The 88,796-nt window shown below is 72.8% G+C and carries 67 protein-coding genes, 3 pseudogenes and 1 riboswitch; of the genes and pseudogenes, 51 read left to right on the top strand and 19 right to left on the bottom strand.

Annotation, left to right across the window (positions count from 1 at the left end; translation table 11 throughout):
• Positions 1-181: 181 nt before the first annotated feature.
• Positions 182-1,099: a bifunctional DNA-formamidopyrimidine glycosylase/DNA-(apurinic or apyrimidinic site) lyase gene (mutM, locus tag ABZX96_RS22045; protein WP_355546946.1), complete on the top strand. Its 918-nt coding sequence runs from the start codon at positions 182-184 to the stop codon at positions 1,097-1,099.
• 92 nt (positions 1,100-1,191) lie between these two features.
• Here the strand turns inward: mutM and ABZX96_RS22040 are convergent, their stop codons facing one another.
• Together ABZX96_RS22040 and ABZX96_RS22035 are read right to left on the bottom strand one after the other, a co-directional pair.
• Positions 1,192-1,773, bottom strand: a complete 582-nt coding sequence (locus ABZX96_RS22040) for a GNAT family N-acetyltransferase (protein WP_355546936.1) — start codon at positions 1,771-1,773, stop codon at positions 1,192-1,194.
• Between the two features lie 206 nt (positions 1,774-1,979).
• Positions 1,980-3,065, bottom strand: coding sequence for a CAP domain-containing protein (locus ABZX96_RS22035; protein ID WP_355546934.1), 1,086 nt, complete (start codon positions 3,063-3,065; stop codon positions 1,980-1,982).
• A gap of 486 nt (positions 3,066-3,551) precedes the next feature.
• On the opposite strand from ABZX96_RS22035, the gene ABZX96_RS22030 reads away from it, so the two are divergent.
• The 4 genes from ABZX96_RS22030 (at position 3,552) to ABZX96_RS22015 (ending at position 10,654) form a co-directional block, all read left to right on the top strand.
• The gene (locus ABZX96_RS22030; RefSeq protein WP_355546932.1) at positions 3,552-3,833 is read left to right on the top strand and encodes an acylphosphatase; all 282 of its coding nucleotides are present in this window, start codon (positions 3,552-3,554) and stop codon (positions 3,831-3,833) included.
• A gap of 382 nt (positions 3,834-4,215) precedes the next feature.
• The gene (locus ABZX96_RS22025) at positions 4,216-4,422 is read left to right on the top strand and encodes a hypothetical protein (RefSeq protein ID WP_355546930.1); all 207 of its coding nucleotides are present in this window, start codon (positions 4,216-4,218) and stop codon (positions 4,420-4,422) included.
• Between the two features lie 356 nt (positions 4,423-4,778).
• A complete protein-coding gene (locus ABZX96_RS22020) occupies positions 4,779-8,927 on the top strand; it encodes an AAA family ATPase (protein ID WP_355546928.1) in 4,149 nt (1,382 codons plus the stop codon).
• A gap of 308 nt (positions 8,928-9,235) precedes the next feature.
• Positions 9,236-10,654: a sugar porter family MFS transporter gene (locus ABZX96_RS22015; protein WP_355546926.1), complete on the top strand. Its 1,419-nt coding sequence runs from the start codon at positions 9,236-9,238 to the stop codon at positions 10,652-10,654.
• A gap of 28 nt (positions 10,655-10,682) precedes the next feature.
• Here the strand turns inward: ABZX96_RS22015 and ABZX96_RS22010 are convergent, their stop codons facing one another.
• The 3 genes from ABZX96_RS22010 to ABZX96_RS22000 form a co-directional block, all read right to left on the bottom strand.
• Positions 10,683-11,684, bottom strand: a complete 1,002-nt coding sequence (locus tag ABZX96_RS22010) for an LLM class flavin-dependent oxidoreductase (RefSeq protein WP_355546924.1) — start codon at positions 11,682-11,684, stop codon at positions 10,683-10,685.
• Between the two features lie 239 nt (positions 11,685-11,923).
• Entirely contained in the window at positions 11,924-13,390 is a 1,467-nt protein-coding gene (locus tag ABZX96_RS22005; RefSeq protein ID WP_355546922.1) for a cytosine permease, read from the bottom strand.
• Between the two features lie 322 nt (positions 13,391-13,712).
• A complete protein-coding gene (locus tag ABZX96_RS22000; protein WP_355546920.1) occupies positions 13,713-14,951 on the bottom strand; it encodes an FAD-dependent oxidoreductase in 1,239 nt (412 codons plus the stop codon).
• 118 nt (positions 14,952-15,069) lie between these two features.
• Here ABZX96_RS22000 and ftsY point away from each other — a divergent pair, with 118 nt between their 5' ends.
• Positions 15,070-16,311: a signal recognition particle-docking protein FtsY gene (gene ftsY / locus ABZX96_RS21995; RefSeq protein WP_355546918.1), complete on the top strand. Its 1,242-nt coding sequence runs from the start codon at positions 15,070-15,072 to the stop codon at positions 16,309-16,311.
• 285 nt (positions 16,312-16,596) lie between these two features.
• Here the strand turns inward: ftsY and ABZX96_RS21990 are convergent, their stop codons facing one another.
• Positions 16,597-17,271 carry a bifunctional DNA primase/polymerase gene (locus tag ABZX96_RS21990; protein WP_355546916.1) on the bottom strand — a complete coding sequence of 225 codons (675 nt, stop codon included), beginning with the start codon at positions 17,269-17,271 and terminating at the stop codon, positions 16,597-16,599.
• Positions 17,272-17,817: 546 nt separating this feature from the next.
• Here ABZX96_RS21990 and ABZX96_RS21985 point away from each other — a divergent pair.
• From ABZX96_RS21985 to ffh, 5 genes and pseudogenes are all read left to right on the top strand, one after another.
• Entirely contained in the window at positions 17,818-19,296 is a 1,479-nt protein-coding gene (locus ABZX96_RS21985; RefSeq protein WP_355546914.1) for a hypothetical protein, read from the top strand.
• A gap of 417 nt (positions 19,297-19,713) precedes the next feature.
• Positions 19,714-21,000, top strand: a pseudogene (locus ABZX96_RS21980) (ammonium transporter); the annotation flags it as partial.
• A 257-nt stretch (positions 21,001-21,257) separates the two neighbouring features.
• On the top strand, positions 21,258-21,596 hold the full coding sequence (locus tag ABZX96_RS21975) for a P-II family nitrogen regulator (protein WP_355546912.1): 339 nt from the start codon (positions 21,258-21,260) through the stop codon (positions 21,594-21,596).
• 794 nt (positions 21,597-22,390) lie between these two features.
• Complete coding sequence (locus ABZX96_RS21970; protein WP_355546910.1) at positions 22,391-24,829, top strand: [protein-PII] uridylyltransferase; 2,439 nt, start codon at positions 22,391-22,393, stop codon at positions 24,827-24,829.
• A 126-nt stretch (positions 24,830-24,955) separates the two neighbouring features.
• Positions 24,956-26,509 (top strand): signal recognition particle protein, encoded by a 1,554-nt coding sequence (ffh, locus tag ABZX96_RS21965; RefSeq protein WP_355546908.1) that lies wholly within the window; start codon positions 24,956-24,958, stop codon positions 26,507-26,509.
• Between the two features lie 243 nt (positions 26,510-26,752).
• On the opposite strand, the gene ABZX96_RS21960 is transcribed toward ffh, so the two are convergent.
• Entirely contained in the window at positions 26,753-27,622 is an 870-nt protein-coding gene (locus ABZX96_RS21960; RefSeq protein ID WP_355546906.1) for an SAM-dependent methyltransferase, read from the bottom strand.
• 640 nt (positions 27,623-28,262) lie between these two features.
• On the opposite strand from ABZX96_RS21960, the gene ABZX96_RS21955 reads away from it, so the two are divergent.
• The 17 genes from ABZX96_RS21955 (at position 28,263) to ABZX96_RS21875 (ending at position 43,427) form a co-directional block, all read left to right on the top strand.
• Positions 28,263-28,853, top strand: coding sequence for a hypothetical protein (locus tag ABZX96_RS21955; RefSeq protein WP_355546904.1), 591 nt, complete (start codon positions 28,263-28,265; stop codon positions 28,851-28,853).
• 155 nt (positions 28,854-29,008) lie between these two features.
• Positions 29,009-29,449, top strand: coding sequence for a 30S ribosomal protein S16 (rpsP, locus tag ABZX96_RS21950; protein ID WP_355546902.1), 441 nt, complete (start codon positions 29,009-29,011; stop codon positions 29,447-29,449).
• Positions 29,450-29,451: 2 nt separating this feature from the next.
• Entirely contained in the window at positions 29,452-29,691 is a 240-nt protein-coding gene (locus ABZX96_RS21945; protein ID WP_003980229.1) for an RNA-binding protein, read from the top strand.
• Between the two features lie 476 nt (positions 29,692-30,167).
• Positions 30,168-30,713, top strand: coding sequence for a ribosome maturation factor RimM (gene rimM / locus ABZX96_RS21940; protein ID WP_355546900.1), 546 nt, complete (start codon positions 30,168-30,170; stop codon positions 30,711-30,713).
• Positions 30,713-31,522, top strand: coding sequence for a tRNA (guanosine(37)-N1)-methyltransferase TrmD (trmD, locus tag ABZX96_RS21935; protein WP_355546898.1), 810 nt, complete (start codon positions 30,713-30,715; stop codon positions 31,520-31,522). Before rimM ends, trmD begins: the two co-directional genes overlap by 1 nt.
• A gap of 133 nt (positions 31,523-31,655) precedes the next feature.
• Positions 31,656-32,003: a 50S ribosomal protein L19 gene (gene rplS / locus ABZX96_RS21930; protein WP_355546896.1), complete on the top strand. Its 348-nt coding sequence runs from the start codon at positions 31,656-31,658 to the stop codon at positions 32,001-32,003.
• A 43-nt stretch (positions 32,004-32,046) separates the two neighbouring features.
• A complete protein-coding gene (gene lepB / locus ABZX96_RS21925; protein WP_355546894.1) occupies positions 32,047-32,805 on the top strand; it encodes a signal peptidase I in 759 nt (252 codons plus the stop codon).
• A gap of 373 nt (positions 32,806-33,178) precedes the next feature.
• The gene (lepB, locus tag ABZX96_RS21920) at positions 33,179-34,183 is read left to right on the top strand and encodes a signal peptidase I (protein ID WP_355546892.1); all 1,005 of its coding nucleotides are present in this window, start codon (positions 33,179-33,181) and stop codon (positions 34,181-34,183) included.
• Positions 34,116-35,150 carry a signal peptidase I gene (lepB, locus tag ABZX96_RS21915; protein WP_355546890.1) on the top strand — a complete coding sequence of 345 codons (1,035 nt, stop codon included), beginning with the start codon at positions 34,116-34,118 and terminating at the stop codon, positions 35,148-35,150. Before lepB (ABZX96_RS21920) ends, lepB (ABZX96_RS21915) begins: the two co-directional genes overlap by 68 nt.
• A 271-nt stretch (positions 35,151-35,421) precedes the next feature.
• Entirely contained in the window at positions 35,422-36,159 is a 738-nt protein-coding gene (gene lepB / locus ABZX96_RS21910; RefSeq protein WP_355546888.1) for a signal peptidase I, read from the top strand.
• Between the two features lie 250 nt (positions 36,160-36,409).
• Positions 36,410-36,934, top strand: a complete 525-nt coding sequence (locus tag ABZX96_RS21905; RefSeq protein ID WP_355546944.1) for an NUDIX hydrolase — start codon at positions 36,410-36,412, stop codon at positions 36,932-36,934.
• A 38-nt stretch (positions 36,935-36,972) separates the two neighbouring features.
• Complete coding sequence (locus ABZX96_RS21900) at positions 36,973-37,281, top strand: DUF2469 domain-containing protein (protein WP_355546886.1); 309 nt, start codon at positions 36,973-36,975, stop codon at positions 37,279-37,281.
• 834 nt (positions 37,282-38,115) lie between these two features.
• Positions 38,116-38,499 carry a YraN family protein gene (locus ABZX96_RS21895; protein ID WP_355546884.1) on the top strand — a complete coding sequence of 128 codons (384 nt, stop codon included), beginning with the start codon at positions 38,116-38,118 and terminating at the stop codon, positions 38,497-38,499.
• Entirely contained in the window at positions 38,499-40,103 is a 1,605-nt protein-coding gene (locus ABZX96_RS21890) for a YifB family Mg chelatase-like AAA ATPase (protein WP_355546882.1), read from the top strand. The genes ABZX96_RS21895 and ABZX96_RS21890 overlap by 1 nt, the downstream gene beginning before the upstream one ends.
• Before the next feature lie 104 nt (positions 40,104-40,207).
• Positions 40,208-41,362, top strand: coding sequence for a DNA-processing protein DprA (gene dprA, locus ABZX96_RS21885; protein ID WP_355546880.1), 1,155 nt, complete (start codon positions 40,208-40,210; stop codon positions 41,360-41,362).
• 383 nt (positions 41,363-41,745) lie between these two features.
• On the top strand, positions 41,746-42,582 hold the full coding sequence (gene whiG, locus ABZX96_RS21880; protein WP_355546878.1) for an RNA polymerase sigma factor WhiG: 837 nt from the start codon (positions 41,746-41,748) through the stop codon (positions 42,580-42,582).
• A gap of 305 nt (positions 42,583-42,887) precedes the next feature.
• A complete protein-coding gene (locus ABZX96_RS21875; protein WP_355546942.1) occupies positions 42,888-43,427 on the top strand; it encodes a TetR/AcrR family transcriptional regulator in 540 nt (179 codons plus the stop codon).
• A 337-nt stretch (positions 43,428-43,764) separates the two neighbouring features.
• On the opposite strand, the pseudogene ABZX96_RS21870 reads toward ABZX96_RS21875, so the two are convergent.
• Positions 43,765-44,361, bottom strand: a pseudogene (locus ABZX96_RS21870) (M23 family metallopeptidase); the annotation flags it as partial.
• A gap of 946 nt (positions 44,362-45,307) precedes the next feature.
• On the opposite strand from ABZX96_RS21870, the gene rpsB reads away from it, so the two are divergent.
• The 5 genes from rpsB (at position 45,308) to ABZX96_RS21845 (ending at position 49,927) form a co-directional block, all read left to right on the top strand.
• A complete protein-coding gene (rpsB, locus tag ABZX96_RS21865) occupies positions 45,308-46,177 on the top strand; it encodes a 30S ribosomal protein S2 (protein ID WP_355546876.1) in 870 nt (289 codons plus the stop codon).
• Between the two features lie 109 nt (positions 46,178-46,286).
• A complete protein-coding gene (gene tsf, locus ABZX96_RS21860; protein WP_355546874.1) occupies positions 46,287-47,123 on the top strand; it encodes a translation elongation factor Ts in 837 nt (278 codons plus the stop codon).
• A gap of 162 nt (positions 47,124-47,285) precedes the next feature.
• Positions 47,286-48,059: a UMP kinase gene (gene pyrH / locus ABZX96_RS21855; protein ID WP_355546872.1), complete on the top strand. Its 774-nt coding sequence runs from the start codon at positions 47,286-47,288 to the stop codon at positions 48,057-48,059.
• Between the two features lie 174 nt (positions 48,060-48,233).
• Positions 48,234-48,791 carry a ribosome recycling factor gene (gene frr, locus ABZX96_RS21850; protein ID WP_355546870.1) on the top strand — a complete coding sequence of 186 codons (558 nt, stop codon included), beginning with the start codon at positions 48,234-48,236 and terminating at the stop codon, positions 48,789-48,791.
• The gene (locus ABZX96_RS21845) at positions 48,791-49,927 is read left to right on the top strand and encodes a phosphatidate cytidylyltransferase (protein ID WP_355546868.1); all 1,137 of its coding nucleotides are present in this window, start codon (positions 48,791-48,793) and stop codon (positions 49,925-49,927) included. The genes frr and ABZX96_RS21845 overlap by 1 nt, the downstream gene beginning before the upstream one ends.
• Before the next feature lie 790 nt (positions 49,928-50,717).
• Here the strand turns inward: ABZX96_RS21845 and ABZX96_RS21840 are convergent.
• On the bottom strand, positions 50,718-52,064 hold the full coding sequence (locus tag ABZX96_RS21840) for an AAA family ATPase (RefSeq protein ID WP_355546866.1): 1,347 nt from the start codon (positions 52,062-52,064) through the stop codon (positions 50,718-50,720).
• Between the two features lie 341 nt (positions 52,065-52,405).
• Between ABZX96_RS21840 and rlmN the strand changes: the two genes are divergently transcribed.
• The 4 genes from rlmN to ABZX96_RS21820 all read left to right on the top strand — a co-directional run bounded on the left by rlmN (position 52,406) and on the right by ABZX96_RS21820 (position 57,651).
• A complete protein-coding gene (rlmN, locus tag ABZX96_RS21835) occupies positions 52,406-53,512 on the top strand; it encodes a 23S rRNA (adenine(2503)-C(2))-methyltransferase RlmN (RefSeq protein ID WP_355546864.1) in 1,107 nt (368 codons plus the stop codon).
• Between the two features lie 33 nt (positions 53,513-53,545).
• Positions 53,546-53,655: riboswitch (TPP riboswitch) on the top strand.
• Between the two features lie 94 nt (positions 53,656-53,749).
• Entirely contained in the window at positions 53,750-54,835 is a 1,086-nt protein-coding gene (locus tag ABZX96_RS21830) for a thiamine ABC transporter substrate-binding protein (protein WP_355546862.1), read from the top strand.
• 53 nt (positions 54,836-54,888) lie between these two features.
• Entirely contained in the window at positions 54,889-56,520 is a 1,632-nt protein-coding gene (locus tag ABZX96_RS21825) for an iron ABC transporter permease (protein WP_355546859.1), read from the top strand.
• A complete protein-coding gene (locus ABZX96_RS21820) occupies positions 56,521-57,651 on the top strand; it encodes an ABC transporter ATP-binding protein (protein ID WP_355546857.1) in 1,131 nt (376 codons plus the stop codon).
• A 96-nt stretch (positions 57,652-57,747) separates the two neighbouring features.
• Here ABZX96_RS21820 and ABZX96_RS21815 read toward each other — a convergent pair whose 3' ends face one another.
• The 5 genes and pseudogenes from ABZX96_RS21815 to ABZX96_RS21795 form a co-directional block, all read right to left on the bottom strand.
• Complete coding sequence (locus ABZX96_RS21815) at positions 57,748-58,740, bottom strand: hypothetical protein (RefSeq protein ID WP_355546940.1); 993 nt, start codon at positions 58,738-58,740, stop codon at positions 57,748-57,750.
• Positions 58,741-60,175: 1,435 nt separating this feature from the next.
• Positions 60,176-60,688 (bottom strand): annotated as a pseudogene (locus ABZX96_RS21810) (hypothetical protein); the annotation flags it as partial.
• Entirely contained in the window at positions 60,670-61,410 is a 741-nt protein-coding gene (locus tag ABZX96_RS21805; protein WP_355546855.1) for an ATP-binding cassette domain-containing protein, read from the bottom strand. The gene ABZX96_RS21805 and the pseudogene ABZX96_RS21810, both read right to left, overlap by 19 nt.
• 307 nt (positions 61,411-61,717) lie before the next feature.
• Entirely contained in the window at positions 61,718-63,079 is a 1,362-nt protein-coding gene (locus tag ABZX96_RS21800) for an aspartate aminotransferase family protein (RefSeq protein ID WP_355546853.1), read from the bottom strand.
• A gap of 2 nt (positions 63,080-63,081) precedes the next feature.
• Positions 63,082-63,555, bottom strand: a complete 474-nt coding sequence (locus ABZX96_RS21795) for an Lrp/AsnC family transcriptional regulator (protein WP_355546851.1) — start codon at positions 63,553-63,555, stop codon at positions 63,082-63,084.
• Between the two features lie 179 nt (positions 63,556-63,734).
• Between ABZX96_RS21795 and ABZX96_RS21790 the strand changes: the two genes are divergently transcribed.
• The 4 genes from ABZX96_RS21790 to ABZX96_RS21775 all read left to right on the top strand — a co-directional run bounded on the left by ABZX96_RS21790 (position 63,735) and on the right by ABZX96_RS21775 (position 67,564).
• Positions 63,735-65,195: a gamma-aminobutyraldehyde dehydrogenase gene (locus ABZX96_RS21790; protein ID WP_355546849.1), complete on the top strand. Its 1,461-nt coding sequence runs from the start codon at positions 63,735-63,737 to the stop codon at positions 65,193-65,195.
• A gap of 357 nt (positions 65,196-65,552) precedes the next feature.
• On the top strand, positions 65,553-66,734 hold the full coding sequence (locus ABZX96_RS21785; protein ID WP_355546847.1) for a spermidine/putrescine ABC transporter substrate-binding protein: 1,182 nt from the start codon (positions 65,553-65,555) through the stop codon (positions 66,732-66,734).
• 64 nt (positions 66,735-66,798) lie between these two features.
• Positions 66,799-67,398, top strand: coding sequence for an HXXEE domain-containing protein (locus tag ABZX96_RS21780; protein WP_355546845.1), 600 nt, complete (start codon positions 66,799-66,801; stop codon positions 67,396-67,398).
• A gap of 13 nt (positions 67,399-67,411) precedes the next feature.
• Entirely contained in the window at positions 67,412-67,564 is a 153-nt protein-coding gene (locus ABZX96_RS21775; protein WP_355546843.1) for a hypothetical protein, read from the top strand.
• A gap of 238 nt (positions 67,565-67,802) precedes the next feature.
• Here ABZX96_RS21775 and ABZX96_RS21770 read toward each other — a convergent pair whose 3' ends face one another.
• On the bottom strand, positions 67,803-68,825 hold the full coding sequence (locus tag ABZX96_RS21770) for an adenosine deaminase (RefSeq protein WP_355546841.1): 1,023 nt from the start codon (positions 68,823-68,825) through the stop codon (positions 67,803-67,805).
• Positions 68,826-68,950: 125 nt separating this feature from the next.
• Here ABZX96_RS21770 and ABZX96_RS21765 point away from each other — a divergent pair, with 125 nt between their 5' ends.
• Positions 68,951-70,546: a hypothetical protein gene (locus ABZX96_RS21765; protein WP_355546839.1), complete on the top strand. Its 1,596-nt coding sequence runs from the start codon at positions 68,951-68,953 to the stop codon at positions 70,544-70,546.
• A gap of 132 nt (positions 70,547-70,678) precedes the next feature.
• Here the strand turns inward: ABZX96_RS21765 and ABZX96_RS21760 are convergent, their stop codons facing one another.
• The gene (locus ABZX96_RS21760; RefSeq protein ID WP_355546837.1) at positions 70,679-71,281 is read right to left on the bottom strand and encodes an NADAR family protein; all 603 of its coding nucleotides are present in this window, start codon (positions 71,279-71,281) and stop codon (positions 70,679-70,681) included.
• A 210-nt stretch (positions 71,282-71,491) separates the two neighbouring features.
• Here ABZX96_RS21760 and ABZX96_RS21755 point away from each other — a divergent pair, with 210 nt between their 5' ends.
• The 6 genes from ABZX96_RS21755 to ABZX96_RS21730 all read left to right on the top strand — a co-directional run bounded on the left by ABZX96_RS21755 (position 71,492) and on the right by ABZX96_RS21730 (position 78,345).
• Positions 71,492-73,018 (top strand): gamma-aminobutyraldehyde dehydrogenase, encoded by a 1,527-nt coding sequence (locus tag ABZX96_RS21755; protein ID WP_355546835.1) that lies wholly within the window; start codon positions 71,492-71,494, stop codon positions 73,016-73,018.
• Positions 73,019-73,318: 300 nt separating this feature from the next.
• Entirely contained in the window at positions 73,319-74,467 is a 1,149-nt protein-coding gene (locus ABZX96_RS21750) for an ABC transporter ATP-binding protein (RefSeq protein ID WP_355546833.1), read from the top strand.
• Positions 74,464-75,390, top strand: a complete 927-nt coding sequence (locus ABZX96_RS21745; RefSeq protein ID WP_355546831.1) for an ABC transporter permease — start codon at positions 74,464-74,466, stop codon at positions 75,388-75,390. The genes ABZX96_RS21750 and ABZX96_RS21745 overlap by 4 nt, the downstream gene beginning before the upstream one ends.
• Positions 75,390-76,184 (top strand): ABC transporter permease, encoded by a 795-nt coding sequence (locus ABZX96_RS21740; protein ID WP_355546829.1) that lies wholly within the window; start codon positions 75,390-75,392, stop codon positions 76,182-76,184. Before ABZX96_RS21745 ends, ABZX96_RS21740 begins: the two co-directional genes overlap by 1 nt.
• Before the next feature lie 5 nt (positions 76,185-76,189).
• Positions 76,190-77,605: an FAD-dependent oxidoreductase gene (locus ABZX96_RS21735; protein ID WP_355546827.1), complete on the top strand. Its 1,416-nt coding sequence runs from the start codon at positions 76,190-76,192 to the stop codon at positions 77,603-77,605.
• A gap of 272 nt (positions 77,606-77,877) precedes the next feature.
• On the top strand, positions 77,878-78,345 hold the full coding sequence (locus ABZX96_RS21730) for a hypothetical protein (protein WP_355546825.1): 468 nt from the start codon (positions 77,878-77,880) through the stop codon (positions 78,343-78,345).
• A gap of 135 nt (positions 78,346-78,480) precedes the next feature.
• On the opposite strand, the gene ABZX96_RS21725 is transcribed toward ABZX96_RS21730, so the two are convergent.
• On the bottom strand, positions 78,481-79,248 hold the full coding sequence (locus ABZX96_RS21725; protein WP_355546823.1) for a phosphatase PAP2 family protein: 768 nt from the start codon (positions 79,246-79,248) through the stop codon (positions 78,481-78,483).
• 609 nt (positions 79,249-79,857) lie between these two features.
• A complete protein-coding gene (gene gabT / locus ABZX96_RS21720; protein ID WP_355546821.1) occupies positions 79,858-81,207 on the bottom strand; it encodes a 4-aminobutyrate--2-oxoglutarate transaminase in 1,350 nt (449 codons plus the stop codon).
• A gap of 278 nt (positions 81,208-81,485) precedes the next feature.
• Here gabT and ABZX96_RS21715 point away from each other — a divergent pair, with 278 nt between their 5' ends.
• Positions 81,486-83,705 carry an ATP-binding protein gene (locus ABZX96_RS21715; protein WP_355546819.1) on the top strand — a complete coding sequence of 740 codons (2,220 nt, stop codon included), beginning with the start codon at positions 81,486-81,488 and terminating at the stop codon, positions 83,703-83,705.
• A gap of 348 nt (positions 83,706-84,053) precedes the next feature.
• Here ABZX96_RS21715 and ABZX96_RS21710 read toward each other — a convergent pair whose 3' ends face one another.
• Positions 84,054-84,488 (bottom strand): RidA family protein, encoded by a 435-nt coding sequence (locus tag ABZX96_RS21710; protein ID WP_355546817.1) that lies wholly within the window; start codon positions 84,486-84,488, stop codon positions 84,054-84,056.
• A 698-nt stretch (positions 84,489-85,186) separates the two neighbouring features.
• On the opposite strand from ABZX96_RS21710, the gene ABZX96_RS21705 reads away from it, so the two are divergent.
• Together ABZX96_RS21705 and ABZX96_RS21700 are read left to right on the top strand one after the other, a co-directional pair.
• Positions 85,187-86,815 (top strand): PucR family transcriptional regulator ligand-binding domain-containing protein, encoded by a 1,629-nt coding sequence (locus tag ABZX96_RS21705; RefSeq protein ID WP_355546815.1) that lies wholly within the window; start codon positions 85,187-85,189, stop codon positions 86,813-86,815.
• Positions 86,816-87,090: 275 nt separating this feature from the next.
• Positions 87,091-88,593, top strand: a complete 1,503-nt coding sequence (locus ABZX96_RS21700; RefSeq protein ID WP_355546938.1) for an aldehyde dehydrogenase family protein — start codon at positions 87,091-87,093, stop codon at positions 88,591-88,593.
• Positions 88,594-88,796: the final 203 nt, after the last annotated feature.

The following is an 88,796-nucleotide window of genomic DNA, read 5'->3' as shown; positions in this document are numbered from 1 at the left end:
CCGCCCCTCTTTTGAGGGCCGGGCGGCCGGGGAGCGGCTTTTCGGGGCGCCCGCTCGTACCCCGGCGTACGGGCGGGCGCGCTTACTCGCCGCGCGCCCGCGTGCACGCGGGCTTTTCGTACGCCGAGGCCGCCGCTTCCGCGCCGGAGGCCGCCGCCTCACCGCCCCTCCGGAGGAGAACGTGCCCGAGCTGCCCGAGGTCGAGGTCGTACGCCGCGGACTGGAACGCTGGGTCGTCGGCCGGACGATCGACTCCGTCGAGGTGCTGCACCCGCGGGCGATCCGCCGCCACACCGCCGGCGCCGCCGACTTCGCCGACCGCCTGCGCGGCCGGCGCGTGGCCGCGGCCCGCCGCCGCGGCAAGTACCTGTGGCTGCCGGTCACCGACGGCCACTCCGTCCTCGCCCACCTGGGAATGAGCGGACAGCTCCTCGTCCAGCCGCGCAAGGCCCCCGACGAGAAGCACCTGCGCGTCCGCGTCCGCTTCACCGACACCGAGGCCGGGCCCGCGGCGGGCGACCCGCTGACCGGCACCGCCGCCGAGGCCGCCGGGACCGAACTGCGCTTCGTCGACCAGCGCACCTTCGGCGGGCTCTCCCTGCACCCCACCGTCCCCGGCGACCCGGACGGCCTCCCCGACGTCATCGCGCACATCGCCCGCGACCCGCTCGACCCGGCGTTCGAGGACGCGGCCTTCCACACGGCGCTGCGCCGCCGCCGGACGACGATCAAGCGCGCGCTGCTCGACCAGTCGCTGATCAGCGGCGTCGGCAACATCTACGCCGACGAGGCGCTGTGGCGCTCCCGCCTGCACTACGACCGCCCGACGGCCACCCTGACCCGCCCGCGCACCACCGAACTCCTCGGCCACGTCCGCGACGTCATGCGCGCGGCGCTCGCCGTGGGCGGCACGAGCTTCGACAGCCTGTACGTGAACGTCAACGGCGAGTCGGGCTACTTCGAGCGCTCCCTGGACGCGTACGGCCGCGAGGACGAACCCTGCCGCCGCTGCGGCACGCCCGTCCGGCGCCGTCCCTGGATGAACCGGTCCAGCTACTTCTGCCCGCGCTGCCAGCGTCCGCCCCGGGTGGCGGCGTAGGGGCATCCCTGCGGGCTGGGGGCCGGTGCTACGGCTTATGAGGGCGCGGGCTCACGCGTTGGCCGTGGGCCGGGACTCATGGCGGTGCGGGTTCACGCGTTGGCCGTGGCCAGTGGTTCGTTCGGCAGGGACAGGGCGTGGACGGGCCGCTGGGCGAGCCAGCCGGAGCGGCGGTGCGCGGGCGCCTCGGTGCGGACGTGCCGGAAGCCGAGGCGCGTGTAGTACGCCTGCAGTCCCGCGTTCGTACGCCAGACGTCCACGCGCAGCCAGTCCCGGCCCTCCAGGGCGGCGACCCGCGACGCCCAGTCGATGACGCGGACCCCGAGGCGGCGGCCCGCCGCCGCCCTGGCGACGATGAGTTTGCCCAGGTGGAAGGCGGTTTCTGGGTGATCTTCGGGGCGCCAGAAGTCGCTGTCGGCGGGGCAGCGGGTGACGGTGGCCAGCACGGTCCCGGCGGTGTCCACCACGGCCCAGGTGCGGCCCTGCGCGATGCACGCCCGCCAGTGGGCCAGTGCCCTGCGCCGGGGACCGGAAGCCGTCCACTGGTCGGTCCCGAGCCCGGCCAGCCAGCCCTCGGCCTCGGCCCGCAACGCCATCAGGGCCCCGACGTCGGCCGCGCCGGCGGGGCGGATGCGTTCGGTGGGGCGGATGCGTTCGGTGGGGGTGGGGCGCATGGCGGCGTTCCTGTCTGTGCTGCCGCGGAGAGTCGTCGTGGGGAGATGTACCCGGGAGTGGACGGCCCTGGAAGGCGTGGGTAGCAGGCGTGGGAAACCGGGCGTGCGCCGGCTCGCACGCCGTCGTCCGGCAGCGGCCCAGTAGCCGAAGTCCTGGCTCCGCCACGGACCCGCCCGGCCCGAAGGGGCGCTGCGCCCAGGGGACGCTAGTCGCAGCCGAGGATGTCGGCGCGGTGGCCGGGGCCGCGTGTCCAGGTGTCCAGGACCGCGCGGGCCTCGGTCTGGCCGTGGGCGGTTTTCTCGCCTCCGAGCGCCGCGATCCCCGCGTCGAGGGCGCGGCCCCACAGGGTGCGGCCTTCGGGTTCGTAGGGGCCGAAGAAACCGCGCCGGGCCATGTCGGCGCCGAAGTCCCGGGCCAGGCCGGTCGGCCGCCCGTCGGCGGTGAGCGGCGCACAGCCGGTTCGGCCGCGTTCCCGGTCGACCGGCGAGAGGATCGCGGATTCGGCGGTGGACGCGGTGCCCGGCGCCGGGCCGGTGCCAGAGGAGACAGCGGTGGCGGAACCGGCACGGGCGGTGGTCCCGGCTGGAGTCGGCGCGCCACCGGGCGCTCGCGGGGGCGAGGCAGGCAGCGTGGGCGGGACGGACCGCGGGGGAGTGGGCGCGGTGCCGGGGGCGGCGGGGGAGGGGCGGGAGCCTCCCGGACCTTCGTGGCCCGATGGATGCCCCGGCCGGGGGGTGGCGGTCGCCGAGGGCGTGCGGAGCGGGAACTCGTGCGGGCGGGTGTCGGCGGGCCTGCGTTCCTCGCCGCCGTTGTGCACCTGGTACCGACCGCCACCGGGCAACAGCCCCGAGGTCACCGCCACGACCCCCACGGCCACGGCGGCCGAGGCACCGAGCAGCCCGGTGCGTACGGGCGCGGTCCGGCGCGCGTCGGCGGAGTCCCGGTGACCGGGCGCGGCCTCGGCGTCCTCGCCGCGGCGGGCGGCGGCCCGCCGGCCACGGCGGCGCCAGGACGGCTTACCGCCGCCCGCCCGCTCCGGCCCGTCCCCCTCCCGCGCGGCCCAGCGCGGCAGCGCCCGCGCGCCGGCGGCCCCGGCTCGCTCCGGCGCGACCCGCTGCTCCCGGACCGGCTCACCGTGCTCCAACGCGCCCCTCTGCGCCCCGGCGTGCGTCCCCGCTCGCGCCCCGACCCCGGCCGTGACCTGCGCGTTGTCCTGTGCCTTGGTCTGTGTCCCGGCCTGCGTGCCGTCCTGCGTCCCGGTGACGGCCCGTTCCGTCGCGGCCCGCCTCATCCGGGCCCGCACCCCGCGGGCGGCCCGCTTCCGGGGAGGCTGCTCGGTCCGGGCCCAGCGGGGCGTCACCGGCCGCACACCGCCAGGCTCGGGATCGACGGGGACAGCGGAAGCGGGGGCAGGTGCGGCGGGGGCGGGTGCGGCGGGGGCAGGTGTGGCGGGATCGGGGGCGACGGCGCCCGTCCCGGTGCCGTCCGGGGCCGGCGCCCGTGGGGTCGAGCGTCGATGGCGGCCCATCCGCTGCCGTCCTTCCGTCCTCGTCACCGGGGAATCCCGTCTTCGTCACCGGGGAAACCCGCCGTGCGGCCGGTGACGGGGCCCGGTCCCGGGCCCCGTCAGACGACAGCACGCCGGAAACCCCGGTCGCTCCGTACTCACTCGCCCGGATGAGCACCCGAATGGGTGAGTTTCGTTGACGGGGGACTGTACGCGATGCCGCGAGTGGCGGAAGTGCAACGTGAGCAATTGGCCGGTTAACGTGCGGGCATGAACGAAGATGCCCGTCTGACCGCCTGGGTGCGGGGCCACGTCCAAGGCGTCGGCTTCCGCTGGTTCACCCGGGCCAACGCCCTGCGCATCGGGGGGCTCACCGGCTTCGCCCTCAACCTGGAGGACGGCCGGGTCCAGGTCGTGGCCGAAGGACCGCGGGAGCGCTGCGAGCAGCTCCTGGAGTGGCTGCGGGAGGGGGACACGCCCGGCAGGGTCGACGGCGTCACTGAGATCTGGAGCACACCGCGCGGCGGCTACGAGGGCTTCACGGAGCGCTGACGGGCCCCGTCACCCTGCTGCCGCAGCGCTTCCGGCACCCCCCGTCCCTGGTCGCTCCGGGAGTTCCCGACAGTGGACATGACCTGGTGGTTGCCAACCGGCCCGTCCCATGGAAGGCTGCGGCAGTAAGGATGATCTCCACGCCCCCGCGGGACCTTTCTGGGGAGTTTCGGCGCGAGCCTTCGCAGCCGCGCACTCCCGGGCACCCGGCGATACGGGGCGTGATCGTGTTGACCCTCAAACTTTTTGGTGAGACTCTGGAAGCCCCGCGCACCTTAGCTGTTTGGCATTGAGCTCACAAGTAATGGCAAGCACCGCGGGTGCGAATCCCTCACGACCCACACCGCTTCGGTCGGTCACTCAGTGTGGAGGACCATCCATCATGGCAAAGGCGCTTCTCGGTTACGTCGGCGGCTCCGACCCCCGAGTCCTCTCCGAGATGCGACGGCTTCAGCAGCGTGTTCAGGATCTGGAGTCCGAGCTCATCCGCATCCAGGCCGAGAACGACATGCTGTCGGCTGCCGCACGTCGCGACGATTCGGTGCTGCAGGGCATCGACGTACCCCAGGCGGAGCCCGCGCTCACCTGACCCCGCCCCAGGGCCAGGGAAGAGCACGAACGCCAACCGCTTGAGGCACCATTTCTCAGCGAGATCTGCAAGGGACGCTTCGGCGTCCCTTCGTTGTTTCCCGGCTTTTCCGTCGTCCGTCGTTTCCCCTGCGTTCGAGCGAATGCTCTACCGCGTCTCCCTCGTCCTCTGATGTGCCCTCCCCCCTCCCCCGCGAAACCGAAAACGCGTTGCGGTGGCGAGCGCCGCCCGACCGGCCCAGAGGCCCCGTCCGGGCTTTCCGGAGAGGAAGCCGGAATACCGCGGGGTGCCCGTGACGAAGGGTGCCTCGCGCCGGGAAGGGGCCGCGGCGGGGGCGGCCGGTAGAGTCCGACGGCGTGCACCTCAAGAGCCTGACCCTGCGAGGATTCAAGTCCTTCGCCTCCGCCACGACCCTGCGTTTCGAACCCGGCATCACCTGCGTCGTGGGTCCCAACGGGTCCGGCAAGTCCAACGTCGTGGACGCGCTCTCGTGGGTCATGGGCGAGCAGGGCGCCAAGTCGCTGCGCGGCGGCAAGATGGAGGACGTCATCTTCGCCGGGACGACCGGGCGCCCGCCGCTGGGCCGCGCCGAGGTCTCCCTGACCATCGACAACTCGGACGGGGCGCTGCCCATCGAGTACGCCGAGGTCACCCTCACCCGCACGATGTTCCGCAACGGCGGCAGCGAGTACCAGATCAACGGGGACACCTGCCGCCTGCTGGACATCCAGGAACTGCTCTCGGACTCCGGCATCGGCCGCGAGATGCACGTCATCGTCGGGCAGGGGCAGCTCGACTCCGTCCTGCACGCCGATCCCATGGGGCGCCGGGCGTTCATCGAGGAGGCGGCGGGCGTCCTCAAGCACCGCAAGCGCAAGGAGAAGGCGCTGCGGAAGCTGGACGCCATGCGGGCCAACCTGGCGCGGGTGCAGGACCTCACCGACGAACTCCGGCGCCAGCTCAAGCCCCTCGGGCGGCAGGCCGCGGTCGCCCGGCGGGCCGCCGTCATCCAGGCCGACCTGCGCGACGCCCGGCTGCGGCTGCTCGCCGACGATCTCGTCACGCTGCGTAGGGCGCTGGAGGCGGAGATCGCGGACGAGGCCGCCCTCAGACGGCGCAAAGAGGCCGCCGAGGCGCGCCTGAAAGAGGCCACCCGGCGTGAGGCCGCACTGGAGGAAGAGGTGCGGACCCTGACGCCGCGGCTGCGGCGGGCCCAGGAGACCTGGCAGGAACTCGCGCGGCTCGCCGAGCGGGTCCGGGGCACCGTCTCGCTCGCCGAGGCCCGCGTGACCAGCGCTTCCGCGGCGCCGCCGGAGGAGCGGCGGGGCCGCGACCCGGAGGACATGGAGCGCGAGGCGGCCCGTATCCGGGAGCAGGAGGCGGAGCTGACGGCCGCGCTGGAGGCGGCGGGCCGGGCGCTGGAGGACACCGTCGCGCACCGGGCCGAGCTGGAACGGCGGCTGGCGGACGAGGAACGGCGGCTGCGCGACGTGGCGCGCGCCATCGCGGACCGGCGCGAGGGACTGGCCCGGCTGAGCGGCAAGGTCACCGCCGCGCGCGGCCGGGTCGCTTCGGCGCGGGCGGAGATCGGCCGGCTGGCCGAGGCCCGGGACGAGGCCCGGCAGCGGGCCGAGACCGCGCGGGAGGAGTACGAGGGGCTGCGGGCCGAGGTGGGCGCGCTGGACGCGGGCGACGAGGAACTGGCCGCGCGGTACGCGAACGCCAGGCGGGACCTGGAGGCGGCGGAGGCGGCGCTGACCGCGGCGCGGGACGCGCTCACCGCCGCCGAGCGCCGGCGCGCGGCCCTCACCGCCCGCCGGGAAGCGCTGGCCCTGGGGCTGCGGCGCAAGGACGGCACGGGCGTGCTGCTCGCGGCGGACGACCGTCCCTCGGGGGTGCTCGGGCCGGCCGCCGAGTTGCTGGACGTGGCCCCCGGGTACGAGGTGCCGGTCGCGGCGGCGCTGGGCGCGGCGGCGGACGCGGTGGCGGTGACCGACCCGGCGACCGCCGCCGCGGCGTTCCGCCTGCTGCGGGAGCGGGACGCCGGGCGCGCGGCGCTGGTGGTGGGCGCGGGCGCGGAAGAGGGCGCGCGGGGCGCGGGCGCGCGGGAGTGCGTGCGGGGCGCGGGGAATGTGGCTGTCGGGGCCTCGGTGGGGGCCGCGGGCGGTGCTTCGGTCGGTTCGGGGGCTTCCGGGGCGGCGTCCGGCGGTGCTCCGGTCGGTGGTCTGGCCGGTCCGAAGGTTTCCGGCTCGGCTGTTCCCGGTGGTGGGGGCGGTTCCGTAGGCTCCGGCACGTCCGGCGGGGAAGCCGGTTCGGCTGCCTCCGACGCCCGTGACGGCTCGGGCGCTCCCGGCGTCTCGGGGGGTTCCGGCGACTTGGCGGCTCCCGGCGATCCGGAGGCCGCCGGTGCCCCGGCCGGGCCGGGTGTCCCCGGGCGTTCGGACGGGCCGGACGCCCACCGGCCGTCGGGCGGCCCGCACGTCCCCGGGCCGTCGTCCGGACCGGATGCCCCCAACTCGTCCGCCTCCGCCGCTCAGGCGTCCCCCGGCCCCGCCGCCGTCCGCATCCCCGCCCCGTTCGCACCGTCCGAAGGCGCGCCCGCCGGGGACGGGCCTGTCGGGAACGCGCCCGCCCGGGACGCGTCTGTCGGGGACGCGCCCGCCGGAGATGTGCCCCCCGGTAACACGGTCGCCGGACGCGCAGGACCCCCGCACGCCGCCGACCTGGTCGGCGGACCCGAGGGGCTGGTGACCGCCGTGCGGTGGCTGCTGCGGGACACGGTCGTCGTGGGGTCGCTGGAGGAGGCGGCCGGACTGGTGGCCGCGCGGCCGGAGCTGACGGCGGTGACCGCTGACGGGGACGTGCTCGGGGCGCACTTCGCGCGGGGCGGGTCCGCCGGGTCGCCCAGCCTCCTGGAGGTGCGGGCCGCCGTGGACGAGGCGGCGGCGGAGCTGGAGGAGCTGGACGCGCGGTGCCGGGAGCTGGTGGCGGAGCAGGAGGCGGCGCGGGGGCGGCGGGCGGAGTGTGCCGCCCTCGTCGAGGAGCTGGGCGAGCGAAGGCGCGCCGCCGACCGGGAGAAGTCCGAGGTCGCCGGGGCGCTCGGACGGCTCGGCGGGCAGGCGCGGGCGGCCGAGGGCGAGGCGGAACGGGCGGAGCGGGCCGCCGCGCGCGCCGAGGAGGCGCTGGCGGAGGCGACCGCGGAGGCCGAGGAACTGGCCGAGCGCCTGGCCGTGGCGGAGGAGGACCCGGGCGAGGAGGAGCCGGACACCGCGCTGCGGGACCGGCTGGCCGCGGACGGCGCCAACGCGCGGCAGACGGAGATGGAGGCCCGGCTCCAGGTGCGTACGCACGAGGAGCGCGTGAAGGGGCTCGCGGGGCGGGCGGACGCGCTGGATCGGGGGGCGCGGGCCGAACGCGAGGCGCGGGCGCGCGCCGAGCGCCGGCGCGCACGGCTGCGGCACGAGGCGGCGGTCGCGCGTGCGGTCGCCGAGGGCGCCCGGCAGCTCCTGGCGCACGTCGAGGCGTCGCTCGTCCGCGCGGAGGCGGAGCGCGTCACCGCGGAGCGGGACCGGACCGAGCGCGAGCAAGCGCTGGGGGTCGAGCGCGAGCAGGCCCGCGTGCTCAAGCAGGAGCTGGACAAGCTGACCGACTCGGTGCACCGGGGCGAGGTCCTGGGTGCCGAGAAGCGGTTGCGGATCGAGCAGCTGGAGGCCAGGGCGCTGGAGGAGCTGGGCGTGGAGCCGGCCGCGCTGGTTGCGGAGTACGGGCCCGACCAGCCGGTACCGCCCTCGCCCCCGGCGCCCGGCGAGGAACCGCCCGAGGATCCGGAGCACCCCGCGAACCGCCCCGCGCCGTACGTGCGGGCCGAGCAGGAGAAGCGGCTCAAGGCCGCCGAGCGGGCGTATCAGCAGCTCGGGAAGGTGAACCCGCTGGCACTGGAGGAGTTCGCGGCGCTGGAGGAGCGGCACAGGTTCCTCAGCGAGCAGCTTGAAGACTTGAAGAAGACCCGTACCGACCTGCTGCGGGTGGTCAAGGAGGTCGACGAGCGCGTCGAGCAGGTGTTCACGGAGGCGTTCCGGGACACGGCGCGCGAGTTCGAGGGGGTCTTCGCCCGGCTGTTCCCGGGCGGCGAGGGGCGGCTGGTCCTGACCGACCCGGACGACATGCTGGCGACCGGCGTGGACGTGGAGGCGCGTCCGCCGGGGAAGAAGGTCAAGCGGCTGTCGCTGCTGTCGGGCGGTGAGCGGTCGCTGACGGCGGTGGCGCTGCTGGTGTCGATCTTCAAGGCGCGGCCGAGCCCGTTCTATGTGATGGACGAGGTGGAGGCGGCGCTGGACGACACCAATCTCCAGCGGCTCATCTCGATCATGGAGGAGCTGCAGGAGAGTTCGCAGCTGATCGTGATCACGCACCAGAAGCGGACCATGGAGGTCGCGGACGCGCTGTACGGCGTCTCGATGCAGGGCGACGGTGTGTCGAAAGTCATCAGCCAGCGGCTGCGCTGAGCGGTGGGAGGCCGGTCGGGGACGCCCCGGCCGGCTTTTCAAGATCGTTTATTCCGTGGGTCGCGGGAAACTCGTAGTTCATGCACCCGAGCGTGGAAATCACGGAAAAGTAACGTTCAAGGCTTGAAGTTGTGAGTCGGGAAATCTCTCGGAAATCCCACGTCTCTCGACTATTGACTTTGAAACTTGAAGGCATAGTCTCTGCAACGTTGCTTTTACCTTCAAGTGGTGAGTACCCCCAACCTGTGCGCCACTAGAAGGGCCAGCCCCCTACGCCCGGCAGCGCAGCCGGGCCACTGGAGTACACGTTGACCAGCACCGCGCAGCCGTCGTCCGTGGAGGGCCGCAAGGCCCAGCCGGACCATCTCGGCCACGTCATCTTCATCACCGCGGCTGCCGCGATGGGCGGCTTCCTCTTCGGCTACGACAGTTCCGTCATCAACGGCGCCGTCGAGGCGATCCGCAGCCGTTACGACGTCGGGTCCGCCGCCCTCGCCCAGGTGATCGCGATTGCGCTGATCGGCTGCGCCATCGGCGCGGCGACCGCCGGCCGGATCGCGGACCGCATCGGCCGCATCCGGGTGATGCAGATCGCCGCGGTGCTGTTCACCATCAGCGCGGTCGGTTCGGCGCTGCCCTTCGCGCTGTGGGACCTGGCCATGTGGCGCGTCCTGGGCGGCATCGCCATCGGCATGGCCTCCGTCATCGGCCCCGCCTACATCGCCGAGGTCGCGCCGCCCGCCTACCGCGGCCGGCTCGGCTCCTTCCAGCAGGCGGCGATCGTCGTCGGCATCGCCATCTCCCAGCTCGTCAACTGGGGCATCCTCAACCTGGCGGACGGCGACCAGCGCGGCAAGATCGGCGGGCTGGAGGCCTGGCAGTGGATGCTGGGCGTCATGGTCGTCCCGGCGATCCTGTACGGCCTGCTCTCCTTCGCGATCCCCGAGTCCCCCCGCTTCCTGATCTCCGTCGGCAAGACCGACAAGGCCAAGGAGGTCCTCGCCGAGGTCGAGGGCCAGGGCGTCGACTTCGACAAGCGGGTCGCCGAGATCAAGGAGGCGATGCGCCGCGAGCACAAGTCCACGTTCAAGGACCTGCTCGGCGGCAAGGGCGGCTTCCTGCCGATCGTCTGGATCGGCATCGGGCTCTCGATCTTCCAGCAGCTCGTCGGCATCAACGTCGCGTTCTACTACTCCTCGACGCTGTGGCAGTCGGTCGGCATCGACCCGAGCGGCTCGTTCTTCTACAGCTTCACCACGTCGATCATCAACATCATCGGCACCGTCATCGCGATGATCTTCGTGGACCGGATCGGCCGCCGCCCGCTGGCGCTCATCGGCTCCGCCGGCATGGCCGTCGCCCTGGCGCTGGAGGCATGGGCCTTCTCCGCCAAGAGCGCGGCCGGCACCCTGCCGACCACCGAGGGCACCGTCGCCCTGATCGCGGCGCACTGCTTCGTGCTCTTCTTCGCCCTGTCCTGGGGCGTCGTGGTGTGGGTCTTCCTCGGCGAGATGTTCCCCAACCGCATCCGCGCCGCCGCGCTCGGCGTCGCCGCCAGCGCCCAGTGGATCGCCAACTGGGCGATCACGGCCAGCTTCCCGAGCCTGGCCGACTGGAACCTCTCCGGCACCTACCTGATCTACATGATCTTCGCCCTGCTCTCGATCCCCTTCGTGCTCAAGTTCGTGAAGGAGACCAAGGGCAAGGCGTTGGAGGAGATGGGCTAACCCCCCCCGCCGCCTTTCTCCTCAGCCTTCAGTGGTGCCCCGGCTTCGAGTCCTCTTGGAGCCGGGGCACCACGCGTTCGGCGAACAGGTGCAGCGACCGCCGTCCCTCCTCCACCGGCATCCCGCCGCACAACGGGTGCAGGACCAGGGCCTCCGCGTCCGCCGCCAGCCGCACGCACTCCTCGGGCGTGACCACGCGGTAGCGGCCCTCCCGGCGCAGCTCCGCCACGTCCTCCGCGTGTGAATGCACGGCCGACCGGATGCCGGGGACCTGCCAGGACGCGTAGGTGCGCGCCTCGTGCAGGAAGTGCTGCCCGTACCGCGCCCAGGTCCGGTCCGGATCCTCGGAGACGTGCAGCAGCCACGCGTCGGCGGGCGGCTGGAGCACCATTCCCTCGGTCCCGTACGCGGCCCGCTGCGCGTGGTAGTACGCCTCCAGCTCGGGGGAGTACGCACCGGGCAGGAACGGCAGCCCCAGCCGGGCGGCGCGGCGGGCCGCGGGCCTGGACCCGCCACCGACGAACAGCGGCGGATGCGGACGGGAATACGGGCGCGGGGTGACCCGCACGGTGCGGCCCCGGTAGGGGAACGGTTCGCCGGTCCAGGCGCGCAGCAGCGTCTCCAGCGCCTCGTCCTGCAGTTTCCCGCGCCACCGCCAGTCCCGGCCGTGCGCCTCGTACTCCTCGGGCCGGTAGCCCAGGGCCGCCACCGTCACCAGCCGCCCGCCGCCGATCAGGTCCAGGACGGCGATGTCCTCCGCCAGCCGCAGCGGGTCGTACAGCGGCGTGATCAGGGCCGAGAGCATGACGGTGATGCGGCGGGTGGCGCCCAGCACGGCGCCGGCGAAGGTGAGCGGGGAGGGCATCCAGCCGTTGTCGGTGGCGTGGTGCTCCTCGGTCTGGACGGTGTCCAGTCCCATCTCGTCGGCGTACGCGGCCATCTCGACGGCGGCCCGGTACCGCGCGGAGAGCGCGTCCGGACCGGCCGGCGCGGGATCGACGAGATTGAGCCGCAGGACCGTGACGGGCATGACGACGACGTCCCCTTCGCCGAGGTGGGTGGGAGGGGGACGTTATCCGGCGGGCCGCCCGGGCACCAGAGGGCCGATCGGACACGGGAGGCGCGGGGGCGGTTCGCGGGGGCGGGATCCGGCGCGCGTACCCGCGCCCGTACGCGAAAAGCCGACCGGCCGGCCCCGGGGGAGGGGACCGGCCGGTCGGCTTTTCGCGCGAGGCGCCGGGCGCGAGGCGCGAGGCGCCGGGCGCGGGATCAGACGCGGGCGGGCTTGCGGTCGTCCGCCGCCTTGCCGTCCGCCGGGGCGTTCTCCTTCGGCGCGGGCAGCACCGCGAAGACCAGCGCGGCGATCACGATCGTCACCGCCCAGCCCAGGCCGTGCTCACCCAGCCAGGTGGTGGCCAGCGGACCGGTGAACCACTCGACCTTCGTCAGGCACAGACCGGCGATCAGCGCGACGGCCCAGGCGGTGAGCGCCTGCCAGCAGAAGCCGCCGACGTACCAGTAGCGGCTGCTGCGGTCGATGGTCATCAGGCCGTGCGGGTCGTAGCGGACCGTGCGGCGGAAGCGGCGCGCCATGTCGATGCCGTAGACGCCGATCCAGGCCGAGAACGACACCGCCAGCAGCGTCAGGAAGGTGATGAACTGGCCGATGAAGTCCTTGGCGACCAGCATCATGAACAGGCCGCCGACCAGGCTGATGACGGCGTTGATGCTCACGGCCATGGCACGCGGCAGCTTGACGCCCATGGTCTGGGCGGTGAAACCGGCCGAGTACATCGAGAGGCTGTTGATCAGCATCATGCCGACCAGGGCGGTGATCAGGTACGGGATCGCCAGCCAGTCCGGCAGCGCGCTGCCCAGGAAGGACATCGGGTCGGTGTTCTGGTTGGCCAGGTCCGGCTTGGAGACGGCCATCACGCCGCCCATCAGGACCATCGGGACGAGCACCAGCGCGGCGCCGGAGATCGTGGTGCCGACGATCTTCTTGCCGGAGGCGGCGTGCGGCAGGTACCGCGCGAAGTCCGGGCCGGTCGGGACCCAGCTGATGCCGCCCGCGGCGATGGTGCCGATACCGGCGATCATCAGGGCGGTGCTGCCGGGCGACTGGGAGAAGATCTTGTGCCAGTCCATCTCGGCGATCAGGTAGATCAGCACCATGATGCTGAACACGCTGAACAGGTACGTGGACCACTTGTTGCAGAGGTTCAGCGCCTTGCGGCCCAGACCGCTCACCACGAAAGTGCAGGCCACGAAGGCCAGCAGGGTGACGACGATCAGGACGTTGTTCGTCTCGATGCCGAAGAGGAGCTTCAGCACGGTCAGGACGGCGTACGCGCCGCTCACCGCGTTGATGGTCTCCCAGCCGAAACGCGCCACCCAGAGGATCGCGCCGGGGAAGTAGTTGCCTCGGACGCCGAACGCGGCGCGGGACAGCAGCGCGCCGGGCGCCCCGCCCCACTTGCCGGAGACGGACAGCACGCCGACCATCCCGAAGGAGATGACGGACGCGATGGCCGCGACGATCAGCACCTGCCAGAAGTTCAGGCCGTTGTTGATCACGAGGGACGCGCCCATGGTGAGCAACAACACACTGATGTTGGCGGCGACCCAGGTGGGGAAGAGCTCGCGGACGCGGCCCTGGCGTTCATGGTCGGGAACGGGCTCGATGCCTCGTGTCTCGACAGCGCCTTCGGTTTCAGGAGAGGACGTGGTGTCCATGTGCAGGTGTCTCCGTGCGGGTTCAGGCAGCGGCTGTGATGCCTGGCGTGGGGAGGGATTTCGCCAGGACTCTACGCGCGTTGCGCAGCCTCCACCATCGTACTTTGGTCCAACTTCACTCCGTACGTCCCATTGGATCCCCTGACGACTGTGACGCGCAGGGGTCTTGTCAAAGTGTCCGAGGGTGTTGTAGAGGTCACGCGCCCGGTTGCCCGAAGGGGGCTCCGCGCAACTGACGTCCCGTCAGGTCGAGTTGCGGCGAAGGCCGGGCCCTCCCGCGCGGGACGGCCCGGCCCACCGCCGGCTCGGGCGTTCGCGGGTGTCAGGCCCCCGTGAACGTCAGCGGCTGCCGCGTGGAGCTCCGGGGGTCGGCCGCGCGCCGGATCGCCTCGGCGTCGTCGACCGGCGGGTAGATCCACTTCTCGTTGATGTCCCGCTTGAGCGACTTGGCCCACCCCTCGGGGACGTCGCGCGGAATCCGGTCCCACCCCGTGGTGCTCAGCGCGCCGGCCTCGCCCAGGTCCAGGCAGGTGGTGTACGGGTCGGGGGCGAACGGGACCGGGGGGAGCCCGAGCAGGTCGGCGACGACGTTGTGGCCCGCGGTCTTGCCGAGCGGGATGGCGTGCTGGCAGCTCTGCGTGACCGGGTGGCCCTCCTGGTCCTCGGCCGCCGCGGTGTCCCCGGCCGCGTACACCCCGGGCACGCCGGTGACCCGCAGGAAGCGGTCCACGGCCAGCCGTCCGAGGCGGTCGCGCTCGGCCGGCACGGCCTCGGTCAGCGCGTCGGCCCGCACCCCCGCGGTCCACACCACCGTCCGGGCCGGGATCAAGGTCCCGTCCGACAGCGCCGCCCGCTCGCCGTCCAGGCGCTCCACGGTGACGCCGAGCCGCGTGTGGACCGCCAGTTCCTCCAGCGCGCGCGTGAGGAGGGGCCGGGGCGCGGCCCCCAGGTCCGGCCCGACCGCGTCGGCGCGTTCCACGAGGACGACGCGCACCTCGTCCTCGGCGCCGAGCGGCGCGGCGAGCTTGCGCAGCCGGCCCACCAGCTCGGTCGCGATCTCCAGCCCGGTGAACCCGGCGCCGACCACCACGGCCGTGAACCGGCCGGGGTGCGCGGGCAGTTCCGGCAGGGTGTGCAGATGGCGCTCCAGGGCGTCGGCGGCGGCGCGGGTGTCGATGTCGTGGAGGTGTTCCGCGCCCGGGAGCGCGGGGCGTACGAGGCGGCTGCCGGTGGCGAGCACCAGGCGGCCGTACGCGTAGGTGTCCTCGGTGGTGCGGCCGTCGGGGTGGGTGGTGGTGGCCGTCACCCGGCGGCGCCCGGTGTCGATCGCGGTGGCGCGGGCGGTGATCCGCCGTACGCCGATCGGGCCCAGGACCCGGTCCAGCGGGACGCGCATGGTGTCCGGGTCGGCCTGGTACAGGCGGGGGCGGATCGTCAGGTCGGCGTCGGGGGAGAGCAGCGCGACGGTGTGGTCCGCGCCGTGCGCGTGCAGCAGCCGGGCGGCCCCCGCGGCGCTCCACATGCCGGCGAAACCGCCCCCCAGAACCAGGACGTCAAACATCCAGAATCCCCTTCCATCGCCCCGCGGACGGACCCGCGGCGTTGAATCTGGATATTACACATCCAGGTTCCGCGCGTGCAGCCCCCTGGCGCGTGGTGTGACCGATACTGGGTGAGTTATGGAAATCGTCATCCTTGCTGTCGTCATCGCTGTGGTCGCGCTCGGCGCGATCAGCGGGCTCGTGGTGAGCAGCCGCCGCAAGAAGCAGCTGCCGCCGCCCCCGCCGACCACCCCGTCCGTCACCGCGCCGCCTGCCGAACCGCAGGTTGGCGAGGAGGCCGAGACCCCGCGCGACGAAACCCGTCGCACCATCGAAGAAGTCGACCTCCCGGTCGCCCCCGCCCCGGAGGCCGAGGCCCCCGCCGAACCGGAGGCCCCCGCGGAGCCCGAGGCCCCGGCCGAGCCCGAGATCGAGGTCCCCGAACCCGCCGCCGGCCGCCTCGTGCGGCTGCGCGCCCGGCTCGCCCGCTCCCAGAACTCGCTCGGCAAGGGCCTGCTGACGCTGCTCTCCCGCGAGCACCTGGACGAGGACACCTGGGAGGAGATCGAGGAGACGCTGCTGACCGCCGACGTCGGCGTGGCGCCCACCCAGGAGCTCGTCGACCGGCTGCGCGAGCGCGTGAGGGTGCTCGGCACCCGCACTCCGGACGAACTGCGCACCCTGCTGCGCGAGGAACTGCTCAAGATCATCGGCACCGACGCGGACCGCGCGGTCGCCACCGGGAACGGCATCGGCAAGGACGGCCAGGAGATCCCCGGCGTCGTCATGGTCGTCGGCGTCAACGGCACCGGCAAGACCACCACCACCGGCAAGCTCGCCCGCGTCCTGGTCGCCGACGGCAAGTCCGTCGTGCTCGGCGCCGCCGACACCTTCCGCGCCGCCGCCGCCGACCAGCTCCAGACCTGGGGCGAGCGCGTCGGCGCCCGCACCGTGCGCGGCCCCGAGGGCGGCGACCCGGCCTCGATCGCCTTCGACGCGGTGAAGGAAGGTATCGCCGAGAGCGCGGACGTCGTCCTCATCGACACCGCCGGCCGGCTGCACACCAAGACCGGCCTGATGGACGAGCTGGGAAAGGTCAAGCGGGTCGTGGAGAAGCACGGCCCGGTCGGCGAGGTGCTCCTCGTCCTGGACGCCACCACCGGCCAGAACGGCCTGGTGCAGGCGCGGGTGTTCGCCGAGGTCGTGGACATCACCGGCGTGGTGCTGACCAAGCTGGACGGGACGGCCAAGGGCGGCATCATCGTCGCCGTCCAGCGCGAACTGGGCGTGCCGGTCAAGCTCGTCGGCCTGGGCGAGGGCGCGGACGACCTCGCGCCGTTCGAGCCCGAGGCGTTCGTGGACGCGCTGATCGGGGACTGAGCCGGTGAGCGTCGCGGCGATCGGTGACCGATCCGGCACTGGTTGTGCCGATCGGCGACCGAGCCGGTGAGCATCGTGCCGATCGGCGACTGATCCGGTACGAGTCATCCCGATCGGCGACCAGGCCGGACGCGCGCCGCGTGCCCGGGAGGATCCGGGCGACCCGGAAGAAGGGGCCCCGCCGTGTGGCGGGGCCCCTTCGGTGTGTTTCCGGCGGCGAGTGTGGGCTTCCGGCTTCGGGGGCGGGCGTTCGACGGCGTTCCCGGAGCCCGGTCCGTGCCCGGCTCAGCCCGTCGGCACCGCCCGGTGGCACACGTACGCCAGCGTGCCCAGCAGCAGCCGGGCCTGCGGGGGGCGGCCGGCGGTGTCCAGCGTCGGCGGGCGCAGCCAGCGCATCGGGCCCAGGCCCGCGAAGTCGGAGGGCGGGGCGGTGAGGTGATCGCCGGGGCCCCGCGACGCCAGGTCCAGCGCGGCGTCGTCCCAGCCCATGCGGTACAGCAGCCCGGGGAGGTCGGCGGCGGCCCCGGGGGCGACGAAGAACAGCGCGCGGCCGGTGGGCGTGGCGGCCACCGGCCCCAGGGGCAGGCCCATCCGCTCCAGGCGGGGCAGCGCGCTGCGGCCGGCCGGCTCGGGAACGTCCAGGAGATCGAACGAACGGCCCACGGGCAGCAGCACGGCGGCGCCCGGCGTGCGCGCCCACGCGGCGGTGACCTCCTCCAGCGTGGCGCCCGCCGGCAACTCGCGGGCGAAGTCCAGCGGGTGGGCGCCGGGGGAGGGGCAGTCCGCGGTGCCGCACGAACAGGTGCGCCCGCCGTCGCCGCCGCGGGTGGCGCGCGCCCCCGGCACCACGTCCCAGCCCCACAGGCAGGTGTACTCCGCCACCGCCGTGCTCTCCATCGAGCGGACGCGGCGCCGCGTCCCGGACCGCATGTCCCGGATGCCGCCGATCGTGAAGCCCATGCCCCCTCCAACGGGTGATGCGTAGCGGTGGTTACGAGCGGGAACGCCGTGGTGACGCTCCGTGGACTGACCGGTGTGTCGCTGGTGCGCCGCGGTGCGGCGGGTGGTGCGGAGCGATGCGTGCGCCCTGGTCGCGCTCCTTTCCGCTCAACCCTCCGCGACCTGTGTCAAGTCAATCGCGAGGAGGGGGCGGTGGGTTCGGTCGAAGGGGTGGCGAATGGTGGCGATTCCCTGGCCGACCTCGCGGCGGGCGTGATCGTAGGATTACGTTCAGTGCACGGACCTCGCCGGGGCATCGTCGCCACGGGTATGCCAACGGCAACGCAACGACACCTTCATGGTGGGCGCCGGTTGACGCGTTGACCGGTTTCCGTGGTCGAGTAGGTGCCCTCGGACAGGAGCCGCCCCCGTGGCGCCCTGTCCCCGTGAGGTCCGCGCAGGAAGCGGCGCCCGAGGGTCGTACGCACGGTTCGGCACTCGCGACGGCGCGCACGACGCGGCACTTCGGGACCGTGCGACGCAGGACATCGGGATGGGGGCCTTCCAGTGGGTGGCAACGGCGGCACCGGTGCTGACAAGCGCCCGAACGCGCAACTGGGCTCGTGGTTCGAACGCAGCGGCTGGTCGAAGGGGGAACTGGCGCGGCAGGTCAACCGACGGGCGCGCCAGATGGGCGCGCACCACGTCAGCACGGACACCTCACGCGTGAGGCGCTGGCTGGACGGTGAACAGCCGCGCGAACCGATCCCGCGCATCCTCTCCGAGCTGTTCTCGGAACGGTTCGGCTGCGTGGTCGGCGTCGAGGAACTGGGACTGCGCGCCGCGCACCGCTCGCCCTCCGTCTCCGGGGTGGACCTGCCGTGGGCGGGCCCGCAGACGGTCTCCCTGATCAGCGAGTTCTCCCGCAGCGACCTGATGCTGGCGCGGCGCGGGTTCCTGGGCACCTCCCTGGCGCTGTCCGCCGGGCCCGCCCTCATCGAGCCGATGCAGCGCTGGCTGGTGCCGGCCCCCGCCGGGCCGGCCGGCGACGCGCGCCCGGCCGCCGCGCCCGACCGCAGCAAGCGCGCCACCCAGCTCTCCCAGCCCGAGCTGGACCTGCTGGAGGCCACGACCGTGATGTTCCGCCAGTGGGACGCCCAGTGCGGCGGCGGACTGCGCCGCAAGGCGGTGGTCGGCCAGCTCCACGAGGTCACCGACCTCCTCCAGGAGTCGCACCCGGAGCGGGTCTCCAAGCGCCTGTTCAAGATCGCGGCCGAACTCGCCGAGCTGGCCGGGTGGATGAGCTACGACGTCGGCCTCCAGCCCACCGCCCAGAAGTACTTCGTGCTGGCCCTGCACGCCTCCAAAGAAGCCGGTGACCGTCCGCTCGGCTCGTACGTCCTGTCGAGCATGAGCCGCCAGATGATCCACCTGGACCGGCCGGACGACGCGCTGGAACTCATCCACCTCGCCCAGTACGGCAGCCGCGAGACGGCGACCCCCCGCACCCAGGCCATGCTCTACGCGATGGAGGCGCGGGCCTACGCGAGCATGGGCCAGCCCAGCAAGGTCAAACGGGCGGTGCGGATGGCCGAGGACACCTTCGCCGACGTGTCCCCCGGCGAGCCCGAGCCGGACTGGATCCGCTTCTTCTCCGAGGCCGAGCTCAACGCGGAGAACGCCCACTCCTACCGCGACCTCGCCTATGTCGCCGGGCGCAGTCCCACATACGCCTCGCTCGCCCACCCCGTGATGGAGCGCGCGGTGGAACTCTTCGGCAAGGACGACGTCCACCAGCGCTCCTACGCGCTCAACCTCATCGGGATGGCGACCGTCCACCTCCTCCAGAAGGAGCCGGAGCAGTGCGCCGCCCTGGCGCGGCAGGCCATCCCGCTGGCCAAGCGGGTCCGCTCGGAGCGGGTGAACACGCGGCTGCGCAAGACCGTCGCCACCGCGTCGCGCACCTACGAGGACGTCGCCGAGGTGGCGCAACTGGGCGAGGAACTCTCCCAGGCGCTCCCCGAGACCGCCCCGGAGGCCGTCTGAGATCCCCCGCCTTCCTTCCGTTCGGCGCGGTCCCCGGAACACCGGCCGCGGCGGCCACCCAGACAGCCCGACTCGGCTCCCCCACGCCAGTCACCGGGTGGCGGTCGCGGCCGGGTGGTGTGTGGGGGGCCTGCAGGGGGCGGGGTGCTGTCCGGAGCGGGCGGCGTCCGGCGATGCCGGACGGGCCGGTTCTGGCGGGGCGGTTCGATCTTCGTTCGTGGTGGCGCGCCGCCTTTCCCCGGAATCGCTGGATCGATGCACGGTTCATGGGTCCGTAACACCCGCGCGCGCATCGTCACCGCGGCGAAACACTGACGGCCGCCGGCCGAAACGGCGCCGCGGAAACCTCGTCCCGAAGTCGGTCCGTCCCCCTCACCCTTCCCATCCGCGGGCCGCGTCGACGACGAGGAGGCGCCGATGCCCTCAGGCATCCTGACGCTCGCGGCGGACCCGGTCGGGCTGAGTCCGGCCAACACCGGGTTCCTGCTGATCTGCTCCGCCCTGGTGATGATCATGACGCCCGGACTCGCCTTCTTCTACGGCGGCATGGTCCGGGTCAAGAGCGTGCTCAACATGCTGATGATGAGCTTCGTCAGCCTGGGCATCGTCACGGTCCTGTGGGTCCTGTACGGCTTCGGGGCCGCCTTCGGGCCGGACGGCGGCGGGGTGATCGGCCGGCCCGGCGACCTCGCGGGGCTGCGGGGCATCGGCCTCACCGAGCTGTGGGGCGCCACCGGCATCCCGGTCTACGTCTTCGCCGTCTTCCAGCTGATGTTCGCGGTGATCACCCCGGCGCTGATCAGCGGCGCCCTCGCGGACCGGGTGAAGTTCACCGCCTGGGCGCTGTTCATCGCGCTGTGGGTGACCGTCGTGTACTTCCCGGTGGCGCACTGGGTCTGGGCCGAAGGCGGCTGGCTGTACGAACTGGGCGTCATCGACTTCGCGGGCGGCACCGCCGTGCACATCAACGCGGGGGCCGCGGCGCTCGGCGTCATCCTCGTCGTCGGCAAGCGCATCGGGTTCAAGAAGGACCCGATGCGCCCGCACAGCCTGCCGCTGGTGATGCTGGGCGCGGGGCTGCTGTGGTTCGGGTGGTTCGGCTTCAACGCCGGTTCGTGGCTGGGCAACGACGACGGCGTCGGCGCGGTCGCCTTCGTCAACACCCAGGTCGCCACGGCCGCCGCGATGCTCGGCTGGCTCGCGTACGAGAGGCTGCGGCACGGCTCCTTCACCACCCTGGGCGCGGCGTCGGGTGCGGTGGCCGGGCTGGTCGCCATCACGCCCGCCTGCGGTGCCGTCAGCCCGCTCGGCGCGCTGGCGGTCGGCGCGATCTCCGGAGTGCTGTGCGCGGCGGCGGTCGGGCTGAAGTACCGATGGGGGTACGACGACTCGCTGGACGTGGTCGGGGTGCACCTGGTGGGCGGGGTGGCCGGCTCGCTGCTCGTCGGGTTCTTCGCGACCGGGGGCGTGCAGAGCGACGTCAAGGGGCTGTTCTACGGCGGCGGGTTCGCGCAGCTCGGCAAGCAGGCCGTCGGCGTGGTGTGCGTGCTGCTGTACTCCCTGGTCGTCTCGTTCGTCCTCGCCAAGGCCGTCGACCTGGTGATGGGGATGCGGATCAGTGAGGACGAGGAGCTGACGGGCGTCGACCAGGCCGCGCACGCCGAGACGGCGTACGACTTCACGGGTGCCGGCGGAGGCGCCGGTGGGGGCGCGGCCGTTCGGGTGGGCGCGGGCGCGTCGGTCCTGGCGCCGGAGCGGGCGCCGGGGGGTGGTGAGCGGGTCTCTGGCGAGCGGGTCTCTGGCGAGCGGGTCTCTGGCGAGCGTGAGTTTGGTGAGCCGGGCGGTGCGGGGCCGGGTGCTGTGCCGGGTGCTGTGCGGTCGGAGACCGGAGAGCCGGGCCGGGGTAGTCAGGCCGGCCGGAACGCCCAGGCCGGGCAGGACAAGACGAGGAAGGTGGACGCGTGAAGCTCATCACGGCGGTGATCAAGCCGCACCGGCTGGACGAGGTGAAGGAGGCGCTGCAGTCCTTCGGCGTCCAGGGGCTGACCGTCACCGAGGCCAGCGGGTACGGCAGGCAACGCGGGCACACCGAGGTCTACCGGGGCGCGGAGTACACCGTCGACCTGGTGCCCAAGGTCCGCGTCGAGGTGCTGGTGGAGGACGCGGACGCCGCCGAACTGGTGGACGTCATCGTCAAGGCGGCGCGCACCGGCAAGATCGGCGACGGCAAGGTGTGGAGCGTCCCGGTCGAGGAGGCGGTCCGCGTCCGGACGGGCGAACGGGGACCGGACGCGCTGTGAGGGCCGGACGCGCTGTGAGGGCCGGACGCGCTGTGAGGGAACGGGCACGGCCCGGCGCGCCCCGCATCCGATCGGCCGGTCCCGGCCGCCGGGCGCACGAGGACGGGGAGGGACGCGCGCTTCGTACGGAAGCCGGGTCCGCTCCGCGCCTTCCGCGCGTCTCCGGGGGCCACCGGGGCGTACGGGGCCGGGCCCGGTACGCGTATGGGAGCTGGACAGCCGGCCGTGCGCTCTTGGGAGACCCGGCCGTACGGCAGAGCCGATGTACGGCGTACGGCGCCGAACGACCCGTCCGGTGGGCGCCTGGCCACCGGGTCGCGGGGCTCGTACGGCCCATACGGCACGCACGACCTGGACGGCGCGCCCGCGCGGGAGCCCCGGGACCACGCGGCGGGTACGCGGGCGTGAGGGCGGGCCGGGCGCCGGGGCCATGGGGACGGCCGGTGCGGGAGGCGCGGGTGCCGGGCCGGGCCGCTGGGGGTGGGAGTGGCGCGCGGTCGGGCGTCGTGTGTATCGGGGTGTCCCCGCGATCTGTACGGGTGACGGTCCTGGCTCCGGGGGTGAGCCCGCCGGTTACCGGGGCCCCGAAGTGCCGGGCTGCGCGCGGGCGTGGCGCCGGGCCGGGCGCCGTGTCCCTCAGAGTGCCCCCGCGCTTCGTACGGGTGGAGATCCAGCTCCGGGCCGGTCAGTCGCCGGGCCCCGCCTGGTCCCTCCCACTCGCCCCCTCGCCACCGCTCCCTCCGGACGACCCCGCCCGGCGGCGCACACGATCAACCCCCTGAAGGAGCCCCGACGTGCCGGATGACTCGGATGGCGAGGACACCGGGCAAACCGACGGCGACATCTACGCGGCGGCCCGGTGGCGCCTCCTCCGGGAGGAGAAGGTGGCCGGAGCCGCGCGCCGGAAGCGGCTGGCGCGGCTGACCGACCGGTGGCTGGCGGCGCTGTTCACCCGCGCGGTGCGGGAGGCCGGGGTGGCGGCTGCCGCGCTGGTCGCCGTCGGCGGGTACGGCCGCGCCGAACTCTCCCCGCGCAGTGACCTGGACCTGCTGCTGGTGCACGACGGCCGGACCGGCGCGGGCGCGCTGGCAGCGCTCGCCGACCGCCTCTGGTACCCGGTCTGGGACCTCGGCCTGGCGCTGGACCACTCCGTGCGCACCCCCGCCGAGGCCCGCCGGATCGCCCGCGCGGACCTGAAGGCGCACCTGGGCCTGCTGGACGCGCGCCATCTGGCGGGCGACGCTGAGCTGACGGCCGCGCTGCGCACCACCGCCTTCGCCGACTGGCGCGCCCAGGCCCCCAAGCGGCTCCCCGAGCTCGCCGAACTGTGCCGTGAACGGGCCGAACGGCAGGGCGAGTTGCGCTACCTGCTGGAACCGGACCTGAAGGAGGCCAGGGGCGGGCTGCGGGACGCGACCGCGCTGCGGGCGGTGGCCGCCTCCTGGCTCGCCGACGCCCCCAGGGAGGGGCTGGAGGCGGCGCGCGCGTGCCTGCTGGACGTACGGGACGCGCTGCACCTGACCACCGGCCGCGCCACCGACCGGCTCGCCCTCCAGGAACAGGATCCGGTCGCCGAGGCCCTGGGGCTCCTGGACGCCGACGTGCTGCTCCGGCGGGTCTACGAGGCGGCGCGGACGATCTCCTACGCGTCCGACGTGACCTGGCGGGACGTGGCACGGGTGGTGCGGGCGCGATCCGCGCGCCCCGTACTGCGCGGGTTGCTCAACGGGAGGGCGGCGGATCGGGGGGAACGGTCCCCGCTGGCCGAGGGCGTGGTCGAGTACGACGGCGAGGTGGTGCTCGCCCGCACCGCCCGTCCCGAGCGCGATCCGGTCCTCCCGCTGCGCGCCGCCGCGGCGGCGGCGCGGGCCGGGCTGCCGCTCTCGCCGCCCGTGGTCCGCCGGCTGGCCGCAGCGCACCCCCTGCCGGTGCCGTGGCCCGCCGAGGCCCGCGAACAGTTCGTCACCCTGCTCGGCGCGGGCCCGCACACCGTCCCCGTGTGGGAGGCGCTGGACGCGGAGGGGATCATCGCGCGGCTGCTGCCCGACTGGGAACGCGTCCGCTGCCGCCCGCAGCGCAATCCCGTGCACCGCTGGACCGTGGACCGGCACCTGGTGGAGACCGCCGTGCGCGCCGGCGCGCTCACGCGCCGGGTACGCCGCCCCGACCTGCTGCTCGTCGCCGCCGTCCTGCACGACATCGGCAAGGGCCGGCCCGGCGACCACGCCCGCTCCGGCGAGACGCTCGCCCGCGACACGGCGCTCCGGCTCGGCTTCGACGCCTCGGACGCCGCGGTGATCGGCACGCTCGTACGGCACCACCTGCTGCTCGTGGAGACGGCCACCCGGCGCGACCTGGACGACCCGGCGACGGTCGCCGGGGTGGCCGGGGCCGTCGGCACCATCGGCACCCTGGAACTGCTGCACGCCCTCACCGAGGCCGACGCGCTGGCCACCGGCCCCGCCGCGTGGAGCGCCTGGCGCGGCGCGCTGGTGGCGGAACTGGTGCGCCGGGTCGCGGCGCGGCTGGCCGGGGAACCCGCGCCCGGCCCGGCCGCCCGGCAGCCGACGGCGGAGCAGGAGCGGCTGGCCGTCGAGGCGTGGCGCACGGGGCACCCCGTTCTGGCCTGGCGCGCGGAGGCGGAGCGGTCCCCCGGCGTCGCCGAACCGGTGGGGATCGAACTGCTGATGGCGGTGCCGGAACGGCCGGGCGTCCTCCCCGCCGCCGCGGGGGTGCTGGCCGTGCACCGGCTCACCGTGCGCACCGCCGAACTGCGGGCCGTCGATCCCGTGGGGGAGGGGCCGGTACTGCTGCTGACCTGGCAGGTCGCCGCGGAGTACGGGGCGCCGCCGCCCCTCGTACGGCTGCGGACGGACCTGCGGCGGGCCCTGGACGGCACGCTCGACCTCCGAGCCCGGCTCGCGGAGCGCGAGCGGGCGTACGCGCGGCGTGCACGCGGGGCGCAGGCGCCCGCGGCCCGGGTGACCGTCGCGCCCGGGGACTCCCGGCGCGCGACGGTCATAGAGGTGCGCGCACCGGACGCGCAGGGGCTCCTGCACCGGATCGGCCGCGCCCTTGAGGACGCGGGGGTCGCGGTGCGCAGCGCACACGTCGGCACGCTGGGCGCGAACGCGGTGAACGCCTTCTACGTCACCGGACCGGCCGGCGGACCGCTGCCGGACGGGGCGGCCCGGGAGGTCGCGGCGATGGTGGAGAAGGCCCTGCGGTCGTGACGGGCGGAACGCTGCCCGGAAGCCCGTGCAAGGGTTCTCCGGCACGCGAGCAGGGTTCGCTCGCACGGCCGGATACCCTAGAGACGGACTTCACCCCTGCCCCCGACCCCGAGGATCACGACCGCCGTGTTCGATACGCTTTCCGACCGCTTGGCGAGTACTTTCAAAAACCTCCGGGGCAGAGGACGCCTGAGCGAGGCGGACATCGACAACACGGCGCGGGAGATCCGCATCGCGCTCCTGGAAGCCGATGTCGCGTTGCCCGTCGTCCGGGCCTTCATCAAGCAGGTGAAGGAGCGCGCTTCCGGTGCCGAGGTCTCCCAGGCGCTGAACCCGGCCCAGCAGGTCATCAAGATCGTCAACGAGGAGCTCGTCGGCATCCTCGGCGGCGAGACCCGCCGGCTGCGCTTCGCCAAGACCCCGCCGACCGTCATCATGCTGGCCGGTCTCCAGGGTGCCGGTAAGACCACGCTCGCCGGAAAGCTCGGCCGCTGGCTCAAGCAGCAGGGCCACGCGCCGCTGCTGGTCGCCTGCGACCTCCAGCGCCCGAACGCGGTCAACCAGCTCTCCGTCGTCGCCGAGCGCGCGGGCGTCGCCGTGTACGCGCCCGAGCCGGGCAACGGTGTCGGCGACCCGGTCAAGGTCGCTCAGGACTCGATCGAGTTCGCCCGTTCCAAGCAGTACGACGTCGTGATCGTCGACACCGCCGGCCGCCTGGGCATCGACCAGGAACTGATGCGGCAGGCCGCGGACATCCGCGACGCGGTCAGCCCCGACGAGGTCCTCTTCGTCGTCGACGCCATGATCGGCCAGGACGCGGTCAACACCGCCGAGGCGTTCCGCGACGGCGTCGGCTTCGACGGCGTGGTGCTCTCCAAGCTGGACGGCGACGCGCGCGGCGGTGCGGCGCTCTCCATCGCGCACGTCACCGGCAAGCAGATCATGTTCGCCTCCAACGGCGAGAAGCTGGACGACTTCGACGCGTTCCACCCGGACCGCATGGCGTCCCGCATCCTCGGCATGGGCGACATGCTGTCGCTGATCGAGAAGGCCGAGCAGACCTTCAGCCAGGCCGAGGCCGAGAAGATGGCGGCCAAGCTGGCGAAGGGCCCCAAGGAGTTCACGCTCGACGACTTCCTGGCCCAGATGGAGCAGGTCCGCAAGATGGGCTCCATCTCCAAGCTGCTCGGCATGCTGCCCGGCATGGGGCAGATGAAGGAGCAGATCAACAACCTGGACGAGCGCGAGGTCGACCGCACCGCCGCGATCATCAAGTCGATGACCCCGGCCGAGCGCCAGGACCCGACGATCATCAACGGCTCCCGCCGGGCCCGCATCGCCCGCGGCTCGGGCGTGGACGTCAGCGCCGTCAAGAACCTGGTCGAGCGGTTCTTCGAGGCCCGCAAGATGATGTCCCGGATGGCCCAGGGCGGCGGGATGCCGGGGATGCCCGGACTGCCGGGCATGGGCGGCGGCGCGGCCAAGAAGAAGAAGCAGCAGAAGAAGGTCAAGGGCAAGCAGCGCAGCGGCAACCCCATGAAGCGCAAGGCGGAGGAGGAGGCCGCGGCGGCGCGCCGCGAGGCCGCCCAGGCCGGCAACCCGCTCGGCCTGCCGCAGGGCCCGGGCCAGGACCCGCAGAACTTCGAACTGCCCGAGGAATTCAAGAAGTTCATGGGCTGACGTCGCCCGCCGATGCCGGGCGCCCCGCTCGGCGGCCCGGGACGCGCGATGAGGCCCGGCAGACACGACGGACCCCCGACCGGGACACCCGGCCGGGGGTCTTGTCCTTTAACGGGTCTCGTTCTTTACGCGGTTCCTCTGCCCCGTTCCTTGTCCAGCCTGCGAGCCCGGGCACGGCCCTCGGCCTCCGGCTCCGCCGACCGGCCTCCGGCTCCGCCGACGTCCTTCAGCCGCCGGCTCCGGTCACGTCCGCGCGATCAGGTAACGGAAGACGTTCGGCATCCAGATCGTGCCGTCCGGCCGCTGGTGCGGGTGCAGGGCCTCGGACAGTTCCTTCTCCACCTGCGCCGGATCGGTGACCTCCAGCGCCGCGTCGAACAGGCCGGTGGACAGCAGCCCGCGCACCGCGCTCGTCATGTCGCTGTAACCGAACGGGCAGGCCACCCGGCCCGAGCCGTCCGGACGCAGCCCCGCCCGCTCCGCCAGGTCCTCCAGGTCGTCCCGGCCGACCGGCCGCCAGGCGCTGGGCGTACGGAGCGGATCGGCGAGCCGCTGCGCCACCCGCAGCACCCCGGCCGTGGCGCAACGTTCCTCCGGCCCCCAGCCGCCCAGGATCACCGGGGTGCCGCGCTCCGCCAGCCGGCCCGCCGCCGCCAAGGAGCCCGGCAGCCCCTCGACGCTGCTCGCGCAGCCGACCGGGTGGAAGGCCGTCACCAGGTTGAACAGCGGCCCCTGTGGGTCGGCCGTGCTTTCGGGGCCGCCGCGGGTCAGTCGGGCGGGAGGCAACGCGTCCTCACGCGTCTCCCGCGGGGTGTGCGGGCCCAGCCGTTCGCATGCCAGCGCGAGCCGCGCCTCGTCCGCGTCCACGCCGCTGACCCGCGCGCCGCGCGCCGCGGCGATCAGCAGGGCGAGACCGGTGCCGCAGCCCAGCCCGAGCAACCGGGTTCCGGGGCCGACATCCAAACGGTCGTACACGGCCTCGTACAGCGGCACCAGCATCCGTTCCTGGATCTCCGCCCAATCGCGGGCGCGCGCCCAGGAGCCGGTGACCTCAGGAGAGAGGTGTGACGCGGAAGAGTGCCGGAGGTGTGGCCGTACGAGCGTGGGTGTCATGGAAAGCGCCCCTATCCGCCGAGAACCCGAAGCTGTGCATGGTCGTCCGCCCCCGTGTTCGCACACCGTGCGCCCCCGCATTCCAGACAACTCCCCAACCGCTCGGGAGTCCAGGGGTTGCGCCGGGGTTGTCCACTGCGCGCCCCCGTGTGCGCCGGGCGGGGGCGCGACCTGCGGGTTATCAGGCGACGCAGGCGTCTCGAACGTGCGGAAAGGACCATTCGGCCCTGGTGCCCCGGGGGGCCGGTGCCGCTCACTGGTAGCGACAGACGATCACCGGCGCGGACGGGGGCCGTACGCCGTCTGGTCACGCCCCCGCGCGGGGGCGTGGGGCCGGTGGCGCGGGCGGTCCGGGGCGTCGATACGATCGCGGGCGTCCCGCACTCCCGCCGCCGCCCTCCGGTGCCCCCGATGTCTCGTGTCGGCCCTCCGGTACCGGTTGTCCCGGGGTGTGCGCTTGACCTACGCGCTGGGTCGTACGCGCGGGTACGTACCGGCTTGGTGCGCGGCGCGCGCCTTCTCCGCAGATCGACGCACACGCCGTCCTCGGAACTCATGACCAGAAACTGACCGGTACGTGCAAATTATTTGGGATGCCCCGGAATCGGAACACCGGGCGGCCCCGGCTCGTTGTCACGACGTGAGCACGACACCGCCTGTTCTCGCCGCCGAACTGGCGCTCGCGTGGGCCGACATCCAACGTCACCACCCCGAGCTGCCGGACCTGGCCGCGCCCGAGTCCCTGATCGGTGAGTCCTCGTCCGCCTGTGGCGCGGAACTCTCCTTCGAACGGCTGCTGCACGAGGCAGTGCACGGCATCGCCGCCGCCCGCGGCATCCGCGACACCTCGCGCGCCGGCCGCTACCACAACCGACGATTCCTGGCGATCGCCGAGGAGTTGGGCCTGGACCACGCCGAGGAGCCACATCCGAGCAGTGGCTTCTCCCTGGTCACGCTCAACACCGACGCCAGGAGGCGCTACCGCCCGACCATCGAGCGGCTCGCCAGAGCGCTCAAGGCGCACACCGCCGCGACGGCGGCGGACAGCGCCCGCAGCTTCCGCGGCCCAGCGGCCCGCCACGGCTCGTCCGGCGGCGGGGTCCGGGTGAAGGCCGTGTGCGACTGCGGTCGCAACGTACGGGTCGTGCCATCCGTGCTGGCCCAGGCGCCCATCGTCTGCGGAGGCTGCGGCCAGCCCTTCCGCATCCCCGAGGTGGCCGCGGTCGGCTGAAGTGGCGTGGTGTGGCACAATGGCTAGCTGTACTCGACAGCCGCACAGGACCCCTCTCTCCTCCGGCTGGCGCGTCCATCGGGCACCCCGAGTACCGCAACCCCACGTGGCACCCGTTGTGCCCAACCACGTCAAGACCAGGAGACACCACTCCCGTGGCAGTCAAGATCAAGCTGAAGCGTCTGGGCAAGATCCGTTCGCCTCACTACCGCATCGTCGTCGCCGACTCCCGCACCCGCCGTGACGGCCGGGCCATCGAGGAGATCGGCCTGTACCACCCGGTGCAGAACCCCTCGCGCATCGAGGTCGACTCCGAGCGTGTCCAGTACTGGCTGGGTGTCGGCGCGCAGCCGACCGAGCCCGTCATGGCCATCCTCAAGGTCACCGGCGACTGGCAGAAGTTCAAGGGCCTGCCCGCCCCGGCGCCGATGAAGGTCGCCGAGCCGAAGGCCGACAAGCGCGCCCTCTTCGAGGCCGCCGCGAAGGACGCCGGCGACGAGCCGAAGGGTGAGGCCATCACCCCGAAGGCGAAGAAGGCTGACAAGAAGGCGGACGAGGCCGAGGCCGCGTCCACCTCCGAGTCGACCGAGGCCTGAGCATGCTCGAGGAGGCCCTCGAGCACCTCGTCAAGGGCATCGTCGACAACCCCGACGACGTGCAGGTAGCCTCGCGCACCCTGCGTCGCGGGCGTGTCCTGGAGGTCCGGGTGCACCCCGACGACCTCGGCAAGGTGATCGGCCGCAACGGCCGCACCGCGCGCGCCCTGCGCACGGTCGTGGGCGCCATCGGTGGCCGGGGCATCCGCGTCGACCTCGTCGACGTGGATCAGGTCCGCTGAGCATCGCATCACCGGCACGGGCCGGGGAGGGCTTCGGCCCGCCCCGGCCCGTTGTCGTCGCCGCGGCCGGTGCCCCGCCGGGGCGCGGCCGTCGGCGCTGAGGACGGCGGGACCTTACGGGGGGCGATCCCCGCGGGGGCCGGCGGGCCCGGCCGGGTGTGCGCTCGCGAGGTGGCCGCCGTACGCGCACAGTCGTGGTACGGGGCGTGCCGCGGGCCGTGGCGCGGGGATGCGCGCGGGCGGAGGGGCGCGGCGGGAGCCGCGCGGCCGTGCGGCGCGCGGGAACTCGCCCGTGGGCGCTCGCGCACGAGCGGGCGTCGACGCGACGTCGCCCGGTCGCTCGCCCCGGCGCTCGTGCGACGCCGCACCCGGGCGTGCGCGCGGGCACGGGCGCGCGTCGAGGGTCGCGTGGGAACAGTCGTGCGCGGGCGGCCGGAGCCGGCCCCCGCGCGAGGAGAGAAGGAAAGGCACGCACTGTGCAGCTGGTAGTCGCGCGGATCGGCCGCGCCCACGGCATCAAGGGCGAGGTCACCGTAGAGGTGCGCACGGACGAGCCCGAAGTGCGGCTCGCGCCCGGCGCCGTGCTCGCCACGGACCCGCCCGCCGTCGGCCCGCTCACCATCGAGACCGGCCGGGTGCACAGCGGCAGGCTGCTGCTCCGCTTCGAGGGCGTACGGGACCGTACGGGCGCCGAGGCGCTGCGCAACACCCTGCTGATCGCGGACGTCGACCCGGACGAGACGCCCGAGGACCCGGAGGAGTTCTACGACCACCAGCTCGTGGACCTCGACGTGGTCACCGCCGACGGCACCGAGGTGGGCCGGATCACCGAGATCACCCACCTGCCCTACCAGGACCTGCTGGTCGTCGAGCGCCCTGACGGCACCGAGGTCCTGATCCCGTTCGTCTCCGAGATCGTCCCGGAGATCGACCTGGAGGAGCAGCGCGCGGTCATCGACCCGCCGCCCGGCCTCCTGGACCCGGGCCAGGCCGAGATCGCCTCCACGCGCGAGGACGTGTGATGCGGCTCGACATCGTCACGATCTTCCCGGAGTACCTGGAGCCGCTGAACGTCTCGCTCGTCGGCAAGGCGCGCGCCCGGGGGCAGCTCGACGTCCGCGTCCACGACCTGCGGGAATGGACCCACGACAAGCACAACACGGTGGACGACACGCCCTACGGCGGCGGCCCCGGCATGGTGATGAAGCCCGAGCCGTGGGGCGAGGCGCTGGACGAGGTCCTCGGCTCCCAGGAGGGCGAGCCGGTCATCGTCGTGCCCACCCCCAGCGGCGAGCCGTTCACCCAGCAGCTCGCCGTGGAGCTCTCCGAGAAGCCCTGGCTGGTCTTCACCCCGGCCCGCTACGAGGGCATCGACCGGCGGGTCATCGAGGAGTACGGCGAGCGGGTCGACGTCCGCGAGGTCTCGATCGGGGACTACGTCCTGGCCGGCGGCGAGGCGCCCGTCCTGGTCATGGTCGAGGCGATCGCCCGGCTGCTCCCCGGAGTCCTCGGCAATTCCGCCTCCCACCAGGACGACTCCTTCGCGCCCGGCGCGATGGCCGACCTCCTGGAGGGCCCCGTCTACACCAAGCCGCCCGAGTGGCGCGGCCGGGGCATCCCGGACGTGCTGCTCAGCGGCCACCACGGCAAGATCGCCCGCTGGCGCCGCGACGAGGCGTTCCGCCGTACGGACCGCAACCGGCCGGACCTGATCGCCCGCACCGACCCGGCCGCCTTCGACAAGCACGACCGCGCCATCCTGGCGGCACTGGGCTGGGCCGAGGGAACAGACGGCCGATTTGGGCGTACGGGCGAGGCCGTGGAAGAATAGGCGGCTGCTGTATACGCCCGGCGCGCGCCCCTGCCACAGGGGGAACGACGCCCGCCCGGCGCAGCGGCACTCTTCCTTCCCATCTCGGATTTCCGTTGATGACCTGTGGCATCAACGAAGAAAGCAGTAGGTCATGCACCTTCTTGACTCCGTCGACGCGTCTTCGCTGCGCACCGACATCCCGTCCTTCCGCCCGGGTGACACCGTCAACGTCCACGTGCGCGTCATCGAGGGCAACCGCTCCCGTGTGCAGCAGTTCAAGGGCGTCGTCATCCGCCGCCAGGGCTCCGGCGTGCGCGAGACCTTCACCGTCCGCAAGGTCAGCTTCTCCGTCGGCGTCGAGCGCACCTTCCCCGTGCACACCCCGATCGTCGAGAAGATCGAGCTGGTGACCCGCGGTGACGTCCGTCGCGCCAAGCTGTACTACCTCCGTGAGCTGCGCGGCAAGGCCGCGAAGATCAAGGAGAAGCGCGAGAGCTGAACACCCGTCCGGCGTCCGGGCCCGGCCGGATAGGCTCGGCCCGATGGACACCGACGCACAGCTTTCGGAGCGCGATCGCTCCTCCGACCCCGACGAGGGACAGGAGGAGCGGTCGCGCTCCGCGCGTTTCCCCACCCGGAGCCTGCGTCGCCGTCTCCTGCTCCTCGTCGCGGCGTGCCTGGCCTTCGTCGGGCTGCTCAGCGCCTTCGTCCTCCAGCCCTTCCAGGTGCCCAGCGCCTCCATGGAGAACACGCTGCGGGTCGGTGACCGGCTGCTCGTCAACAAGCTGGCGTACGACTTCGGGGACGGGCCGCGCCGGGGCGACGTCATCGTCTTCGACGGCATCGGGACCTTCCGGCAGGACGCCCCCGAGGAGAACCCGGTGAGGGGGGCGCTGCGCGCGGTCGGGGCGGCCCTGGGGCTGGCGCGCCCCGCGGACAACTACTACGTCAAGCGGGTGATCGGTGTCGGCGGGGACCGCGTGACGTGCTGCGACAAGCGCGGGCGGATCATGGTGAACGGCAAGCCGGTGGACGAGGCGTACCTCCACCCGGGGGACGCGCCCTCGTCCGACCCGTTCGACGTCGTGGTCCCCGACGGCAAGCTGTGGGTCATGGGCGACCACCGGGACAAGTCCCGGGACTCCCGCGCGCTCCTCGGACAGCCGGGGGGCGGCATGGTGCCCGTGGACAAGGTCATCGGCCGGGCCGACTGGATCGGCTGGCCGGTGCGCCGCTGGACGACGCTGGACCGCCCCTCGTCCTTCGAGGGGATACCCGCCCCGGCGGGCGCCCATGGATGACCGGGGGCGCGCGACGCCCGAGCGGGAGCGGGGGAGCGGGATGGCCGAAGGAAGCGGCGGGGAGGGCCGGTACGGGGAGCCGGGCGGTGCCGGGGGTTCTGACGGGGCTCGTCCCGAGGGGCGCGAGGGGGGCGCGTGGTACGGGGCGTCCGAGGGCGCGGGGGTTTCCCGGGGCTCCGTAGGGCCGGCGGTTGCGGGGGCTTCGTCGCAAGAGGGCTCCTACGGTGCTGTCGCTTCGTCCGAGCAGGGCTCGTACGGCGCGGGGGTTGCGTCCGCACAGGGCTCGTACGGTGCGGTCGCTTCGCCCGAGCAGGGCTCGTACGGCGGGGCGGTTGTGTCTGCGGCCCACTCGTACGGCGCGGGCGGACCGGGTGTGCTTTCAGGCAGTGCGGACGGAGGGGGCGCCCCCGGGAGCGGTGCGGACCGGGCCGGGGCGACGGGCGGGCGGGCCGCGCGGCGGCGCCAGGCGCGGCGGATCAAGCGGCGGCGGCAGCGCTCGTTCCTGAAGGAGATACCGATCCTCGTCGGGGTGGCGCTGGCCATCGCCCTCGTGCTGAAGACCTTCCTCGTCCAGGCCTTCGTGATCCCGTCCGGCTCCATGGAGCAGACGATCAGGATCGGCGACCGGGTGCTGGTGGACAAGCTGACCCCGTGGTTCGGCGCCGAGCCCGAGCGCGGCGACGTCGTGGTCTTCAAGGACCCCGGCCGCTGGCTGGAGCCGGAGCGGAGCGGGCGCGCCGCCGACCCGGTGGTGGTCAAGCAGTTCAAGGAGGCGATGACCTTCATCGGGCTGCTGCCGTCCGACGACGAGCAGGATCTGATCAAGCGGGTGGTGGGGGTCGGCGGCGACACCGTGGCGTGCTGCGACAAGGGCGGACGGGTCACCGTCAACGGCACCCCGCTCGTCGAGCCGTACGTCCACCCGGGCAATCCGCCGTCCGAGCGCCGGTTCTCGGTGACCGTCCCCGCCGGGCGGATCTTCGTCATGGGCGACCACCGGTCGGATTCCGCGGACTCCCGCGAGCACCTGAACGAGCCCTACCAGGGCACCGTCTCGCAGGAGAACGTGGTCGGCCGGGCCGTGGCCATCGCCTGGCCCGTGGGGCACTGGCGCGGGCTGAGCGAACCGGATCCGTACGCGCAGGTGCGCGACGCGCCGGGTCCGAGGGCGACGGCGCAGCGTGCGCCGCATAGGCTGGACCCCGAGAGTTCGTCCGTACTCCCGACCCCTGCGGAACTCCCGCTCGTTATGGGAGTGGTGGGCCTGTACCGGTTTTCGGGCGGGCGGCAGCGTGGAGTGAGGAGTGGATGTGGGGGACTTGGCGGTCGGCGCACGGTCCGGAACCGGAGAGCCCGAGGAGCCCGAGGGGCGCGGTGACGCCGCACGCGCGGCGGCCGATCCCCGGTGGCCGGGCGAGGCGTCCCGGACGGCGGCGGCGTCAGGTCGGATGCCGGCGGAGCCGGTGGCAGACGCGTCCGGGGCACCGGGACCGTCCGGGTCGGTCGGTTCGGCCGGGTCGGTGGGGTCGGTCGGCGAGGAGGGAAGCGGCAGCGTGAAGAAGGCCAAGAAACCACGCGCCTTCTGGAAGGAACTGCCGATCCTCATCGGGATCGCGCTGCTGCTCGCGCTGCTGATCAAGACGTTCCTGGTGCAGGCGTTCTCCATCCCGTCCGACTCGATGCAGGACACCCTGCAGCGCGGTGACCGGGTGCTGGTGGACAAGCTGACGCCGTGGTTCGGCTCCAAGCCGGAGCGCGGCGAGGTGGTCGTCTTCCACGACCCGGGCCAGTGGCTGAACGAGACGCCGACCCCGGAGCCCAACGTCGTCCAGAAGGTGCTCAGCTTCATCGGCCTGATGCCCTCCGCCGAGGAGAAGGACCTGATCAAGCGGGTCATCGCGGTCGGCGGGGACACCGTGGAGTGCCAGGGCGTCGGCCCGGTGAAGGTCAACGGGAAGGCGCTCAAGGAGGACGACTACATCTTCCCGGGCAACACTCCGTGCGGGGACAAGCCCTTCGGGCCGATCAAGATCCCCAAGGACCGCATCTGGGTGATGGGCGACCACCGGCAGGACTCGCAGGACTCCCGGTACCACCAGACGCTCGAAGGGGGCGGCACGGTGCCCGTGGACGACGTCGTGGGGCGTGCCTTCACCATCGCCTGGCCGGTCAACCGCTGGACCACGCTGCCGGTGCCGGACACCTTCGACCAGCCCGGCCTGAGCCAGGCGATGGGCGCGGCCCCGGCCGCGCTGGGGCTGGCGGGCGCGGTGCCGATCGTGCTGTGGCGGCGGCGCCGGATGATCGCGCGGGTTCGGAAGAGCGCGGAGAGCGCTGGTTCCTGAGCGGTCGTGATCGGGTCGGCGGGGAAACGTCAAAGCTGTGGCCTGGGGCCCGGGAGTCGGCGTTGGGTGCGGGTTGTTGGCCGCGCTTGAGGTGGCGGCCCCGGGCCCCGGTTCGCGCAGGAGCCGCGACGGCATCGCGAGGAGCCCTCGTGGCCGGGGTTCGCCGCTCTGGTGACGGGTGTGCCGTGAGGGCTGACCTGCGCGTGCCCCGCCGATAGGGTGCCGTCCCAGATCTTCGAACGCGGGTGCGTCCCGCGGGGCGGGAGCGGGGATGAGCGGCGGCGACAAACGACGTGCGGACGACGGCCACGGCCGGACCGCGGGGCATCTGCTCTCCGGCCTGGCCGTGGCCGTCGGCTGTGTGCTGTTCCTGGGCGGGTTCGTGTGGGGCGCGCTGGTCTACCGCCCGTACGCGGTGCCGACCGATTCGATGGCGCCGACGATCGCCGTCGGCGACCGGGTTCTGGCCGAGCAGGTGAACGGCGCCGACGTGCGGCGCGGCGACATCGTGGTCTTCCGGGACGCCGTATGGGGCGACGGGCCCATGATGAAGCGGGTGATCGGGGTGGGCGGCGACAAGGTGGCCTGTTGCACCAAGGACGGTCGCCTGACGGTCGACGGCAAGCCCGTCGAAGAGCCCTACGTGCCGGGTGGCGGCCCGGCCTCGCCGACCCCCTTCAGCGCCACGGTTCCGGCCGGCCAGATCTTCCTGCTCGGCGACCACCGCTTCGACTCCGTCGACTCCCGGTCGCACCTGGCGGACGGCGGCCACGGCTCCATACCGCGCAGCGCCGTGGACGCCCGGGTGGACGCGCTGGCCTGGCCGCTGAGCCGGATGGGCATGATGGAGCGCCCTACTGGGTTCGCGGGGCTGCCCGGCGGCACTTCCGAGCCCGGGCCGCTGCGGGTCATCACGGTCGCGGTGATCGCGGGCGCGGTCCTGATCCTGGGCGGTGCCGCGTACGGGCCCCTGGCCCGGCTGCGGGGGAGGCGGCGGCCGGCGGGCTGAGAGGATGGCGGGGTGGTGGGTGCATCGGTGGGACCGTGCTTCGGTGGGGGGCGTGCTTCGCGTATGGGGAGCTGTGCTTCAGGTACGGGGAGTGGCGCTTTGCGCGCGGGGAGTGGCACGGCCGGTGGGTGATGATGGCCGGACGTGCCGTGGGCTGTGTCGTGGGTGGTGGCCGGGGCTCGAAGCGGCTGGGAAAGGCGGGTCGTGCGGGTCGTAGGGTGCGGGAGATGAGGACGAAGTGACGGACGACATCGTCGGGTCCGCAGGCGAGGCAGGAGCCGGGGCCGCGGAGGTGGTGGTGCGGCAGGTCTCGCGGGTCGTCCTCCTGGACGCCCGGGACCGCGTTCTGCTGCTGCACGGCTTCGAACCCGCCGACCCCGCCAGCACCTGGTGGTTCACGCCCGGCGGCGGGCTGGAGGGCGCGGAGAGCCGCGAGGAGGCGGCCCTGCGGGAACTGGCCGAGGAGACCGGTATCACCGGCGTCGAGCTGGGCCCGGTGCTGTGGCGGCGGCGCTGCTCGTTCCCGTTCGACGGACGGTACTGGGACCAGGACGAGTGGTACTACCTGGCACGGACAAACCGGACTGACACGGTCACCTCGGGGCACACGGAGCAGGAACGGCGCAGTGTCTCGGGCCTGAGGTGGTGGACCCTGGAAGAACTCTCCGCGTCCCATGAGACGGTGTACCCGACGAGACTCGCCGAGTTGCTGCGCACACTGCTCGACGACGGGCCCCCTAGTGCGCCGGTGGTCCTGGAGACCGAGAGCGTCTGACGCACAATAGGGGGACGCACGGCTGAAGGGGATCTGCCATGAGCGCCGAGGACCTCGAAAAGTACGAGACCGAGATGGAGCTGAAGCTCTACCGGGAGTACCGCGACGTCGTCGGGCTGTTCAAATACGTGATCGAGACCGAGCGTCGCTTCTACCTCACGAACGACTATGAGATGCAGGTGCACTCCGTCCAGGGTGAGGTCTTCTTCGAGGTGTCGATGGCGGACGCGTGGGTCTGGGACATGTACCGCCCGGCCCGCTTCGTGAAGCAGGTGCGCGTGCTCACGTTCAAGGACGTGAACATCGAGGAGCTCAACAAGAGCGACCTCGACGTACCGGGGAGCTGATCGCCGGGGCGGCGGTGGTGCCGTGGCCGGCCGGGGGATCGCGGGGCTGGGCTGTTCGCAGCGTGGCCCCTCTCTCATTCGTCATCGTGTGGATGGCCGGGGGTCGGCTGTGGTGCATGAGGCAGGAGTGCCCAGCTAGGCGAGTGAGACGAGAGCGCCGGACGCGGTCTGACGGGGTCTGCCGTTGTGTGTGACGGAGGCTGCCGTCCTGCGTGTGTGGCTGGGGAGACGACTGCTGCGTGTGCGCCGGGAACGCCGGGTGTGGTGCGGCGGTCGTGAGGTGCGGTGGGGACTCGTAATGTCCGGCGGGGTTCATGGGACATGGCCGCGGGCGTAGGTCACTGGTCCGGGTGACGGAGTTGTCCACAGTCCGTCGGTTGTCCACCAAGATCCAAAAGTTGCGGGCGGAGACGTCAGAGTCGGTGCCGGAGGTGGTGCCGCATGAACGTCATGCAAGCCGGACGCGGGTTGCCCGCGCGGGGGGACCGGGATGCCGCTCGCGGAGCGGGGAGGGCGGGGCGAAGCGCGCCGGTCGGCCGTGTCGTACGGGGAGTGGGCAGGTGGCATGCCGGCCGGGAGCCGGACGAGACGGTCGCTGCCGGGGATGGAGTGGAGGTTCAGGGCCCGCTCGGGGCGGAGGCCGGTTGCGGTGCGGGGCGGCCGGGCGCGGGTGCCGGGCGCGGATCGGTGCCGGGCGGTCTTGGTGAGGGTTCCCGGGGCTTCGGGGCGGGGGACGACCGGCCCGCTGTGGAGACTGGGCCCGCCCCAGCGGGGAGCGGGCACGCCGCGGTAGGTACCGGCCTCGCCGCCAGGGTGACGCCCGCCGGACACACCGTGAAGACGTCCGGCCCGCGCCCCGCCGCGGCCAGGCGGGCGATCGGCCGCTACGGGGAGGATCTGGCGGCCCGGAGGCTGATCGCGTCCGGCATGAGGATCCTGGACCGCAACTGGCGGTGCCGCGAGGGCGAGATCGACATCGTTGCCGCGGACGGGGACGCCCTCGTCGTCTGCGAGGTCAAGACCCGCCGCGCGAGCTCGTACGAGCATCCGATGGCAGCGGTGCGCGCAGAGAAGGCCGCCCGGCTGCGCCTGCTGGCCGAACGCTGGCTGGAGCGCAACGGCGGTCCGCCGCCCGGCGGCGTCCGCATCGACGTGGTGGGTGTGCTGCTGCCGCGCCGGGGCGCCCCGGTCCTGGAGCACGTCCGCGGGGTGGCCTGATGGGATTCGCCCGTACGTGCTCGGTCGCGCTGGTCGGGGTCGACGGAGTGGTGGTGGAGGTACAGGCGGACCTGGAACCGGGCGTGGCCGCGTTCACCTTGGTCGGGCTGCCCGACAAGAGCCTGGTCGAGGCACGGGACAGGGTGCGGGCGGCGGTGGCGAATTCGGGCGCCGAGTGGCCGCAGAAGAAGCTCACCGTGGGACTCAGCCCGGCCTCGGTGCCCAAAGGGGGCAGCGGTTTCGACCTCGCCGTGGCCGCGGCCGTCCTCGGCGCCGCCGGGCGCATCGACCCGAGGGAACTCACCGACCTCGTCATCATCGGTGAGCTGGGGCTGGACGGCCGGGTGCGGCCGGTGCGCGGCGTGCTCCCCGCCGTACTGGCCGCCGCCGACGCGGGATACCGCCAGGTGGTCGTCCCGGAGCAGACCGCCGCCGAGGCGTCACTGGTGCCGGGCGTCTCCGTGCTCGGCGTACGGAGCCTGCGGCAGCTCATCGCGGTCCTGACGGACGAACCGGTCCCGGAGGAGGAGCCCGCCGCGGACGGCCGTCCCGACGCGCTCCTGGCGGGGCTGGCCGTACCGGGGGCGGGCGTGGGAGCCGGCCAGTGGGCGCCGGACCGGGTGCCCGACCTGGCGGACGTCGCCGGGCAGCCCGAGGCGCGCCGGGCGCTGGAGGTGGCGGCGGCCGGACGCCACCACGTCTTCTTCACGGGCCCTCCGGGGGCGGGCAAGACCATGCTCGCCGAGCGGCTGCCGGGACTGCTGCCCCCGCTCTCCCCGAAGGAGGCGCTGGAAGTCACCGCGGTCCATTCGGTGGCCGGGACGCTGCCGCCCGGCCAGCCCCTCGTGGACCGACCGCCGTACTGCGCGCCGCACCATTCCGCGACGATGGCCTCCCTGGTGGGCGGCGGCACCGGACTGCCCCGCCCCGGCGCGGTGTCCATGGCCCACCACGGCGTCCTGTTCGTGGACGAGGCGGCCGAGTGCAGCCCGAAGGTGCTGGACGCGCTCCGCCAGCCGCTGGAATCCGGGCACGTGATCGTCGCGCGGGCGGCGGGAATGATGCGGATGCCGGCCAGATTCGTACTCGTCCTGGCCGCGAACCCCTGCCCGTGCGGCCGGCACGGGACGAGTGGAGGGGACTGCGAGTGCCGCCCCTCGACGGTCAGACGGTACCGGGCCCGGCTCTCCGGGCCGCTGATGGACCGGATCGACCTCCGGGTGGCCGTCGAGCCGGTGGGCCGCCGCGAACTGCTCGCCCTGGGGAAGGACGCCGAGACCACGGCCACCGTGGCGGAGCGGGTTCGGGCCGCCCGCGAGCGGGCCGCGGACCGGTTCGCCGGGACGCCGTGGCGCACCAACAGCGAGGTACCGGGCCACGAACTCCGGACCCGGTGGCAGGTCGCGACGAGCGCGCTGCGGCAGGCCGAACGCGACCTGGAGAACGGCCTGCTCACGGCCCGGGGCCTGGACCGGGTGCTGCGCGTCGCCTGGACGGTCGCCGACCTGGCCGGCCACGACCGCCCCACCGAACAGGACGTCGCCTGGGCCCTTGAGCTGCGCACGGGGATCAGGCGGGGGGTGTCGGCGATGAACGCCAGGTGAGGCGGTGACGTGCGGTGCCTTGGTCTGGGCGGGGCTGCGTTGAGCGCAGGGAAGGGACGAGAAACGGACATGAGGAGACACGGACAGCCACGGAGGACCGACGCATGAGCGGCGTGACCGAAGAGGAACGGCGGGCCCGGGCCGCGCTGACCCGCGTCATCGAGCCGGGGGACGAGACGGCCGGCCGGTGGCTCCGGGAGATCGGGCCGGTGGCGCTCCTGGACGCCCTGACCGGCACGGCGGCCGCGCCGCCGGGGAGTGGCGCACGGAAGCTGGCGGGCCTGCGTCTGCGCGCGGCCGGGGTGGACGGGGCGGCGGACCTGGCCACCGTCGACGCGCTCGGCGGACGGTTCGTCTGCCCCGGCGACGAGGAGTGGCCGGGCCAGCTGGACGGTCTCGGAGACGGCAGACCGATCGGGCTGTGGGTGCGCGGACAGGCGCACCTGCGGTTGTGGGCGCTCCGCTCCGTCGCCGTGGTCGGCGCGCGGGCCTGTACGGACTACGGCGCCCACGTGGCGACCGGACTGGGCGCGGGGCTCGCCGACCTCGGCTGGACGGTGGTCTCCGGAGCCGCGGCGGGCATCGACGGTGCCGCGCACAGAGGCGCACTGGCCGCGGAGGGCGCGACCGTCGGCGTTCTCGCCTGCGGCGTCGACCAGCCCTACCCGCGCGCCCACACCCAGTTGATCGCCCGCATGGCGGAACAGGGGCTCGTTCTCGCGGAGTTGCCGCCGGGCGGCCATCCGACCCGCAGCCGCTTCGTGCTCCGCAACCGTGTGATCGCGGCTCTGACCAGGGGCACGGTCGTGGTGGAGGCCGAACTGCGCAGCGGCTCCCTGGTCACCGCGCGCCGGGCCATGGAACTGGGCCGTCACACGATGGGCGTTCCGGGGCCGGTGACCAGCGGCCTCTCCGAGGGGGTCCACCAACTCCTGCGCGGTGGGGGAGTGGTCGTCACGGACGCCGCCGAGGTGGTGGAACTGGTCGGCGACATCGGCGAACTGGCGCCCGAGCGGCGGATCCCGGTGCTCGCGCGGGACCTGCTGGACCCGGTGGCCGCCCGGGTGCTCGACGCACTGCCCGCACGGGGCGTCGCGGACGCGCGGTGGGTGGCGCGGGAGGCGGGGGCGGGGGGTGATGTGACCAGGAGCAAGCTCGTCGAGCTGCAGTCGCTCGGGTTCGTACAAAGACGCGGCGCGGGATGGGAGTTGACGCGGCCCGTCGAGGCCCCGGCGGGTTCCCGGCGAGGCGGTCCTTGACCTGGGGCGAACGGGTGACAGGGTGAGGAGAATGACCGCAGAATCCAGGTTTGCCGTGCTTCGAGCCATGAGGCCGGTCTGTCGGGAGACGGGGGAGACGGTGATGTGGTGCCTCGGCTGAACGTCCTGCCCTGGCCGCAAACGGTCCGGATCACGGCGAAGCCGTGAGCATCCGGCGTCACCCCGGGACGCGTGAGCACCCCACAAGGGTGGACAGATGTCGGCTCCCGTAACCCGGTGGTGCGCTTAGCGGAACGTATCTGCGCACACTCGAACCACTCGACATCGCACACAGCGACGCCGCAGTCACGCTACGCTCACAAGAAATCCGCCCCCCACGCACGTATTCACGAACGTCTCGGCAGAACGGCTCAAGGCGACGCATGCCCCAGCACACTTCCGGGTCTGACCGCGCGACGGCACCCCCCGCCGCGCGCGCCAGCGTGCGCCCCACCGCGCCCACCTCGCTTGAGGAACTCTGGAGCTCCTACAAGGCATCGGGCGACGGGCGGTTGCGGGAGCAGTTGATCCTGCACTACTCGCCGCTGGTGAAGTACGTCGCCGGCCGGGTCAGCGTCGGGCTGCCGCCCAACGTCGAGCAGGCCGACTTCGTCTCCTCGGGGGTGTTCGGGCTGATCGACGCCATCGAAAAGTTCGAACCCGAGCGCTCGATCAAGTTCGAGACCTACGCGATCACCCGCATCCGGGGCGCGATGATCGACGAGCTGCGCGCCCTCGACTGGATCCCCCGATCCGTACGCCAGAAGGCCCGCGCGGTCGAGCGCGCCTACGCCACGCTCGAAGCGCAATTGCGGCGCACCCCCTCCGAAGCCGAGGTCGCCGCGGAGATGGGCATCCCGCTGGAGGAACTGCACGGGGTGTTCAGCCAGTTGTCGCTGGCGAACGTGGTGGCCCTGGAAGAGCTGCTGCACGTCGGCGGCGAGGGCGGCGACCGGCTGAGCCTGGTCGACACCCTGGAGGACACGGCCGCGGACAACCCCGTCGAGGTCGCCGAGGACCGCGAACTGCGACGGTTGCTCGCCCGCGCCATCAACACCCTCCCCGAGCGGGAGAAGACCGTCGTGACCCTCTACTACTACGAGGGCCTGACCCTCGCCGAGATCGGCAACGTCCTGGGCGTGACCGAGAGCCGGGTCAGCCAGATCCACACCAAGTCCGTCCTCCAGCTCCGCGCCAAGCTCGCCGACGTCGGCCGCTGACGGCGGGGCGGCAAGCTCGCCGACGTCGGCCGCCGACCGAGGGGCGTCCGGCTGTGCCGGGCGCTCGGGCGTGATCCCGGCGCCGCATGCCTGGCATCCCGTCGCCGCTCCCCGCGTATGTGATCTTCGACGCGCCCACCTCCCGGAGAGGGCGGCGATGGCCGCGGCCACGAGCACGCGCGACCCGCCCCGTCGGGCGCACTCGCCCATCTGCGGCACGATGCGGAGTGCCGGTCCGGAGGGGCCATCCGTAAAGTGGTGCCGTGCCCAGGATTCGAGCGGCCTCCGTGGCCGAGCACCGGACGATGCAGCGTGGCGCCCTCTTGGACGCCGCCCGCTCCCTGCTGTCCGAGGGCGGTACGGAAGCCTTGACCTTCCCCGCCCTCGCCGAGCGCACCGGTCTCGCGCGCTCCTCCGTCTACGAGTACTTCCGCTCCCGCGCGGCCGTGGTCGAGGAACTGTGCGCCGTCGACTTCCCCGTCTGGGCGGCGGAGGTCGAGGCGGCCATGGAACGGGTCACCACCCCGGAGGAGAAGGTCGAGGCGTATGTGCGGCGGCAGCTTGCACTGGTCGGTGACCGCCGCCACCGGGCCGTCGTCGCCATCTCCGCGGGAGAGCTGGACGCGGGCGCCCGCGAGAAGATCCGGGCGGCCCACGGCGGCCTGATCGCCATGATCGTGGAAGCGCTCGGCGCCCTGGGCCACGAACAGCCCAGGTTGGTCGCCATGCTGCTCCAAGGCGTCGTGGACGCCGCGGTCCGGCGGATCGAGCTCGGCGCGGCCGAGGACCCGGACGAGATCACCGAGGCGGCCGTCGCCATGGCGCTGCGAGGCGTACGCGGCTGAGCCGGACGGCGCGCCCTTCCCGGTAGCCGACCCCGGCCGCTTTCCCCCTGGGGTGCGTCACCTCGGCGGGTTCCCGCCTCTTGTGGCCGTGCGATCTGCTCGTCCTCCGTGCCCGGCCGCCCTGGCGGCGACGAGCGCGGGGCGGGCACGACATGCGCGGATGTGTGCCCCCGGAAGGATCCGGCAGCGGCGCGGCGCGCTGCCCGCGCAGGCGCCCGAAGGCCCAGAGGGCGACAGCGGCCAGGGCCGCCGCGTAGGCGAGGCCCAGACCCGTCCGTGTGGCGGAGGCGGCCGGGGCCGGAGACCGGCGGGCGGGGACGACCGTGGCGCCGGTCGGTGGCAGGGGCACGCCGAAGACCGGGAGCAGGCGCGAGGGGCCGCCGCGCAGCAGGGAAGCCGGGAGGAGGGACAGCGGGTCGAGGTAGGTCCGTCCCCGCAGCAGTCCCCAGTGGAGACAGGGGCCGCGGCAGTGATACGGGCCCGGGCCGAGGAGGGCGACCGGTTGGCCGGCGGCGACCCGGTCCCCCTTGCGGACGGTCGCGCGCACGGGTTCGTAGGTGATCCGCAGGGGCGGGCGGTCGGTGGCGGATCCGCTTCCCGGGCGAGGCCGCTGCTGTTCTCCCGCTGCCAGCTCGATCGACAGGACGCCGCGGCCGGCGACCTCGCCGGCGAAGGCGACCCGGCCGGGGGCCGCGGACCGCACCGGCGCGCCCGCCGGAGCGGCCAGATCCACGCCGCGGTGCCCCGCGGCCCACGGGGACGGCGGCGGCTGCCAACCCCGCACGACCAACGGCCGCGCCCCGGCCGGCCCGGTTACGGGCCAGGAGCGGGCGGGTGGGGTGGTTGGTGCGGGGGGTGTCGCGGTGTGGGGCCCCAAGGGGACCGGGGCCCCCGCCCCTCCCCCTCCCCCCACCCCCGCCTCCCCTGCCCCCATCCCCGCCCTCGCCTCCACCGCCCCCCTCGACCGGAGCTCGGCCCTGGGCGTCGTGGCGCCCGCCGCTCCGGTCGGCATGGTGATGACTCCGCAGATCATCACCGCGTAGATCACCAGGCAGCATCCCCACCGCCATCCCCACCGCCTCTGCCATGCCCTCGGCTTTCGCTGGGGCCCTGTTCCGGGGGCCGGGTCTTGGCCCGTGCCCCTCCGCGTGTCCCTCCTCCGCTCCGGCCGCATGTGCGTCCACCTGCCGCGCTCGCTGTGATCTCGCATGACATGACGGTGGCGCAGTCAGGCGTGTCCGCGTGGATCTTGGTCCGTATCTGTGGATAACCGCCCGGTTGTGGTCAACGACGTCACCCTCCTGTGCCACACCCGCAGCAATCCGTGTCCGAGAACACAGCAGCCCGTCGTCTCCCACCGGACCGCAGCGTGTTCTCGTACCGGCCTGTCCCGCTCGCCATCCCCGAAGCCGGCCGGCCCGGCGCCCATCGGCCCGAAGCGTCTTCTCGCACGCCCCGTCCCGCTTGCCACCCCCCGAAGCCGGCTGGTCCACCGCCCACCAGGCCGAAGCCCCGCCCCAGCCCTCCCGCCCCCACCCGGCGAAACCACCCCACCCCACCAAGGCGCCCGCGTTCACCCACACCACCCCACCCGCGACAAAGATCGCCCCCGCCCACCCCACCCCCGTCCCCACCTGGCCGAAAGACGCGTGTCGTCCGGCGCTGCGGCGGTCCCGTACACTTCTTGTGGCGACCCGGGCCACCGGGTCGACTTCGCACGCCCCGCCACCAGTGCAGCAGTCCCGTTCGGGCAGCACGGTGGCCGCGCCCCTCGGTCCCCGGAAGGTTCCCCACGGTCCCTTCCCCGGCTGGCGCGCCGGGGCGTCAGGCACCACGGCCGCCCGGTCGTGGTGGAACCGAGTAACACGAGGAGAGCGGCCATGGCCGTCGTCACGATGCGGGAGCTGCTGGAGAGCGGCGTCCACTTCGGGCACCAGACCCGTCGTTGGAACCCGAAGATGCGGCGCTTCATCTTCACCGAGCGCAACGGCATCTACATCATCGACCTGCTCCAGTCGCTGTCGTACATCGACCGCGCCTACGAGTTCGTCAAGGAGACCGTCGCCCACGGCGGCTCGGTCATGTTCGTCGGCACCAAGAAGCAGGCCCAGGAGGCCATCGCCGAGCAGGCCACCCGCGTGGGCATGCCCTACGTGAACCAGCGCTGGCTCGGCGGCATGCTGACCAACTTCTCGACCGTCTACAAGCGTCTGCAGCGCCTCAAGGAGCTTGAGCAGATCGACTTCGAGGACGTGGCCGCCTCCGGCCTGACCAAGAAGGAGCTGCTCGTCCTCTCCCGCGAGAAGGCGAAGCTGGAGAAGACCCTCGGCGGTATCCGCGAGATGCAGAAGGTGCCCAGCGCCGTCTGGATCGTGGACACCAAGAAGGAGCACATCGCCGTCGGCGAGGCGCGCAAGCTGAACATCCCGGTCGTCGCGATTCTCGACACCAACTGCGACCCGGACGAGGTCGACTACAAGATCCCGGGCAACGACGACGCGATCCGCTCCGTCACGCTGCTCACCCGCGTGATCGCCGACGCCGTCGCCGAGGGCCTGATCGCCCGCTCCGGCGCCGCCACCGGTGACCAGAAGCCGGGCGAGAAGGCCGGCGAGCCGCTGGCCGAGTGGGAGCGCGACCTGCTGGAGGGCGAGAAGAAGGACGCCGAGCAGGCCGCCGAGGCCCCTGCCGCCGTCGAGGCCCCCGCCGCCGAGGCCGAGAAGCCGGCCGCGGACGCCGAGCAGGGCTGACCCCTCAGGATCGGTTGACGACGGCGGGGGAGGGCGTCATGGACGCCGCCCCCGCCGTCGGACCGTAGATCTTCCGACTTCCGAGACTTCGAGAAGAGATTCACAGATCATGGCGAACTACACCGCCGCGGACGTCAAGAAGCTCCGTGAGCTGACCGGCGCCGGCATGATGGACTGCAAGAAGGCGCTCGACGAGGCCGAGGGCAACGTCGAGAAGGCCGTCGAGATCCTCCGCGTCAAGGGCCAGAAGGGCGTCGCCAAGCGCGAGGGCCGCTCGGCCGAGAACGGCGCCGTCGTCTCCCTGATCGCGGACGACAAGACCTCCGGCGTCCTGCTGGAGCTGAAGTGCGAGACGGACTTCGTCGCCAAGGGTGAGAAGTTCCTGGCCGTCGCCAACGCGCTGGCCGCGCACGCCGCCAAGACCGCCCCGGCCGACATCGAGGCGCTGCTCGCCTCCGAGATCGAGGCCGGCAAGACCGTCCAGGCGTACGTGGACGAGGCCAACGCGACCCTCGGCGAGAAGATCGTCCTGGACCGCTTCGCCCAGTTCTCCGGTGGCTACGTGGCCGCCTACATGCACCGCACCATGCCCGACCTCCCGCCGCAGGTCGGCGTCCTGGTCGAGCTGGACAAGGAGAACGCCGAGGTCGCCAAGGACGTCGCGCAGCACATCGCCGCGTTCGCGCCGAAGTACCTCTCCCGCGAGGACGTCCCGGCCGACATCGTCGAGAACGAGCGTCGCGTCGCCGAGGCCACCTCCCGCGAGGAGGGCAAGCCCGAGGCCGCCCTGCCGAAGATCGTCGAGGGCCGCGTCAACGGCTTCTTCAAGGAGAACACGCTGCTCGCGCAGCCGTTCGCCAAGGACAACAAGAAGACCGTCCAGAAGGTCCTGGACGAGGCCGGTGTCACGCTGAAGCGCTTCGCGCGCATCCGCGTCGGTGCCTGAGCCTGCCGCGAAGGCAGCGAATGACCTGCGACCCCGCTAGGGTCGTACGCAGCCGGCCGCTCACCGGCCGGCCGCAGATGTGACGAGGAGGCCATTGCCGTAGAGGGATCTGACAAGACCCACCGGCAATGGCCTTCTTCGTATGTGCACGAGGAGAGCTCAATGAATCACGGTGCCGACGGCTCGGACAAAGGCTGCAACGCCGACAGTGGCGGGAAGGGGCGCTTCCTGCTGAAGCTGTCCGGCGAGGCGTTCGCCGGCGGCGGCGGTCTGGGGGTGGACCCGGACGTCGTGCACGCCATCGCCCGCGAGATCGCGGCGGTGGTCCGGGACGGTTACGAGATCGCCATCGTGATCGGCGGCGGCAACTTCTTCCGCGGCGCCGAGCTCCAGCAGCGCGGCATGGACCGGGCGCGGTCCGACTACATGGGCATGCTCGGCACGGTGATGAACTGCCTGGCCCTCCAGGACTTCCTGGAGAAGGAGGGCATCGACTCCCGCGTCCAGACGGCCATCACCATGGGCCAGGTCGCGGAGCCGTACATCCCGCTGCGTGCCGTGCGCCACCTGGAGAAGGGACGCGTCGTCATCTTCGGCGCGGGCATGGGGATGCCGTACTTCTCCACCGACACCACCGCGGCCCAGCGCGCCCTGGAGATCGACGCGCAGGCCATGCTGATGGGCAAGAACGGGGTGGACGGTGTCTACGACTCCGACCCCAAGAAGAACCCCGACGCGGTGAAGTTCGACGCCCTCGAATACGGCGAGGTCATCACGCGCGACCTGAAGATCGCCGATGCCACCGCCATCACCCTGTGCCGTGACAACAAGCTTCCGATCGTCGTCTTCGAACTCCTCGCCGAGGGCAATATCGCCCGCGCGGTGAAGGGTGAGAAGATCGGCACGCTCGTCGGCGATCAGGGCACCCGGGCCTGACGGCCCCAACCGCCGCATCGCCGTACGGGCACTGACGTACGGGCGGCAACCCCGGGCCGGTGGGTTGACCTCGGCACGGGGATGGACAACGGCCTGCCGGTCGGACACCGTGCAGGAGAAGACGCGCGGCAGGGGCGAGGCTCTGCTTCTTACCGAAAAAACCAGGAGCAAGTGGTGATCGAAGAGATCCTCCTCGAGGCCGAGGAGAAGATGGAGAAGGCCGTCGTGGTCGCCAAGGAGGACTTCGCCGCGATCCGCACCGGGCGTGCGCACCCGGCGATGTTCAACAAGATCGTGGCGGACTACTACGGCGCCATGACGCCGATCAACCAGCTGGCGTCGTTCTCGGTGCCCGAGCCGCGGATGGCCGTGGTGACGCCGTTCGACAAGAGCGCGCTGCGCAACATCGAGCAGGCGATCCGCGACTCCGACCTCGGTGTCAACCCGAGCAACGACGGCAACATCATCCGGGTGACGTTCCCCGAGCTCACCGAGGAGCGCCGCCGCGAGTTCATCAAGGTCGCCAAGGGCAAGGCCGAGGACTCGAAGATCTCGATCCGCAGCGTGCGCCGCAAGGCCAAGGAGACCCTCGACAAGCTCGTCAAGGACAAGGAGTCCGGCGAGGACGAGGTGCGCCGCGCGGAGAAGGAGCTCGACGACACCACCGCGAAGTACGTTGCGCAGGTGGACGAGCTCCTCAAGCACAAGGAATCCGAGCTCCTCGAGGTCTGATGAACGAGTCATCCTGGGGGGCCCCGCCCGGAACCGGCAGCGCCGGCCCTTGGGGACCACCCGACCAAGGGCCCTCCTCCGCACTGCGTGAGGAGGTCGCTCCGGCTCCGGCGGGTCTGGTCCGGGACTGGGCCGACACGGCGCAGACTCGGCCCATGCCCATCGTGCCCGACGCGGGCGGACACCAGGACGACGACCGGGACGACCGGGGGGCCGCTCGGCTGAGCGGCCCCCTCTTCCGCGACGACCAGCCGCAGGAGCCCATGCCTTCCACTCCGCACGGGCCCGACCGCTCGCAGGACCCCGGCAAGCCCCGGAAGAAGAGCGCGGGCCGCAACCTGCGCGCGGCGATAGGGGTGGGCGTCGGTCTCGGGGCGGTCATCCTGCTGACCCTCTTCGTCTACAAGCACCTGTTCGTGGGCGTGATGGCGGTGGCGGTGGTCGTCGGCCTGTGGGAGCTGACCTCGCGGCTGTCGGAGCGCAAGGACATCAAGGTGCCGCTGGTCCCGCTGGCCGTCGGCGGCGTGGCGATGGTCGTCGCCGGGTACGTGCGCGGGGCCGAGGGCGCGTGGGTGGCGATGGCGCTGACGGCGCTCGCCGTCCTGGTGTGGCGGATGACGGACGCGCCCGAGAACTACCTGAGGGATGTCACGGCCGGGGTGTTCGCGGCCTTCTACGTCCCCTTCCTGGCCACGTTCGTGGCCCTGATGCTGGCGGCGCACGACGGCCCGCAGCGGGTGCTGATCTTCCTGCTGCTCACCGTCGTCAGCGACACCGGTGCCTACGCGGTCGGCTGGCGGTTCGGCAAGCACAAGCTCGCCCCGCGCATCAGCCCCGGCAAGACCCGCGAGGGCCTGGTCGGCGCGGTGCTCTTCGCGATGGTCGCCGGAGCGGTGGCCGTCCAGCTTCTGATCGACGGCGGCGCCTGGTGGCAGGGGCTGGTGCTGGGGCTCGCGGTCGCGGTCAGCGCCACGCTCGGCGACCTCGGCGAATCCATGATCAAGCGGGACCTGGGGATCAAGGACATGGGCACCCTGCTGCCCGGTCACGGCGGCATCATGGACCGCCTCGACTCCCTGCTGCCGACCGCTCCGGTGGTCTGGCTGCTGTTCGTGGTGTTCGTGGGGTCGGGCTGAGGCCACGGGAACGGGGCCGGCGTCCCGGCGCGGGTGTGAGGGGTCTGTCATCGTGAGGCGGCAGGCCCCTCGTCGTGCGTCTGCGACACTTGAAGAACCATGCCTGCACCCGTTTACCTGGAGCATGGCCAGCGGCCGGAGAGCCGAGCTGCGTGATCACGCAGGACTGACCGCAGTGCGGTAAGACTTTCCCTACTTCATCAAGTGCCCGCGCGCGGCGCGGGCGCGCGCCGCCTCTGCGGCGCGGCCTGCCTCCTGTCTGCGCCCCGGCTGGCCGCGCCCGGCGGCGCGCTATGTGCAGCGGGCAGAAGCGAGGGAGTCACCCGCGGGCCAAGGACGTGCCTCCGGCGGGGGCGCTCAGGCTCCAGGATGGCGGGGGCGCCGTCCGCGAGTGCTGGCCGTGAGTGGCTGGTGCGGGAACTCCCATCCCGTCTGCCATCGACCCAGGCAGAGCCGAGCAGTCGCGGCCCAGGGCGTCAAGGTCGTTCGTACAGTGGCGCGCTCCACCTTGACGCCCTGAATCACGCCCGCTCCACGGTGTGTGGGTCGACGGCAGACGGGATGGGAGCTGGGGCGAGTGGTGCGTGATGTGGTTTGCGGCATCGCCCACGTTAGTAACTAGAGCACCTCTAATAGCCTTGGCCGATCCAAGGTCAGGGGGCGGGCCTATTTGTGGCACCCGTATACTTCCGGGATCACAGAGAAACCTGAGCTGGCTAACAAACTCGTTTTTCTATTTCTCTAACCAGAGCTTCTGCGTCCGCCTTATTCTCAGGGCGCCTGTGCCAGATCAAAAAGGCCGAGCGTAGACAGTATCGCCAGTCATTACCTGTCCGTCGCGCCAAGGTCTCCAACCACCTATGGTGGTCCATCCCTGCGAGTTCAGACAAGTAGATGATGACGGAATCTTGCGAACAGCCCAACATATTGGCCAACTCTTCGGGTACTGCATCGCGTTCCGTATTAGCACCTGTTCGGGCGGCTCGAATCCGGGAAGAAACAGAGCGTCGCGACCAACCTCTTTTCCTTTTAGCGCTTCGCGCTGATCGCCATCAATGACAGCAGTGGATCGAACTCTTTTGGAGCGCGACAGGCTTGCGGCGGCGATCAACACATCATTCCAAGAGCCCGCGTCAATCACCTCGACTTCGTTTCCACCCCTGAAGCTGTGCGCAGAGAGTATAAGTTTCAGGAGCTCGCCCGCTACTTCGTCTTCAACGAAGATAATCGCTCGGAGGTGACTTTCCACGCCCAGCAATTCATGCAGATCTGCTTCGCGAGATGGGCGCAGGATCAATGGATCGTCGTTGCGGCGCACACAGATTCGCACGAATTCTAGTGGGACTCTAGTGATGAAGCTAGGTGAATGGGTGACCGCAATCACTTGTACCCGGGAAGCGCGTGCCAGGCGAGCGAGGTCATCGGCGAGGGCCGCATGCCCGCGGGGGGCAATACTTGATTCCGGCTCATCCAAGATTACTACGGTGTTTTCGTAAGGGTGCCTCACGAACCATCTCATTCTATGCACCGAAAGTTCGCCGTAGCTCATCGAGAATGAGTCGATCCAGTCATTTCTTCGCCGGGCTCGCACGAATGGGAAGATGGGGCCAAGCTGCTTGTCAACTCTAACCGGATGATAAATTACCTCCTCGTACGAGATCCCAAGAATGTCCCTCAGGGCATCCAGATATCTTCTGGTTTGCAGCCAGTCATCTCCATCTTGAAGGTTAAGGACGCTTTTCCTTCGTGAGTCTTGAAAGAACATGGATATCTCAGTCGGAACTTCAATCGTGGTGTGAACGTCCGGCCATACCTTAGCTGGACTTTCATCCTCCCCCTCCCTGCGCTCTAGATTTACGGAGTAGCAGATCCCCTCGTCCTTCATGCGCACTGTGACACGGACACTTCCACCGAGCGGACTATCTCTGTTTTCGATGTCCAAAAAGGGCGGCTGGTCGGATCTCCAAGCTCTGGACCAAAGTGACTGCGAAATGCATTTCAGCAAGGTGCTTTTCCCTGATCCGTGCAGCCCGGAGATTATAGTGAAGGGTGCAAGTTCGATGCTTTGCCCGGGAAAGGGTGATCCACTGCCGAACTCCAGAGACTCCACCTGGATGTCCGGGGTGAACTTCTTCATCCCCTGCCAGAGCTTGAAGGAAGCCTGAGATATTGCCGCCATATGTCACCACTCGCGTCAGCAACTAAAAGCATGCGGGTCAATGCGCAGGATAGTCGATTCGCTACGAAGAGTAAGGTGATTCTGCGAGACTGCGCCATGCAATCCGGATCCAACCGTTGCCGAACGTCATAGCGCTGGCGGAGATCGCAGCCATGCCGCGGGGGATGGACTTCCCTGTCTCTGGGCCGTCCCTGGGCCGTGCGAGGCCAACCAACGCTGACAGTCGGCACCCACGGGTGACCACCCCCACCCCTCTCTCGCCAGGGCCCCACGAGTGGATCTGCGACACTTGAAGAACCATGCCTGCACCAGGAGAACTCACCTTCATCGCGCCGCGCGGAGCCAAGAAGCCGCCGCGGCACCTCGCCGATCTCAGTCCCGCCGAGCGCCGTGAGGCGGTGGCGGCCATCGGGGAGAAGCCCTTCCGGGCCAAGCAGCTTTCGCAGCACTACTTCGCGCGGTACGCGCACGACCCGGCGCAGTGGACCGACATCCCGGCCGCGGCGCGGGAGAAGCTGGCCGCGGAGCTGCTGCCGGACCTGATGAGTGTGGTGCGGCACATTTCCTGTGACGACGACACCACGCGCAAGACGCTGTGGCGGCTGCACGACGGGACGCTCGTGGAGTCCGTCCTGATGCGGTACCCGGACCGGGTCACGATGTGCATCAGCTCGCAGGCGGGGTGCGGTATGAACTGCCCGTTCTGCGCCACGGGGCAGGCGGGGCTGGACCGCAACCTGTCCACCGCCGAGATCGTCCACCAGATCGTCGACGGGATGCGCGCGCTGCGTGACGGCGAGGTGCCCGGTGGGCCGGCGCGGCTGTCGAACATCGTGTTCATGGGCATGGGCGAGCCGCTGGCGAACTACAACCGGGTGGTCGGCGCGATCCGGCGGCTGACCGACCCGGAGCCGGACGGGCTGGGGATCTCGCAGCGCGGCATCACCGTCTCGACGGTCGGGCTGGTCCCGGCGATGCGGCGGTTCGCGGACGAGGGGTTCAAGTGCCGGCTGGCGCTGTCGCTGCACGCGCCCGATGACGAGCTGCGGGACACGCTGGTCCCCGTCAACACGCGCTGGAAGGTGCGGGAGGTGCTGGACGCCGCGTGGGAGTACGCGGAGAAGTCCGGGCGCCGGGTCTCGATCGAGTACGCGCTGATCCGGGACATCAACGACCAGGCGTGGCGCGGTGACCTGCTGGGCCGGCTGCTCAAGGGCAAGCGGGTGCACGTCAACCTGATCCCGCTGAACCCGACGCCGGGCTCGAAGTGGACGGCGTCCCGTCCCGAGGACGAGAAGGCGTTCGTGCGGGCCATCGAGGCGTACGGGGTGCCGGTGACGGTCCGGGACACCCGCGGGCAGGAGATCGACGGGGCGTGCGGGCAGCTCGCGGCCTCGGAGCGCTGACCGTCCGCTGATACGGTGTGATCGAACAAATGCACATTCCGACAGGGGAGCGCCACAGCGCTGAGAGTGCGGCAACCTTTGGGCCGCAGACCCTTGAACCTCGCCCGGGTCATTCCGGGTAGGAAGTTCGGTCTCCTCATGCTGTTGCGCCCCGCGCGGGGTCGTTCGTCCGTTTCGTGTGGACGCGCGGCCTTCGCGCGGGGCCGCGTCTCTTCCTGGCCAGCCAGGAGGAATCCAGTGACCACCAAGACCCGGCTCACCGCCACCGCGCTCGCCGTCGCGGCCGGTATGACCGCGCTCGCCGCGTGCGGCGGATCGGGCGGCGGCAGCGGCGGTGAGGCGGACGCCAAGACCGTCACGCTCGTCAGCCACGACTCCTTCGCCGTCTCCGACGCCGTCCTGAAGGAGTTCACCCGGCAGACCGGCTACAAGGTCGAACGGCGCAAGGGCGGGGACGCCGGGCAGGCCGTCAACCAGGCGATCCTGTCCAAGGGCAACCCGCAGGGCGACGTCTTCTTCGGGATCGACAACACGTTGCTCTCGCGCGGTCTGAAGGCGGGCATCTTCACGCCGTACGCGGCCAAGGACCTCGCGAAGGTCCCGGCGGAGTTCCAGCTCGACAAGGACGAGCACCGGGTGACGCCCGTCGACTACGGCGACACCTGCGTCAACTACGACCGCGCCTACTTCGCCGAGCACAGGATCGCGCCGCCGAAGACCTTCGCCGATCTCGTCAAGCCCCAGTACAAGGACCTGCTCGTCACCGAGAATCCGGCGACCTCCTCGCCGGGGCTCGCCTTCCAGCTCGGCAGCATCGGCGCGTTCGGCGAGGACGGCTGGCAGGACTACTGGAAGAAGCTCAAGGCCAACGGCGTCGAGGTGGTCGACGGCTGGGAGCAGGCCTACAACGACCGGTTCTCCGGATCGGGCGCCGGCCGCGGCAAGGGCGACAAGCCTCTGGTGGTCTCCTACGCCTCCAGCCCGCCCGTCGAGGTGCTGGGCAAGAAGCCCGCCCCCAAGGAGGCGCCCACCGGTGTGGCCACCGGAACGTGCTTTAGGCAGATCGAGTTCGCGGGCCTCCTGAAGGGCGCGCGGAACGAGAAGGGCGGCAAGGCGCTGCTGGACTTCCTGGTGGGCAAGGCGTTCCAGGAGGACGTGCCGCTGAAGATGTTCGTCAACCCGGTGCGGACGGACGCCGAGGTGCCGGAGCTGTTCACGAAGTACGGGGAGAAGGTCGAGCGGCCGGAGACGGTGCCGCCGCAGGACATCGCCGAGCACCGTGAGCAGTGGATCAAGCAGTGGTCTTCCCTCGTTCTGAAGTAGCGGTATCCCGAAGAAGGAAGGCGTCGGGGCGGCGCCGGGGGCGGTCCGCGGCCGTGCGGCTGGGACTGCTGGTGGTGCCGCTCGTCTTCTTCGGGGTCTTCTTCGCCTACCCGGTCGCGGCCATCGTCGGGCGCGGCCTGAAGGACGGCGGGAACTGGCAGTTCGCGCGGGCCGGGGAGGTGCTGACCGACCCGGACGTGCTGCACGTCCTGTGGTTCACCCTGTGGCAGGCGGCGGCCTCGACGGGGCTCACGCTCCTGCTCGCGCTCCCCGGCGCGTACGTCTTCGCGCGCTTCGATTTCCGGGGCAAGCAACTGCTGCGGGCCGTGGTGACCGTGCCGTTCGTGCTGCCGACCGTGGTGGCCGGGTCGGCGTTCCTGGCGCTGCTCGGGCGCGGCGGGGTGCTGGACGAGCTGTGGGGGGTGCGGCTGGACACCTCGGTGTGGGCGATCCTGCTCGCGCACGTCTTCTTCAACTACGCCGTCGTCATCCGCACCGTCGGCGGACTGTGGGCCCAGCTCGACCCGCGCCAGGAAGAGGCGGCGCGGGTGCTGGGCGCCGGGCGGTTCGCGGCCTGGCGGCGGGTGACGCTGCCCGCCCTCGGGCCGGCCGTCGCGGCGGCGGCCCTGATGGTGTTCCTGTTCACCTTCACCTCCTTCGGGGTGGTGCAGATCCTGGGCGGCCCGAGGTTCTCCACCCTGGAGGTGGAGATCTACCGGCAGACCGCCGACTTCCTGGACCTGCCGACGGCGGCGGTGCTCACCCTCCTCCAGTTCGCCGCGGTGCTCGCGCTGCTGGGCCTGCACGCCTGGACGGTGCGCCGCCGCGAGACGGCGCTCACCCTCGTCGACCCGGCCCGCACCGCCCGCCGGCCGCGGGGCACCGGGCAGTGGGCGCTGCTGTGGGGGACGCTGCTGCTCGTCGCCGTCCTTCTGGTGCTGCCGCTGCTCGTCCTGGTGGAACGCTCCTTCGCCGGGGAGGGCGGCCACACCCTGGCCTTCTACCGGGCGCTGACCTCCACCGACGCGAACGGCACCTTCTCCGGGGCGCCCCTGAACGCGGTGCTGACCTCGCTGTCCTACGGGGCGGCGGCCACGGCGATCGCCCTGGTGGTCGGCGGACTGGCGGCGGCGGCGCTGGCCCGCCGGGACGGCGGCCGGCTGCTGCGCGGCTTCGACGCGCTGCTGATGCTGCCGCTCGGGGTGTCCGCGGTGACCGTCGGCTTCGGCTTCCTGATCACGCTGGACGAGCCGCCGCTGGACCTGCGCTCCTCCTGGTGGCTGGTGCCGCTGGCGCAGGCGCTGGTGGGCGTGCCGTTCGTCGTCCGGACCATGCTGCCCGTCCTGCGCGCGGTGGACGAACGGCTGCGGCAGGCCGCGGCCGTCCTGGGCGCCTCGCCCTGGCGGGTGTGGCGGGAGGTCGACCTGCCGCTGGTGCGGCGGGCGCTGCTGGTGGCGGCCGGGTTCGCCTTCGCGGTGTCGCTCGGCGAGTTCGGGGCGACGGTCTTCATCGCCCGGCCGGACAACCCCACCCTCCCGGTCGCGGTCTCCCGCCTCCTGGGACGCGCCGGGGAGGCGAACTACGGGCAGGCCATGGCGCTGTCGGTCATCTTGATGGTGGTGTGCGCGGGCGCGCTGCTGGTGCTGGAGCGCCTGCGGCCGGCCGACCAGGCAGGGGAGTTCTGAATGGGTACGGGGAGTGACGGGTCGGCGGGCGGTCGCGGGACGACGGCGGCTTCCGGTGACGCGGGTGCGGCTGACGCGGGTGCCGGGGCGGACGTGCGGGGGACCGCGCTGCGGCTGGCCGGGGTGAGTGTCCGGTTCGGCGGGCGGGCCGCGCTGGACGGGGTGGACCTCGACGTCGCCGAGCACGAGATCGTCTGCGTCCTGGGCCCGAGCGGCAGCGGCAAGTCCACGCTGCTGCGGGTCGTGGCGGGGCTGCAGCCGGCCGACGCGGGCCAGGTCTTCCTCGCCGGGCGGGACCAGTCGGACGTTCCGACCCACCGCCGCGGCGTCGGCCTGATGTTCCAGGACCACCAGCTCTTCCCGCAGCGGGACGTCGGCGGCAACGTCGCCTTCGGCCTGCGGATGCGGGGCACCGCGCGCGCCGAGCGGGACCGCAGGGTGGACGAGCTGCTGGAGCTCGTCGGGCTGCCGGGCGCCCGGCGCCGCGCCGTGACGACGCTGTCCGGCGGTGAGCAGCAGCGGGTCGCGCTGGCCCGCGCGCTCGCCCCCCGGCCCCGGCTGCTGATGCTGGACGAGCCGCTGGGCCAGCTCGACCGGGGCCTGCGCGAACGGCTGGTGGTCGAGCTGCGCCGGGTCTTCGACGAACTGGGGACGACGGTGCTCGCCGTCACCCACGACCAGGGCGAGGCGTTCGCGCTGGCCGACCGGGTCGTGGTGATGCGGGACGGCCGGATCGCGCAGAGCGGCACGCCTCTGGAGGTCTGGCAGCGGCCCGCCGACGCGTTCGTCGCCCGCTTCCTGGGCTTCGACAACGTCGTGCCGGCGACGGTCCGCGCGGGGACCGCCGACACCCCCTGGGGCAAGCTGCCGGTGCCCGCGGGCTCCCCGGACGGGCCGGGCGACGTGCTCGTCCGGCCCGCGGGGGTGCGGCTCACCGCGCCGCGGGACGGCCTGCCGTGCACCGTGACGGCCCGCACCTTCCGGGGCACCCACGTCTCCGTGCTGCTCCGGCCCGACGCGGGGCCCCCGCTGGAGGCGGCGTGCGCGCTGCGGGACGCCCCCGAGGTGGGGGAGCGGGTGGGGGCCGGGTTCGCGGCGGAGGACGTGGTGGTGCTGGGGGCCGGGGGCTGAGAGGGGGACGCCTCCCCCGGAGGATGGGACCGGGGGAGGCGTACGGGGGAGCCGGTGCGGCTTACGGGATCGGTGCGGCTCGGGGTCCGGTGCGGCTTACGAGACCGGGGAGGCCGGTTCCGGACGGTTCGCGGACTGCGGGGTGGAGGCTTCCGCGGTGGCCGGGGCGTCGCCCGGTGCCTTGTCGCCGGTGGCCTCCGGCCGGTCGCCGGTACCGCCCTCCGGCTCGCCGAACCAGGCCACCGCGACCGCGCCCGCCACCGCCACGATGAACCCGAGGATGGCCATCCACGCGAACCCCGGCCGGGAGGAGTCGCCCAGCCACAGCACGCCCAGGATGCCCGGCACCACCGTCTCGCCCACGACCAGCGCGGCCGTGGCGCCGTTGACCGAGCCGATCTGCAGCGCGACCGTGTGCAGGTACATGCCGCCGACGCCGGCGATCAGGATCGCGTACAGGGCGGGGTCCGCCAGGAGCGTCGGCAGGTCGAACGGCTCCACGCCGTTCAGCACCCGCACCCCCACGCCCAGCGCGCCGAACCCCAGCCCGGACAGCAGACCGGCGAGGATCGCGGCCCGCCCGCCCATCAGCCGGACGATCAGGGTGCCGCCGCCCATGAGCACGATCGAGGCGACCAGCAGCCACCAGTGCGAGGCGATCGGCGTGTGCCCGCTGCCCTCCGGGCCGGCGGCCGTCGCCAGCAGCACCAGCGCCGAGCAGACGACGGCGATCGAGGCCCACTCGGGACGGGTGAGGCGGATGCCGAGCAGTCTGATGCTCAGCACTGCGGTGATCACCAGGTTGGCGCTGATGACGGTCTGGGACAGGAACAGCGGCAGCAGCCGCGCGGCCAGCGCGCCCAGTGCGAAGCCGACGAAGTCCAGCACCGTGCCGACCATGAACTCCCAGGTCATCGCCGCCTTGGCGGTCGAGGACAGGCTGGGTCCGCCGTGCTGGGTGACGCCGGAGGCGCCGGCGGCGTTCGCCGCCTCCCGCCGGGCGGACTTGCGGGACCCCACCGCCTGCAGGACCGAACCCGTGCCGTAACAGGCCGACGCCGCCACCGCCGTCAGAAGGCCGATGATCACCAAGAACTCCGTTCGCGCACCGGGGGCGGGTTCCTTTCCGCACTCCTCGGCCTGCCAGACGTCCATATGAGGACGGAAGTTGCCTCCGCGCGCGAACCGTGACGCGCGCGGCATCGGGACGAGGTATCGCGCCGTCGGTTGGTCGCGGGCCGCGGACGGTGGACGGGACGCGGCCCCGTTCGGCTCAGCGGGACAGGGGCAGCGTCACCAGCACCGCGACACCCCAGGTCAGCGGGACGAGCACGACCAGCAGGGCGAGCACCCGCAGGACGGCGGCGCGGTACAGCAGGGAACGCGGCGCGCCGAGTCGGCGGAGGGCCGCGGTGGTGTGGGTGCGGGCGGTGCGGGTTTCGAGCCCGGCGGTGAGCGCGCTGGCGGTGACGCAGGCCAGCACCAGGGCCGCGGCCAGGCCGGTGAGCGGGCCGAGCGGGCGGGTCCCGGCCGTCTCGTGGACCCGCACCGCCGCGTACGCGCCCGCGGCGACCACGCACAGCACCCCCAAGGGGCGGCCGATGCGCCGCGCCTCCTCCTGGAGCACGCGCCCGGCCAGCAGGCGCAGCGCCCCCGGCCGGACCGCGCACAGCAGCCGCCCGCACAGGTGGACCAGGCCCGGCCCGGCCATCACCAGCCCCACGGCGACCAGCGCCCAGCCGACCAGCACGCCCGGCGGGTGGGAGAGCAGGTGGCCGGAGAGCGGCTCGTCGGAGCGGGTGGGCGTCTGCCCGGCGTACGCCTCCAGGGCCAGGCCCACGGCGGTCAGGGTGATGCCCCAGGGGAACCCGGCGGGCGCGGTGCGGGACTCGCGCCGGTCGGCGGCCACGGCGGAGCCCGGCGTCCGGGCGGGGCCGAGGACCGTCGTGGTGCCGCAGGGCGCGCCGATGCCGGGCCCGGCCGGCGCTCGTCCGGCGCCGCGCGCCCGTGCGTGCTTCGGTCCGCCGGGTGGCTTGCCGGCCGACGGGTCTTCCGGGCGGGCCGCGTGGCCGGAGGTCGCCTCCGCGTCGCCGGACGAGCCCTCCGAGAGCTCGTCCGTCCGGACGGGGATCTTGTCTGTCCGTGCCGGGGCCTCGTCCGTCCGGACCGGAACCTCGTCCGTCCTCGCCGGGGCCTCGTCCGTCCCCGCCAGGATCTCGTCCGTCCGCGCCGGGATCTCGTCCGTCCGTACGTCCGCGGGCCCGCCGGCCGCGTCCGAGGCGTCGGCAGCCGCCTCCTCCTCGGGAGCGGCGGCGGAAGCGTCGTCCACCCGCGCCGTCACCGCCGCCCGCCCCGCACCCGCCGCCGCGACGGCAGTGGCCGACCCGGCGGATCCGGACCCCGCGGGCACAGCCGGGGCCTTGTCCGCAGTCGCGGCCCCCGTCTCGCCACCACGTACCGCCGGCACCCCCGCGGCAGCCGACACGGTCGTCCGCGCGCGAACGGCGCCGCGCGTCGCCCGCCGACGCGGCCTCAGCCCCAGGGCCGTGCAGGCCGCCGCCGTGACCGGCGTGACCGCCAGCAGGACGAGCGTGCCGCCGAGCGGCAGGGCGTGGCCGGCGCTGAGGGCGTCGGGGGCGGTGCCGCCCAGCGGCATCCGGGGCCAGGAGAGGCCGTCGCGCAGGTGGAGGAAGGCGAACAGGGCGACGAGGCTGCCCAGCGCGCAGGACAGGGCGGTGGACGTGGCGGCGAGCAGCGTCAGGCGGACCGGGCCGAGCCCGGCGGCGGTCATGTCGCGCCGGGGGCGGGCCGCCGGGTCCGTGCGGGCCACCGCCACCGCGAGCTGCGCCGTGGCCGCCAGCGGCGCCGCGCACCACAGGAGGCGCACCAGTGAGCCGGTCGTCTCGGACGGGTGGCCGGTGGCGTGGCCGAGGGCGGCCAGCAGCAGGAAGCCGGTGCCGGCCGAGGCGGCGGCGACGAACAGGCGGCGCAGCAGGACGAGGGGGTGGGAACCGCGGGCTAGGCGGAGAGCGAGCACGCTTCCCTGCTTTCCTCGTCGGCGGGGTCGGTGGCGGAGCGGACGGCGCCGGACTGGCGGCCGTCCAGGAGGGTGAGCGTGCGGTCCGCGAGCGCGGCGTTCTCGGGGCCGTGGCCGGCGAGGACCACGGCGATGCGGTGCGAGCGGGCCGCGGTGACCAGGGTGCGCAGCACCTGGGAGCCCTCCGCGCTGTGCAGCGGCGCGGCCGGGTCGTCCGCGAAGATCACCTGGGGGCCGGGGGCGAGCGCCCGGGCGATGGCGATCCGCTGGCGCTGGGACTGGTCGAGCCGGTCCGGGCGGCGGCGGGCGTGCTGCCCGACGTCGAGGCGCTCCAGCCACTCGCAGGCGGTGCGCCGGGCGGCGCGGTGGCCGAGGCCGCGCAGCAGGAGCGGGAGCGCGGCGTTCTCCCAGGCCGTCAATTCCGGTACGAGGCGGGGTTCGGTGTCGATCCAGCCGAAGCGGTCCAGGCGCAGCCGCTCGCGGTGCCGGGCGGGGAGGGTGTGCACGGGGGCGCTGTTGAACCAGACCTCGCCGCGGGTGGGCACGAGTTGACCCGACAGACACCGCAGGAGGGTCGTCTTGCCGCTGCCGCGCGGGCCGCTGACGGCGAAGATCTCGCTCTCCCGCACACCGAGGGAGACGCCGGTCAGCGCGGGGGTGGTGCCGTGTGCGTGGTGCAGGCCGCGGGCCCAGAGAACGTCGTTGTCAGGCGGGGCCACCATCTACGCACCTCTTGCTCGCTCGCGTCCGCTCGTTCCCCTGTCCGGGTGAACGACCATGCAGGGTATCGGTCACTGGCACGGTAAGGAGTGGCGGCCCGAGGCCTTCGGCGCTCGGCACGCGCAACGGCCCAGGTTCACTCATATGGCTGCATGTTAGTGAACCTGGGCCGCTGGGTGTTCAGTTGTGCATCACCGAGTCAAAGGTGGCTCGTATGCGGTCCTGAAGGGGGCACGAGGAGTCGGTAACCGACGGCCGCGGCGCATCCGGAGGATCCCCGGGCCTCTCGCGCACCCTCAGGCGCGTGTCCTACAGCTTCGTCCACGCCTCCGTGAGGGTCGCGCGCAGGATCTGCTCGATCTCGTCGAAGACCGCCTGGTCGGCGATCAGCGGCGGGGCGAGCTGGATGACCGGGTCGCCCCGGTCGTCGGCGCGGCAGTACAGGCCGTTCTCGTACAGCTTCTTGGACAGGAAGCCGTACAGGACGCGCTCGGTCTCCTCGGCGTTGAAGGACTCCTTGGTGTCCTTGTCCTTGACCAGTTCGATGCCGTAGAAGAAGCCGTTGCCGCGCACGTCGCCGACGATGGGCAGGTCGTGCAGCTTCTCCAGGGTGCCGCGGAAGGCCTGCTCGTTGTCCAGCACGTGCTGGTTGAGGTTCTCGCGCTCGAAGATGTCGAGGTTGGCCAGGCCCACGGCGGCGGAGACCGGGTGGCCGCCGAAGGTGTAGCCGTGCAGGAAGGTGTTGTCGCCCTGGTAGAACGGCTCGGCCAGGCGGTCGGAGATGACGCAGGCGCCGATGGGGGAGTAGCCCGAGGTCATGCCCTTGGCGCAGGTGATCATGTCCGGGACGTAGTCGAACTTGTCGCAGGCGAACATCGTGCCCAGCCGCCCGAAGGCGCAGATGACCTCGTCGGAGACGAGCAGCACGTCGTGGCGGTCGCAGATCTCGCGGACCCGCTGGAAGTAGCCGGGCGGCGGCGGGAAGCAGCCGCCGGCGTTCTGCACCGGCTCCAGGAAGACGGCGGCGACGGTGTCCGGGCCCTCGAAGAGGATCTGCTGCTCGATCTGGTCGGCGGCCCAGCGGCCGAACGCCTCCGGGTCGTCACCGAAGAGCGGCGCCCGGTAGATGTTGGTGTTGGGCACCTTGTGCGCGCCCGGGACCAGCGGCTCGAAGGGGGCCTTCAGGCCCGGCAGGCCGGTGATGGACAGGGCGCCCTGCGGGGTGCCGTGGTAGGCCACGGCGCGGGATATGACCTTGTGCTTGGTGGGCTTGCCGGTGAGCTTGAAGTACTGCTTGGCCAGCTTCCAGGCGGTCTCGACCGCCTCGCCGCCGCCGGTGGTGAAGAAGACCTTGTTCAGGTCGCCGGGCGCGTGCCCGGCCAGCCGCTCGGCCAGCTCGACGGCCTTGGGGTGGGCGTAGGACCACACCGGGAAGAAGGCCAGCTCCTGGGCCTGCTTGAAGGCGGTCTCGGCGAGCTCGGTGCGGCCGTGGCCGGCGTTGACCACGAAGAGGCCGGCGAGGCCGTCGATGTAGCGCTTGCCCTTGTCGTCGTAGATGTTCGTGCCCTCGCCGCGCACGATGGTCGGCACGGGGGCGTCGGCGTACGAGGACATGCGGGTGAAATGCATCCACAAGTGGTCGTACGCCGTCTTGGAGAGGTCGGCGCTCATTGCTATCTCGTTCCCCAGGTATAGGTCTGCTTGCGGAGCTTGAGGTAGACGAAGCTCTCGGTGGAGCGCACGCCGGGCAGCGTGCGGATCCGCTTGTTGATCATTTGCAGCAGGTGGTCGTCGTCCTCGCAGACGATCTCGATGAGGAGATCGAAGGATCCCGCGGTCATGACGACGTACTCGACCTCCTCCATGGCCGTCAGGGCGTCGGCCACGGGGTCGAGGTCGCCTTCGACGTTGATGCCCACCATCGCCTGCCGGCGCAGTCCGACCGTGAGGGGGTCGGTGACCGCGACGATCTGCATCACGCCTTGGTCGAGCAGCTTCTGTACGCGTTGTCGCACCGCCGCCTCGGACAGGCCGACGGCCTTGCCGATCGCGGCGTACGGACGGCGGCCGTCTTCCTGGAGCTGCTCGATGATCGCCAGGGAGACGGAGTCGATCGACGGAGTGCCGTTTCTGTCACGAGTGGCCACGTCCCTCACTGTGCACGAGGGTCGTCGGTCTGGCAAGCCCGAATCGATGAAATCAGTTGTCTCATGTCTCGTGAGCTACTGATTCCGTTGTTGGTGGCTGGTGGGTATGTTGAAAGCGTCGCCCCCCTGGCTAGGGTGGGTGTCTCACCCACCGGACATCTGACAGGAGGGGTCGCACAGTGACCACTGAGCAGGGGCGGCTGCGCAAGCTCCGCAACTACATCGCCGGGGAGTTCCGGGACGCCGCCGACGGACGGACCACCGAGGTCGTCGACCCGGCGACGGGCGAGGCGTACGCCACGGCCCCGCTGTCCGCCGCCGCGGACGTGGACGCCGCGATGGCCGCCGCCGAGGCCGCGTTCCCCGCTTGGCGCGACCTCGTCCCGGGCGAGCGCCAGAAGGTGCTGCTGAAGATCGCCGACCGGATCGAGGAGCGCGCCGAGGAGCTGATCGCCGCCGAGTCCCGGAACTGCGGCAAGCCCCTCGCGCTGGTGCGCTCCGAGGAGATCCCCCCGATGGTGGACCAGATCCGCTTCTTCGCGGGGGCCGCCCGGATGCTGGAGGGCCGCTCGGCCGGCGAGTACATGGACGGCTTCACCTCCATGATCCGCCGCGAGCCCATCGGGGTGTGCGCGCAGGTCGCGCCGTGGAACTACCCGATGATGATGGCCGTGTGGAAGTTCGCCCCGGCGCTCGCCGCGGGCAACACGGTCGTCCTCAAGCCCTCGGACACCACGCCCGTCTCCACCATCCTGCTCGCCGAGATCATCGGCGGCGTGCTGGACGAGCTGGGCCACCCGCGCGGCGTCTTCAACGTCGTGTGCGGCGACCGCGACACCGGCCGCCTCATGGTCGAGCACCCCGTCCCCGCGATGGCCTCGATCACCGGCTCCGTGCGGGCCGGCATGCAGGTCGCCGAGTCCGCCTCCAAGGACCTCAAGCGGGTCCACCTGGAGCTCGGCGGCAAGGCGCCGGTCGTGGTCTTCGAGGACACCGACATCGCCAAGGCCGTCGGCGACATCGCCATGGCGGGCTACTTCAACGCCGGCCAGGACTGTACGGCCGCGACCCGGGTGCTCGTCCACGAGGCGATCCACGACGAGTTCGTGACCGCGCTCGCCAAGGCCGCCGCCGACACCAAGACCGGCGCGGCGGACGACGAGGACGTGCTCTACGGGCCGCTGAACAACGCCAACCAGCTCGCCCAGGTCCAGCGCTTCATCGACGGCCTGCCCGCGCACGCCAAGATCGAGGCCGGCGGCCACCGGGTGGGGGAGAAGGGCTACTTCTTCGCCCCGACCGTCGTCTCCGGCCTCAAGCAGGACGACGAGATCGTCCAGCGCGAGGTCTTCGGCCCGGTCATCACCGTCCAGTCCTTCCGGGACGAGGACCAGGCCGTGGAGTGGGCCAACGGCGTCGAGTACGCGCTGGCGTCCTCGGTGTGGACCAAGGACCACGCCCGCGCCATGCGGATGTCCAAGAAGCTCGACTTCGGCTGCGTGTGGATCAACACCCACATCCCGCTCGTCGCCGAGATGCCGCACGGCGGCTTCAAGAAGTCCGGCTACGGCAAGGACCTGTCGGGCTACGGCTTCGAGGACTACACGCGGGTCAAGCACGTCATGACGTCGCTGGACTGAGGGTGGTCTTGTCGGACCGAGGGCTGATCTCGTCGGGCTGGGGTCCGGCCTGGTTGGGCTGAGGGCTGACCTCGTCGGACCGAGGTCTGGGCTCGTCGGGCTGGGGTCCGGCCTGGTGGGGCTGAGCTCCGACCTCGTCGGTTCGAGACCGGGGGCGCCGGGGCGACGGCGCTGTTCCGGGCCGGGGCGGGTGCGCGCAGGCGCGTCCGCCCCGGTTTTTCATGCGTGGGGCGTGGGGCGCGGGGCCGGCTCCGGTTCGTCCCGATGTGGTCCTCGACACACCGTCGCGGGCGGGGCCCGGCGGGCTGACGGTCTGTCGCTTGCCGTTCCCGGCCGTGACACGTGAGAGTGCTGTGCATGGCAGAACTTTCACGGCGCGCGCTGCTGCGCGGCATGGGCGGCATCTCGACGGCCGGAGCGCTCGTCTCCGTGGCCGGTTGCGGGGTGCCCGCGGCGTACGTGGCACCGGCGGACCGCGGTGCCCGGGACCGCTCCGGCCGCGAGCGCCGGCTGACGTTCGCCAACTGGCCGCTGTACATCGACGTCGACGACGACGATCCCCGGCGGCGCCCGACCCTGGAGGCGTTCGAGAAACGCACCGGGATATCGGTGACGTACACCGAGGAGATCAACGACAACGACGAGTTCTTCGGCAAGATCAGCCCCTCGCTGATGAACCACCAGCCGACCGGGCGCGACCTGATCGTCATCAGCGACTGGATGGGCGCTCGCTACGTGCGGCTGGGCTGGGTCCAGGAAATGGACCGGGCGGCCCAGCCCCACGTCGCCCGCAACCTGGACCCGCTGCTGCGCACCCCGCACTTCGACCCGGGCCGCCGGCACTCCGTCCCCTGGCAGTCGGGCATCACCGGCATCGCCTACAACCGCCGCAAGCTCGGCCGGGAGATCCGGCACACCTCCGACCTGTGGCGGGACGACCTGCGCGGCCGGGTCACGCTGTTCGCCGGGCTGGACGAGGCCTTCGGGATGCTCATGCAGGGCAACGGCGCGGACATCACCCGCTGGACCGAGGACGACTTCGAGAAGCTGATCAAGCAGCTGCGGAGCCTCGTCGGCAAGAAGCACATCCGCCGGTTCACCGGCAACGACTACATCAAGGACCTGTCGTCGGGCGACGTGCTCGCCGCCCAGGCGTACTCGGGCGACGTCATCCAGCTCCGCGCGGACAACCCCGACATCGAGTTCGTGGTGCCCGAGGAGGGCGCGGAACTGTGGGCCGAGAGCCTGATGATTCCCAACCTCGCGGCCCACAAGCGCAACGCCGAGCAGCTCATCGACCACTACTACCGGCCCGAGGTGGCCGCGGACCTGGCGGCCTGGGTCAACTACGTCTGCCCCGTCCCCGCCGCCCGCGACATCCTCGCCGCCTCCAAGGACAAGGAGCGCGCCGAACTGGCCGAGAACCCGCTGATCTTCCCCGACGACACGATGCGCGAGCGGCTGGCGACGACCCGGGACATCACGCCCAAGGAGCGGACGGCCTTCGCGAAGGAGTGGAACTCCGTCGTCGGGCTGTGAAGGCGACGCGGCGGGGCGGGGGCCGGGCGCGGGCCGTGCCGGGTGCCCTGCCAGACTCGCCCGCATGAGGGCGAAGCGCGTCGGAGGAATCCGTGGGGAAACCCGTAGGGGCGCGTCGGCGGTCGCGGAACCGGACGGCGGCGCGCGGGCGATCGGGCCCGCCGTCACGTACGGACTGCTCGCCGCGTGGGCGCTGCACGACGCGGAGGAGGTGGCGTGCGGGCCCCGCTGGCTCCGGGCGCACCTGCCCGCGCTGCGGGAGCGGTTCCCGGACGTGCCGGAACGGGTGTGGCGGGTGCTGGAGGACGTGGACGAGCGCGAGTTCGGCTACGCGGTGGCCGTGATGGGCGTGATCGTGGCCGCCGCCGCGGCGCACGGGCACCGTACGGGCGGCCGGTCGGCCCTCTTCCAAGGGGCGCTGGACGGCTTCGGGCTGCACGGCCTGATGCACCTCGCCCAGGCCGCGGCCGTGCGCGGTTACACCCCCGGCTCCGCCACCTCGCCGGTCGTCGTCATCCCCTTCGCCCTGTGGGCCCGCGCCCGGTTGCGGCGCGCCGGGGTTCTGCGTCCGACGACCGCACGGGGTGCCGTGGGCGGGCTCGCCGCGGCGGGGGCGGCGATGGTGGTGTCGCACGGGGTGGGGCGGTGGTTGGCGAGGGGGTGAGGGCGGGGGCGCCGTGCTCGTTGTGCTCGGCGTGGTCGCGGTGCTCGGCGTGCTTGTGGGCGCCGTGACGGGTGTGGCGACGAGCCGCGGTTTCGCCGTCAAGGTTCCCGCACGGCGCCCGCACCTTCGGGCCGAGACCGTCACCCTCAGCCCGTCCGGCGATTGAGGACAGTCGGGGGTGCTTGGGGGCCGAGCCCGCCAGCCCGTCCGGCGATTGAGGACACCCCGGTGAGCGCGCGTGCGGGCTCTTGGGCGGGTGGCGGGTGATTTTTTGGTACCGGTGAACGCCGGGGGCGTTGTCCTCAATCGCCGGACGGGCTTGGTTTTGTGGGGCGCCGTCCATGGGCGCGGGTGGGGCGGGCTTGAGGTTGCGGGTCACCGCGATGGGCGACGGTCAAGGGGCGCTAGCGCTGCCACGCGGCGGTGTAGGCGTCGATCTCGGCGGTGAGCCTCGCCTTGCCGGTTTCGTCCAGGAACGAGGCGGTGACGGCGTTCTTGGCGAGCGCGGCGACCCCGGCCGCGTCCAGATCCAGCAGCCGCGCGGCCACGCCGTATTCGAGGCAGAGGTCGGTGCCGAACATCGGGGGGTCGTCGCTGTTGATCGTGACGAGGACGCCCGCGTCGACCATCTCCTTGAGCGGGTGCTCCTCAAGGGTGCGCACGGCCCGGGTGGCGATGTTGGAGGTCGGGCAGACCTCCAGCGGGATGCGGTGCTCGGCGAGGTGGGCCAGCAGCTTCGGGTCCTGGACGGCGCTGGTGCCGTGGCCGATGCGCTCGGCGCGCAGGGCCACCAGGGCGTCCCAGATGGTCTCCGGGCCGGTGGTCTCGCCGGCGTGCGGCACGGAGTGCAGCCCGGCGGCGATGGCCCGGTCGAAGTACGGCTTGAACTGCGGGCGCGGGACGCCGATCTCCGGGCCGCCGAGCCCGAACGACACCAGGCCCTCCGGCCGCAGGTCGCACGCGATCCGGGCGGTCTCCTCGGCCGAGGTCAGCCCGGCCTCGCCCGGAATGTCGAAGCACCAGCGCAGCACGACGCCGAGTTCCGTCTCCGCCGCCTTGCGCGCGTCCTCGATGGCCTCGACGAAGGCGACGTCCGGGATGCCGCGCCGGGTGGAGCTGTACGGGGTGACGGTCAGCTCGGCGTACCGGATGTTCTGCCGGGCCATGTCGCGGGCGACCTCGTACGTCAGCAGCCGCACGTCCTCGGCGTCCCGGATCAGGTCCACGACGGAGAGGTAGACCTCGATGAAGTGCGCGAAGTCGCGGAAGGTGAAGTAGTCGACCAGCGCTTCGGGGTCGGTGGGCACCGCCGAGTCAGGGTGCCGGGCCGCCAGCGCGGCCACGATCCGCGGCGACGCCGAACCGACGTGGTGGACGTGCAACTCCGCCTTCGGCAGCCCGGCGATGAAGGCATCGAGATCGGACAAGGGTCCCTCCAGGTCGGGCGGACGGATCGGGCCGGTGGCCCCGGCATGACGGGATCATCGTATGCACGTGCGGGTGCGCGGTGGGGCCAGGTCTTAGCATGACGGGACAGCGAATGGGGAGAGTGATGTCCGACAGTCAGCAGCAGCCCGAACCGCGTGACCCGTGGGCTCCGCCGGAAGACAGGGTGCCGCTGACCAAGCCGTCGGCGCGCTGGTGGAAGCGCAAGCAGGCGGACGAGCGGGCGGTCGTCGTCCAGGGGGAGCAGCAGCCGGAGGCCCGGAGCGGGGCGGGCGCCTGGAGTGGGACGGGTGCCGTCACGGGGCCGGGTGGGGATGTGCGGTCGGTCGTTGACGGGCAGCCGCAGCCGCAGCCGCAGCCGCAGTCGGTCCGGGAGGCGAGTGCCGGTGCGGAGCCGCAGCCGGTCCCGGAGGCGCGTGCCGATGCGGGGGCGAGCGATGGCGGGCGGGCGAAGGCGGAGCCTGACGCGGTTCCGGAGGTGAGCCCCGGCGGGGAGCCGAAGCAGGCCTCCGAGCCGCACGCTGACGGGCGGCCGATGCCGGAGCCGGACGCCGACGGGGATCCGAAGCCGGTCTCGAAGTCGAGCCCTGACACGAAGCCGAGCCCTGACGCGGCAGCGGGCACGGCCCCGGAGGCGGGTTCCGCGGCGGAGCCGAGCGCCGACGGGGAGCCGAAGGCGGGCATGGAACCGACCGCCGACGCGCACCCGACGCCGAGCACGGGCACGGAGCCGAGCACCGAACCGAGCGCGGGCACGGAGCCGGAGCCGGAATCGGAGCCGGGCACCCAACCGAACGCGGCCCCGGAGCCGGGCACAGAGCTGAGCGCCACTCCCTCTCCGGAGCCGAGCGCGGGAACGGCCCCGAAGCCGAGCACGCCCCCCGCCCCCACCCCCGGCTTCGCCCCCCTCCACCAACCCACCCCGCCCCCACCCGGCTCCCACATAGCCAACCCGGCGGGCGCGATACCCGGCACCGGCTTGCCCGCCACGGGCCACCGGCCCGGCGCCGGCGAACACCCGCTGCCTCCACCGCCGATGGCCCCCGGGGCATCCGGGACGCCCGGCGCGACTTCCGGGCCCCCTTGGAACCCCGCCGCCCCCACCGCGTACGGCCGCCCGCCGCAGCCAGGGACGACGTGGCCGGGACAGCCGCCGCACGGCGCCGCCCCGTACGCCACCGGGGACTTCCCCCTCGGACCCGCCCCCGGCCAGACCGCGCCGGGTTTCCCCGGCCCTGCCGGAGCCCCGGCCGGTGCCTTCGGGTATCCGGCGCACCCACCCGCCCATGGGGGCTATCCGGCGCCGATGGGCTATCCGCCCCCCTGGCTGCCGGCCCGGGACGGGAACGGCTACGGCATCGGAGGGCTCGTCCTCGGCATCATCGGGGTCGTCCTCGCCCCCACCGTTCTCCTCGGCTTCCTCCTGGGGGTGCTCGCGATCGTCTTCGGTGGGATCGGCAGGGCCAAGGCGGGCAAGGGGCAGGCCACCAACGGCGGCATGGCGCTGGCCGGGCTGATCCTCGGAGTGGTCGCCGTGGTGGGGAGCGTCCTGATACTCGTCGTCAGGATCGGCGACTTCGTGTCGGACTACGACGATCCGGGCCCTGACCAGTCGGATCACTCGGACACCTACAACGCCGCCCCGCGACCCGATCTGCCCCCGGTCTTCGTGTCCCGCCTGTCGCCGCCGACCGGGCGGTGAGCACGCCGCTCCGGGCCGGCGGGCACGCCCGGGCGGTGCGCACACCGCCCCGGAACGCGGGTGCGGCGACCCGCTGGTCCGCGCGAGTCCGGCGCGCCCGGGCGGTGAGCGGGCCGACGACCGGCCCCGCGCTCACCCCAGCCGCTGCCGGGCCTCCATCAAGGCGAAGCCGAGGAGGTTCTCGCCGCGCCAGCGGGAGGGGGCCGCGGCGCGCTCGTCGTCGGCGGCGAGGCCGATGCCCCATATGCGGTCCAGTGGGCTGGCCTCCACCAGCACCCGGGAGCCCGTGCCGAGCAGGAAGTCGCGCAGCGCGGCGTCCTGGCCGAATTTGTGCACGCTGCCCTCGGTGACGAAGGCGAAGCGGTGGGCCCGCCAGCGTTCCTCGTCGAAGCCGCGGACCGTGCGTCCGGCGTCCTTGGCCTGCTTCGGGTGACCGGCGGCGAGCACCTTCCGCTCCGCCTCCGCGTCCTGGAACAGCCGGGCCTTGCAGGCCATCATCCAGTGCTCGGCGGTGGCGTACCGGACGCCGCCGACCGTGAAGGGGGACGGCCACCACTGGCTGAAGCAACTCGGGCCGAGGGTGCCGTCCCGTCGGGGCCTGTGGCCCCAGAAGTAGACATACTTGTATTTTTGTCCGGCAGCGGTCGCCGCGATCAGCTCCGCCACCGAGCGCGGACCGTCCACCGCCGCGCCCTGCCTCGCGTTTTCCGCGATCCCCGTGTGGTCATGCATCATGCCGGGATTCTGTCAGCGAGCACTGACAACGTGTCGGGGGCGTGGGTGGCGGAAATCGCAGAATTCGTTGCGTAACCAAAAGGCAACAACGGAATCACTTGTTGGGGGCAGACACCTCTGTCAACATCGGCCATCGATTCCGGATAGAGCTACGCCAGGCAGTGCCGCGCAGTGGGCCGGACGCCTGGCGCCCCGGCGGAGGAGAGCACCATGAATCAGCGGTTCGATGTGACGGAACGGTTCGCCCCGGGTGCGCAATTCATCGGCGGCGCCCTCCGCCCCGGTGGTTCCGGCCGCACCTTCGAGGTCGTCGACCCGGCGACCGGCGAGCCGGTGCACCGCTATGAACTGGCCGGGACACGGGACGTGGACGCGGCGGTCGCGGCGGCCGGGCGCGCCTTCCCCGAGTGGGCCGGGGCCACCCCCGGCGAGCGCTCCGACGCGCTGCACCGGTTCGCCGCCGTCCTCGCCGAGCGGGCCGGCGAGTTCGCGTACGCCGAGTCCCTGCAGTGCGGCAAGCCGCTGCGGCTCAGCACCGAGTTCGACGTGCCGGGCACCGTGGACAACACCGCGTTCTTCGCGGGCGCGGCCCGGCACCTGGAGGGCAAGGCGGCCGGCGAGTACAGCGGCGACCACACCTCGTACGTGCGCCGCGAGCCGATCGGCGTCGTCGGGTCCATCGCGCCGTGGAACTACCCGCTCCAGATGGCGGCCTGGAAGGTGCTGCCGGCCGTCGCCGCGGGCAACACCATCGTGCTCAAGCCCGCCGAGCTCACCCCGCTGACCTCCCTGATGTTCGCCCAGGCCGCCCAGGAGGCGGGCATACCGGACGGCGTGATCAACGTCGTCTCCGGGGCGGGCCGGGACGCGGGCGAGCACCTGGTGGCGCACCCCGACGTGGCGATGACCTCCTTCACCGGCTCCACCGGCGTCGGCAAGCGGGTCGCCGAACTCGCCACCGCCACCGTCAAGCGGCTCCACCTGGAGCTGGGCGGCAAGGCGCCGTTCGTCGTCTTCGACGACGCCGACCTGGAGGCGGCGGTGCACGGCGCGGTGGCCGGCGCCCTGATCAACAGCGGCCAGGACTGCACCGCCGCGACCCGCGCCTATGTGCAGCGCCCGCTGTTCGACGCGTTCGTCGCAGGCGTCGCCGACCTGATGGCGGCCGTCCGGCTCGGCGACCCGTTCGATCCGGCGACCGACCTCGGCCCGCTGGTCTCGCACGCCCAGCGCGACCGGGTGGCCGGTTTCGTCGACCGTGCCCGGTCCTACGCGACCGTGGTCACCGGCGGCGACGCCCCGCAGGGCGAGCTGGCCAAGGGCGCGTACTACCGCCCCACCCTGATCACCGGCGCCCCGCAGGACAGCGAGATCGTCCGGTCCGAGGTCTTCGGCCCGGTGCTGGTGGTGCTGCCGTTCGACGGCGACGACGAGGGCATCGCGCTGGCCAACGACACCCCCTACGGGCTGGCGGCCTCCGCCTGGAGCCGGGACGTCTACCGGGCGGGCCGCGCCACCCGCGAGATCAAGGCCGGCTGCGTCTGGGTCAACGACCACATCCCGATCATCAGCGAGATGCCGCACGGCGGGTACCGGGCCTCCGGCTTCGGCAAGGACATGTCCGCCTACTCCTTCGAGGAGTACACGCAGGTCAAGCACGTCATGTACGACAACACGGCGGTCGCGAGGAAGGACTGGCACCGCACGGTCTTCGCGGACCGCGCCGACCGCGGCTGACCGACGGCCGATCCCGGTCGACCGCAGCCGACCGACGGCCGATCCCGGTCGACCGCAGCCGACCGACGGCCGATCCCGGCCGACCGTCGGCGACCGGTCGGCCGCGGCCCGGCGGCGCCGCGTCCCGCACCGCGCCCGCCGCGTCCGGTCCCGTCTCCCCAGCAGCGGATCCCGTACCCCGAACGCACCGCCACCATCCGCCCGCACCGGGCCTCCGTCCCCGCCGGCGCCTCTCCTCAGGGGCACCCCGCCCGCGCACCCCACCCCCAGCTTTCCGTTTCCAACCCCGGGACCCCACTGATGACGCAGACCACCGGAGGCGACGTCCGCCTCACCGGGATCAGCAAGACCTACGGCGCGTTCACCGCCGTCCACCCGCTCGACCTCACCGTCCCCGCGGGCTCCTTCTTCGCCCTGCTGGGCGCCTCCGGCTGCGGCAAGACCACCACCCTGCGCATGATCGCCGGTCTGGAGGACCCCACCACCGGCACCGTCGAACTGGCCGGCAAGGACGTTACCGCCCTGCCGCCCTACAAGCGCCCGGTCAACACCGTCTTCCAGAACTACGCGCTCTTCCCGCACCTGGACATCTTCGAGAACGTCGCCTTCGGGCTGCGCCGCCGCGGCATCAAGTCCGTCAGGAAGCAGGTCGAGGAGATGCTCGACCTCGTCCAGCTCGGCCCGATGGCGCGCCGCAAGCCGCAGCAGCTCTCCGGCGGGCAGCAGCAGCGGGTCGCGGTGGCCCGCGCGCTGATCAACCACCCGCAGGTGCTGCTCCTGGACGAGCCGCTGGGCGCCCTCGACCTCAAGCTGCGCCGCCAGATGCAGCTGGAGCTCAAGCGCATCCAGACGGAGGTCGGCATCACCTTCGTGCACGTCACGCACGACCAGGAGGAGGCCATGACGATGGCCGACACCGTGGCCGTGATGAACGGCGGCCGGGTCGAGCAGCTCGGCGCCCCCGCCGACCTGTACGAGAACCCGGCCACCACCTTCGTCGCCAACTTCCTGGGCACCTCCAACCTCATCGAGGCGGGGGTCCTCACGGCCTCCGGCGACACGCTGGTGGTCAAGGCGGGCGCGGCCACGCTGCGGCTGCCCGTCCGCCGCTGCGTCCCCGCCGTCCGCGAGGGCGACACGGTGCTGGCGGGCGTGCGCCCGGAGAAGATGGCGCTGGTCCCGGTCGAGGACGCCGGATCGGTGGCCGAGGGGCACAACCGCGTGACCGGCCGGATCCGGGACGCGAGCTTCATCGGGGTCTCCACGCAGTACGTCATCGAGGCGCCCGGCATCGGCCGGCTCTCCGCCTACGAGCAGAACGTGCGGCGCGACGCGCGGCTGGTGCCCGGCGCCGAGGTGGTCCTGCACTGGGACCCCGAGCACACCTTCGCCCTGGACGCGGACCAGGACATCGACGCCGGCGCGGACACCGACGAGGAGGCGGCGTGAGCACCACCGAGACGCCACCCGCCCCGCCCGAGGGCGCGGTCCGCTCCCGGGGCCCCGGCCGCCGCAAGCGCCTGGTGCCCTACTGGCTGCTGCTGCCCGGCATCCTGTGGCTGCTGGTCTTCTTCGCGGCGCCGCTGGTCTACCAGGCCTCGACCTCGGTGCAGACCGGCTCCCTCGAAGAGGGCTTCACGGTCACCTGGCACTTCGCGACCTACTGGGACGCGCTGGGCACCTACTGGCCGCAGTTCCTGCGCTCCGTGGGCTACGCCGCCGTCGCCACCGTGCTGTGCCTGGCACTCGGCTACCCGCTCGCGTACCTGATCGCCTTCAAGGCCGGACGCTGGCGCCACCTGGTGATGGTGCTCGTCATCGCGCCGTTCTTCACCAGCTTCCTGATCCGCACGCTCGCCTGGAAGACGATCCTGGCCGACGGCGGACCGGTCGTCGGCCTGCTCGACCACCTGCACGTACTGGACGTGACCAGCCGGCTCGGGCTGACCGAGGGCCACCGGCTGCTGGCCACCCCGCTCGCGGTGGTCTGCGGGCTGACGTACAACTTCCTGCCCTTCATGGTGCTGCCGCTCTACACCTCCCTGGAGCGCATCGACCCGCGGCTCCACGAGGCGGCGGGCGACCTGTACGCCCGGCCGGTGACCACCTTCCGCAAGGTCACCTTCCCGCTGTCCATGCCGGGCGTGGTCGCGGGCACGCTGCTGACGTTCATCCCGGCGGCGGGCGACTACATCAACGCCGAGCTGCTGGGCTCCACGGACCAGAAGATGATCGGCAACGTCATCCAGTCCCAGTTCCTGCGGGTCCTGGACTACCCGACGGCCGCCGCGCTCTCCTTCATCCTCATGGCCGCGATCCTCGTCATGGTCACCGTCTACCTGCGCAAGTCCGGGACGGAGGACCTGGTCTGATGGCTCCCCTGCGATGGCTCCGCCGCCACCTCGTCACGATCGCGGGCCTGTGCACGCTCGCGTACCTGCTGCTGCCCAACCTCGTCGTGCTGGTCTTCTCGTTCAACAAGCCCAACGGGCGGTTCAACTACGCGTGGCAGCGCTTCTCCACCGACGCCTGGACCGACCCGTGCGGCGTCGCCGACCTGTGCGGCTCGCTCGGCCTGAGCCTGCGCATCGCCCTGTGGGCGACGCTGGGCTCCACCGTCCTCGGGACGATGATCGCCTTCGCGCTGGCCCGCTACCGCTTCCGCGCCCGCTCCGCCGTCAACACCCTGATCTTCCTGCCGATGGCCATGCCGGAGGTCGTCATGGCCGCGTCGCTGGCGACCCTGTTCCTCAACATGGGGATGCGGTTCGGCTTCTGGACGATCCTGATCGCGCACGTCATGTTCTGCCTGAGCTTCGTCGTGACGGCGGTCAAGGCCCGGGTCATGAGCATGGACCCCCGGCTGGAACAGGCCGCGCAGGACCTGTACGCCACCCCCCTGCAGACGTTCCTCCGGGTGACGCTGCCGATCGCCGCGCCGGGCATCGCGGCCGGCGCGCTGCTCTCCTTCGCACTCTCCTTCGACGACTTCATCATCACGAACTTCAACGCCGGCTCCACCGTGACCTTCCCCATGTTCGTCTGGGGATCGGCACAGAGGGGCACACCCGTTCAAATCAATGTCATCGGAACGGCGATGTTCCTGATCGCCGTGCTCTGCGTACTGGTCGGCCAACTGGCCGGCAAACGCCGCAAGAGGAGCTGAGAACCATGGCACGAGCTGCCATGACCAACCCCGTCCGTGCCCTCGCGGACGCCTCCCCCGCCCCCTTCTGGCTGGACGACGAGGACCGTCCGGCCGCCCTCCCCGCCCTCGTCGGCGACGAGCAGTGCGACCTGCTCGTCGTCGGCGGCGGCTACTCGGGGCTGTGGACCGCACTGATCGCCAAGGAACGCGACCCCGCCCGCGACGTCGTCCTGATCGAGGGCCAGGAAGTCGGCTGGGCCGCGTCCGGCCGCAACGGCGGCTTCTGCGCCGCCTCCCTCACCCACGGCCTGGGCAACGGCCTCGCCCGCTGGCCGCACGAACTCGCCAAGCTCGAAGAACTGGGCATGCGCAACCTCGCCGCCATCGAGGACGCGATAGCCCGCTACAAGATCGACTGCTCCTTCGAACGCACCGGCGAGATCGACATCGCCACCGAACCCCACCAGATCGCCGAACTCCAGGAGACCGCCCGCGACGCCGAACGCCTGGGCCTGGACCGCTACGCCTTCCTGGACCGCGACGCGCTGCGCGCCGAAGTCGACTCGCCCACCTTCCTCGCCGGACTCTGGGACCGCACCGGCGTCGCCATGCTCCACCCCGCCCGCCTCGCCTGGGGCCTCAAGCGCGCCTGCCAGGACCTCGGCGTCCGGATCTACGAACGCACCCGCGCCACCGGCATGGCCGCCGACGGCCTCGGCATGATGGTCCGCACCTCCTACGGCCGCGTCTTCGCCCGCCACGTCGCGCTCGGCACCAACGCCTTCCCCTCCCTGGTGCGCCGCATCCGCCCGTACATCGTCCCCGTCTACGACCACGCGCTGATGACCGAGCCGCTCAACGCCGAACAACTCGCCGCCATCGGCTGGCGCAACCGCCAGGGCCTGGGCGACAGCAACAACCACTTCCACTACTTCCGCATCACCGACGACCACCGCATCCTGTGGGGCGGCTACGACGTCGTCTACCGCTACGGCGGCGGGGTGCGCGCCGAGTACGACCACCACCCGGCCACCTACGAGAAGCTCGCCCGCCACTTCTTCCGCTGCTTCCCCCAACTGGAGGGCCTGCGCTTCACGCACGCCTGGGGCGGCGCCATCGACACCTGCGCCCGCTTCGCGGCCTTCTTCGGCACCGCGCACGCCGGCCGGGTCGCCTACGCCGCGGGCTACACCGGGCTCGGCGTGGGGGCCACCCGCTTCGGGGCCGAGGTGATGCTCGACCTCCTCGCCGGCGAGCCCACCGAACGCACCTCCCTGGACATGGTCCGCTCCAAGCCGCTGCCCTTCCCGCCCGAGCCACTGCGCTGGGCGGGCATCGGCATCACCCAGTGGTCGATGACCCGGGCCGACGTGCGCGGCGGGCGGCGCAACCTGTGGCTGAAGGCGATGGACCGGGCGGGGCTGGGGTTCGACAGCTGAGGGGAGCGCTTTTGGTGCTCCTCCTTTTGGCGCTCCTCCTCTTGGTGCTCCGTATGTATCCGTCCTCCCGTATGTATCCGTCCTCCCGTACGTAACCGTCTTCCTGTACGTACGCGTCCCGGGCCGTGCGCCGTAGGGGAGCCCGGTCGCCGCCCCGGGCCGGGTCCGCACTCCGTGCGCCCGGCCCGTCCGGCGATCCGCGTAAGGATGTCGCACCCCCGCGGTCTTCCTCACGACACCGGTCCGGAGGCGGGCCGGGGAAACGAGGGGACATGGACGGGGCAGCCGCCCGTAGTGCGGTGGAATGGCTGGTTTCGGTGGCGCCGGACCCGCGGGCCTGCCGGTGGGAGTGGGAGCGCAACCGGCTGGGAGTCGCTCTCCTGCCGGCCGGGGTGGGGTGGGACGTACTGATCCTGCCGGGCGAGCTCGGCTACCCGACGCTGGACGTGCTGGGCCGCGTGGCGGACCGGCCCGGCCCGGTGCTGGCCGACTTCGGTGACGCGCGGATGGGGTTCTTCGTACCGGCCGGCACGACCGCGCGCTGGATCGGCACCGGGGTGCGCGGCGCGGGACGCGGCACCTGGATCGTGGTGCCCTACCCGGGCCGCGTCACCGGTGGCGTCCGCTGGGTGGTGCCGCCGGACGGTACGGGGCGGCTCACCGATCCCGTGGTCCTGGAGTCGGCGATGCACGAGGCCGCCGCCTTTCTTGCCCGGGGTCGGTGGGACGAACGCCGCTGACGGGCGGGGGCGATGGGAGGGCCACCGCCGGCGGCCGGGGGCGACGGGAGGGGGAGCCGGGCGGCGGCCCGGATGGTGCCGCGGGGGCCCCGTTCCCCGCGCCTTCGGCTGAGGAAGGCGCGACGGGAGGGGGCACTACTGATCACGGCAAGCGCCGGGCGCCCCCGTACCGTCGGCGAACCGAGTCCGCGGCGCCCACGTCCGGCAGACCAGGACCCAGGCCGCCAGCAGCACCACCGCCAGGCACCAACTGGCGGCCACGTCCGCCGGCCAGTGATAGCCGCGCCGCACCAGACCGAAACCGACCGCCAGGTTGCCCATCCCGACCACGAGCGCCACCGGCCACCGGGCGCGCGGGTGCCACCGGACCACCAGCAGGGCCACCGCCCCGTACGCGACGGCGGCGGTGGCCGCGTGACCGGACGGATAGAAGCCGTCCGGCACGCCGGCGGCCACCATCACCGGCGGACCCGGCCGCGCCAGCCAGGTCTTGAGCGGGACGACGAGGGCGGGCACGGCGCCCATGACCAGGGCGGCGGCGAGAGGCGGCAGCCACCAGCGGGCGGTGCGGCTCTGTTCCTTGGATGGGCCCGCCCCGCCACCACCGCTTGGCTCCGCGCGTCCTTCGCCCGGGCCGAGGCCCGTACGGCCGTTCTCGGCTCCTGCGCGTCCGCACCCCGCGCGCCGACCCCGCCAGGCGGCGTACGCCACGGCGAGCGCGAGCAGCGGCAGCGCCACGGAGGCGTTGCCGAGGTCGGCCAGGAACTCGGCGGGGGCGGTGGGGAAGGCGCTGCCGCCGATGGCGCGCCCCAGCCGCTCGTCCAGCGCGCGCACCGGGCCGTGGGCCGCCACCTGCCACGTCAGGAGGACGAACAGCAGGAGGGCGCCGAGCGCACAGAGCACCGGAGAAGAGCGGAAGGGACCCCGGACAGGGGTCGGCCGCCCCGGAACAGGGGGGGTGGTTCCGAGGCGGCCGGGGTGACCGGTGAACCGCCGGCCCCGGGGGGTGTGGGGCGGGCGGCCGTCCGATCGGTGAGGATGACCGGAACCGAGGGCTCCGGCTTCATGCGCGAGAGCACGGCCAGATCGGAGCCGGGGAAGCGCCGACCGGGCGTCGCCCGCAGTCCCCTGCGGGCGGCGTGTTCCTCTCATCTGCAGAAACCGTACGGCAGCGGGCCGGGGCCCGACAGCCGGATCACCCACCCGCCATTGCCCCCGCACATCTTCTTCACCTCACGACTCCGGTTACTGGTGGTCACAGCGTGCGCGGGGCTGCGCACGGGTCCACTGAGGGGCCAGTATGTCGCCCTGCCGCATGGGAGTGCGAACGAGGCGGGGGACGACCCGGAACCCGTCCCCGGGCGCCCGCTCGGGCCCGCCCGCGAACCGGCCCGGAACGCCGGCGGGGGCGGGGTGCGGCATCCCGCCACACCCCGCCCCGCTGCCTGTACGCGATCCAGGCTTACCGGTTCGGATCTCCCGGTTCGGATCTGCCGACTCAGACCTCCCGGCTCAGACCTTCGCCAGGGCCGACTCGATGATGTCCAGCCCCTCGTTCAGCAGGTCCTCGCCGATGACCAGCGGCGGCAGGAAGCGCAGCACGTTCCCGTACGTACCGGTGGTCAGGACGAGCAGGCCCTGCTGGTGGCAGGCCTTGGCGAGCGCCGCGGTGGCCTCCGGGTTGGGGTCCTTGGTGCCGGAGCGGACCAGCTCGATGGCGATCATCGCGCCGCGCCCGCGGACCTCGCCGATGATGTCGAACTTCTCCGCCATCGCCGACAGCCGCGGCTTCATGATCTCGCCGATCCGCCGCGCCTTGGCGTTCAGGTCCTGCTCGCGCATGGTCTCGATCGCGCCGAGCGCCGCGGCGCAGGCCACCGGGTTGCCGCCGTAGGTGCCGCCGAGGCCGCCCGCGTGCGCGGCGTCCATGATCTCGGCGCGACCGGTGACGGCCGCCAGCGGCAGGCCGCCCGCGATGCCCTTCGCCGTCGTGATCAGGTCCGGGACGATGCCCTCGTCCTCGCACGCGAACCACTGGCCCGTACGGCAGAACCCGGACTGGATCTCGTCCGCCACGAAGACGATGCCGTTGTCCTTGGCGAACCGCGCGATGGCGGGGAGGAAGCCCTTGGCCGGCTCGATGAAGCCGCCCTCGCCGAGCACCGGCTCGATGATGATCGCCGCGACGTTCTCGGCGCCGATCTGCTTGGTGATCTGCTCGATCGCCTGGTCGGCGGCTTCCTTGGCGCAGTTCTCCGGGCCGGTCAGCCAGCGGAAGGGGTAGGCCAGCGGCACCCGGTGGATCTCGGGGGCGAACGGGCCGAAGCCGTGCTTGTACGGCATGTTCTTGGCGGTCAGCGCCATCGTCAGGTTCGTCCGGCCGTGGTAGCCGTGGTCGAAGACGACGATCGCCTGGCGCTTGGTGTACGCACGGGCGATCTTGACGGCGTTCTCGACGGCCTCGGCGCCCGAGTTGAACAGCGCGGACTTCTTGGCGTGGTCACCCGGCGTCAGCTCGGCCAGCCGCTCGCAGACCTCGACGTACGGCTCGTAGGGCGTGACCATCACACAGGTGTGGGTGTAGTCCGCGAGCTGCGCGGTGGCGCGCCGCACCACGGCCTCGGCGCTGTTGCCGACCGAGGTCACGGCGATGCCGGAACCGAAGTCGATGAACGCGTTGCCGTCCACGTCCTCCAGGATCCCGCCGCCGGCCCGCCGGGCGAAGACGGGCAGCACGGCCCCCACGCCGGCGGCGACGGTGGCCTGCTTGCGGGCCCACAGCTCCTGGGACTTCGGGCCGGGGATGGCGGTGACGACGCGACGCTCCTGGGGGAGGGCGGGGCCTCCGGACAGTTCGGTCATGGCGGTCTCCTGGAGTGGGACGGGCACGTTCGGGGGTTTGTTTCCGCAGGTTAAGCGCCTGTGGCGGGGGTCGGCATGTTCCGTTCGGGAGAAGTGCGCGGGTTCCCTTGTCCTCGGCGGACATAGAGCGGCGGCCCGGCGACTACATTGAACGGCGGCGCACACCGGAGCGCGCAGGCACCACCGGCACAGCGAGCGGCAGAACGACCCGGCCGTCCCGGCGACGGCCCCGCAGGCCAGGAACCCGGCACGGCTCAGGGGGACGAGGGGGCAACCGGATGAACACCGAGGACACACACGACGCGGAGCGGGCGCGCCGCGGCGGTGACGTGGGTGGCGTACCCCCTCATGGGCGGGCCCCCCGCGGCTCCTGGGCCTTCGACAAGCCCGCCGCCGCCCCTTCCGTACCGGCCGCGCGGCCGGCCCCCGTCGTCCCGCCACGCCCCACCGTGCCGCCGGTCGTCCCCCCGGCCCCGGCGGCCCACCCGGCGGACGGCGCGGAAACGTCGCTGCTGCGCTGGCTGCGGGCGCCGCGCCGGGCCGACGGGCCGGGCGTGTGGACGTACGAACACACGCCGAAGGCCGCCGAACGGCCCGACCAGGTGCCCGCGCGGCAGCTCCTCACGGGGGCGGTGATCAGCTTTCTGTGCGGGTGGCTGCTGTGGTCCCTGTTGTGGAACCAGTACCTCGGCAGCTACTGGCTCTGGCCGCTGGCGCTGCTCACCCCCGACTCCTGGCGGACGAACGGCGGAACGGAGGCGTTCGTCTGGGCCTCGTACATCTATTACGCGCTGATCATCGCCCTGCTCGTGGTCGTCTTCGGGCGGCTCGGGCGGTGGGCCGAGGTGGGCCGGCGGTTCGTCGTCCCGGTTCTGCGGCGGCTGCGGGAGCGGCGGCCCCCGGCGGTCCCGGTGCCCGCCGAGGACCGCGCCCAGTGGCCGCACCTGCGGGCCGCCGGAGCGCCGGACGCCGCCGACAAGCTCGCAGAGGAAGCGCGCACCGGGCGGATGAACGACGTGGACGTGGCCCGCATCGAACGCGCCTGGGCCTCCGTACGCAGCGGCGCCAACTCCCTGGCCTCGTTCACCGACACCGTCCTGCGGCACGGCGCCGCCGCCTGCGCCCACCCCTCCGGGACGCGTGACCTGCCCCGCCGCTTCGCGCGACACGACCTGCTCGCCCAGCAGGTGCGCATCGGCGCGGCGGCCGACGACCCGCGCAACCCGCATCGCTACCGGGGCGCCGGCATCGCCCTGGAACCCGCCGTGCTCGGCACGTCCCTGCTGGCCGTCGGGCCGTCCGGGGCCGGCAAGACGACCGGGCTGGTGCGGCCGGTCGTGGAGTCGATGTGCCTCCAGGCGCTGGCCGGCCGGTGCGCCGTGGTCGCCGTCGGCGCGTCCGGGACCGACCTCGGCCCGGACGACGCCTTCGACGTGGTCGTACGGATCGGCCGCCCCGGCACGGACGCCGACCTCGACCTGTACGGCGGCACCACCGACCCGGACGAGGCGGCGGGCATCCTCGCCGACGCGCTGGTCGGCGACCTGGTGGCCGCGCTCCCCGGCGGCGACAGCCGGCGCGCGGCGACCGCGCTGGCCCAGCTCCTCGGCCCGTACCGGGCGGCGTACGGCCGCTTCCCCGCCGTGCCGGAACTGCGGGAGCTGCTGGACGGTGCCCCCGACGCGCTGGCCCGGCTGCGCGGCGCCCTCAAGGAGTCCGGCGACGACGCGCTGTTGCGCGAACTGGACGCGCGGGCCCGCCAGTCCGCCCGGGACGGCGACGTGGGCCCCCTGCTCGCCGACCGGATCGCCCTGCTGGACCGCCCCGCGTTCGCCGGGTTCTTCGACCCCACGGGCGCCACCCGGCAGGTCTCCCTGCGGGCGCTGGACCACCCGCTGCGGGTCCGCGTCGAACTGCCCGAACGCGGGCACGCCGAGGCGTCACGGCTGCTGACCCGGCTGCTGCTCGCCCAGTTCACCGAGAGCGCGGTGGCCCGCGCCGACCGTTCGCTGTTCGCCTGCCTGGTGCTGGACGACGCCGCGCAGGCCGTCACCGCCGAGGCGCTGCGCGGCCTCCAGCGGCTGCGGGCCGCGAACGCGGGCGTCGTCCTGGCCCTGCGCTCCCTGGACGATGTCCCGGAGCCGCTGCGCGGCGCGCTGCTGGGCGCGGTGGGCTGCCGGATGGCCTTCGCCGGGGTGACGACCTGGGACGGGGCGCGGTTCGCCGAGGTGTGGGGCAAGGAATGGGTCGAGACCCGCGACGTGACGGACCGCCAGGTCATCGCCGAGGGCGCAGCGATGAAGGCCTTCCACCTGCTGCGCCAGATGGTGACCGGCAAGGCCGTCACCGCCAAGGCCGTCACCGTCCGCACCGTCGAACGCGAACGGTGGTCCGCGTCCGACCTGGCCAATGCGGTGCCGGCGGGGCACGCGGTGCTCTCTCTGACGTCGGCGAGTGGGGAGCATGTGCCGCCGGTGTTGGTGGATCTGCGGGGGTGAGGTGCGGGTTCGGGCACCCGCTCCCCCTTGCGTTGCCTCAGTTCTGTGCGGCGTCCTGGGCCCGCTTCATCGGGGCGCCACCTGGTGGTGGGGGTTTGCCGCCTTCGGCGGGAGGGGGTGTGTGGGGCGGACGCCCGGTGTGTTTGTGGGTCGGGGCCGCCCCGGGGTACCTCCTCGCGGCAGTTGCGCTTACCCGACGCGATGTCGTCACCGGCCGCCGCGCCCCAGTCCGCTGCGGGGGCACCCCGGGACGTCCCCTTCCGCCGGTTGCGCGTCCGCCCCTTTGTGGGGGGAGAAAGAGAAGATCAGGCGCCCCGACACAAGTAACTGAGGCCGACCTGGACCGGCTTACTCCCGCCCGGGTGCAGGGTCTGCGTCCCGGTGCTCCGGAATCACGGCTGTAGCGGTGATCTCCACCAGCTGGCCCGGATAGCCGAGCACGGTCACGCCTACGAGGGTGGAGGTGTGCGGCCCGGTGGACAGCCCGGAGGCGTCGATCTCGTCCCAGGCTGGGTCCATGGCCTCCGCGTCGCCGGCAACGACGTACACCGTGCTGGAGAACACGTGGTCCAGCCCGCTGCCGACCGCTTCGAGCTGGGCCGCGAGGTTGGCCAGGACCTGCCGCGTCTGTGCCCGCAGGTCACCCGGCCCGACGAGCTTCCCGTCAGCGTCCAAGGGAACCGCCCCGGCCGCGAAGACCAGACGCTCCCCGGCCTCGACGACGGCCGTGTGCGAATAGCCCGGCGGCGGGAAGAGCCCGGGAGTGGTCGAGAGACGAGGCATGGAAACCGTCCTTCGGATCGGATCGGTGCGTGATCGGTCGGATTCGCGCCCCATTAGGACGTGCAGGCCACACGCCCGTCCATCGCTTTTCCGACGAGGAGAACGGAACCGGCCGGGGCGCCCAGAGGCCGACCGGTTCCGTTCCCCGAACGACGGCCTTCCGCCCCCACGAACGGCCCCGATCAGGAACGGGCCGACCCGGGTTTTTCCACCCCCACAAGGGGCGGACGCGCAACTGACGGAAGGGGACGTCCCGGGGTGCCCCCGCAGCGGACTGGGGCGCGGCGGCCCCGTCACAAGATGACGTCGGGTAAGCGCAACTGCCGCGAGGAGGTACCCCGGGGCGGCCCCGACCCAAAAACACACCAGGCGTCCGCCCCACACACCTCATCCCGCCGAAGGCGACAAACCCCCACCACCAGGCGGCGCCGGGCCCCGCCACAGGGCCCGTCATCCGAGCACCCGGGGAACGCCCCGGGCACCCGACGAGCGCACCCCGCGGCCTACGGGGGCCCGCTCCCCCCAACTCCCCACGAAACAACCCACCGCTAAGGCACAATCGTCCCCGACCGTTCATACAGGACGGCACAAACGAGGCGGCGCGACAAGCCGCCTCACCCGATGAGGCGGCGCGACAACCCGCCCACCCCGAAGAGGCGGCGGGACGAGCCGCCGCCGACGACGCCCCCGAAGGTCCCATGCCGCACACCCTCGCCTCCCTGGTCAACCACTCCGCCCTCAAGCTGACCGTGCTCGCGGGCGAGGAGCGGCTGGGTACGCCCGTGCGCTGGGCCCACACCAGCGAGCTGATCGACCCGGTGCCGTACATGGAGGGCGACGAGCTGCTGCTGACGACGGCGCTCAAGCTGGACGCCGAGGACCCGGACGCGACCCGCGCGTACGTGCGGCGGCTGGTGGCGGCCGGGGTGGTGGGGCTCGGGTTCGCGGTCGGCGTGAATTACGAGGACGTGCCGCAGGCGCTGATCGCGGCGGCCAAGGGGGAGGGGCTGCCGCTGCTGGTCGTGCCGCGCCGCACCCCGTTCATCGCGATCAGCAAGGCCGTGTCGGCGGCCGTCGCGGCCGACCAGTACCGCGCGGTGACCGCCGGCTTCGAGGCGCAGCGCGAGCTGACGCGGGCCGCGCTCAGCGCCGAGGGCCCGGCCGAGCTGCTGGCCCGGCTCGCCGGCCACCTCGACGGCTGGTGCGCGCTGTACGACGCGTCGGGCGCGGTGGTGGCCGCCGCCCCCGAGTGGGCGGCCCGGCGCGCCGCCCGCCTCACCGACGACATCGGGCGGCTGCGCGAGCGCCCGGCCCCGGCCAGCGCCGTGGTCGGGGACGCGGAGGGCACCGACCGGGTGGAGCTCCAGTCGCTGGGCACCGGCCGCCGGTCGCGCGGCGTGCTCGCGGTCGGTACGGCCGCGCCGCTGGGCACCGCCGAGCGGTACGCCGTACACGCCGCCGTCGCGCTGCTCACCTTGACCACCGAGCGTTCCCGGGCGCTCCAGGACGCCGAGCAGCGTCTGGGCGCGGCGGTGCTGCGGATGCTGCTGGCCGGGGAGCCGGACCACGCGCGCGCGGTGGCGGGGCGTCTGTACGGCGGGCTGCTGGACGCGCCCTTCCGGGTGGTGGTCGCCGAGCCGCCGGCCTCCGACGCGGAACGCGGCGAGGAGGAACCGTGCCCCTTGGACGTGCTCGCCGACACGATGGAGGCCGCCGCGGCCCGTACGGGCGAGGCGGTGCTCGCCGTGCCGGACGCCGGGCGGCTGGTGGTGCTGGCCGCGGACGGCGGCGCGGCGGTCGCGGCCTGCGCCGCGTACGCCGCGGACCTGGAGGCCCTGAGCGGCGTGGGGACCCGGCCGCGCGGGCGCGCGGAGCGGGCCGAGGCGGGGTGGGGCGGCACGGCGCTGGCCATCGGCCTCTCGGCGCCGTCCGGCCCGATGGCCGCCGGGCACGCCTACCGCCAGGCCGAGCAGGCGCTCTCCGTCGCCCGCCGCCGGGGCCGGGCCCTGGTCGAGCACGAGGAGATGGCGGCGGGTTCGGTGCTGCCGCTGCTGGCGGACGACGCGGTGCGGGCGTTCGCCGACGGGATGCTGCGGGCCCTGCGCGATCACGACGCCACCGGACGCGGCGATCTGGTCGCCTCCTTGCGGGCCTGGCTGTCCCGGCACGGCCAGTGGGACGCCGCCGCCGCGGACCTGGGGGTGCACCGGCACACGCTGCGCTACCGGATGCGGCGGGTGGAGGAGATCCTCGGCCGCTCCCTGGACGACCCGGACGTCCGCATGGAGCTGTGGCTCGCCCTGAAGGCGACCACGGGCACCCCCTGAAGGCGACCACGGGCACCACAGGGGAGTGACGGCGAGGGACCAGCGCGCCCGATGGGGCGGCGCCCGCGAGACGGCAGCGGGGCTTCGCCGCTTTTCTCCGCCAATCCGGCCACCCCGCGCCCTCCACTGCTACGAACCGGACAAACATCCCTCCCCGGCCGCGCCCCTACGGTGGACGCAGCCGGACCGCGTCGACAGGAGCCCCGCCGCACACCGCGCCGCACCGGCCGCCGCACGTATCCACCACTTCGGAAGGGCCGGGATCCACGGTGCCGATTTCCCCCGACGTCTCCTCTGACGCCGCCGTCACCTCCGACGCAGCCGTCACCTCCGACGCCGCCGTCCACGCCTTCTGGCTCGCCGGCCGGCAGGCCACCGGCCAGGACACCTTCGACGTCACCTCGCCCTGGGACGGCCGGCTGGTCGGCCGGGTGAGCGTGCCCACCGAGGAGCAGGTCGAGGAGGCCGTCGCGGCTTCCGTCGCGGTGCAGGCCGAGTTCGCGGCCACCCCCGCCCACGTCCGGGCGGCGGCGCTGGACCACGTGCAGCGGCGGCTGACCGAGCGCGCGGAGGAGATCGCGCGGCTCATCTCGGCGGAGAACGGCAAGCCCATCAAGTGGGCGCGCGGCGAGGTCGGCCGCGCGGTCTCCGTGTTCCGGTTCGCGGCCGAGGAGGCCCGCCGCTTCAACGGCGGCGAGGCACAGCGCCTGGACACCGACGCGGGCGGCACCGGCCGGCTGGCCCTGACCCGCCGCTTCCCGCGCGGCACGGTGCTCGGCATCGCCCCGTTCAACTTCCCGCTCAACCTGTGCGCCCACAAGGTCGCCCCGGCGATCGCGGCCGGCGCCCCGATCATCCTCAAGCCCGCCCCGGCCACCCCGCTGTCCGGCCTGATCCTGGGCGAGCTGCTGGCCGAGACCGACCTGCCGGCCGGTTCGTGGTCGGTGCTGCCGGTGCCGAACGACCGGATGCCGGCCCTCGTCCAGGACGAGCGGCTGCCGGTGATCTCCTTCACCGGTTCCGACCGCGTCGGTTACGCGATCATGGACTCCGTGCCGCGCAAGCACTGCACCCTGGAGCTGGGCGGCAACGGCGCCGCCGTCGTCCTGCCGGACTACGCCTCCGAGGCCGACCTCGACTGGGCCGCGACCCGCATCGCGACCTTCTCCAACTACCAGGGCGGCCAGTCCTGCATCTCGGTGCAGCGGGTGATCGCCGACGCGACCGTCTACGACCGGCTGCTGCCCAAGATCGTCGCGGCGGTCGAGGCCCAGGTCACCGGCGACCCCTCCGACGAGGCCACCGAGGTCGGCCCGCTGGTCAGCGAGGACGCCGCGCGGCGCGTGGAGTCCTGGGTCCAGGAGGCCGTCGAGGCGGGCGCCACGCTGCTCACCGGCGGCAAGCGGGACGGCGCCACGTACGCCCCGACCGTCCTCACCGACCTGCCCGCCGACACCACCCTGGCCCGCGAGGAGGTCTTCGGCCCGGTCCTGACGGTGCAGCGGGTCGAGGGCGAGGCCGCCGCGTTCGCCGCCGTCAACGACTCGAAGTACGGCCTCCAGACCGGCGTGTTCACGCACGACCTCCAGGCCGCCTTCCGGGCGCACCGCGCGCTGGAGGTGGGCGGCGTCGTCATCGGCGACGTGCCGTCCTACCGCGCGGACCAGATGCCGTACGGCGGCGCCAAGGAGTCCGGCGTGGGCCGCGAGGGCGTGCGGTTCGCGATGGAGGACTACACCTACGAGCGGGTGCTGGTGCTGACGGGCCTGGACCTGTAAGCCCGGCCCCGCGCGCCCGCCGGGCCTCCGCCGACCCGGCCCCGCGCCCGCCGGGGCCCGCCGACCGGAACCGGCGGGCCCCGGCGCCGGGTGCGGCGCGCCCCCCCCCTCCGGACGCGCCGCACCCCCCCCGCGAACGGCCCTCGGGCCCGTCGTCGCGGCGGCTCCCGCCGCCTCTTCCGGCGAACGACGACGAGCCCTCG

This window comes from Streptomyces sp. NPDC003077 (assembly GCF_040611095.1).
GTDB lineage: Bacteria > Actinomycetota > Actinomycetes > Streptomycetales > Streptomycetaceae > Streptomyces.
The sequence above is the reverse complement of the archived record's forward strand: the minus strand, read 5'-3'. Positions and strand labels throughout refer to the sequence as shown.

What these genes read in the sequence shown, in the direction of transcription:
- ABZX96_RS22040 (WP_355546936.1), bottom strand. Translation starts at nt 1,773, where the DNA reads ATGCGCCCCACCCCCACCGAACGCATCCGCCCCACCGAACGCATCCGC.
- ABZX96_RS22035 (WP_355546934.1), bottom strand. Translation starts at nt 3,065, where the DNA reads ATGAGGCGGGCCGCGACGGAACGGGCCGTCACCGGGACGCAGGACGGC.
- ABZX96_RS22030 (WP_355546932.1), top strand. Translation starts at nt 3,552, where the DNA reads ATGAACGAAGATGCCCGTCTGACCGCCTGGGTGCGGGGCCACGTCCAA.
- ABZX96_RS22025 (WP_355546930.1), top strand. Translation starts at nt 4,216, where the DNA reads ATGGCAAAGGCGCTTCTCGGTTACGTCGGCGGCTCCGACCCCCGAGTC.
- ABZX96_RS22010 (WP_355546924.1), bottom strand. Translation starts at nt 11,684, where the DNA reads ATGCCCGTCACGGTCCTGCGGCTCAATCTCGTCGATCCCGCGCCGGCC.
- ABZX96_RS22005 (WP_355546922.1), bottom strand. Translation starts at nt 13,390, where the DNA reads ATGGACACCACGTCCTCTCCTGAAACCGAAGGCGCTGTCGAGACACGA.
- ABZX96_RS22000 (WP_355546920.1), bottom strand. Translation starts at nt 14,951, where the DNA reads ATGTTTGACGTCCTGGTTCTGGGGGGCGGTTTCGCCGGCATGTGGAGC.
- ftsY (WP_355546918.1), top strand. Translation starts at nt 15,070, where the DNA reads ATGGAAATCGTCATCCTTGCTGTCGTCATCGCTGTGGTCGCGCTCGGC.
- ABZX96_RS21990 (WP_355546916.1), bottom strand. Translation starts at nt 17,271, where the DNA reads ATGGGCTTCACGATCGGCGGCATCCGGGACATGCGGTCCGGGACGCGG.
- ABZX96_RS21960 (WP_355546906.1), bottom strand. Translation starts at nt 27,622, where the DNA reads ATGACACCCACGCTCGTACGGCCACACCTCCGGCACTCTTCCGCGTCA.
- ABZX96_RS21945 (WP_003980229.1), top strand. Translation starts at nt 29,452, where the DNA reads ATGCTCGAGGAGGCCCTCGAGCACCTCGTCAAGGGCATCGTCGACAAC.
- trmD (WP_355546898.1), top strand. Translation starts at nt 30,713, where the DNA reads ATGCGGCTCGACATCGTCACGATCTTCCCGGAGTACCTGGAGCCGCTG.
- rplS (WP_355546896.1), top strand. Translation starts at nt 31,656, where the DNA reads ATGCACCTTCTTGACTCCGTCGACGCGTCTTCGCTGCGCACCGACATC.
- lepB (WP_355546894.1), top strand. Translation starts at nt 32,047, where the DNA reads ATGGACACCGACGCACAGCTTTCGGAGCGCGATCGCTCCTCCGACCCC.
- lepB (WP_355546888.1), top strand. Translation starts at nt 35,422, where the DNA reads ATGAGCGGCGGCGACAAACGACGTGCGGACGACGGCCACGGCCGGACC.
- ABZX96_RS21900 (WP_355546886.1), top strand. Translation starts at nt 36,973, where the DNA reads ATGAGCGCCGAGGACCTCGAAAAGTACGAGACCGAGATGGAGCTGAAG.
- ABZX96_RS21890 (WP_355546882.1), top strand. Translation starts at nt 38,499, where the DNA reads ATGGGATTCGCCCGTACGTGCTCGGTCGCGCTGGTCGGGGTCGACGGA.
- dprA (WP_355546880.1), top strand. Translation starts at nt 40,208, where the DNA reads ATGAGCGGCGTGACCGAAGAGGAACGGCGGGCCCGGGCCGCGCTGACC.
- whiG (WP_355546878.1), top strand. Translation starts at nt 41,746, where the DNA reads ATGCCCCAGCACACTTCCGGGTCTGACCGCGCGACGGCACCCCCCGCC.
- ABZX96_RS21875 (WP_355546942.1), top strand. Translation starts at nt 42,888, where the DNA reads ATGCAGCGTGGCGCCCTCTTGGACGCCGCCCGCTCCCTGCTGTCCGAG.
- rpsB (WP_355546876.1), top strand. Translation starts at nt 45,308, where the DNA reads ATGGCCGTCGTCACGATGCGGGAGCTGCTGGAGAGCGGCGTCCACTTC.
- tsf (WP_355546874.1), top strand. Translation starts at nt 46,287, where the DNA reads ATGGCGAACTACACCGCCGCGGACGTCAAGAAGCTCCGTGAGCTGACC.
- pyrH (WP_355546872.1), top strand. Translation starts at nt 47,286, where the DNA reads ATGAATCACGGTGCCGACGGCTCGGACAAAGGCTGCAACGCCGACAGT.
- ABZX96_RS21845 (WP_355546868.1), top strand. Translation starts at nt 48,791, where the DNA reads ATGAACGAGTCATCCTGGGGGGCCCCGCCCGGAACCGGCAGCGCCGGC.
- ABZX96_RS21840 (WP_355546866.1), bottom strand. Translation starts at nt 52,064, where the DNA reads ATGAAGAAGTTCACCCCGGACATCCAGGTGGAGTCTCTGGAGTTCGGC.
- rlmN (WP_355546864.1), top strand. Translation starts at nt 52,406, where the DNA reads ATGCCTGCACCAGGAGAACTCACCTTCATCGCGCCGCGCGGAGCCAAG.
- ABZX96_RS21820 (WP_355546857.1), top strand. Translation starts at nt 56,521, where the DNA reads ATGGGTACGGGGAGTGACGGGTCGGCGGGCGGTCGCGGGACGACGGCG.
- ABZX96_RS21805 (WP_355546855.1), bottom strand. Translation starts at nt 61,410, where the DNA reads ATGGTGGCCCCGCCTGACAACGACGTTCTCTGGGCCCGCGGCCTGCAC.
- ABZX96_RS21800 (WP_355546853.1), bottom strand. Translation starts at nt 63,079, where the DNA reads ATGAGCGCCGACCTCTCCAAGACGGCGTACGACCACTTGTGGATGCAT.
- ABZX96_RS21785 (WP_355546847.1), top strand. Translation starts at nt 65,553, where the DNA reads ATGGCAGAACTTTCACGGCGCGCGCTGCTGCGCGGCATGGGCGGCATC.
- ABZX96_RS21780 (WP_355546845.1), top strand. Translation starts at nt 66,799, where the DNA reads ATGAGGGCGAAGCGCGTCGGAGGAATCCGTGGGGAAACCCGTAGGGGC.
- ABZX96_RS21765 (WP_355546839.1), top strand. Translation starts at nt 68,951, where the DNA reads ATGTCCGACAGTCAGCAGCAGCCCGAACCGCGTGACCCGTGGGCTCCG.
- ABZX96_RS21760 (WP_355546837.1), bottom strand. Translation starts at nt 71,281, where the DNA reads ATGATGCATGACCACACGGGGATCGCGGAAAACGCGAGGCAGGGCGCG.
- ABZX96_RS21755 (WP_355546835.1), top strand. Translation starts at nt 71,492, where the DNA reads ATGAATCAGCGGTTCGATGTGACGGAACGGTTCGCCCCGGGTGCGCAA.
- ABZX96_RS21750 (WP_355546833.1), top strand. Translation starts at nt 73,319, where the DNA reads ATGACGCAGACCACCGGAGGCGACGTCCGCCTCACCGGGATCAGCAAG.
- ABZX96_RS21740 (WP_355546829.1), top strand. Translation starts at nt 75,390, where the DNA reads ATGGCTCCCCTGCGATGGCTCCGCCGCCACCTCGTCACGATCGCGGGC.
- ABZX96_RS21735 (WP_355546827.1), top strand. Translation starts at nt 76,190, where the DNA reads ATGGCACGAGCTGCCATGACCAACCCCGTCCGTGCCCTCGCGGACGCC.
- ABZX96_RS21730 (WP_355546825.1), top strand. Translation starts at nt 77,878, where the DNA reads ATGGACGGGGCAGCCGCCCGTAGTGCGGTGGAATGGCTGGTTTCGGTG.
- gabT (WP_355546821.1), bottom strand. Translation starts at nt 81,207, where the DNA reads ATGACCGAACTGTCCGGAGGCCCCGCCCTCCCCCAGGAGCGTCGCGTC.
- ABZX96_RS21715 (WP_355546819.1), top strand. Translation starts at nt 81,486, where the DNA reads ATGAACACCGAGGACACACACGACGCGGAGCGGGCGCGCCGCGGCGGT.
- ABZX96_RS21710 (WP_355546817.1), bottom strand. Translation starts at nt 84,488, where the DNA reads ATGCCTCGTCTCTCGACCACTCCCGGGCTCTTCCCGCCGCCGGGCTAT.
- ABZX96_RS21705 (WP_355546815.1), top strand. Translation starts at nt 85,187, where the DNA reads ATGCCGCACACCCTCGCCTCCCTGGTCAACCACTCCGCCCTCAAGCTG.